The organism is Pseudomonas sp. PVC-3-1, assembly GCF_057444315.1.
The window spans coordinates 1,200,001-1,310,827 of sequence record NZ_CM172023.1; the positions used below are offsets into that span (position 1 = coordinate 1,200,001).

Here is a 110,827-nt window from a genome sequence, read left to right on the forward strand (position 1 = left end):
TAAGCCTGTGAAGGTGAGTTGAGAAGCTTGCTGGAGGTATCAGAAGTGCGAATGCTGACATGAGTAACGACAATGGGAGTGAAAAACTCCCACGCCGAAAGACCAAGGGTTCCTGCGCAACGTTAATCGACGCAGGGTTAGTCGGTCCCTAAGGCGAGGCTGAAGAGCGTAGTCGATGGGAAACAGGTTAATATTCCTGTACTTCTAGTTACTGCGATGGAGGGACGGAGAAGGCTAGGCCAGCTTGGCGTTGGTTGTCCAAGTTTAAGGTGGTAGGCAGAGATCTTAGGTAAATCCGGGATCTTAATGCCGAGAGCTGATGACGAGTCATCTTTCAGATGATGAAGTGGTTGATGCCATGCTTCCAGGAAAAGCTTCTAAGCTTCAGGTAACTAGGAACCGTACCCCAAACCGACACAGGTGGTTGGGTAGAGAATACCAAGGCGCTTGAGAGAACTCGGGTGAAGGAACTAGGCAAAATGGCACCGTAACTTCGGGAGAAGGTGCGCCGGCGAGGGTTAAGGATTTACTCCGTAAGCCCATGCCGGTCGAAGATACCAGGCCGCTGCGACTGTTTATTAAAAACACAGCACTCTGCAAACACGAAAGTGGACGTATAGGGTGTGACGCCTGCCCGGTGCCGGAAGGTTAATTGATGGGGTTAGCGAAAGCGAAGCTCTTGATCGAAGCCCCGGTAAACGGCGGCCGTAACTATAACGGTCCTAAGGTAGCGAAATTCCTTGTCGGGTAAGTTCCGACCTGCACGAATGGCGTAACGATGGCGGCGCTGTCTCCACCCGAGACTCAGTGAAATTGAAATCGCTGTGAAGATGCAGTGTATCCGCGGCTAGACGGAAAGACCCCGTGAACCTTTACTGTAGCTTTGCACTGGACTTTGAGCCTGCTTGTGTAGGATAGGTGGGAGGCTTTGAAGCGTGGACGCCAGTCTGCGTGGAGCCATCCTTGAAATACCACCCTGGCATGCTTGAGGTTCTAACTCTGGTCCGTTATCCGGATCGAGGACAGTGTATGGTGGGCAGTTTGACTGGGGCGGTCTCCTCCTAAAGAGTAACGGAGGAGTACGAAGGTGCGCTCAGACCGGTCGGAAATCGGTCGTAGAGTATAAAGGCAAAAGCGCGCTTGACTGCGAGACAGACACGTCGAGCAGGTACGAAAGTAGGTCTTAGTGATCCGGTGGTTCTGTATGGAAGGGCCATCGCTCAACGGATAAAAGGTACTCCGGGGATAACAGGCTGATACCGCCCAAGAGTTCATATCGACGGCGGTGTTTGGCACCTCGATGTCGGCTCATCACATCCTGGGGCTGAAGCCGGTCCCAAGGGTATGGCTGTTCGCCATTTAAAGTGGTACGCGAGCTGGGTTTAGAACGTCGTGAGACAGTTCGGTCCCTATCTGCCGTGGACGTTTGAGATTTGAGAGGGGCTGCTCCTAGTACGAGAGGACCGGAGTGGACGAACCTCTGGTGTTCCGGTTGTCACGCCAGTGGCATTGCCGGGTAGCTATGTTCGGAATAGATAACCGCTGAAAGCATCTAAGCGGGAAACTAGCCTCAAGATGAGATCTCACTGGGAACTTGATTCCCCTAAAGGGCCGTCGAAGACTACGACGTTGATAGGTCGGGTGTGTAAGCGCTGTGAGGCGTTGAGCTAACCGATACTAATTGCCCGTGAGGCTTGACCATATAACACCCAAACAATTTGTGTGTTGTACGGTGAAGACGTAACGAACCGAAAGTTCGTGTGAACCGCAAATTACCTGTCACATACCCGAATCTGGATGAGCGTGTGCACCTGCCACGAGCATCCATAAAGAATTGCTTGACGACCATAGAGCGTTGGAACCACCTGATCCCATCCCGAACTCAGTAGTGAAACGACGCATCGCCGATGGTAGTGTGGAGTTTCTCCATGTGAGAGTAGGTCATCGTCAAGCTCCTATCCCAAGACCCCTGGTCAGCATCGCTGGCCGGGGGTTTTGCTTTTGCGCGCGGGAAAGTCGGGACCGATTTTGACCGCAAGGCCGCCGTGCGTGGCGACGTGGCAGCCATTGCGGGCCAAAGCTGCCTACGGAGCAAAGATCAGCCTGTAGGAGCGAGCTTGCTCGCGAATTGCCCAACTTTAGGGGCGAATATACGCAACGAATTAGCCCTGATCGTGGCCATCCCCTTTCGCGGCCTTCCGTCGATTATGACAATGCAGGGGGCCGGACCTGGTTCGCGAGCAAGCTCGCTCCTACAAGGTATGCAGAGCCTTTGTATGGCTCTGGAATGCGCCTTTCGCCATGTCCCCCGCCGCTGTTTTTCCTCGCGATATCCTTTGCGCAATTCCCTGATGGCATTTCATCCAACTGTCACATTCGCGTCATAGAGTCTTCATGCGGCCTGACGATACTGGCCCCCGTTCCATCCAACCCCATTCTCCTCAAGGAGCAAGGCATGAAACTCAAGCGTTTGATGGCGGCCCTGACTTTTGTCGCCGCAGGCGTAGGCACCGCCAGTGCGGTGGCCGCGATCGATCCGGCTCTGCCGGACTACCAGAAAGCCAGCGGTGTGTCGGGTAACCTGTCGAGCGTCGGTTCCGACACTCTGGCCAACCTGATGACCATGTGGGCGGAAGAGTACAAGCGCCTGTACCCGAACGTGAACGTGCAGATCCAGGCCGCCGGTTCCTCCACCGCGCCGCCGGCTCTGACCGAAGGCACCGCCAACCTGGGCCCGATGAGCCGCAAGATGAAGGACGTCGAGCTGCAGGCTTTCGAGCAGAAGTACGGCTACAAGCCGACTGCTGTTCCGGTTGCCGTGGACGCCCTGGCGATCTTCGTGCACAAGGACAACCCCATCAAAGGCCTGACCATGCAACAGGTCGACGCCATCTTCTCTTCCACCCGTCTGTGCGGCGGCAAGTCGGAAGTGAAGACCTGGGGTGACCTGGGCCTGACCGGCGACTGGGCCAACAAGCCCGTCCAGCTGTTCGGTCGTAACTCCGTATCCGGCACCTACGGCTACTTCAAGGAAGAAGCCCTGTGCAAAGGCGACTACAAACCGAACGTGAACGAGCAGCCGGGTTCGGCTTCCGTGGTGCAGTCGGTCAGCCAGTCCCTGAACGGCGTTGGCTACTCCGGTATCGGTTACAAGACCGCTAGCGTGAAGACCGTTGCCCTGGCCAAGAAAGAAGGCGGCGAGTTCATCGAAGACAACGAAGCTAACGCCCTGAACGGTAGCTACCCGCTGTCCCGCTTCCTGTACGTCTACGTCAACAAGGCGCCGAACAAGCCGCTGAACCCGCTGGAAGCACAGTTCCTGAAGATGGTGCTCTCCAAGACTGGCCAGCAGGTTGTCGTGAAAGACGGCTACATCCCGCTGCCGTCCAAAGTCGCCGAGAAAGCGATCAAGGACCTGGGTCTGTAATCAGCCTTCAAACCGGGCGGAGATACCCGCCCGGCATGGGCTGACGCTTACTCGACCGAGCCCGCCAGCATGGCTCTGCTGGTGGGCTTTGTCGCGTCACCTCCATGTCATCTTTCTGTCATACAGAGCCGCTAGGGTGTCACTCCATGAACGACATGGCCAACTCCCCGATGACTTCTTCTCTCCCCGAGCGGATCGATTTCAATACGCCTGCCCTGCAGCGCAAGCGCCGTATCCGGGCGCTCAAGGATCGACTGACCCGTTGGTACGTCCTGGTCGGCGGTCTCGCCGTACTGGCTGCCATTACCCTGATTTTCTTCTACCTCGCCTACGTCGTGCTGCCGCTGTTCCGCGGCGCCGAACTGGAAACGCGTGACCCCCTGGCTCCGGCTTGGCTGAAGACAGCCCAGGCACCGCTGCTGCTGAGCATCGAAGAGCAGAACATGGTGGGCATGCGCGTCGCCGCCAACGGCGAGGTCATCTTCTTCGACGCCAAGAAAGGCGACGAGATGGATCGCGTTGCGCTGAAGCTGCCCGCCGGCACCAGCGTCACGTCCATCGCCGAGGACCAGCCGGGTCATCCAACCGTGGCCCTGGGCCTGTCCAATGGTCAGGTGCTGGTGTTCAAGCACAACTACAAGGTCACCTACCCGGACAACAAGAAGACCATCGCTCCGTACATCGAGTATCCCTACGGCGAAGCTCCGATGAACCTGGATCCCCAGGGCCGTCCGCTGGAGCACGTCGCTATTGTCTCGGGTGACGACAGCCTGTTGCTCGCAGCCTCCACAGGCAGCGAAATGCTCCTGCTCGGCCTGACCCAGCAGGAAAACATGCTGACCGGCGAGAGCACCCTGCAGGAAGAGCGTATCAACCTGCCGCAGATCGCCGACCCGGTGAAGGCCATCTACATGGATCCGCGCAAGCAGTGGCTCTATGTGCTCAATGGCCGTGCCCAGGCCGACGTGTTCGACCTGAACAGCCACCAGCTCAACGGCCGCTACAAGCTGCTGGATGATGCTTCCGCCGAAGTGACCGCCAGCAGCCAATTGCTGGGTGGCATCTCGCTGATGGTCGGTGATTCCAAGGGCGGCATCAGCCAGTGGTTCATGGCCCGTGGCGAAGATGGCGAGCCGCGCCTGTCCCACGTGCGTGACTTCAAGCTGGGTGACCAGCCGATCTCCAGCATTGCACCGGAGCAGCGCCGCAAGGGCTTCCTGGCCCTCGACAAGCAAGGCAACCTGGGCATCTTCCACAGCACTGCGCACCGCACGCTGCTGGTGGAGAACGTCGCTCCGTCCGCCGGCCCGATGGCCCTGTCGCCGCGCGCCAACCGCCTGATCCTCGAGCAGGGCGGTGAGTTGCGCCGCTTCGCGCTGAGCAACCCGCACCCGGAAGTGTCCTTCAGCGCGCTGTGGGGCAAGGTCTGGTACGAGAGCTACGACAAGCCGTCCTACGTCTGGCAGTCCACCGCCGCGACCACCGACTTCGAGCCCAAGCTGAGCCTGTCGCCGCTGACCTTCGGAACCCTGAAGGCCGCCTTCTACGCGATGATCCTTGCCGCTCCGCTGGCCATCGCCGCCGCCGTCTACACCGCCTACTTCATGGCTCCGGGCATGCGCCGCAAGGTGAAGCCGGTGATCGAGCTGATGGAAGCGCTGCCGACGGTGATCCTCGGCTTCTTCGCCGGCCTGTTCCTCGCGCCGTATGTAGAAGGCCACCTGCCGGGCATCTTCAGCCTGCTGCTGCTCACTCCGCTGGGCATTCTCGCGGCCGGCCTGATCTGGAGCCGTCTGCCCGAGCGTATCCGCCTGAGCCTGCCGGCCGGCTGGGAAGCGGCGATCCTGATCCCCGTGGTCCTCGCCACTGGCGCCTTCGCGCTGTGGATGAGCCCGCACCTGGAGACCATGTTCTTTGGCGGCGACATGCGCCTGTGGATCAGCCACGACCTGGGCATTACCTACGACCAGCGCAACGCCCTGGTAGTCGGTCTGGCCATGGGCTTCGCGGTGATCCCGAACATCTTCTCCATCGCCGAAGACGCCATCTTCAGCGTGCCGCGCAGCCTGACCTATGGCTCCCTGGCCTTGGGCGCCACTCCCTGGCAGACGCTGACCCGCGTGGTGATCCTGACTGCCAGCCCGGGCATCTTCTCCGCGCTGATGATCGGTATGGGCCGCGCCGTCGGCGAGACCATGATCGTACTGATGGCCACCGGCAACACCCCGGTCATGGATGTGAACATCTTCCAGGGCATGCGCACCCTCGCAGCGAACGTTGCGGTGGAAATGCCCGAGTCGGAGGTGGGCGGGACTCACTACCGCGTGCTGTTCCTCTCGGCACTGGTACTGCTGTCCTTCACCTTCGTGATGAACACCCTGGCAGAGCTGATCCGTCAGCGCCTGCGCAAGAAATACGCGTCGCTCTAAGCGACGCCCGACGAGGCTACGTTCCGTGAAACAGAAACAGGAATCCGTCAAAGCGTGGTTCGCCAGCGGTTCTCCCTGGGTGTGGATGAACGCGGGTGCGGTGTCCATCGCCGTGATCATGACCATCGGCCTGCTCGCCGTGATCGCCGTGCGCGGTCTCGGCCACTTCTGGCCGGCGGACGTGATCGAGGCGACCTACACCGTCCCCGGTGAAGCGCCCAAGACCCTGATCGGCGAAGAAGTGCAGATCGAGCAGGTGCCGCGTGCGCGGCTGCGCGGTGCCGGCCTGCCGGTGCCGGACAGCGGCCCGGAGTTCATGACCCGCGAACTGCTCAAGCTGGGCAACCGCGACCTCTACGGCAGCGACTTCTCCTGGGTGATTGGCGAGTGGCTGACTGACCGTCACCACCCCTCTGAGCTGGTAACTCTGGAGCGCCGCGAGTGGGGCAACTTCTATGGCTACCTGCTGAGCGTGAAGGAAAACGGCAAGGTGGTCGCCGAAGGTGCCGGCGCAATGGCCGAACTGCAGACCCGTCTGAAGCGCGTCGATGAGCTCTACACCAAGCTGTACCAGCTGGAGAAGAAGGACATCGGCGGCATCAACCACGGTCTGGAGCGCCTGCGCCTGAAGGAGCGTGGCCTGCAGCTGAACAACAAGCTGGATGCCACTGCCGAGGCTGATATCGCTGCCGGCCGCGCCGAGCTGAACGCCCAGTACAAGGTGCTGGAAGAGCAGCTCAACGGCCTGCATCAGGAGTTCAACCGCGACAGCATCGTCATGCGCGATGCTTCCGGCCAGCAGACTGAAATCAGCGTCGGCAAACTGGTGCATGCCTACCAGCCGAACCAGATGGGCGTGGCGACCAAGCTGAGTTTCTACTTCAAGAAGCTGTGGGAATTCCTCAGTGACGACCCGCGAGAAGCCAACACCGAAGGCGGCATTTTCCCGGCCATCTTCGGCACCGTGATGATGACCCTGGTGATGGCCGTGATCGTCACCCCGTTCGGTGTGATCGCCGCGGTCTACCTGCGCGAGTACGCTCGCCAGGGCCTGCTGACCCGCATCATCCGCATCGCGGTGAACAACCTCGCGGGTGTTCCGGCGATCGTCTACGGTGTGTTCGGCCTGGGCTTCTTCGTCTACGTGCTGGGCGGCTCGCTCGACCGGATGTTCTTCCCCGAAGCCCTGCCGGCGCCGACCTTCGGCACGCCGGGGCTGTTCTGGGCCTCGCTGACCCTGGCCATCCTCGCGGTGCCGGTGGTGATCGTGGCCACCGAGGAAGGCTTGGCGCGCATTCCGCGGGCCACCCGTGAAGGCTCCCTCGCCCTGGGTGCGACCAAGGCCGAGACCCTGTGGAAAGTGGTCCTGCCGATGGCCAGCCCGGCGATGATGACCGGCCTGATCCTCGCCGTGGCCCGTGCCGCCGGTGAGGTGGCGCCGCTGATGCTGGTGGGTGTAGTGAAGCTGGCTCCGGCGCTGCCGGTGGACGGTAACTACCCGTACGTGCACCTGGACCAGAAGATCATGCACCTGGGCTTCCACATCTACGACGTCGGCTTCCAGAGCCCGAACGTCGAGGCCGCGCGCCCGCTGGTGTACGCCACCGCGCTGCTGCTGGTGATGGTGATCGCCCTGCTGAACTTCTCGGCCATCGCCATTCGTAACCGCCTGCGCGAAAAGTACAAGGCGCTGGAAAACTGATTCTGCAGGCGGCGGGCCGGGCCCGCCGCCAAGCCTCCCAAGGAGACTGAACATGCAACATGAAACCGCAACCCACGGCATCGACATCGGCGCGCTCGGCCGCGGCGACCGCCAGGGCATGAACCTGGAAAGCGAGACCGTCGCCCTCGAAGTGCCCGGCCTGAGCCTGTTCTATGGCGAGAAACAGGCACTGTTCGACGTCAGCATGAACATTCCCAAGCAGCGCGTGACGGCCTTCATCGGCCCGTCCGGCTGCGGCAAGTCCACCCTGCTGCGTTGCTTCAACCGCATGAACGACCTGGTCGACGGTTGCAACGTGAAGGGCGAAATCCTCCTGGACGGCCACAACATCTTCGCCAAGAACGTCGATGTCGCTGAACTGCGCCGCCGCGTCGGCATGGTGTTCCAGAAGCCCAACCCGTTCCCCAAGAGCATCTACGAGAACGTGGTGTACGGCCTGCGCATCCAGGGCATCAACAAGAAGCGCGTGCTCGACGAAGCGGTCGAGTGGGCCCTCAAGGGCGCCGCGCTGTGGGACGAGGTGAAGGATCGCCTGCACGAATCCGCACTCGGCCTCTCCGGCGGCCAGCAGCAGCGCCTGGTCATCGCCCGCACCATCGCCGTGGAGCCGGAAGTCCTGCTGCTCGACGAGCCGTGCTCGGCACTGGACCCGATCTCCACCCTGAAGATCGAAGAGCTGATCTACGAGCTGAAATCCAAGTTCACCATCGTCATCGTGACCCACAACATGCAGCAGGCCGCGCGCGTCTCCGACTACACGGCGTTCATGTACATGGGCAAGCTGATCGAGTTCGGTGATACCGATACCCTGTTCACCAACCCGGCCAAGAAGCAGACGGAAGACTACATCACCGGTCGCTACGGCTAGTTTCGCGGACTTGCGTGCGCGGTAGAACTTCCCGGAGAACATCACAAGCCAGCGGCCCGGAGCCTGCGGCTTTCGCGGAGCGAACATGATCAACAAAGAAAGCCTCACCCACCACATCTCGCAGCAGTTCAACGCCGAGCTGGAAGATGTGCGCAGCCATCTGCTGGCCATGGGCGGCCTGGTGGAGAAGCAGGTCAACGACGCGGTCAACGCGCTGATCGACGCTGACTCGGGCCTGGCCCAGCAGGTGCGCGAGATCGATGACCAGATCAACCAGATGGAGCGCAACATCGACGAGGAATGCCTGCGCATCCTCGCCCGCCGCCAGCCGGCCGCCTCCGACCTGCGCCTGATCATCAGCATCTCCAAGTCGGTGATCGACCTGGAGCGCATCGGTGACGAAGCCTCGAAAATCGCCCGCCGCGCCATCCAGCTGTGCGAAGAAGGCGAGTCGCCGCGCGGCTACGTCGAGGTACGCCACATCGGCAACCAGGTGCGCAAGATGGTGCAGGAGGCGCTGGACGCCTTCGCTCGCTTCGATGCGGACCTCGCGCTGTCGGTGGCGCAGTACGACAAGACCGTCGACCGCGAGTACAAGACTGCTCTGCGCGAGCTGGTCACCTACATGATGGAAGACCCGCGCGCCATCTCCCGCGTGCTCAACGTCATCTGGGCCCTGCGTTCGCTGGAGCGCATCGGCGACCACGCGCGCAACATTGCCGAACTGGTGATCTACCTGGTGCGCGGCACCGATGTCCGCCACATCGGCCTGACCCGCATGAAGGAAGAAGTGCAGGGCACCGCTGGCAAGGCCGACAAGGCCGAATAAGCCTGACGCCCGTACCAGAACGAACCCGGCCCTCGCGCCGGGTTCGTCATTTTATGGCCGAGCGGTCCTGAGCCAATGGCATGTAGCCACCCGGCAAGGCTATCCTTCGCCCTATCGTTTTCGGGAGATGCCGATGGGCAAGGTCAGTGTGCTGGTGGTGGATGACGCTCCGTTCATCCGTGATCTGGTGAAGAAGGGGCTGCGGGACCATTTCCCCGGTCTGCAGATCGAAGAAGCGGTCAACGGCCGCAAGGCGCAGCAGTTCCTCGCGCGCCAGGCAGTGGACCTGATCCTGTGCGACTGGGAAATGCCCGAGTTGTCGGGTATCGAACTGCTCACCTGGTGCCGCGAACAGGACAACCTGAAGACCACGCCCTTCATCATGGTCACCAGCCGTGGCGACAAGGACAATGTGGTGCAGGCCATCCAGGCCGGCGTCTCCGACTTTATCGGCAAGCCGTTCTCCAACGACCAGCTGGTGAGCAAGGTGAAGAAGGCGCTGTCGCGCGCCGGCAAGCTGGAAGCCCTCGCCGCCCAGGCGCCGCAGCGCAGCCTGGTCGGCTCCATGCCCAATGACTCCCTGGCTGCCCTCACTGGCGGCAAGGCCGAAGTGGTACGCCCCGCGGCTGCACCCGCTGCACCGCGTCCGTCTGCTCCGACAGCTCCTGCCCCTGCCGCCCGCAGTGCTGGCAAGGGCCAGCAAGGCCAGCTGCGCCTGCCTTCGGCTAGCCTGCCCTGCGTGATCAAGGCACTCAGCCTCAAGGAAGCGCTACTGGTGGTGAAGCGTGGTACGCCACTGCCGCAGGTACTGGAGAGCGCCGTGCTCGATCTGGAGGAAGACAGCGACGTCGCCCGCCTCAACGGCTACCTGCACGCCGTGGCTGCACTGGAGCCCAAGCCGGACAGCGAATGGCTGCAGCTGACCTTCCGCTTCGTCGACCGCGACCCGCAGAAGCTCGACTACCTATCCCGCCTGATCGCCCGCGGCAGCTCGCAGAAGCACTACGTGCCCGGCGCCTGATCCGGTTACAAATCCGCGGTCGGCGAGCAGGTACTGCTTCACAGGCCGACCGGTGGCGGGTCGCGGCGCAGGGCCCGCGCTGCTAGTCTTGCCAGCGTCGCCATACCTATAACCAGAGTCGACATGCTAGGGCGCAGTATCCTCCTGTGCGGTCTACTGGCCGCCACCGGCACGGCTTCGGCCGTGACCATCTACAAGTACACCGACGCCAACGGCGTGGTCACCTACACGGACAAGGCCGTGGCGGGTGCGGCTGTGTTCGTCTTCCGTGATCGCATGGTCGAGCACCTGGAAGAGCAGGTGAAGCTGGAGACCAAGAAGCACGCCGGCGGCGAGACGCTGCAAGTGCGCAACGACCTGTACGCGCCGGTGGAAGTCGAGCTGAGCCTCACGGGTGTGCAGAACGCCGTGGGTGCGCCGGCGCGGCCGATCCGCTGGGTGCTGCCGCCGCGCAGCGCGATTCGCCTGGCCACCCTGGCGCCGGCGGACCCGAGCAAGCCGCTGCGTTACAAGCCCAAGCTGCGCTACGCGCTGGGCGATCCGCGACCGGCGCCGCTGTCATATCAGTACGCGCTGCCGTGGGTGGGCGGCCCGTTCCGCCTGACCCAGGGCGCCAACGGGCGCTACAGCCACTTCACGCCCAAGGGCCGCTACGCCATGGATATCGCCATGCCGGTGGGCACGCCCATCATCGCGGCCCGTGGCGGCACGGTGGTGAAGATCGAGAATGGCCAGAGCGGGCGCGGCAAGAACCCGTCGGGCAACTTCGTGCGGGTGCTGCATGACGACGGCACCATGGGCGTCTATCTGCACCTGATGCGCGGCTCGGTGCTGGTGCGTGAGGGACAGCGCGTCAGCACTGGCACTCCGCTGGCGCAGTCGGGCAACACCGGCAACAGCAGCGGCCCGCACCTGCACTTCGTGGTGCAACGCAACGTCGGCCTGGATCTGGTCTCGATCCCCTACGACTTTGCCCAGCCGGTGGATACGCTGCCGAATTTCGCGGTGGTCAAAGGCAACTGATAGCCGGTACCTGTAGGAGCGAGCTTGCTCGCGAACAAACACAACGCTGGCGCTACTGGCGAGCGCTGTTCGCGAGCAAGCTCGCTCCTACGAAAAGCCCAAGAAAAAGGCAGCCCTGGGGCTGCCTTTTTTGTTGCCGAGCGCCGGATCAGTCCAGCTTCACCACCTTGGCGAGGACGATTTTCGGGCCCTTCATCTTCTTCACGATGATGCGCAGGCCTTCGGTATCCAGCACTTCCTCTTCTTCCGGTACGCGTTTCAAGGTGTCGTAGACCAGGCCGGCGAGGGTGTCCGCCTCGACGTGGTCCAGGTCCAGGCCCAGCAGGCGCTCGAGCTTGAACAGCGGAGTGTCGCCACGCACCAGCAGCTTGCCGGGCTGATAGGCGACGATGCCGCGCTCGGCCTTGCGGTGTTCGTCCTGGATATCGCCGACCAGCACTTCCAGCACGTCTTCCATGGTCAGGTAGCCGACGACCTTGTGGTCGGCCTCCTCCACCAATGCGAAGTGCGAGCCGCCCTGGCGGAACTGTTCCAGCAGGCGGGCCAGCGGCAGGTGCTTGGTGACCATCTCCAGCGGGTGGGTCAGTTCGTCGAGGTCGAAGGACTCCGGCAGGCTGTCCAGCGTGGCCAGCGCCAGCAGCAGGTCCTTGATGTGCAGCAAGCCGATGAACTCGCCCTTCTCGCTGTCGTACACCGGGTAGCGGCTGTACTTGTGGCGGCGAATGGTGGCGAGGATGTCATCCAGCGGAGCCGTGCGCTCAAGGTAGACCAGGTCCTCGCGGGAGTTGGCCCAGTCGGCGACTTCCAGCTCGCCCAGCTCCACCGCCGAGGCCAGTACGCGCATGCCCTGGTCGCTGGGGTCGTGGGCGCGGCTGGAGTGCAGGATCAGCTTGAGCTCATCGCGGCTGTAGTGGTGCTCGTGGTGCGGCCCCGGCTCGCCTTGCCCGGCGATCTTCAGGATGGCGTTGGCGCTGGCGTTGAGCAGCCAGATCGCCGGGTACATCGCCCAGTAGAACAGGTACAGCGGTACCGCCGTCCACAGCGACAGCAGCTCCGGCTTGCGGATCGCCCAGGACTTGGGCGCGAGCTCGCCGACCACGATGTGCAGGTAGGAAATGATGAAGAACGCAGTGAAGAACGACACGCCGCGGATGACTTCCTCGGAGTGCACGCCGACGGCGGCCAGCAGCGGCTCGAGCAGCTCGGCGAAGGCCGGCTCGCCGACCCAGCCCAGGCCCAGGGAGGCCAGGGTGATGCCCAGCTGGCAGGCGGAAAGGTAGGCGTCGAGCTGGTTGTGCACCTTGCGCAGGATGGTGCCGCGCCAGCCGTGCTGGTTGGCGATGGTTTCCACGCGGGTGGAGCGCAGCTTGACCATGGCGAACTCGGCGGCCACGAAGAAGCCGTTGAGCACGACGAGGAACAGGGCGAACAGGATCAGGCCGAAATCGGCGAAATAGGTGAGGAAGTTGCTACTAGGGGAAGGGTCCATGGTTCTGTTGGATTAAGAATGGACGGACAAGAATGCGGTTCGTGGGGCCTGGCTGGCAAGCCCGTCTATACCAGAGTCGAAGTCGGGCACCGTTATGCGCGGCTCTCCACCTGCTGCGGCGGGAAGTGGCAGGTGAAACTGCTGCCCTTGCCCGGCACGCTGCTGATGTCCAGGGTGCCGCGGTGGCGCAGCAACACGTGCTTGACGATGGCCAGGCCCAGGCCGGTGCCGCCGGTACTGGCATTGCGGCTGGAATCGACGCGGTAGAAGCGCTCGGTCAGGCGTGGCAGGTGCTTGGGATCGATGCCGATACCGCTGTCCTGCACGGCCAGGTGCGCGCCTTGTTCGTCCGCCCACCAGCGAATGCGGATCTCGCCCTCGTCGGGGGTGTACTTCACCGCGTTGAACACCAGGTTGGAGAAGGCGCTGCGCAGTTCGGCCTCGCTGCCCTTGAGCTTCACCTTCGAATCCGCCTCCAGACTGATGCGATGGTTGCGCGCGCCGGAAAGCGCCTGAGCGTCGTTGCGGATCGACAGCAGCATCAGGTCCACTGCCACCGGCTTGTTGTCCGCCGGGTAATCAGTAGCCTCCAGCTTGGCCAGCAGTAGCAGGTCGTTGAGCAGGTTCTGCATGCGCCCTGCCTGCTGCTGCATCTGCTGCAGCGCGCGGGTCCAGCGCGGGTTCACGTCTTCGACGTTGTCCAGCAGCGTCTCCAGATAGCCGGCGATCACCGTCAGCGGCGTGCGCAGCTCGTGGGAGACGTTGGCGACGAAGTCCTTGCGCATCTGTTCCAGCTGGTGGACGCGGGTCACGTCGCGCACCAGCATCAGGTGCTCGCCGGCGCCATAGAGGGTGATGTGGAACTGCAGGCGCAGGTTGTCGCTGATCGGCGAGGAGAGCTCCAGCGGCTCGCGATAATCCTCGCCTTCGAAGTATTCCTTGAAGCGCGGATGGCGGACCAGGTTGGTCACTGGCTGGCCGCCGTCCTGCGGGCTCTTGAGACCCAGCAGGCGCTCGGCGGACTGGTTCCACCATTCCAGATTGCCGTCGCGGTCGAGCAGGATCATGCCGTCGCGCAGCGCCGCGGTGGACTCCTGCATGCGGTCGATCACCGCTTGCAGGCGCCCGCGAGCGCGCTGGTTGCGCCGCTGCAGGTGGTAGATGCTGTCGAACACCTCGCCCCACAGGCCGTAGCCATCGGGCGGGGCTTCGTCGGGCTGGTGGTTCTTCAGCCACTTGTGCAGGCGCAGCAGTTGCCAGGTCGACCAGCCGAGGTAGGCGGCCAGCGCCACGGCGATGGCCCAGCCGTACTGGCCGGTGATCAGGCCGAGCAATGCGCCGGCGGCGACGACTAGCAGCAGGTGGCGTATCAGCACGCCACTCCAGTTCTGGGTCACGAAATTCCGTTCCTTGTGCCCGTCGAGTCGATGACCCGGTCAGCTTTTGGTCGAGAAACGATACCCGGTGCCGCGCACGGTCTGAACCAGATTTTCGTAGACCTCGCCCAGCGCCTTGCGCAGGCGGCGGATATGCACGTCCACGGTGCGTTCCTCGACGTAGACGTTACCGCCCCACACCTGGTCCAGCAGTTGGCCGCGGGTGTAGGCGCGCTCCTGGTGGGTCATGAAGAACTGCAGCAGGCGGTACTCGGTCGGGCCCATCTCGGCGGGTTTGCCATCGATGGTCACGCGGTGGCTGATCGGGTCCAGCAGCAGGCCGCCGACTTCGATCGGCGTCTCGCTGTCGCCGGCGCCGGTGCGACGCAGCACGGCCTTCAGACGAGCCACCAGTTCGCGCGGGGAGAACGGCTTGGTGATGTAGTCATCGGCGCCGACTTCCAGGCCCTGGATCTTGTTGTCCTCTTCGCCCTTGGCGGTGAGCATGATGATCGGGATGGCCGAGGTCAGCTCGTCGCGCTTGAGGCGGCGAGCCAGCTCGATGCCGGAGGTGCCCGGGAGCATCCAGTCGAGCAGGATCAGGTCCGGCTTGCGATCGACGATCACCGCGTGAGCCGTCTGGGCGCTATCGGCCTCCAGACATTCGTAGCCGGCCATCTCCAGGGCCACGGCGATCATTTCCCGGATCGGAGCTTCGTCATCGACGATGAGGATTGTCTTGCCAACCATGCTGAGGCCTCAGAATTTCTGTAATGCGCCGCATTAGATAACGGAAATATTTCATGAATGTGACACCCGCATGGTAGCCGAGCCCTGGCGCAGAGCGCTCGTCTATGCTGATCGAGTCGCCGCGCGTTTCATGCGCGGTGTAAACGGAACGCGCCGGCCCGGTCGGCGGTGCGGCCGGCGCCCAGGCGTCGGAATGCTGCGATGACGGTAGTGAGTGCGTTGTCGACGTCGCCCTGGCCGGCCTTGCCTGCAATCCCGCCTGCCTTTGCGCCTGCACTCGCGCCAATCCACCTCACCAGAGGAGATGTGCGATGAAGATGCTGATTCCGGCCCTGGCACTGGGGCTGATGCTGCCGGCGATGCCCGCCCTGGCCGAGGCGCCCGGCATGGAGAAGAACGGCATGCTGGTCGATGCCAAGGGCATGACGCTCTACACCTTCGATAAGGACGGCGGCGGCAAGTCGATGTGCAGCGGCGGCTGTGCGCAGAACTGGCCGCCCCTGATGGCGTCGGCCGACGCCAAGGCGATGGGCGAGTGGACCCTGATCAAGCGCGATGACGGTTCCGTCCAGTGGGCCTACAAGGGCAAGCCGCTGTACACCTTCGTGCAGGACAAAAAAGCCGGCGACATGGCCGGCGAAGGCAAGATGGGCGTCTGGCACATGGCCAAGCCCTAGCGTCTCTTTGTAGGAGCGAGCTTGCTCGCGAACAGCTCCGCTGCGGGGTCGATTCGCGAACAAGCTCGCTCCTACAGGGTCTGCATCAGCGCAGGGCGAAGTCCGCCACGGTGCCGAGGAAGATCGCCAGCCCGGCCCAGTGGTTGTGCAGGAAGGCCTTGAAGCACTTCATCGGCTCGCGGTCGCGCGTGGAGTGAAATTGCCAGGCGAAGCAGCCCGCCGCCACGGCCAGGCCCAGGTAGTAATACAGGTGCATGGCCAGCTTGTTGCCGGCCAGGATCAGCAGCAGGAGCATCAGGCCCTGCAGGCTCAGGTTGATCACCCGGTCGGCGTCGCCGAAGAGGATCGCCGTGGACTTCATGCCCATCTTCAGGTCGTCCTCGCGGTCGGTCATCGCGTAGTAGGTGTCATACGCGACCGTCCACAGCACGTTGGCGAAGAACAATAGCCAGGCTACCGCGGGCAGGGTGCCGCTGGCCGCCGTAAAGGCCATCGGGATGCCCCAGGAGAACGCCGCGCCCAGTACCACCTGCGGGTAGTAGGTGTAGCGCTTCATGAAGGGGTAGAGCGCGGCCACGGCCGCGCCACCGAAGGACAGCCAGATAGTCTGCTCGTTGGTGCACAGCACCAGCAGGAAGCTCAGCCCCAGCAACACGAAGAAGGCGATCCACGCCTCGCGCACGGTGATCCTGCCGGTCGCCAGCGGGCGTGCCTTGGTGCGTTCGACGTGGCCGTCGAGCTTGCGGTCGGCGAAGTCGTTGATCACGCAGCCCGCCATGCGCATCAGCACGGTGCCGAGGACGAATATCACCAGGTTCTTCGCGCTCGGCACACCGCCGCTGGCCATCCACAGCGCCCACAGCGTTGGCCAGAGCAGCAGGTAGATGCCGATCGGCTTGTCCATGCGCGTCAGCTGGATGAAGTCCCAGGCGCGGGGATGCAGGCGGGCGAGGGGTTTGATCAGGGCGACGAACATGGCGGCCTCCGGAAAGCGATCCGGGAATTATACGGGCTGTTGTTCCACGCGGTGCCACAGTGTCGGCAGGAATACCTCGGCGACCAGCACGCCCAGGCCGTCGCGGCTGAAGCAGGAGCGGCGGCCCCAGAGGCGCTCGGCGCGCACTTCGGCCGGCAGGCTGGCGGCCGGGTAGCGGCAGACCTCGATGGGCCCGCGCTGGAAGGCGCGATCGCTGAACAGCAACTCGCCCAGGGAGCGCGTGCCGAGCAGGCGCAGGTCGAAGCCCGAGCCCTCCAGCGCCGAGCGTGCTGCCACGCTGCGGGCGAACACCCAGGGCGTGTCGTGGCCTTTCAGGTACACCTCGCGAACCCAGCCCTGGCTGCCATCGGGCACGCCCAACGCGGCGCATTCGTCGGTGCGCAGGCGGTGCCAGCCCTCGGCCAGCGGCTGCACGGCAAAGGCCCCGTCAGACAGCGCAGTCAGGCGGCGTGTCAGCGAACCCTCGTCGAACAACCAGCCCACCACCTGGGCGGCGGGCGCGGGATGCAACTGGGCGGCGGTAAGCCAGCGGGGCGGATGGATCAGGGCGGCTTCGGGCACGGTTCGGACTGCGGTTGGCCAGGGACGCGGCAGCTTAACATGGCGGCTTTGCGGCTCCGATTGCGTTGTCCGCAACAGTGCCTTGCGCAAAACCCCACCAAAGGTTTGGCCGGCCATCCGGTGTTTTTCCAGGGGCTTGCGCCGCAAGCCCATCGCCAGTACAAAGCCGGACATTGGATGCACCGACGTCCAAGCGACAAGAACATGAGGGTGATAGCTGATGAAGAAGTGGCAGTGCGTGGTTTGTGGCCTGATCTATGACGAAACCAAAGGCTGGCCGGAAGAGGGCATCGCCGCCGGGACCCGCTGGGAAGACGTGCCGGAAGACTGGCTGTGCCCGGATTGCGGCGTCGGCAAGCTGGATTTCGAGATGATCGAAATCGGCTGATCCCGCCAGGATCGATTCCCGCGACGGCGGCCTTCGGGCCGCCGTCTGCGTTTGTGACGCCAGCAGGCCGCAGCCATGCGCGGTAGACTGGGCGGACGCCGGATTGGCCTTGCTGACGCTGTCCGGCGGCACGGGCGCCGTTGGCCGGCGCGATAAAGTACGTTAGGTTCACTTCGCGATCGCAGGAGGGCTTGGCTGATGCGCAAATGGCAATGCGTGGTCTGTGGCTTCATCTACGACGAGGCACTGGGCCTGCCGGACGAGGGCATCGCCCCCGGCACGCGCTGGGAAGACATTCCGGCGGATTGGGTCTGCCCGGATTGCGGCGTGGGCAAGATGGACTTCGAGATGATCGAAATCTCCTGAGAATCCATCCATGACAGGGCTGCGCGTCGGCATAACTGCATTGGAAGCGAACTCGGAAGCCACTTGTGGCTAACGCACTTTAGTGCGGCCCCGGAGGGGCGAGCGGAGCGAGTCATGCTCATGTACTGAAGTACACTCCGCGCCCTCGCTCGCTTCCGCCTTGTTCTGCTCCAGCTCGCCCTGTCCTGAATGGATTCTTGGTGGCAGAACTAACATGCGGCGGCTTCCGGGCCGCCGTTCCGTCTTTACGCTGTGGCGATTTTGAGGTGAGAGAGCAATGAGCGACAACGCACCGCTGGTGATCATCGGAACCGGCCTGGCCGGCTACAACCTTGCCCGCGAGTGGCGCAAGCTGGACAGCGAGACGCCGCTGCTGCTGATCACCGCGGATGACGGCCGCTCCTACTCCAAGCCGATGCTCTCCACCGGCTTCTCCAAGGACAAGGACGCCGACGGCCTGGCCATGGCCGAAGCCGGCGCAATGGCCGACCAGCTCAAGGCGCGCATCCTCACCCATACCCGTGTCACCGGCATCGACCCGGGCCACCGGCGCATCTGGATCGGTGAAGAGGAAATCCACTACCGCGATCTGGTGCTGGCCTGGGGCGCCGAGACCATCCGCGTACCGGTCGAGGGCGATGCCCAGGACCTGATCTTCCCGATCAACGACCTGGAGGACTACGCACGCTTCCGCAGTGCTGCCGCCGGCAAGCGCCGTGTGCTGCTGCTGGGTGCCGGCCTGATCGGCTGTGAATTTGCCAATGACCTGTCCAGCGGCGGCTACCAGATCGACGTGGTGGCGCCCTGCGAGCAGGTCATGCCGGGCCTTCTGCATCCGGCGGCGGCGCAGGCCATACAGCAGGGGCTGGAAGGTCTCGGCGTGCGCTTCCACCTCGGTCCGGTGCTGAACAGCCTGGTGCGCGCCGGCGATGCCCTGGAAGCGCACCTCTCCGATGGCCAGGTGATCGCCTGCGACCTGGTTGTCTCCGCCGTCGGCCTGCGCCCGCGCATCGATCTGGCGGCTGCTGCCGGCCTGGATATCAATCGCGGGGTAATGGTCAACCGTGAACTGCGTACCTCCCACGCCAACATCTACGCCCTGGGTGACTGCGCCGAGGTTGACGGCCTCAACCTGCTCTACGTGATGCCGCTGATGTCCTGTGCCCGTGCGCTGGCGCAAACCCTGGCCGGCAAACCGACACCAGTGGCCTATGGCGCGATGCCAGTGACCGTGAAGACGCCGGTGTGCCCACTGGTGGTGTCGCCGCCACCGCGCGGCAGCGAGGGTGAATGGCAAGTGGAAGGCTCTGGCCCGGACCTCAAGGTCCTGTGCCGGGATACCGCCGGTCGATTGCTCGGATATGCCCTGACGGGGGCCGCCGTGAGTGAAAAACTCTCCCTGAACAAGGAGTTGCCTGCACTGCTGGCGTGACAGGCGTCGCCAATGGCGTTTTTGCCGTGGGAAAGTGCCCGCAAATTGTCAGACGATACTGGCGTACCAGCTTACGGCGTGCCATTCTCCCCCCGTCTGCCGCAGCCTAGAGCCTGTACGGCAAGCCTGCGGTGCCTTGGGCGCTGTTGGGAAGACAGCACGGACACAACAACAACAAACCGTCAAAGAGGCATTTATGCGTAAACCAGAACTCGCCGCCGCGATCGCCGAGAAGGCCGACCTCACCAAAGAACAAGCCAACAAGGTGCTGAACGCGCTGCTGGATGAAATCACTGGCGCGCTCAACCGCAAGGACAGCGTTACCCTTGTCGGTTTCGGTACCTTCGTTCAGCGCCACCGTGGCGCCCGTACCGGCAAGAACCCGCAAACCGGTCAACCGGTCAAGATCAAAGCCAGCAATACCGTTGCCTTCAAACCGGGCAAGGCGCTGAAAGACGCGGTCAACTGATCGCGCCTGACCCGGAGCCAGAGCGGCTCCGGGTTGCCTCCTCCAGTTACATAATCCCTCCAAAAGACCGGATGTAGTCCGTTTTCAAACTGGCTACAATGCGCAGACTTTTGTCTCGAACGTCGAGGTTTGTGCATGAAATTCCGTCTTCTCCTGTGGATGCTCGGTCGCTTGATGGCCAAGGCCAGCCGCGAAAGCCCGGCGTTCCAGAAGCAGCTCGAAGGCAAGGACCTGGTGTTCCAGCTCCACACCCTCGATGGCAAGGTTGCCCGCCACTACATCGTCAAGGACCTCAAGGTCAGCGCCCGTCGCGGCACCCATCCCAGCCCCGCCTTCGCCTTGGGCTTCAAGGATGGCGCCTACGGCTTCGCCACCATGACCGCGAAGAATCCGCAGCTGGCGTTCATGCAGGGCATCCAGAACAAGGACATTCAGATTCAGGGCAACCCCGGCCTGGTGATCTGGTTCCAGGGCCTGGTGAAATACCTCAAGCCGAAGAAGAAAGCCGCGCCGGCCAGCGACAAGAAAGCCGCCTGAGGCGGCCACAAAAAAGCCCTCTTGAGAGGGCTTTTTTTATGGGTGCAGATAACGGCTTTTCGTAGGAGCGAGCTTGCTCGCAAACCGGAATCGCTCGGTGCTATTGGGTTCGCGAGCAAGCTCGCTCCTACAAGAGGAAGCCCGGCTTCGCTCAGTGCGCGGGATTGAACTGGCTGGCCAGCTCGCGCAGCACCGCTTCGGCGTCGAGTACCTTGCGCACGGCGTCTTCGGCCTTCTCGCGCGGGATATCCAGGCGATCCAGCAGGTCCTGCGGAATATCGGTCTCCGGGCCGCTGCCGATACCGTGGTTGCGCAACAGGCGGGTCGCCAGGCAGACCAGGTTGGCATAGGCCGAGCAGTCGCCAGCGTAGGACGGGTCGTGCTGGAAGCGCAGCGCGGTGTAGATCTCTTCCGGCATGTCCCAGGTGCGCATCAGCCAGGCGCCGATCTGCTCGCGGGTGATGCCCAGCAGGTGCTGCTCGACGAGGTTGTGCTCGACGTGCGGGTTCACCTCCAGGTGCCGGCAGATCAGCGAGAAATGCGGCGGGAAGATATGCGCCAGGACCAGGTAACCGATGCTGTGCAACAGGCCGCCGAGGTAGGTCAGGCCAGCTTCCGGGCGCTCGGCGCGCGGCACGGCGCGGGTCAGCCCCTCGATCACCGCAGCGGTGTAGATCGCCTGGTGCCAGTAAGGCGTGGCGTGCTGCGGTTGGTCCTTGGGCAGGCTCAGGGTCTTGCCCAGGGCCAGGCCGAGGGCCAGGTTGATCACCAGGTCGAAGCCCAGTACGCGGACGATGGCGTCCTCCACCGAGCGGATCTTGCCGGGCGCGGCGTAGTAGGGCGAAGCCGCCCAGCTCACCACCTGCGCGGCCAGTGCCGGGTCGGTCTCGACCACGCCGGTGATGTCGTCCACCGTGGCATTGGGATCGACGCGCAGCTTGATGATCTTCTGCGCGGTTTCCGGCAGCGGCGGAATCTCGATGGTTTCCTCGAGGCGCTGCTGGATGCGGCGGGCGGTGAACGCCTGCACGGCCTGGGTGATTTCCTTGCGGTCGTCGTCCGGGCGATCAAGGTTCGGTCGGATCGATTCCAGCGGCACACCGAAGCGCGCGGCGCTGGCTTTCTCCAGCAGGCTGCGGAAGGACGTCGTGGGGATTTCCAGCAGGACGCCCGGCGCGCCGGACTCGATCAGCAACTGCGGTTCCTGCAGCAGGCGCTCGTCATACAGGCAGGGCGAGCTGGTCAGCGGTGGCAGAGCCGGCAGGCGGCCGAGCTGGTGCTTGCCGAGCATGCGCTCCAGGCGATCGGGCTTGACCGCCACCAGCTTGCGGCCGGTGAGTTCGGCCAGGCGGTTCAGGTCCAGCAGTTGGCTTTGCGGGAACAGTACCAGCAGGGTGCCAACGGCATCTTCCAGCAGGCTGGCCTGCACCCGGCGCGCGGCCGGGAGCGTAGTGGCATCGCAGACTTCGCGAGACGGTATGCCCAGCTTGGCGAGCAGCTGCAGGATGACCTCGGGGGCCTGCGAGGAGTCGGATGGGGCGCGTGCGGCGTCGCTCATGAATGTGATCCGGTTATCAACGGCTGGGTCGGAGTATAACCACGCAGTCAGCGTGACCGAGCAGTCAACTGACCGATGAGAGTGAAATAGATCACACTTGTCCGTATTGCTGCCCGTGTCGCAGCCAGCGTGCCAGCAATGGGCTGACCGATTGCGGCCAGTGTGCCAGCAGGGCCTGGGCGGCATCGCGCACGGCCGGCAGCAGGTCGGCGTCGCGCATCAGGTCGGCGACCTTGAATTGCAGCAGGCCGGTCTGACGGGTGCCGAGCATTTCGCCGGGGCCACGCAGTTCCAGGTCCTTTTCGGCGATGACGAAGCCGTCGCAGGTCTCGCGCATGATTCCCAGGCGCTCGCGGCCGATCTGCGACAGCGGCGGGTGGTAGAGCAGCACGCAGTGGCTCGCCGCGCTGCCCCGGCCGACGCGGCCGCGCAACTGGTGCAATTGGGCCAGGCCCAGGCGCTCGGGGTTCTCGATGATCATCAGGCTGGAGTTGGGTACGTCCACGCCGACCTCGATCACCGTCGTCGCTACCAGCAACTGCAGCATGCCTTCCTTGAAGGCTTCCATGACCACGGCCTTGTCCGCCGGCTTCATGCGTCCATGGATCAGGCCGACGCGCAGTTCGCCCAGCGCCAAGGAGAGCTCCTCGTAGGTGGTCTCGGCGGCCTGGCAGGTGAGTTCTTCGGATTCCTCGATCAGCGTGCACACCCAGTAGGCCTGGCGGCCCTCCGCGCAGGCGGCGCGCACCCGTTCGATCACTTCGATGCGGCGGCTATCGGCCACCAGCACGGTGTTCACCGGGGTACGGCCGGGCGGCAGCTCGTCGAGGATCGAGGTATCCAGGTCGGCATAGGCGCTCATCGCCAGGGTCCGCGGGATGGGCGTGGCGGTCATGATCAGTTGGTGCGGGCAGAGGCGGCCGTCGACGCCTTTCTGGCGCAGGGCAAGGCGCTGCTGCACGCCGAAGCGGTGCTGCTCGTCGATGATCACCAGGGCCAGGCGCTTGAACTTCACCTCGTCCTGGAACAGCGCGTGGGTGCCGACAATCATTGGCGCGCCGCCGGCGATCTGTTCCAGCGCGCTGGTGCGGGCCTTGCCCTTGAGCTTGCCGGCCAGCCAGGCGACTTCGATGCCCAGCGGCTGCAGCCACTTGGTGAAATTGAGGAAGTGCTGTTCGGCGAGGATTTCCGTCGGCGCCATCAGCGCTACCTGGTAGCCGGCTTCCAGCGCTTGAAGAGCGGCGAGGGCGGCGACCACGGTCTTGCCGGCGCCCACGTCGCCCTGCACCAGGCGCAGCATGGGTTCGGGCTGGGCGAGGTCGTAGGCGATTTCCGCGCCGACGCGCTGCTGTGCACCGGTGGGCTTGAAGCCGAGGTTCTTCAGGTACAAGGCCGGCAAGCGTTTGGCTGGCGGCAGTTGTGGCGCGGCCTGGGAGCGTACGCTCTCGCGCAGGCGTTGCAGCGACAGCTGGTGCGTTAGCAATTCTTCGAAGGCGAGACGATGCTGCGCCCAGTGGCGGCCTTCGGCGAGTTCTTCCAGGTCGGCGTCCGGTGGTGGCCGGTGCAGGTAGCGGATGGCTTCGTCCAGCGGGCCCAGGCGGTAGTCGCGCGCCAGCTCCGCCGGCAGCCAGTCCGGGAGGCTCGTCGGGCCCAGGCGCGCCAGGGTCTGCTCGCTGAGCTGGCGCAGGCGCTGCTGGGTGAGACCTTCCGTGGTCGGGTAGATCGGCGTGAGTGTCTGCTCCACCGGCGCCGCGGCGGCATCGGTGAGCGAGCGGTATTCGGGGTGGTAGATCTCCAGGCCCGACGCACCGGGACGTGCCTCGCCGTAGCAGCGCAGGTGCGTGCCGCGCTTGAGGTTTTCCTTCTGCGCCTGGCTGAAGTGATAGAAGCGCAGGCTCAGCACGCCAGTGCCGTCCTGCAGACGCACCAGCAGGCTGCGGCGCTTGCCCATCACCACGTCGGCGCCGGAGACCACGCCTTCGACCACTGCATCCTGTCCCGGCCGCAGTGCGCCGATGGGGGTGATGCGGGTGCGGTCCTGGTAGCGCAGGGGCAGGTGGAAGAGGATGTCCTGGAGGTTCTCCAGGCCGACCTTCGCCAGCTTTTCTTCCAGCGCGGCGCCCACGCCCTTGAGCGCGGTGACCGGGACGTTAGACAGATCGGTCATGCCGGCTCGGCTTCACCCTTGACGGTCGGCTTGGCGACCGAGCACAGGCGGATCGAGTCGGCCAGCACCTCGATGGCGCGCGGCCGCGGGAAGCTGGCGCGCCAGGCGATGGCGACGGTGCGGAAGGGGACCGGCGCGCTGAACGGGCGCACTTCCAGCACACCCGGCGCGTAGTGGTGGCTATCCACGGCGGAGAACGGCAGCACCGACACGCCCAGGCCGGAGGCAACCATGTGGCGGATGGTTTCCAGCGAGCTGGATTCCACCGTGGTGTGCTTGTTCTCGCTGCCCTTGTGGGTGGTCGGGCAGGCTTCGAGTACCTGGTCGCGGAAGCAGTGGCCCTCGCCGAGCAGCAGCAGGCTCTTGTCGTTGAGCAGCTCCGGGTCGATGGTCTTCTTCGCGGTCCAGGCGTGGTCCGCCGGCATCAGCACGTAGAAGGGTTCGTCGAACAGCTGCAGGGTCAGCACGTCGGCTTCCTGGAACGGCAGGGCGATGATGATCGCGTCCAGCTCGCCGGTGCGCAGCTTGTCGCGCAGGATGTGGGTAAAGTTTTCCTCGATGTACAGCGGCATCTGCGGGGCGACCCGGTGCAACTGCGGGATCAGGTGCGGGAACAGGTACGGGCCGATGGTGTAGATGGCGCCGACCTTGAGCGGCGAGGTCAGCTGGTTCTTGCCGGCCTGGGCCAGTTCGCGGATGCCCTGGGCCTGCTCCAGCACCTTCTGTGCCTGCGCCACGATGCCTTCGCCGACCGGGGTCAGGCGCACCGCACTCTTGCTGCGCTCGAAGATCAGTACGCCGAGCTCGTCTTCCAGTTTCTTCACGCCCACCGACAGCGTCGGCTGGCTGACATGGCAGCGCTCTGCGGCGCGTCCGAAGTGTTGCTCCTGGGCAAGCGTGACGATGTAGCGCAGTTCGGTAAGGGTCATGGCATGGAATCCGTTGAGGTGGCCCAAGCATAGCGGCTGCACCGCCGCGAACCAACCGCGCTAAACTGCCGAGCTTTGATTCGCGGAGCCAAGCATGAGCAAGAGCACCTTCCCCAGCCTGATGATCGTCGGTTGCGGTGATGTCGGCAGTCGCCTGGCACGCCAACTGGCGGCGCGTGACTGGCGCGTCCATGGCCTGCGCCGCAACGTTGCCGCGCTGCCGCTGGAGGTGCTGCCAGTGGCGGGCGATCTGGGCCAGTTGGAGTGCCCCGACTCCTGGCCGATCGGCAAGCTCGATTACCTGGTGTACTGCGCCGCCGCGTCCCAGCACGACGAAGCCGGCTATCGCGCCGCGTACGTCGAAGGCCTGCGCAATACGCTCGGTTGGTTGCAGCAGCGCGGACAAACTCCCAAGCGTCTGCTGTTCGTTTCCAGCAGTGGGGTGTACGCCCAGCGCGCGGGTGAGTGGATTGACGAAAATTCGCCCGCAGAAGCCGAAAGCTACTCCGGGAGCGTGATGCTCGAGGCCGAGCAGGTGGCGCTGCACAGCGGCATTCCCGCCAGCGTCGTGCGCCTCACCGGTATCTATGGCCCTGGCCGCGAGTGGTTGCTCAAGCAGGTACGCGATGGCTATCGCGTGGCCAGCGAGCCGCCGTTGTATGCCAACCGCATTCACGCCGAAGACTGTGCCGGCCTGCTGGCGCACCTGCTGGAGGCCGACCGCAGCGGCGTTGAACTGGAAGACTGCTACCTCGGTGTCGATAACGACCCGGCAGCGCTGCATGAGGTAGTCGGCTGGTTGCGCGAGCAATTGGGCGTCACCCAATGGTCCGAAGAACAGACCGTGCGCCGCGCTGGCAGCAAACGCTGCAGCAACGCCCGCGCCCGTGCGTTGGGGTGGGAGCCGCGCTACCCAAGCTTCCGCGAAGGCTACGCGGCAATCCTCGCCGGCAAACAGGACTAAAAAGTCTGATGGACGCCAACCGGCTGCTGGTGCGCCCCTGGTTGCCGGGGGTGGAGTTGTTCCATGCGGACTTCTCCGGGCAGCCGTTCGGCCGTCACAGTCACGATGCCTTCGCCATCGGCGCCATCCTGCACGGCGCTGGCGGCTACCAGTGCCGTGGCGCGCACCATGTGCTGCCCGCGGGAACCCTGTCGCTGATGAACCCGGAGGAGCCGCATACCGGCAACGCCGAATCCGAGCGCCTGGTCTACCGCATGCTCTACATCGAAGAATCGCGACTGCTGCCACTGCTGGGGCGCAAGCAGTTGCCGCGCGGTTTCCAGGCATTGAATCCGAATGACGACGGGCAAGTAGCGGAAGCGCTGCGGCGCGTGGCAACGGAGTTCGAGCGCAACGACGCGCTGGCGCTGGAAAGCGAGTTGCTGGCGCTGCTGGAGTTGGTGTTCGTTCGCCACGGCGGTATGCGCCCGAATGCTTGCGCATCGCGCGATGGTAGCGTTCCCGCCAGGCTGCGGGATTATCTGGAAGCGAATTACCGCGAGGCGGTCAGCCTCGAAGACCTCGCGGCACTGTTGCAGCGCCATCCGCGCCACCTGATCGAAGCCTTCCGCAACGCCTACGGCGTGCCGCCGCACACCTACCTGCTGCAGCGGCGCATCCGCGAGGCCAAGCGCCTGCTGGTGGCCGGCGAGAAGCCGCTGGACGTCGCACTGGCGCTGGGCTTTTACGACCAGGCGCATTTTTCCGGCACCTTCCGCCGCTTTACCGGCGTCACTCCCGGACGTTTCCTGCGCGCCACGCGGACCTGAGTTTCTTCCAAGACTGCCGCCGGCCGGCCTCTCCAGACTGCGCGATACCGCATTCGGGAGATCACCATGTTCGCCGCCTTCGCGCTGGTCGCCAGCACTCACTTCGCCGCCCTGCTGTCGCCGGGGCCGGATTTCTTCCTGCTGATTCGCGCCGCGCTGCTGCGCGGTCGGCGCCATGCCGATGGTTGTGCGATGGGTATTGCCCTGGCCAACCTGGCGAGCATGCTGCTGGTGCTGTTCGTCCTCGGCCTGCTGCCGGAAGTGGCGAGCCACGGGCTGCGTGTAGTGCAACTGCTGGGCGGCGCGTACTTCGTCTGGCTGGGCGCGCAGGCCGTGCTGGCGCGGCGGGAGCTGGAGATTCCCACGGAGCTGGGCCAGCAGCGGACTGGAGGTTTCCTGCGGGGCATGCGCGAGGGCCTGCTCGCCAGCAGCCTGAACCCCAAGCTGCCGATCTTCTACACCGGCTTGTTCGGCGTGCTCGGCCAGTTCCACCTGCCGGGCTGGGCGCTGGGCGTGTGCGTACTGTGGATGGGGGCGGTGGTGCTGTTGTGGGATTTGTTGCTGGTGCGCCTGCTGGATCGCCCGCGCTGGCGCGGTTGGCTCAAGCGCCGGGTCACGGCGCTGGACCGCCTCTGCGGCGGTCTGCTGCTGGTGCTGGGTGGCTGGCTGCTATGGAGCGGGCTGCACTGACGCGCTCAAACGCGCCGGCCAGCCCGCTTGCGCAGATCAGTCGCGCTCCAGGGTCCAGACCTTGTTGCCTGGCGCGTAGCTGGGCATTTCGTCGGCCTGGGCGCGATTCACCGCCTCGAACAGCTCCAGCTTGTCGCCGTCACGCTCGAACAGGTATTCGCGGCCTTGCTGGCCCTGTTGCAGCCAGATGCTGTCGTTGTCGCCGCTCATGGCCGCGCAGTCGCCGGCCAGGCACAGCGCATAGCGGTCGAAGCCGGGCATGCCTTCGAGGCTGCCGTTGGACAGGAACTTGACCTTGCTGCCCTTGCCCTCGCCTTCCTCGATGATCCAGGTACCGTTGAGGTAGGCCGCGTACAGGGCGTTCTGGAAGGTGCTGCCGGCCGATGCTTGGGCGGCGGGCTGCTCTTTGGGGCGCAGGAAGCGCTGCTCGGGCCAGTTGTCGCTGCCGACCTGCACCAGTTCCTTGCCATCCAGCTCCAGGGATTCCTGGTTGCTGCCATAGAAGTCGACACGGTAGTGCTTGGGACCTTCAGCGCTAAGCTGGCCTTCGCCGAGCTCGAAGCCGTTGCTGAAGGTGGCCTGGCTGGCCTTGGTGTCCAGCTTCCATTCCAGGTTCGGGCCGTAGGCCAGCAGCGCCTCGCGCAGTTTGCCACCCTTGCCTGCGGCATCGATGGCGGCCTGGTTGACCCAGACGCCAGAAGGGTCGGACGGGGTGCCGGCGCAGCCGGTGAGCAGGCCGATCAGGGCGCTCAGGATCAGGGCGCGACGCATGTTTGCTCCTTGCGGACAAGAGAACGGGGCCGCTGGGGCCCCGTATTCACAGGTGGTGCTTATTCCAGGACGACGATGGCGTCCATCTCGACCTGCGCGCCTTTGGGCAGGGCGGCGACGCCGATGGCGGCACGGGCCGGGTAGGGCTGGGTGAAGTACTTGCCCATGATCTCGTTGACCTTGGCGAAGTGCGACAGGTCGGTGAGGAAGATGTTCAGCTTGGCCACGTCGTGCAGGTAGCCACCGGACGCCTCGATCACGGCTTTCAGGTTCTCGAAGACCTGGACGGTCTGCTCTTCGAAGCCCTCGACCAGCTCCATGGTTTTCGGGTCCAGCGGGATCTGACCGGAAACGTAGACAGTGTTGCCAGCCTTGATCGCCTGGGAGTAGGTGCCGATGGCGGCCGGGGCTTTGTCGGTGTGGATAACGGTCTTGGTCATGTCGACTCCTTAGGGTGGGATCAGCTGCGCATGCGGGTGATGCGGATCACGCCCTTGAGCGCGCGCAGCTTCTTGATGACGCGGGCCAGGTGCACACGGTCATGCACGCTGACGACGAGCTGGACGACGCTGATGCGACCGTCGCGCTCGTCCATGCTGATCTTCTCGATGTTGCCGTCGGCGGCGTTGACGCTGGTCGCCAGCAGGGCGATCAGGCCGCGCTGGTGTTCCAGCTCGACGCGCAGCTCGACGTTGAATTCGCCGGTGACATCCTTGGCCCAGCTGAGCTGGATGCATTTTTCCGGGTTGTGGCGGATTTCGCTGATGTTCCGGCAGTTTTCCAGGTGCACGACCATGCCCTTGCCGGCGGACAGGTGGCCGACGATCGGGTCGCCTGGGATCGGCGTACAGCACTTGGCGTAGCTGAGCACCAGACCTTCGGTGCCGCGGATCGCCAGCGGGCCTTCGGCGCTGGGCGCTTCTTCGCCTTCGCTGGACAGCAGGCGGCGCGCGACCACGTAGGCCATGCGGTTGCCCAGGCCGATCTCTTCGAGCAGGTCCTCGAAGACTTCCATGCGGTATTCGGCGAGCACGCCCTGGATGCGCTCCTGCGGGATTTTTTCCAGGTGGCTGTCGAAGCCGGCCAGGGTCTTGTTCAGCAGACGCTCGCCGAGGTTGATCGACTCGGAACGGCGCTGCAGCTTCAGCGCATGGCGAATGTGCGTGCGGGCCTTGCCGGTGACCACGAAGTTGAGCCAGGCCGGGTTCGGCCGGGTGCCCGGCGCCGTGACGATCTCCACTGTCGCGCCGCTTTGCAGCGGTTCGGACAGTGGTGCCAGGCGGCGGTTGATGCGGCAGGCGATGCAGCTGTTGCCGACATCGGTGTGCACCGCGTAGGCGAAGTCGACCGCCGTGGAACCCTTGGGCAGCTCCATGATGCGGCCCTTGGGCGTGAAGACGTAGACCTCGTCCGGGAACAGGTCGATCTTCACGTTCTCGATGAATTCCAGCGAGTTACCGGCGCGCTGCTGCAGTTCGAGGATGCCCTTCACCCACTGGCGGGCGCGGGCGTGGGTACCTTTCTGTGCTTCTTCCTCACTGGACTTGTACAGCCAGTGCGCGGCGATGCCGTGGTTGGCCATCTCTTCCATCTCGCGGGTGCGGATCTGGATCTCGATGGGCACGCCGTGCATGCCGAACAGCGTGGTGTGCAACGACTGGTAGCCGTTGGCCTTGGGAATCGCGATGTAATCCTTGAAGCGACCGGGGAACGGCTTGTACAGGTTGTGCACGGCGCCGAGCACGCGATAGCAGGTGTCGACCTTGTCGACGATGATGCGGAAGGCGTAGACGTCCATGATCTCGTTGAACGCCTTGCGCTTGCCGCGCATCTTCTTGTAGATGCTGAACAGGTGCTTCTCGCGGCCCAGGACCTGGCCTTCCATGCCTTCGCGGGCGAGGCAGTTGACCAGCGACTCCTGGATCTTGCCGACGATCTCGCGGCGGTTGCCACGGGCCTTCTTCACCGCCTGGCGGATGCGCTCGGAGCGCATCGGGTGCATGGCCTTGAAGCCCAGGTCCTCGAATTCCACGCGCATGCTGTGCATGCCCAGCCGGTTGGCGATGGGCGCGTAGATTTCCAGGGTTTCCTTGGCGATGCGCCTGCGCTTCTCGCCGGACAGCACTTCCAGCGTGCGCATGTTGTGCAGGCGGTCGGCCAGCTTCACCAGGATCACGCGGATATCGCGCGCCATGGCCATGGCCATCTTCTGGAAGTTTTCGGCCTGCGCCTCGGCCTTGGACTCGAAGTTCATCTGGGTCAGTTTGCTGACCCCGTCCACGAGTTCCGAGACGGTTTCGCCGAACTGCGCGGTGAGCGCTTCCTTGGCGATGCCGGTGTCCTCGATCACATCGTGCAGCATGGCCGCCATCAGGCTCTGATGGTCCATGTGCATGTCGGCGAGGATGTTGGCGACGGCGAGCGGGTGCGTGACGTATGCCTCGCCGCTGCGGCGGCGCTGCCCGTCATGGGCCTGCTCGGCGTAGTAGTAGGCGCGACGAACCAGATTGACCTGGTCCGGGCCGAGGTAGCTCGACAGACGGTCGGCGAAGGCATCTATGCTCGGCATGGAGTTGCCTCCTGCCGAGCGGCCAGTCGCGGCGCGCCGATTCGTCGGCCCGACATCGACTTACAGGGCCTCGTTGTTGGCCTCGTCTTCGAAAGCAGCGAACAGCGGTTCTTCTTCAACCACGTCCTCCAGCAGAACGATTTCATTGTCAATCAGGCCGGAAGCGATTTCGCGCAGAGCAACGACGGTGGGCTTGTCGTTTTCCCACGGTACCTTGGGCTCTTTGCCGCCGGTAGCCAGTTGGCGCGAACGCTTGGTGGCGAGCATGACCAGCTCGAAACGGTTATCGACGTTGTCCAGGCAGTCTTCAACGGTGACGCGGGCCATGGTGTTCCTCGTTGCTAAATGGAAGCCCGGAGAAAGCCGGGCGGACTGAGTAGTTTAAAAAATCGCCAATCTTTATGGAAGTGCCTTCTCTCGGCTACTTCAGGCCAGCAAGCGCTGCAGCAGATCGGTGTGGCGCTGCTGCTGGGCATCCTGGCGCAGCTGGCGGGCGCGGAAAATCGCCTTGAGATCTTCCAGAGCGTGGGCGAAATCATCATTGATCACCAGGTGATCGTATTCCACATAGTGGCTCATTTCGCTGACGGCTTCCTGCATGCGCCGCTCGATCACCTCGTCGCTGTCCTGGCCGCGGTTGGTCAGGCGCTGGCGCAGGGCTTCCTGGGTCGGTGGCAGGATGAAGATCGACTGCGCCTGGGGCATCAGGCGGCGCACCTGCTGCGCACCCTGCCAGTCGATCTCCAGGATCAGGTCGTTGCCTTCTGCGAGGGTCTTCTCGACCCAGCGCTGGGAGGTGCCATAGAGGTTGTCGAAGACTTGCGCGTGCTCGAGGAATTCGTTGCGCTCGAGCATGGCCCGGAAGGTGTCGTGGCCGACGAAGTGGTAGTTCACCCCGTCCACTTCGCCCGGACGCATGCCGCGGGTGGTGTGGGAGACGGAGACGCGCACGCTGGGCATGGCGTCGAGCAGGGCCTTGACCAGGCTGGTCTTGCCGGCGCCCGACGGCGCGGAAACGATGTACAGGGTGCCGGACATGGCGCTTTCCTGGAGTTGCGGTGGATTGGGGCCGGATGCGTCCGGCTTACTCGATATTCTGAACCTGTTCGCGCATCTGCTCGATCAGGACCTTGAGGTTGACCGCAGCCTGGGTGGAGCGCGGGTCGAAAGCCTTCGAACCTAGAGTGTTGGCCTCGCGGTTGAGTTCCTGCATCAGGAAGTCCAGGCGTCGGCCGGCGGCGCCGCCAGCCTTGAGCACGCGGCGCACTTCGGTGACGTGAGTAGTCAGGCGGTCCAGTTCCTCGGCGACATCGCTCTTCTGCGCCAGCAGGACCATTTCCTGCTCCAGGCGCTGCGGGTCGAGCTCGGCCTTCATCTCGGTGAAGCGGTCGAGGATCTTCTGGCGCTGGTTGGCGAGCATTTGCGGCACCAGCTCGCGCAGGTTGACCACTTCCTCCTGCATGGCGCTCAGGCGCTCGTCGATGATCTTCGCCAGTTCCGCGCCTTCACGGGCGCGGCCGGCCTTGAGTTCGTCCAATGCCTGGTTGAAGGCGGCCAGGGCACTGGCATTGAGCGCTTGCGGATCGGCGGCATCGCCCACCAGTACGCCCGGCCAGGCCAGCACGGCCAGTGGGTCGAGCGGGGCCGGTTGCTGGATCAGGCTGGCGACGGTCTCGGCGGCGGCGACCAGTTGCGCAGCGCGCTCGCGGTCAACTTGCAGCGCCTTGCCGGCGTTTTCCTCGTTGAAGCGCAGGGTGCATTCCACCTTGCCGCGCGACAGGCCCTGGCGCAGGGCTTCGCGCACCGCGCCTTCAAGGTCGCGGAAGGCTTCGGGCAGGCGCAGATTGGGTTCAAGGTAGCGGTGGTTGACCGAGCGCAGCTCCCAGCTGAGGGTTCCATGGGTGCCGGCGCGCTCGACGCGGGCGAAAGCGGTCATGCTGTGGACCATGGAGGTACCTCTCTGAAAGGGCTGGGAAACGTCCGACAGGTCGTCGGAAACCGGTAATTGTACCCCAGCGTGGCGCTCAGCAGCACGCCGGCGGTGGTTGCGCCCGTCCGCTGGCCTCTATAATGGCGGACATTCCCCCGCCAGTAATCTGTACAGGATGCCTCCATGAACCGTCCCAGTGGCCGCGCCGCCGACCAACTGCGCCCGATCCGTATCACCCGCCATTACACCAAGCATGCCGAGGGCTCCGTGCTGGTCGAGTTCGGCGACACCAAGGTGATCTGCACCGTCAGCGCCGAATCCGGTGTGCCGCGCTTCCTCAAGGGCCAGGGCCAGGGCTGGCTGACCGCCGAGTACGGCATGCTGCCGCGTTCCACCGGTGAGCGTAACCAGCGCGAAGCCGCACGCGGCAAGCAGGGTGGCCGTACCCTGGAAATCCAGCGCCTGATCGGCCGCTCGCTGCGCGCTGCGCTGGACCTGAGCAAGCTGGGCGAGAACACCCTGTACATCGACTGTGATGTGATCCAGGCCGACGGCGGCACCCGCACCGCTTCGATCACCGGCGCCACCGTGGCGCTGATCGACGCGCTGGCCGTGCTGAAGAAGCGCGGCGCACTCAAGGGCAACCCGCTCAAGCAGATGGTCGCCGCCGTTTCCGTGGGCATGTACCAGGGCGAGCCGGTTCTGGACCTGGACTACCTGGAAGACTCCGCCGCCGAGACCGACCTGAACGTGGTCATGACCGATGCCGGTGGCTTCATCGAAGTCCAGGGCACCGCCGAGGGCGCGCCCTTCCAGCCGGCTGAGCTGAATGCCATGCTGGAACTGGCGCAGCAGGGCCTGCGCGAACTGTTCGAACTGCAGCGCGCTGCGCTGGCGGACTGATCTGACGGGCGGCGAATCCGCCCGACCATCAAGTGCAAGGAGCGAAAGGATGAGCGACGAAGTACCGGTACAGCAGGTTCAGCCGAGCCAGGAAGCCCGGCAGTGGGCGATGTTTTGCCACTTCGCCGCCTTCCTTGGCTTCATCTTTCCCTTTGGCAATCTGCTCGGGCCGCTGATCGTCTGGCAGATCAAGCGTGAATCGGACCCGTTCGTGGACCGCCAGGGCAAGGAAGCGCTGAACTTCCAGATCACCGTGAGCCTCGCGGTGGTGGTCAGCTTCCTGCTGATGCTGGTGGTGATCGGCTTCTTCCTGCTGGGCCTGGTGAGCATCGGCGCGCTGGTATTGACCATCATCGCCGGGATCAAGGCCAACGAAGGGCTGGATTACCGCTATCCCTTCACTTGGCGCCCGATCAAGTAGCCGAAGAATTCCAGGCACGAAAAAGCCGGCATCAAGCCGGCTTTTTTCTGTCCGCCTTGCGGCGGCGCTACGGGACTCAGATGCTCAGGGTCCAGTCGTAGTCCACGATCAGCGGCGCATGCTGCGAGAAGCGCGGCTGGCGCGGCAGCTTGGCGCTGCGCACGAAGCGGCGCAGACCCGGCGTGAGGATCTGATAGTCGAAACGCCAGCCCAAGTTGAGCAACTCGGCCTGTTCGCTTTCCGGCCACCAGCTGTACTGGTCGCCTTCGCGGTTGACCTCGCGCAGGGCGTCGACATAACCCATGGTGCCGAAGATCTCATCCATCCAGCCCCGCTCCGGCGCCATGAAGCCCGGCGATTGCTGGCATTCGCGCCAGTTCTTCACGTCCAGCTTCTGATGCGCGACGTACAGCGAGCCGCAATAGATGTATTCGCGGCGCTTGCGGCGCTGCTTGTTCATGTACTGGGCGAAATCGTCCATGAACTTGAACTTGTGGTTCAGGTTCTCGTCCCCTTCCTGCCCGGTAGGCAGCAGGAGAGTGGCGATACTCACCTTATCGAAATCGGCTTGCAGGTAGCGCCCGTAACGATCGGCCATCTCGAAACCCAGGCCGCTTATGACAGCCTTGGGTTGCAGACGACTATAGATTGCGACGCCGCCCTGACTGGGCACTTCGGCATCGCAGGCGTACAGGAAGTAGCCATCCAGTTGGTAGGACGGGTCATCCAGATCGAAAGCGGAGGCGCGGGTATCCTGCAAGCAGATCACGTCGGCATTCTGGGCTTGCAGCCAACTGAGCAAACCACGCTCGGCTGCAGCCTGAATACCATTCACGTTCACACTGATGATCCGCATAAATGGCCCCCAAAATCACGTGTGTGTATGATACCCGAGCTCAAACGGTTTAGCTAAATTCATACCGGCCGGTTCTCTCCCATGCAGCCATATCAACGCGATTTCATCCGCTTCGCCATCGAGCGCGGCGTTCTTCGTTTCGGCGAATTCACCCTCAAGTCCGGGCGCACCAGCCCGTACTTCTTCAATGCCGGCCTGTTCAACACCGGCGTTGCGCTGTCCCAGCTGGGCCGTTTCTACGCCAGCGCGGTGGTCGACAGCGGCATACCTTTCGACGTGTTGTTCGGCCCGGCCTATAAAGGAATCCCGCTGGCGGCCGCTACAGCCATTGCGCTGGCGGAACAGCACGGCCGCGACCTGCCCTGGTGCTTCAACCGCAAGGAAGCCAAGGACCACGGCGAAGGCGGCACGCTGGTCGGCGCCCCGCTGACCGGCCGCGCGCTGATCATCGATGACGTGATCACCGCTGGCACCGCGATCCGCGAGGTCATGCAGATCATCGACGCCCAGGGTGCACAGGCCGCCGGCGTACTGATCGCACTGAACCGCCAGGAACGCGGCAAGGGCGAGCTGTCGGCAATCCAGGAAGTTGAACGGGACTTTTCGATTCCGGTCGTAAGCATTGTCTCGCTGGAACAAGTGCTGGAATATCTGGCCGGTGACGGACAGCTCAAGCAGCATCTCGCGGCTGTCGAGGCGTATCGAGCGCAGTACGGTATCTAACCGCAATCAGGATCTCGGGCATGGCCAAGCAGGGTGCTTACCGCTACAGGGTGTTGATGGGGCTTCTGGGAGCCATGCTCGCAGGCCAGGCGGCGGCTGCCGGTCAGCCCACCAGTCAGGTGGAGATGTACCGCTACGTCAATGACAAGGGCATCACCGTCATCGACCGCCTGGGCGTGCCGCCGCAGTACATCGGCAAGGGTTACCAGGTGCTCAACGAGCAGGGCCGGGTGATCCGCGAGGTGCCGCCGGCGCCGACCGCTGCCGAGATCGAACAGCGCAAGGCGGACGCCGCCCGCGCCAGTTCCGATCAGCAGCTGATGCGCATGTACACCAGCGTCGAAGACGTCGACCGTGCCCGCGACCGCAAGCTGTCCGAGCTCGATGGGTTGACCAGCGTTGCCAAGGGCAACCTGCAGTCGTTGAAGATGCAGCAGGCCAACCTGCAGGCCCGTGCCGCCGACCAGGAGCGCGCCGGGCGCCAGGTGCCGGCCGAACTGGTCACCCAGTTGGGCAACCTGCGCGATGACGAGCAGCGCCTGCTGCAGGACATTGCGCGCTATCAGCAGTTGCGCACGCAAGCCGTGAGCAGCTTCGGCGAGGACCGCGCCCGCGTCGCCCAGTTGGTGGGCAACTGAGCCGCCCTGTTGGCGCTTACTGTTGTGGCGAGACGCGCTCGAATTCGTTGATCTTCCCGCGCAGCCAGTCCGGCAGGGGCTGGCTCGTCCGATCCTCGCCGGCGTAGGCGTAGATCAGCTCCCCCAGCGTCAGCGGGGTTTCCTCACACCAGATCGATACCTGGAAGGTCAGGCTGCTGCGGCCCAGCCGGCTGACGCGCACGCCCATCTCCAGCCAGTCGTCGAAGCGCGCTGGCGCCAGGTATTCCAGGGTGGTCTTCACCGCGAACAGATCGCCGCCGCCGCGCAGCAGGTCGGCCGGGTAACTCACGCCCAGGTGGCGGTAGTACTCGGTAGTGGCGACGTCGGCGTAGGTCAGGTAATTGCCGTTGAAGACGATCCCTTGCGGGTCCACTTCCGACCAGCGCACGCGCAAGCCGTGGAAGAAACTGAAGTCGTTGCGGGAAACGGGGGACGCGGCCATGTCAGGAAGCTCCTGAAGACCTGTTCGAGGCAGAACATCCATGCGGCGGAAGCAGCTTCGAACAGGCGGAAAAACACCCGCGTGGATCGCTCCAGGCGGGTGTCGTTTTCGATCAGCGCTGTTTGCGGTTGGTGATCAGCGTACCGACACCGCTGTCGGTGAAGATCTCCAGCAGCACGGCGTTGGGCACTCGGCCATCGATGATGTGCGCGCTGGTTACGCCGCCCTGCACCGCTTCCAGGGCGCAGCGGATCTTCGGCAGCATGCCGCCGTAGATGGTGCCGTCGGCGATCAACTCGTTGACCTGCTCGGTGGTCAGGCCGGTGAGCACCTGGCCCTGCTTGTCCATCAGGCCGGCGATGTTGGTGAGCAGCATCAGCTTCTCGGCCTTCAGCGCTTCGGCCACCTTGCCGGCGACCAGGTCGGCGTTGATGTTGTAGGACTCGCCGTTGGCGCCCACGCCGATCGGTGCGATGACCGGAATGAAGTCGCCCTGCACCAGCATGTTCAGCAGGTCGACATTGACCCCGGTGACTTCGCCCACGTGGCCGATGTCGATGATTTCCGGCTTGGTCATCTCCGGCGTCTGGCGGGTGACGGTGAGCTTCTTCGCGCGGATCAGCTCGGCGTCCTTGCCGGTCAGGCCGATGGCGCTGCCGCCATGACGGTTGATCAGGTTGACGATGTCCTTGTTCACCTGGCCGCCGAGAACCATCTCCACCACGTCCATGGTTTGCGCGTCAGTGACGCGCATGCCATCGATGAAGTGGCTTTCGATCGACAGGCGGCTGAGCAGGTCGCCGATCTGCGGACCACCACCATGGACCACCACCGGGTTGATGCCGACGGCTTTCATCAGCACCACGTCGCGAGCGAAGCTGTTCTTCAGCTCGTCCGTTTCCATGGCGTTGCCGCCGTACTTGATCACCAGCGTCTTGCCGACGAAGCGGCGGATATAGGGCAGGGCTTCGGCAAGGACGCGGGCAACCTGGGCGGCGTCATCGCGGCTCTGGGTCATGGTGGGCTCCGGCATAGTCTTACTTGAGGGTCAGAAGGGCAGGCTGAGGGCGGGATCGACCGCTTTCAGCTGGGTGCGGAACACTTCCTTGATGCGTTCCAGTTCGTCCTGGGAATCCGCCTCGAAACGCAGGACCAGCACCGGAGTGGTGTTGGACGCACGAACCAGGCCCCAGCCTTTGGGGTAATCCACACGCACGCCGTCAAGGGTGGTGAGGTTGGCTTCACCCCACTGACCGCGGGCCTGCAGCGCCTCGATCAGGGCGAACTTGCCCTCGTCGGTGACGGTGATGTTGATTTCCGGGGTGGAGATGTCCATCGGGAACGCGGAGAACACGCGCTCGGCATCGCGCTTGTCCAGGCTGATGATTTCCAGCAGGCGCGCGGCGCTGTAGATGCCGTCGTCGAAGCCGTACCAGCGCTCCTTGAAGAAGATGTGGCCGCTCATCTCGCCGGCGAGCAGGGCGCCGGTTTCCTTCATCTTCTTCTTGATCAGCGAGTGGCCGGTTTTCCACATCACCGGACGGCCGCCGTAGCCGCTGATCAGCGAGATCAGGCGACGGGTGCATTTGACGTCGAAGATGATGTCGGCGCCCGGGTTGCGCGATACCACGTCCTTGGCGAACAGCATAAGCAGGCGGTCGGGGTAGATGATGGTGCCTTCGTTGGTCACCACGCCTACGCGGTCGCCGTCGCCGTCGAAGGCCAGGCCCAGGTCGGCGCCGGTTTCCTTCACCTTGGCGATCAGGTCTTCCAGGTTCTCGGGCTTGCCCGGGTCCGGATGGTGGTTGGGGAAGGTGCCGTCGACGTCGCAGTACAGCGGGATGACGGTGCAGCCCAGGGCTTCGATCAGTTGCGGGGCGATCACGCCGGCCACGCCGTTGCCGCAGTCCACCACCACTTTCAGCGGCTTGGCCAGGGCGATGTCATCGCGAATCTGCTGGAAGTAGCGCGGCAGGATGTCTACCTGCTGCACGCTGCCCACGCCGGAAGCGAGGTCGCCGTTCTGGATGCGCTCGCGCAGGGCCTGGATCTGTTCGTTGGCCAGGGTCTCGCCGGCGACGACGATCTTGAAGCCGTTGTAGTCCGGCGGGTTGTGGCTACCGGTGAGCATCACGCCGGATTTGCCTTCCAGCACGTTGGCCGCGTAGTAGAGCACGGGGGTTGGCACCATGCCCACGTCGGTGACCTGGCAGCCGCAGTCGAGCAGGCCCTGGATCAGGTGCTGGACCAGTTCCGGGCCGGACAGGCGACCGTCGCGGCCAACGGAGACGCACGGTTCGCCGCGCGCCAGGCTTTCGGAGCCGATCGCGCGGCCGACCCAGTAGGCGGTTTCAGTGGTCAGGGTATCGCCAACCACGCCACGGATGTCGTAGGCGCGGAAGATGCTGGCGGGCAGTTGCGGGGCTTTAGGCGTGCTCATAGCAGGGGGGTGCTCCAATCCCAGGAGATCCTGGTCTTCATCAAGAATGTCGATGTCCAGAATGTCGGTGTTCTGGAATAGCGGATCGACCAATGGTGATTCGGCGGCAGCGGTCGGGGCGCTTGCAACGGCGGCAGCCGGAGTCGGCTGGACGGGCGCTGCAGGCGCGGCGGGGGCGCTGGCACCGGGTGTTTCGGTCTTGCGGCGCGGCTGGCGAGCCAGCGCCTGGGCCAGTGCCTGCAGACTCGGCAGGCTCAGCTCAGGTGCTTTGGCAGTACGTTGGCCGGCGAGTTCCTGAATGAACTGTCCCAGGGACTGGGCATCTTTGCTGATCCGGCGCTGCATCGCACTTTGCGCAAGATAGAGGCCCAGCAGGCCGCCCACTAGTGCCAGCAGCGCGGCAATGCCCAGCAGGGCCGGCGAGTACAGCTGGCCGGTGACGGTCGGGCCGGGGGTGAAGCTCAGTTTCCAGTTCGGATTGCCACTGGGCAGTTCCACGGCGGCGGTATTGCTGGCCTGGCCACGCTGCAGCAGAACCTGGGCGGGCGAGTTGCCGAACTGCTGGGAAAGCTGCAGCTGGCCGATATCGGCGGACATCGGCGGCAGGTTGCCGAGCAGGCGTTGCAGATCGACGACCAGCAACAGCGAGCCCTGGATCGAGTTATCCGCCGCGCGCAGGGCAGTGGGGCTGTAGACCAGCCAGCGGGTGCCCACCTTGTAGGCTTCCGGCGCCACGGCCTGGCCGCTTTCAACGCGGTGCAGCATGTCCAGCGCCGCATAGTTCAGCGGGCCGGGGCGGGAGGTGTCCTGCACGGCCTGGCCATTGGCGTTCAGGTGAACGTCGATCAGCCCGTCCAGGTGGCCCTGGGTCAGCGCTTTCTCCAGTGCGGCGATGCGTGTCGGATCATTGCTTTGCAGGGTCGGCAGCAACTGCGGGTCGCCCGCCATGGCGCGGCTGTCCGCGGCCAGCAGATTGAGAGACTGGCGCAGTGCGCCTGCCTGGCTTTCCGACCAGGCGCTGCTCAGCTGGCTGACGTGCGCCTGGTCGGCCTGGCCGAACAGGCTGAACCACAGCAGCGCGCCGGCTGCAGCCACGCCGCCCACGGTAAGGACGAGGGATGGCAGCAGCGGCTTGAGGTCGACCCTGGGAGCCGTTCCCTTGACGGGCTTCTCCGCCGGTACGAGTTCCGGCAGCTCGGCGCTGTCCTTGGCAGTGCGTTGGAAAAGTTTCATGCAACGTCTCCTCGGCGATTCATCCTGAAATGGGTAAGGGTCAATGGCTGCCGGAGTGACCGAAGCCGCCGGCACCGCGCTGGCTCTCGTCGAAGCTCTCGACCAGCTCGAAATGCGCCTGCACCACCGGCACCAGCACCAGCTGGGCGATGCGCTCGCCGATGGCGATCTTGAAAGCCGTCTGGCCGCGGTTCCAGCAGGAGACCATCAGCTCACCCTGGTAGTCCGAGTCGATCAGGCCAACCAGGTTGCCCAGCACGATGCCGTGCTTGTGGCCCAGGCCCGAGCGCGGAAGGATCAGTGCGGCCAGGCCCGGATCGGCGACGTAGATGGACAGGCCGGTGGGGATCAGCACGGTCTGGCCCGGCTCGAGGACGCAGTCCTCCTTGAGCATGGCGCGCAGGTCGAGGCCGGCGGAACCCGGGGTGGCGTACTGCGGCAGCGGGAATTCGCTGCCCAGGCGGGAGTCGAGGATCTTGGCTTGCAGGGAATGCATTGAGTTCTCAGTGTTGATTGATGCGTTCGGCGATGAAGGCGATCAGCTGGCGGGCGATCTTGCCCTTGCTGGTCTGGGCGAACGCAGTCTTGTGCAATTCGCGGTCGATGACCGTGATGGCGTTCTCTTCACTATTGAAGCCGATGGACGGATTGGCCACGTCATTGGCGACGATCAGGTCGAGATTCTTGTCCTTGAGCTTGCGCGAGGCGTACTCGAGCAGGTTCTCGGTCTCCGCGGCGAAGCCGACGCTGAAGGGCCGGTCCTCGCGCAGCGAGAGGGTGGCGAGAATGTCGGGATTGCGCACCAGCTGCAAGAGCAGGCCGTCACCCTTGGTGGGATCTTTCTTGAGTTTCTGCGCTGCTACCAGTTCCGGGCGGTAATCGGCCACGGCGGCGGAGGCGATCAGGATGTCCGCCGGCATCGCTGCTTCGCAGGCGGCGAGCATGTCGCGCGCGCTGACTACGTCCACGCGGCTGACCCGGTCCGGGGTCGGCAAGTGCACAGGCCCGGTCACCAGGGTCACGCGGGCACCGGCCTCGGCTGCCGCTTCGGCCAGGGCGAAGCCCATCTTCCCGGAGCTGTGGTTGGTGATGTAGCGCACCGGGTCGATGTTTTCCTGGGTCGGACCGGCGGTGATCAGGATGTGCTGGCCGGTCAGGGCCTTGAACTCGAAGCAGTCGGCGGCCAGTTGCGCCAGCTCCTCGGCTTCGAGCATGCGCCCCGGGCCGACGTCGCCACAGGCCTGGCTGCCGGCGGCGGGACCGAAGAAGTGCAGGCCGCGCGACCGCAGCAACTCGGCATTCACTTGGGTGGCCGGGTCGCGCCACATGGCCTGGTTCATTGCCGGCGCGAGTGCAACCTGCGCGTCGGTGGCGAGCACCAGGGTGGTCAGCAGGTCGTTGGCCACGCCCTGGGCCAGGCGCGCCATGAGGTCGGCGGTCGCGGGGGCGATCAGCACCAGGTCAGCCCAGCGAGCCAGCTCGATGTGCCCCATGGCCGCTTCGGCGGCGGGGTCGAGCAGGTCCAGATGCACCGGGTGCCCGGAAAGGGCCTGAAGGGTGAGCGGGGTGATGAACTCGCGGCCGCCCTGGGTCATCACGACACGCACCTCGGCGCCCTGGTCGCGCAACCGGCGGACCAGTTCGGCGCTCTTGTAGGCGGCGATACCGCCGCCGACGCCCAGAACGATGCGTTTACGATAGAGCCGCTGCATAGGCCAGCCTTAAATACGGAAATGGATGACGCGCGCTGAAGCCGATGACGCCTCCCCAGGCCTCCGGCTGCGCGCAGCGAGGGGGCTAAGATAGCACAGCGCCTGCGTGGGAACAGCGGGCGGGCAAGACCTGGAGATCCCTTGAGCATTCGTGACTGGCCCGCGGCGGAACGCCCGCGGGAAAAGCTCCTCGAGCGCGGCGCGGCGAGCCTGAGTGACGCCGAGTTACTCGCCATCTTCCTGCGCACCGGCGTGGTCGGCTGCAGTGCCGTCGACCTGGCCCGACGCCTGCTGAGTGAGTTCGGCAGCCTGCGCGCCTTGCTGGAGGCCGACCTCGATTCCTTCTGCAGCCACCTGGGCCTGGGCGTCGCCAAGTTCGTGCAGCTTCAGGCCGTTCTGGAGATCGCCCAGCGTCACCTGGCCGAGCAGATCAGCCGCAATTCCGCGCTGGAAAGCCCCCAAGCCGTGCGCGACTTTCTCAAGGCGCGGCTGCGCCATGAGCCCCATGAGGTCTTCGCCTGCCTGTTCCTCGACAGCCGCCATCGGGTGCTGGGTTTCGAAGTGCTGTTCCACGGCTCCATCGACAGCGCCAGCGTCCATCCCCGGCAGATCGTCAAGCGCGCCCTGGCGTACAACGCGGCCGCGCTGATCCTCACGCACAACCATCCTTCAGGCATCTGCGAGCCGAGTCATTCCGATCGCCTGCTGACCCGGCGCATCGTCGACGCGCTGGCGCTGATCGACGTGCGCGTTCTGGATCACTTCATCGTCGGTGACGGCGAGCCGCAATCAATGGCCGAGCTGGGGATGCTGTAGCGCGCTACAGCTGTACCTTCGAGAAGTCCTGGCGGCCAAAGGGGTTTACCACGTAGCCCTTGACGTTCTGGCGGGTCAGCGCCGAGGCGGTCGGGTGCGCCAGCGGCAGCCACAGCGCCTGGTCGTGGATGATCTGCTGGGCCTGGTGGTACAGCGCGCTGCGCTTGCTCTGGTCGGCGACCGCCTTGCCCTGGCTGATCAGGCTGTCGAGCTTCTCGTCGCAATAACGGGCGAAGTTGAGGCCGGACTTCACGCTGGCGCAGGAGAATTGAGGGGTGAGGAAGTTGTCCGGGTCGCCGTTGTCGCCGGCCCAGCCCATGAACAGCAGGTCATGCTCGCCGGCCTTGGCGCGGCGGATCAGCTCGCCCCATTCGATCACGCGGATCTCGGCCTGGATGCCGACCTGCGCTAGGTCCGCCTGCAGCAGTTGCGCGCCAACACTGGGGTTGGGGTTGAGCAGGCTGCCGGAGGGGCGAGTCCAGATGGTGGTCTTGAAGCCGTCCTTGTGCCCCGCCTCGGCCAGCAGCGCGCGGGCCTTGTCCAGGTCGCGGAGGTAGCCTTGGACGTCCTTGGCGTAGCTCCAGGTGTTGGGCGGGTAGACGCCGTCGGCAGCAGTGGCGCTGCCGGCGAACACGCTCTTGAGGTAGGTGCCCTTGTCGAAGGCGAGGTTGATCGCCTGGCGCACCTTGGGGTTGTCCAGCGGCGGATGCTGGCTGTTGATGCCGACGAAGGCGGTCATGAAGGCTGGGGTCTGCTCGACCTTGAGGTCGGCGCTCTTGGTCGCGGCCTCGACGTCCAGGGGCTTGGGCGACAGGGCGATCTGGCATTCGCCGCGCTTGAGCTTCTGCAGTCGCACGCTGGCGTCCGGGGTGATGGCGAACACCAGGTTATCCACAGCCGGCTTGCCGCCGAAGTACGCGGTGTTGGCGGCGTAGCGCACCACGGCATCCTTCTGGAAGCGCTTGAAGACGAAGGGCCCAGTACCGATCGGCTGGGCGTTGAGTTTCTCCGGGGTACCGGCCTTCATCAACTGGTCGGCGTACTCGGCGGAGTAGATGGAGGCGAAGCCCATGCTGAGCATCGCCAGGAAGGTCGCGTCCGGGTGGTTGAGGGTGAAGCGCACATGGTGCTCATCGACTTTCTCCACGGCCTTTACCAGGCTCGGCAACTGCATCGACTGGGCATGGGGGAAGCCGCTCTGCGCAACCTTGTGCCAGGGCTGGGCCGGGTCGAGCATGCGCTGGAAGCTGAATACCACGTCGTCGGCGGCAAGCGCGCGGTTGGGCTTGAAGTAGTCGGTGTGGTGGAAGGCCACGCCGTCGCGCAGCTGGAAGTCATAGGTCAGGCCGTCATCGGAGACCTTCCAGCTTTCGGCCAGGCTGGGCACCACGGCGCCCTTTGCTGCGTCGAAGTCCACCAGGCGGTTCATCAGTACGTCGGCCGAGGCGTTAGTGGTGGTCAGCGAGTTGTACTGGACCACATCGAAGCCTTCAGGGCTGGCCTCGGTGCACACGCTCAGCGAAGCGGCGCTGGCGAGGGCGGGGGAAAGAAGGAGGGCGAGAAGGGCAAGACGCATGACGAACTCCGTGTGAGCTGGCAAGATGCCCATCCGCGATGGCTGGGCGGGTCATGCAAGGCTGTTGGCAACCTCGAAGGAGCTACCCTAGACCAAGCCGCCGCCCGTCACAACGATGACAGGCGACGAACGGCACCAGCGCCGCGGCCCACGGGGGCTGGCGTCGGCTTTTCCGAGTCATGCTTTCCCTTGCAGCGGGAAGTGACTTTCTGATATAAAGCTGCGCTCTTTTCTGGGGCCCTGCCTGATCCTGCGACTCGATCGCGGCGAAGCGGCAGTTAAGACCCCGGTGAAACTGAGAATCCTATTGAGTTAAGCAGCCAACCCATGCCGGGTTTGGCATGTGGTTTACAGAGGGCTGAGCCATGTCGAGAGTTTGCCAAGTGACCGGTAAGGGTCCGGTTACCGGGAACAACATTTCCCACGCACACAACAAAACCCGTCGCCGTTTCCTGCCGAACCTGCAGCACCACCGTTTCTGGGTTGAATCCGAGAAGCGCTTCGTGCGTCTGCGCGTTTCCGCCAAAGGCATGCGTATCATCGACAAGCGTGGTATCGAGGCCGTTCTGAACGACCTGCGCACCCGCGGCGAAAAATTCTAAGGAGCTGCAGTCATGCGCGAACTGATCCGTTTGGTGTCCAGCGCCGGTACCGGCCACTTCTACACCACCGACAAGAACAAGCGTACCAAGCCTGAGAAAATCGAGATCAAGAAATACGATCCGGTTGTTCGCAAGCACGTGATCTACAAGGAAGCCAAGATCAAGTAATTGATCTTCGCCCTTGTGAAGAAACCCGCCCTCGTGGCGGGTTTTTTCTTGCCTGGAGAAAGCTCCAGGCGAAAAAAAGCCCGCCGATCGGCGGGCTTTTCATGTTCGGTGGATCAGGCCTTCTGCTCGAAGATCACGTAGACCTTGCGGCAGGGCTCCAGCACTTCCCAGGTGCCGCTGAAGCCGGCCGGGATGACGAAGCGGTCGCCGACGCGCACGGTCTTGGCACCGCCATTGGCGTCACGGATCACCGAAACGCCCTGGAGAATCTCGCAGTACTCGTGCTCGGTGTAGCTGACATTCCAGTGGCCCGGCTCGCCTTCCCAGATGCCCACATTGAACTGACCGCAGTCGCTGGCGTAGTGGTTGCGCACGTTCTGCGCCGGGTCGCCCTTGATGATGCGGTCCGGGGCGGGGCGGTAGTGTTCGGGGGCGGTGGTGGCCTGGGCGAAATCGACGATCTGCTCGACGTTCATGGCGGTCTCGGTTCTTTAGAGTTGTTGGCGAGAGTGCGTGCGGGCACGCGCAGCGCTGTTGGTTATTTACTCCGAAGCGGCTGTCGGAAAACCATCAGCCGACGAATCAGGGCAGTCTATGTTTAATAAAACGAACGTGACAAGGCCATTTGGCCGCTTAGTGTAAAAAATATTGAAAATTGACGGCCTCCGGTTTAGGGTTGCCAACAGCATGCGTTTGCTCCGCCTTGCGGAATTTTTGACAGCGCGCCCGTCGGGCGCCTGCACCTGATAAGTACATTAATAAGAGGACACGTTGTCATGGGTACCCTCACTCGCGCCGATTGGGAAGCTCGCGCCAAGGACCTGCAGATCGAAGGCCGCGCCTTCGTCAACGGTGAATACGTCGACGCCGCATCCGGCGCCACCTTCGATTGCATCAGCCCTGTGGATGGCCGCTTCCTGGCCAAGGTCGCCAGTTGCGACCTCGCCGATGCCGAAAGTGCCGTGCAGGTCGCCCGTGCCGCCTTCGATTCCGGCGTCTGGTCGCGCCTGGCCCCGGCCAAGCGCAAGAAGGTCATGATCCGCTTCTCCGAGCTGCTGCTGGAGAACGCCGAGGAACTGGCCCTGCTGGAAACCCTCGACATGGGCAAGCCGATCAGCGACTCGCTGAGCATCGACGTGTCCAGCGCCGCCAACAGCCTGCGCTGGAGCGGTGAAGCGATCGACAAGATCTACGACGAAGTGGCCGCCACCGCCCACAACGAACTGGGCCTGGTGACCCGCGAGCCGGTCGGCGTCGTTGCTGCCATCGTGCCGTGGAACTTCCCGCTGCTGATGACCTGCTGGAAACTCGGCCCGGCGCTGTCCACCGGTAACTCGGTGATCCTCAAGCCCTCCGAGAAGTCCCCGCTGACCGGCATCCGTATCGCCCAGCTGGCCATCGAGGCCGGCATTCCGAAAGGCGTTTTCAACGTCCTGCCGGGCTTCGGCCACACCGTAGGCAAGGCCCTGGCCCTGCACATGGACGTCGATACCCTGGTGTTCACCGGTTCGACCAAGATCGCCAAGCAGCTGATGATCTACGCGGGCGAGTCCAACATGAAGCGCGTCTGGCTGGAAGCCGGCGGCAAAAGCCCGAACATCGTCTTCGCTGACGCTCCGGACCTGAAAGCCGCCGCCGAAGCCGCCGCCAGCGCCATCGCCTTCAACCAGGGCGAAGTCTGCACCGCCGGCTCGCGCCTGCTGGTGGAGAAGTCGATCAAGGCCGAGTTCGTGCCGATGGTCGTCGAAGCCATCAAGGCGTGGAAACCGGGCAACCCGCTGGACCCGGAAACCAACGTTGGTGCGCTGGTCGACACCACCCAGATGAACAACGTGCTGAGCTACATCCAGGCTGGCCACGATGACGGCGCCAAGCTGGTCGCCGGCGGCAAGCGCACCCTGGAAGAGACCGGCGGCACCTACGTCGAGCCGACCATCTTCGACGGCGTGACCAACGCCATGCGCATCGCCCGTGAAGAGATCTTCGGCCCGGTGCTGTCGGTCATCGAGTTCACCGATGCCGAAGAAGCCGTGCGCATCGCCAACGACACTCCGTACGGCCTGGCCGCCGCGGTGTGGACCAGCGATCTGTCCAAGGCCCACCTGACCGCCAAGGCGCTGCGCGCCGGCAGCGTGTGGGTGAACCAGTACGACGGCGGCGACATGACCGCTCCGTTCGGTGGCTTCAAGCAGTCCGGCAACGGCCGCGACAAGTCGCTGCACGCGTTCGACAAATACACCGAGCTGAAAGCCACCTGGATCAAACTCTGATCCTAGGCTGAAGCAGGTCGGCCCCGATCCAGGGGCCGGCTCTGACAAAGAGCCACACCCGCGGCCGGGTTTCCCTCAGGGAAACCCGGCCGCTGTGCATTGCGCATCGGGCACCCCTCGCGCCTGGCGTGCGCTCCGGATGGAACGGGAGAAAGACAATGCGTTGGGGTCCTTATTTTGCTGTGTGTGCTGCCGTGATCAGCATCGGCCTGGCCCTGGGCCTGACCATGCCGCTGGTTTCTCTGCGTCTGGAGGGCTGGGGTTACGGTAATTTCGCCATCGGCGTCATGGCATCCACGCCTGCGGTGGGCGTGCTGCTGGGCGCGATGATTGCTGGCCGCCTCGCCGCGCGGGTCGGCACGCCGCTGCTGATGCGCATCTGCCTGATTTCCGGGGCCTTCTCGGTCGGCCTGCTGGCGCTGCTGCAGAGCTATCCGGTCTGGCTGATCCTGCGTCTGCTGATCGGTGTCCAGCTGACCGTGGTGTTCATCCTCGGAGAGAGCTGGATCAATCAGCTGGCCATCGAAAAATGGCGCGGCCGCCTGGTCGCCCTGTATGGCACCGGCTACGCACTGAGCCAGCTGTCCGGCCCGGTGCTGCTGACTTTCATCGGCACCGCCGACAACCGTGGCTTCTGGTTCAGCGTCTGCCTGCTGGTGGGTGGCTCCCTGTTGCTGCTCGGCCGCACTGGCGCGCCCAAGGTCGACCCGCACAGTGCCAACGGACGCGGACTGTTCAGCTTCTGCGCCCAGCTCCCGGCAATCGCCTGGGCGGTGGTGCTGTTCGCCGGCTTCGAGGCAATGATCCTCACCCTGCTGCCGGTCTACGGCGTTCAGCAGGGCTTCACCCAGGCCGTGGCGTTGGCGATGGTCAGCACCGTGGTGGTCGGTGATGCGTTGCTGCAACTGCCCATCGGCTGGCTGGCCGACCGCATCTCGCGGCAGACGCTGTTCAAGGGCTGCGGCATCGTATTGTTCCTCAGCAGTCTGGCCATGCCGCCGCTGTTGCACCACGCTGCCATCTGGCCGGTGCTGGTGCTGTTCGGCGCCAGTGCGGGCGGGCTGTTCACCCTGTCGCTCATCCTCATTGGTGAGCGCTATCGGGATGACGCACTGGTCCGCGCCAACTCGCACATCGCCCAGCTCTGGGGCATCGGTTGCCTGATCGGGCCGCTGGCCACGGGGGCCGCCAGCCAGTGGATCAGCGGCCATGCGCTGCCGCTGGTGATGGCGCTGGGTGCAGCCGGTTTTGTCGTGCTGGTGTCCTATCGCGGGCTGCCGCCAGTGATTCAGGCCACCGACGCCGAGCTGCAGCAGGAGCGCTCCTAGAGCATCTTCTCCAGCCCGATGGCGCCGGCAATCCACGCGTTGAGCCGGCGCCAGGCGTTGCCCGGCTCACGGTCCAGCGCCACCAGCTTGCCGCCGCGCTCCTCGATCCAGACCAGCTTGGGCGGATCGCTGTTGGGTGCGACTTTCACCTGGTAGCTGACGCTCGGCGACATACTGGCCAGCGCCAGGCGGCGCACCTCGTCGGCCAGCTCCGGGCTATCGACGATGATGCCGACCTCGGTGTTCCACAGCACCGAGCGTGGGTCGAAGTTCAGCGATCCGACGAACACTTTTTGCTGGTCGAACACCGCCGCCTTGCTGTGCAGGCTGGCGCTGCTCGAGCCGCGCACCATCCACGGCGCCCCGGACAGGCGCTGGTCCGGATCGGCGCGCAGCTCGTAGAGCTTCACTCCGTGCTCCAGCAGCTCCAGCCGATAGGGCGCGTAGCCGGCATGCACGGCGGGTACGTCGGTGGCCTCCAGTGAGTTGGTCAGCAGGCGCACGCTGACCCCGCTATCGGCGCGCTGGGTCAGGTAATCCACCCCGGCGCTGGTCGGCACGAAGTAGGCCGAGACCAGGATCAGTTCCTTCGATACGCCGTCGAACAGCGGCTGCAACTGGGTGCTGAGCAACTGCTCTCCCTTCGGATCGCCCTGGTCGAGCACCTTCAATGGCGTATCCCAGACTGCCTTGCCCGGCGCCCAGACGAGGCCGTCCAGCCAGTTCTGCAGGTGCGGGCGGTCGCTGCTGCGGTTCAGTCGGGCGATGTAGCTGGAGCTCTTCACCCGCTCTTTCGCCAGGTAGTGGTCCAGCTTGCGGCGCATGCGGCTGAGCTCGTCGAGGTCCGGCTCGCTCCACAGGTAGTCCTCGATGGGCCGGCTGATACGGCTGTTCCAGTATTGGTCGAAGCTCTGCCCCAGCGACTGTGCCACCGGGCCGACGCCCATCAGGTCGAGGTCGCTGAAGTTCATCTCGGCCTTGGCATCGAAGTACTCGTCGCCCAGGTTGCGGCCGCCGACGATAGCCACGCTGTTGTCCGCCAGCAGCAGTTTGTTGTGCATCCGCCGGTGCTGCTCGGAGAGGTTGAACAGCCGCCCGAGGTTGCGCGTGACGCCGGTACTGCGGCCAAGGTGCAGCGGGTTGAACAGGCGCACCTGGATATTCGGGTGGGCGGCCAGGGTGCCCAGTTCGTAGTCCCAGCCGTCGCTACTGGTGTCGTCGATCAGGATGCGCACGCGCACTCCGCGGTCCGCCGCGTGCAGCAATTCGCGGATCAGGGCGCGGGTGGTGAGGCCGTCATGGACGATGTAGTACTGGATGTCGAGACTGCGCTGGGCCTTGCGGATCAGCTCGGCGCGGGCGAGGAAGGCATCGACGCTGGAGGCCAGCAGGTGGAAGCCGGATTGGCCGGGATGCGCCGCGGCCTGTTCGCTGATCTGGTTGTCCAGCCGGGTGCCCTGCACTGGCAGCACGTGCGAAGGCTCGGGCGGCGGCGCGCTGGCGCAGCCACCCAGGGCCAGCAGGATCAGCAGGAGCAGGCGTGGAAGCAAAGGGAGTCTCCGACAAGCCCGCCGGTGACGGGCTGCGGGAGATTCTAGCCGCTGGAACGCAGCGGTGGTCAGCCGCCGAGGGTTTCCTTGAAACGGTACCAGGCCATGCCCAGGGCCAGCAGCGGCGAGCGCAGCAGCTTGCCGCCGGGGAAGGTGATATGCGGCACTTTGGCGAACAACTCGAAGCCGCTGCCCTGCTGGCCGGTGATGGCTTCGGCGAGCAGCTTGCCGGCCAGGTGCGTGGCGTTCACCCCATGCCCGGCATAGGCCTGGGCGAAGTACACGTTGTTCTGGTCGGGCAGGCGGCCGATCTGCGGCAGGCGGTTGGCGCCGATGCCGATCATGCCGCCCCACTGGTAGTCGATGCGCACGTTTTCCAGATGCGGGAACACCTTGAGCATCTTCGGTCGCATGTAGGCGGCAATATCCGCCGGGTCGCGCCCGGAGTAGTGGCAGGCGCCGCCAAACAGCAGGCGGTTGTCGGCGGAGAGTCGGTAATAGTCCAGCGCCACACGCTGATCGCACACCGCCATGTTCTGCGGCAGCAGGGCATGGGCCTGCTCGGCAGACAGCGGCTGCGTGGCGATCACGTAGCTGCCGGCGGGCAGCACCTTGCCGTCCAGGTAGTTGTTCAGGCCGTTCTGGTAGGCATTGCAGGCGATCACCAGGGTCTTCGCGCGCACGCTGCCCTTGGCGGTGCGCACGCGCACTTCGCTGCCGTAGTCGATGCCGGTGACGGCTGAGTTCTCGAATAGCTTTACGCCCAGGCTCTGCGCCGCTGCGGCTTCGCCGAGGGCGAGGTTGAGCGGGTGCAGGTGGCCGGAGCCCATGTCTACCAAGCCGCCGACATACTGGTCGGAGCCGACGATGGAGCGCATTTCCTCTTTCGGGATCATGCGCAGTTCGTGGCGATAGCCGAGGCTTTTCAGTTCGTCGAAATCTTCCTGGAAGCCTTCGACGTCCGAGGGCTTGTTGGCCAGGTCGCAGTAGCCCCAGGTCAGGTCGCAGTCGATGGAGTATTGAGCGACGCGGCGGCGGACGATTTCTACCGCCTCCAGGCCCATCAGCTTCATGGCGTGGACGCCGTCGGCGCCGACGACCGGCTCGAATTGCTCAAGACCATGGCCGACGCCGCGGATCAACTGGCCGCCGTTGCGCCCACTGGCGCCCCAGCCGATCTGGTGGGCTTCCAGCAGGATCACCGAGAGCCCGCGCTCGGCCAGTTCGATGGCCGTGTTCAGCCCGGAGAAGCCACCGCCGATGACGCACACGTCTGCCTTTTCCTCGCCGGCCAGGGGCGGTACTTCGAGGCGGCGGTTGACGCTCGCGGCGTAGTAGGACGGGGCGTGGCGGTCGGTGTGTACCGGCTGGTGAACGCGGGCGTTCATGTGCGATATCCTGATTTTTGTGTTGTTAAAATTTTACGCAGGATAAACGCCGACTTCCCGCGCAGCCAATAGCCTTGGCCGCAAAAAGCGCCGGGAAGTCGCAAATAAATCGGATGAGCCTGCCGCGAACGGCGGGGAATCAGTCGGGCTTTTTAGTCCGGCTGTTTAGTCGGGGATGGGCAGCGTGAGGCTTTCCTTCACCTCTTCCATCACGATGTAGCTCTTGGATTCGCGCACGTGGGGCAGCTTGAGCAGGATGTCGCCCAGCAGCTTGCGGTAGGAGGCCATCTCGGAGATGCGCGCCTTCACCAGGTAGTCGAAGTGACCCGACACCAGGTGGCACTCCAGCACGTGGGGCAGCTTGAGCACCGAGCGGCGGAAGTCCTCGAAGGTATCGCCGGACTTGTAGTCCAGGCTGATCTCGACGAACACCAGCAGGCTGGCCTTGAGGTATTGCGGGTTCAGCCGGGCGTTGTAGCCCATGATGATGCCTTCGCGCTCCAGCCGGCGCACGCGCTCGGTGCACGGCGTGGTGGAGAGGCCGACGCGCTCGCCCAGTTCGGTGAAGGAGATGCGGCCTTCCTCCTGCAGGATGCGCAGGATGTTGCGGTCGATCTTGTCCAGTTCGCGGCGGCTTTGATGCTGGGTTCTCATGGGAAGGACTCTGAAGTCGAGCAATGAGCTTGGGGGAATGTCGGCAATATAGTCGGTTGTGTAGGGAATATCACTGGCATCCCTTGAACTTCCCGCGCCGGACGGCCAGCCTGTAGGCCAGCGCTTCGCCCTTTCCGGCCGAAGACGGTCGTTTATTCGCAGAGGCTTCGGCATGTCGTTTCCCCGCCTGCGCACCGCTCTCCTGCTGCTGTTGCTGCTTCTGGCACTGGCGGTGGGTGCCGCGTGGCTGGCGGTTCCGCGGCTGCTGGCGAATGCCGGGGTGAGCATCGAGCAGTGGCAGGGCCTGGGCATCTCGCGCCAGGGGCTGACCCTGGATCGACTGGCCATCCAGCGCCAGACGGCGGACAGTGCGCGCCTGGCGATCCAGTTGCAGGACCTGCGCGTCGGTTGGCCCGAACATGAAGACGGGCGTTGGCGGCTCAAGGAGCTGGCCGCCGTCAGCATCGACGTACGCCAGTGGCCAGGGCAGGGCGCGCCGGAAGAAGACGCCGCGCTGCCGGACATCGCCCAGCTCAACCGCTGGCTGGCCCTGCTGCCCGGTCGGCTGGCGCTGGAGCACGTCGTCGTCGAATTGCCCTGCGCCCGCGAGCAGCGCTGCACCCTCAACGGCAGTGCCCACTGGCAGCAGATCCAGGGCGGCGCGGCGGCGTTGGGCGGAGAGTTGCGCCAGGGTGGCCAGCAACTCGCGTTCAACGGCCTTCTGCAACCTGGGGAAGGCCAGTGGCGCCTGCAGCTGGACAGTTTCCTAAACAACGAGCAACTGCTCTCTCTGAATTCCAGTTGGGCGCCCGCCAGCCGCCAGCTCAGTGGCAGTATCGCCAGCCCCGCCGTGCCGCCGGTGCAGGCGGTGCGCAACTGGCTGGGGATGTGGCTGCCGACGCCGAACCTGCCATTGCCCATCCCCGAAGCCGGGCGCCTGCGCCTGAGCTGGGACACGCAGTTGGGCGGAGACGCTGCCTGGCCGGATTGGCCGGGCCTGCGCGATGGCCGTGGCAGCGTCGATCTGTCTCTGCAACTGCCGCAGCCCTGGCCGCTGCCGGGTCTTGGCAGCTTGCAAGGCGACCTGCGGCTGATCGCCAGCGCCGCGGATATCGGTTGGCGGCCCTCGGTGGTCAGCGGCGACCTGCGCTTGTCCGATCTCTACGGCGACTGGCTGCAGGCGCTGCCGGTCGGCCTGCGCCCGGCGCGCCTCACGCTGCACCTGGAGCCCGGTGTCGATGACGAAGCCGGCAGTGTGCGTGCCGATCTGCACGCCGTGGGCGCCGCCGACCTGCGCCTGCGTTCCCGCGTGGCGTTGCTGGAGGCGACGCCGCTGGCGTTGCAACTCCACGACGCACGGCTGGAAGGGAAAGTGCCTCACCTGGAACTGGCCAGCCTGCGCGGTGGCAACAGCCGCCTCGACCTGCGCTTCGACGGCCGCATTGATCAGCAGTCGGCAAGTTTCAGCGTTGCCGATGGCGCGCAGTTGCAGATCGGCACGCTGACCGGCCCTCAGTCGCTCAAGGCCAGCAAGGTTGCTGCCACCCTGGGCAAAGGCACGCTGAACCTGGGCTACGCCAGCGAAACGCCCGCCACCCTGCAACTGAACGCGCCGATAAAGCTGGCCGTTGGCGAACTGCGCCAGCCCCACATCAAGCCGCTCTCGTGGAATGCCATGGGGACGCTGGCGGCAAGCCTCGATACCCAGCAGTTCAAGGGTCGACTGCTGAACGCTGGTGGGCTGAATGCCGAAGTCGATCTCAGTCAGTCGGCGAAACAGGGTGTCGCCCTGGTTGCGCGCCAGCCGGAGTTCTTCCTGCGTACCGGCAATCCGCTGGAAAAGTCCCTCGGCGACTGGCCCGGCCTGCTCAGCCTGAACAATGGCAAGGCGAGCTTCGACCTGAACTGGCGCCTACCGCCGGGCACCGCGCCGCAGAGCCTCGACCTGAACCTGCGCGGCAGCGGGCTGGAGGGCGTCTATGACCGCAGCGAGGTGCACGGCCTCGACTTGCAGGCGACGTTTGCGCTGAAAGGCTCACAGATGGAGCTGCAGTTGCCCCAGGTGAAGATCGCCTCGCTCAACCCCGGCGTGATCCTGGGGCCGCTGTCGCTACAGGGCAATTACAAGGGCTCGCTGGACGCGCCGCTGGCTGGGAGATTCGACTGGCAGCAGGCTGAGCTAGGCATGTTCAACGGCCGCGCCTGGCTGCCGCCGGGCACCGTGGATCTTTCCGCACGCCGCGATGGTCTTACCCTGAAGCTGGAAGGGCTGGCGCTGGAGGCTATCCTGGCGGCGTATCCGGCGGAAGGGCTGTCCGGCAATGGCATCATCGACGGCAACCTGCCGCTGGGGCTGCACGAGGGCAAGCTGGTCATCCACGGCGGTGAAGTGGCGGCGCGCCAACCGGGCGTGCTGCAGTTCCGCTCGCCGAAGATCCAGTCGCTGGGCCAGAGCAACCCGGCCATGCAACTGGTGGCCACCGCCATCGACGACTTCCGCTACGACAAGCTGAGCAGCCGCGTGGATTATGATGAATCCGGCAAGCTGCTCCTCGCCCTGAGCCTGAGCGGGCGCAACCCCGCGCTGGAACAGGGGCGGCCGATCAACCTCAACGTCAACCTGGAGGAGAACGTGCCCAAGCTGCTCACCAGCCTGCAACTGAGCGACCGGGTCAGCGACACTATCCGCAAGCGCGTGCAGGAACGCCTGCGCAACGACCCGGCCGCCGCGCCCTGACCGCAAGGAGAACCCCGATGCGCCTTCGCGCCGTTTTGCCCTTCCTGCTCCTGGCGGGCGTCGTCCAGGGCTGCACCCCTACCGTGCAGCTCGCCGCGCCCAAGGAGCCAATCAACATCAACCTCAACGTGAAGATCGAGCACGAGATCTATATCAAGGTCGACAAGGCGCTTGATGGCATCATCAACGAGAACAGCGGCCTGTTCTGAAGAAAGGAGCCTTTCATGAAACTGCACTTCAAGCTGGGTGCCGCGCTGGTTGCTTTTTGCCTGAGCCTGCCGGTCATGGCCATGAGCCTGGAGCAGGCGATGTCCGCCCTGGGCGGCGCCAAATCCCAGGGCCTGGTCGGCGAGCAGACCGACGGCTACCTGGGCGTCGTGAAGAATGGCGGCGACGCCTCCGATATCGCCGCACAAATCAACGCCGCGCGCCGTGCCGAGTACCAGAAGGTCGCCAGCCAGAGCGGCGCCACCCTCAAGGACGTGGAATCCCTGGCCGGCAAGAAGGCCATCGAGCGCACGCCTTCGGGGCAGTATGTGCAGGTCAACGGCCAGTGGGTGCGTAAGTAAGCACGCCAAGGGGATTTCCCTGCTCGCCGCCAGCTCAGGAGGCTCGCACCGGGTGCTGCGGTGAGAGCAGGTAATTCCCGCTGGGGGTTGGGTTGGCGCGAGAAGTTCTGGCCAATCCCGTGCTGTTCGCTATTTACTCTGGATCTGGTGAAATATTCGCCAGATCCTCGACCATCCGGTCTCGGGTTCAATTGGCGTTATCCTGGTGGATGTCCCTCCGTGAAAGCGACTTTTGCCAGGAATTTTCGTCAAATACCGCATCGCAATCAGTGAATATCGCTGAGCCTGACTTCCTATACTGCGCGCATCTACGTTCAGAATAAGAAACGTCCGCGCCCCTGGCGCGACGTAGGAGGCAAAGATGCGCGTTCTGGTGCTTGGCAGCGGTGTGATCGGTACCGCCAGTGCTTACTATCTCGCCCGTGCCGGCTTCGAAGTGGTCGTCGTCGACCGCCAGCCCGGCCCGGCCCTGGAAACCAGCTTCGCCAACGCCGGCCAGGTGTCCCCTGGCTACGCCTCGCCCTGGGCCGCCCCGGGCATCCCGCTCAAGGCCATGAAATGGCTGATGCAGACCCACGCTCCCCTGGCCATCAAGCTGACCGGCGATCCCAGCCAGTACAGCTGGATGTGGCAGATGCTGCGCAACTGCAACGCCAAGAGCTACGCGGTGAACAAGGAGCGCATGGTGCGCCTGTCCGAGTACAGCCGTGACTGCCTCGATGAGCTGCGCGCCGAGACCGGCATCACCTACGAAGGCCGCTCCCTGGGCACCACCCAGCTGTTCCGCACCCAGGCGCAACTGGACTCCGCCGCCAAGGACATCGCCGTTCTGGAAAGCACCGGCGTTCCCTATGAAGTGCTCGACCGCGCCGGCATCGCCCGCGTCGAGCCGGCCCTGGCCAAGGTGGCCGACAAGCTGGTCGGCGCCCTGCGCCTGCCTAACGACCAGACCGGCGACTGCCAGATGTTCACCACCAAACTGGCCGAGATGGCCAAGGCCCTGGGCGTGGAATTCCGCTTCGGCCAGGACATCCAGCGCCTGGACTTCGCCGGCGACCGCATCAACGGCGTCTGGGTCGATGGCCAACTGGTCACCGCCGACCGCTACGTGCTCGCGCTGGGCAGCTACTCGCCGCAGATGCTCAAGCCGCTGGGCATCGACGCTCCGGTCTACCCGCTCAAGGGCTACTCGCTGACCGTGCCGATCACCAACCCGGACATGGCGCCGACCTCGACCATTCTCGACGAGACCTACAAGGTCGCGATCACCCGCTTCGACCAGCGTATCCGCGTCGGCGGCATGGCGGAAATCGCCGGCTTCGACCTGTCGCTGAACCCGCGTCGCCGCGCCACCCTGGAAATGATCACCACCGACCTCTACCCGGAAGGCGGCGATGTCAGCCAGGCGGAGTTCTGGACCGGCCTGCGCCCGGCCACCCCGGACGGCACGCCGATCGTCGGCGCCACCCGCTACCGCAACCTGTTCCTCAACACGGGCCACGGGACCCTGGGCTGGACCATGGCGTGCGGCTCGGGTCGCTACCTCGCCGACCTGATGGCCAAGAAGCGTCCGCAGATCAGCACCGAAGGCCTCGACATCTCCCGCTACGGTTCCACCTCGGAGGCCCAGAATGGCCATCCAGCGCCTGCACACTAACCAGCGGATGAGCCAGGTCGTCATCCACAATGGCACGGTGTACCTCGCCGGCCAGGTGGCAGATGACCTCTCCGCCGGTGTCGAACAGCAGACCCGCGAAGTCCTTGCCAGCGTCGAGCGCCTGCTCGAAGAAGCCGGCACCGACAAGTCACGGGTGCTCTCGGCAACCATCTACCTGAAGGATGTCGCCGCCGACTTCGCCGGCATGAACGGCGTCTGGGACCAGTGGGTCCCGCAGGGCTGCGCCCCGGCGCGCGCCACCGTCCAGGCGGCGTTGTGCTACCCGGAGATCCTCGTCGAGGTCTCCATCGTCGCCGCATTGCCCTGATCGTTTTGCGTGGCCCGGCCGGAGCGCCGGGTTTTTTTCGTCTGCAGTTTTGTACCAGTTGATAAAAAGAGAGCCTCGCCATGCGTCCCGCCCGTGCCCTGATCGATCTCGCCGCCCTGCGCCACAACTACCGCCTGGCCCGTGAAGTCACCGGCGCCCGAGCGCTGGCGGTGGTCAAGGCCGATGCTTACGGCCATGGCGCCGTCGTCTGCGCCCGCGCACTGGAAGGCGAGGCCGACGGTTTCGCCGTGGCCTGCATCGAGGAGGCGCTGGAGCTGCGCGAAGCCGGCATCCGCGCGCCGATCCTGCTGCTCGAAGGCTTCTTCGAAGCCAATGAACTGGAACTGATCGATGCCCATGACTTCTGGTGCGTGGTGCATTCGGCCTGGCAACTGGAGGCCATCGAGCGTGCCCGCCCGAGCAAGCCGCTGACCGTCTGGTTGAAGATGGACTCGGGTATGCACCGCGTCGGCTTCTTCCCCCAGGACTACGCCGCTGCGCTGGCGCGCCTGAAGGCGCTGCCCCACGTGGCCAAGGTCGTGCTGATGAGCCACTTCTCCCGCGCCGACGAACTGGACTGCTCACGCACCGAAGAGCAGGTCGCCGCCTTCCAGGCCGTGCGTGAGGCCGCGGGCCAGGGTCATGAGATCAGCCTGCGCAACTCTCCCGGCATCCTCGGTTGGTCCGAAGTGCCCAGCGACTGGGTGCGCCCTGGCATCATGCTCTACGGCGCCACTCCGTTCGAACAGGCGCACACGCTGGCCGACCAACTGCGCCCGGTGATGACCCTGGAGTCGAAGGTCATCAGCATCCGCGAACTGCCGGCCGGCGAGCCGGTGGGCTATGGTGCGCGCTTCATCGCCGACCGCCCGGTGCGAGTCGGCGTGGTCGCCATGGGTTACGCCGACGGCTATCCGCGCCACGCGCCGGACGGCACGCCGGTATTCATCGACGGCAAGCTCAGCCGTATCATCGGCCGCGTGTCCATGGACATGCTCACCGTGGACCTGACGGATCTGCCGACCGCGGGCCTGGGCAGCCGCGTCGAACTCTGGGGCCCGAACGTCCCTGCCAGCCAACTGGCTTCCCTGTGCGGCAGCATTCCTTACCAGTTGTTCTGCAACCTCAAGCGCGTCCCGCGGGTCTATAGCGGCGAGTGACGGATACCGCCCGTAAAGTTTGCGCAGGATCGGCGGGCGATCTGTTGTAAATACTGAACGGTGTTGCCATGATACGTGGCACTTGGAACCCGCTCGGCTCAAGCCGTTGCGGGTTCTGCCTTTCAGAGCCTGTTTTTGATCTCGCGAGCTAGAGCAGAACAAGGCGAAAGTGGCTGAGGGAGCGGAATTTACGTCAGTAAATGAGCATCCCGAAGGCGCTTTCAACGCAGTGATGCCGACGCGCAGCCGATCAAAGACAGGTTCTTGAGCCTGCCTGATACAAAAATAAGGAGGACCCCACCCTTGGACGTCGGTGCTCGTCTGCAAGCCATCCGTAAGCTCAAAGGTTTGTCCCAGCGCGAACTCGCCAAACGGGCGGGTGTGACCAACAGCACAATCTCGATGATCGAGAAGAACAGCGTCAGCCCCTCCATCAGCTCGCTGAAGAAAGTGCTGGGTGGTATTCCGATGTCCCTGGTCGAGTTCTTTTCCCTCGATCTTGAGCAGAGCAGCAACACCCCTGTGGTCTACAAGGCAGACGAACTCAGCGACCTGTCCAGTGGCTCGATCATCATGAAGCTGATCGGCAAGGACTACCCCAGTCGCGCCATCACCTTGCTCGACGAGACCTATCCGCCGGGCTCCGACACCGGTGACGACATGTACGCCCACGAAGGCGAAGAGACCGGCGTGCTGGTCGAAGGCCGCCTGGAGCTGACCGTCGGCGACGAGACATTCGTCCTCGAATGTGGTGACAGCTACTATTTCGACAGCACCAAGCCGCACCGCTTCCGCAATCCATTCGAAACCCAGGCACGGCTGATCAGCGCGACCACACCGGCAAATTTTTGAACAGCCGGTAGGACCGGCCAGATCAGCTGCGACCTAATGCCGCAAAGGCCGGCTAGGTGGCGCAATTGTTTCGAGCTTCCCGGCTTTGCCGTTATACTTGCGCCCGCTCGCGCGGCCCGAGACTGTGACTGCACCGCGACCGGGCGTGATAAGCCACGATGAGGGTGAAAGGGTGAACCTGATTAGAAAAATCCTGGCAGCCCAAGCTGCCGTACTGGCCCTGTGGGCAGTGAGCGTTCAGGCCGCGACCAACGATGATGCCATTGCCAAGCGTCTCGAACCTGTCGGCAAAGTCTGCGTCCAGGGCAAGGAATGCGAAGGCGTTGGCGCCGTAGCAGCTGCCGGTGGTGGCGGTGCTCCGCGTTCGGGCGAAGAAATTGTCGGCAAGGTCTGCACCACTTGCCACGGCAGCGGTCTGCTGGGCGCGCCGAAAGTCGGTGACAAGGCTGACTGGGGCAAGCGCGCGAAAGAGCAGGGCGGTATCGACGGCCTGCTGGCCAAGGCCATCTCGGGTATCAACGCCATGCCGCCCAAGGGCACTTGCGCTGATTGCTCCGATGACGAGCTGAAAGCTGCGATTCACCACATGTCCGGCCTGTAACAGCCGACCTGTGCGAAAAAGCCGCCCAAGGGCGGCTTTTTCATGCCCGCGATTTGTCACCGGGTGAGTCGCGGGAGCAACTTTTGCGTAAAGCCGGTCCAAACTCCTGTCGTTGAAACGAACCAGGAGGGATGCCCGGTGCAATCCTGCTCGATCGAAACTGCCGTCGAACACCTGCTGCAGCGCCTGGACGGGCACATCCGCCTTGGCCTGCCGCTGGGGCTTGGCAAACCCAACCAGTTGGCCAACGCGCTGTACCGGCACATCCGCGAGAACCCGCGTCGCCAGCTCACGCTCTACACCGCGCTATCCCTGGGCCGACCTCAGGCCGGCGGCGAATTGCAAAGGCGCTTCCTCGAGCCCTTCGTCGCGCGCATCTACGGTGACTATCCCGAGCTGGACTACCTGCACGATCTGCGCAGCGGCAGCCTGCCGGATAACATCCGCGTCGAGGAGTTCTATCTGCAGCCCGGCAGCCTGCTCGACAGCGCCCCGGCGCAGCAGAACTACATCAGTTGCAATTACAGCCATGTGGCGCGGGACATCAACGCCAAAGGCGTCAACGCCGTTGCCCAACTGGTGGCCCGCGATCCGGCACGGCCGGGCAAGCTGAGCCTGGCCTGCAACCCGGACATCACCCTCGACCTGCTGCCGATGCTCCAGCGCCGCCGCGCGGCGGGCGAAACCATCGTCACCATCGGCGTGGTCCACGACCAGTTGCCTTACATGCCCGGCGACGCCGAGGTGGACGAGGATTTCTTCGACCTGCTGGTCGACGCGCCGGGAGACAGCAGCACGCTCTTCTCCACGCCCAACCTGCCGGTGGGCCTGCAGGACCATTGCATCGGTCTGCACGCCAGCGCCCTGGTGCGCGACGGCGGCACGCTGCAGATCGGCATCGGCTCCATGGGCGACGCCCTGACCTCGGCACTGCTCACCCGCCAGCGCGACAACGATGGCTATCGCGCGCTGCTCGACAGCCTCGACTCCGCCGCCCGTCATGCTGAGCTGATCGAGCGCGACGGCGGTCTCGCCGCCTTCGAACAGGGCCTGTACGGCTGCAGTGAAATGTTCGTGCCCGGTCTGCTGGCGCTGGCCGAGGCTGGAGTGTTGAGCCGGCGGGTCGCGGCGCGGTCGGGATCGTCCCCCACCGAACCGGGTGTCTGGCTGCACGGGGGATTCTTCCTCGGACCGCAGGCTTTCTACCGCAAGTTGCGCGAGATGCCCCGCGAACAACTGGCCGGTATCGGCATGACTGGCATCGGCTTCGTCAACAACCTCTACCGTGATGAAGAGCTCAAGCGTGAGCAACGCCGCGAGGCGCGCTTCATCAACAGTGCCTTCACCGTCACCCTGCTGGGTGCCGGCGTGGCCGACCAGTTGGAGGACGGCCGGGTACTCAGCGGCGTCGGCGGGCAATACAACTTCGTTGCCCAGGCCCACGAACTGGAAGGCGGGCGCTCCATCCTGATGCTGCGCAGCTGGCGCGAATCCGAGGGCGAGCTGAGCTCCAACATTGTCTGGAGCTACGGGCACACCACCATCCCGCGGCACCTGCGCGACATGGTGGTGACCGAGTATGGTGTTGCCGACCTGCGCGGCAAGAACGACGCTGAAGTGATCGCCGCCCTGCTGGCCATCGCCGACTCGCGCTTCCAGGACGAGTTGCTTGCCCAGGCCCGGGACGCTGGCAAGCTGCCGAAGAATTTCGAGTTGGACCCGCGTTACCGCAACAACACCCCGCAACGACTGCGCGAAGCAACCCACGGGTTGCGCAAGCTGCTGCCGGAATTCCCGCTGGGCAGCGACTTCACCGAGCATGAGCGCGACCTCCTGCGGGCCTTGGGCTGGCTCAAGAGCAAGCTGAAGCTCAGCGAGATTCTCGAGCTGGGCAAGGCGACGCTGGATGCTCCGGAGCCGGAGACCTTCCCGGAGCACCTGGAGCGGATGGGGCTCGCGAAACCAGAGGGGTTGCGCGAGGAGTTGTATCAGCGGTTGGTCCTGGCTGGCCTGAAAGCCAGCGCGGGGCCGGAACTGTAGGAGCGAGCTTGCTCGCGAACCGCACGGTACCGTCAACACCCTGCAGAGCTTCGCGAGCGAGCTCGCTCCTACAGGGCATGCCGGTTGCGTGGGGCGCATAACGCGCCAGCATTATTCGCCGCAAAGGCTACGTTGGAGCTCCGTTCGTGAAAGCCAGCGAGCAGGCATGAAAAAGGCGGGCCCTGTCGGTGCCCGCCTTTTTTCGTGCAGCGCTGGATCAGTCTTCGAGGAACTCGACCTGACCATTGGCCAGCGACTTCACGCGGGCCAGGGATTCCACGCGGTAGCCTTCACTTTCCAGCAGGGCGCGGCCTTCCTGGAAGGATTTCTCGATGACGATACCCAGGCCTGCAACGCTGGCGCCCGCCTGCTGGATCAGGTCGATCAGCGCCTTGGCGGCATGGCCGTTGGCGAGGAAGTCATCCACCACCAGCACGTGGTCGGCGGCGGTCAGATGCTTGGCGGAAATGGCAATGGTGCTTTCGGTCTGCTTGGTGAAGGAGAAGACCTTGGAGATCAGCAGGTCGTTCTTCAGCGTCAGCGACTGGAACTTGCGGGCGAAGATCACCGGGATGCCCAGTTCGAGGCCGGCCATGACCGCCGGGGCGATGCCCGAGGCTTCGATGGTGACGATCTTGGTGATGCCCTGGTTCTTGAAGCGTTCGGCGAACTCGTGGCCGATCTGCTTCATCAGCGCCGGGTCGATCTGGTGGTTGAGGAAGGCGTCTACCTTGAGGACCTGTTCGGAGAGAACGATGCCTTCGCTGCGAATTTTGTCTTTGAGAGTGTTCACGGGGGTGCTTCCGGAGCGGCTGTCGCTGATGAAGCGCGTAATTCTACAACGCCATTGGCCCTCTGCGCGACGTTCCGACCAATGCAATTGCTGATCGAATGGACAGTTTTTCGATGGGCGGCCGCGCGTGATCCCGGTGCGATGCCTTTCTGTAGGAGCGAGCTTGTTCGCGAACCGCGCGGCGAAGAGCTTCGCGAGCAAGCTCGCCCCTACAGGGAATTAGATCAGCGCTTGAGCATCGCCCGGATATCCGCCAGTGCCGAGTTGCCCTTGGCCACCTTGACCTCTTGCGGCGCGTCTTCCTGGCCTTCCCAGACCAGGTCTTCGGGCGGCAGTTCGTCGAGGAAGCGGCTGGGCGAGCAGTCGATGATCTCGCCGTACTGTTTGCGCTTGGCGGCGAAGGTCATGGCCAGGTTCTTCTTCGCCCGGGTAATGCCCACGTAGGCCAGGCGCCGCTCTTCCTCGATGGTGTCGGCCTCGATGCTGGAACGGTGCGGGAGGATTTCCTCTTCCACGCCGAGAATGAACACGTAGGGGAATTCCAGGCCCTTGGAGGCGTGCAGGGTCATCATCTGCACACCGTCGGCGCCTTCTTCCTCTTCCTGCTGGCGTTCGAGCATGTCGCGCAGCACCAGCTTGGCGATGGCCTGCTCGATGGTCATGTCGCCTTCTTCGTCGCGCTCCAGGGTATTTTTCAGGGCTTCGATGAGGAACCAGACGTTGCCCATGCGGAAATCGGCGACCTTGTCGCTGGACGCGTTCTGCCGCAGCCAGTTTTCGTAGTCGATGTCCATCACCATGCTGCGCAGAGCGCCGATCGGGTCGCTGCCGGCGCACTGCTCGCGGACCTTGTCGATGAAGCGCTTGAAGCGCTGCAGGCGCTCGATGTAGCGGGCGTCCAGGTGTTCGGAGAGGCCCAGCTCGCCGGAAGCGTTGAACATCGAGCAGCCGCGCTCGGTGGCGTAGTTGCCGAGTTTCTCCAGGGTGGTGGAGCCGATCTCCCGGCGCGGCACGTTGATCACGCGGAGGAAGGCGTTGTCATCGTCCGGGTTCACCAGCAGGCGGAAGTAGGACATCAGGTCCTTCACTTCCTGGCGTCCGAAGAAGCTGGTGCCGCCTGACAGGTGATAGGGAATCTGGTGGTGCTGAAGTTTCAGCTCGATCAGCTTCGCCTGATAGTTGCCCCGGTAGAGGATGGCGAATTCGCTGTAGGGCCGCTGCGTCTTCAGGTGGATGGTAAGGATCTCCATCGCCACCCGCTCGGCCTCGGACTCCTCGTTGCGGCAACGGATCACGCGGATCGGGTCGCCCTCGCCCATCTCGCTCCACAGCTGCTTCTCGAACACGTGGGGGTTGTTGGCGATGAGGATGTTGGCGCATTTGAGGATGCGGCTGGTGGAGCGGTAGTTCTGCTCCAGCATCACCACCTTCAGCGAGGGAAAGTCTTCCTTCAGCTGCATCAGGTTTTCCGGGCGCGCGCCGCGCCAGGCATAGATCGACTGGTCGTCGTCGCCCACCACAGTGAAGTGCGCGCGCTGCTGCACCAGCATCTTCACCAGCAGGTACTGGCTGGCGTTGGTGTCCTGGTATTCGTCCACCAGCATGTAGCGCACGCGGTTGCGCCACTTGTCGAGGATGTCCGGGTGCTCCTGGAACAGCTTCACCGGCTGCAGGATCAGGTCGTCGAAGTCCACCGCGTTGTAGGCCTTGAGCGTGCGCTGGTAGTGCAGGTAGACCATCGCGGCGGTCTGTTCCTTGGGATTGCGCGCCTTTTCCAGCGCTTCTTCCGGAAGGATCAGGTCGTTCTTCCAGCTGCCGATCAGGCCCTTGATCTCGTCCAGACCGTCATCGCCGGAATATTCCTTCTGCATGATGTCGGTCATCAGCGCCTTCACATCGCTCTCGTCGAAGATCGAGAAGCCGGGCTTGTAGCCCAGGGCCGCATGTTCCTTGCGGATGATGTTCAGGCCCAGGTTATGGAAGGTCGAGACAGTCAGGCCCTTGCCTTCGCCCGGGCGCAGCAGGGTGCTGACGCGCTCCTTCATCTCGCGGGCGGCCTTGTTGGTGAAGGTCACGGCGACGATGTACTGGGCGCGGATGCCGCATTGCTGCACGAGGTACGCGATCTTGCGGGTGATCACGCTGGTCTTGCCGGAGCCGGCGCCGGCCAGCACCAGGAGCGGGCCGCCGACGTAGTTCACGGCCTCTTGCTGCCGGGGATTGAGTCGGGACATGAAAGGCGGGGTCTGTAGTGAAGCGGGCGCGTATTCTAGCAGGCCGTGCCGGGCGTCGGGGTGCCGCTCGGAATAGCGGCGATCTGTGACACGATCGTACTTATGTGTTTTGGATAAATCTGTACATGTATTAGGCTTGTGACAGCATTACTTGAAGAAAACTCTTAAGAGTTTCTCTGAAGTTTCGTCTACATCCGTGGGATGTCCGGATGGCGTCGCTTCAAAACCGGGAGAAATGGGCGCACGGAAGGTGCCTGGAGTTTCTCCCCTTTCTAGAGATACATGGGGGTCGCTTGGCAGCGTCGGTCGAACCAACGCGCCTGCTCCTGCTGGCGGAAGCGCCGCAGTGGGCCCAGCTACTGCGCGGGCATCTGGCCGCGTTGGGGCAGGGCTATTCGCTGATCACGGCCCCGTCCTGGCAGGCTGCCAGCAGCCTGTTCGACGAGGATCAGGTCGGCCTGGTGCTCGCCACGCCCGGCAAATTGCCGTCCGCCCACCAATGCCATCTGCCGCTGGTCCTGCTGCTGGAGCGCGAGCCCGCGGAGGAACCGGTCGGCGTCGCCGATTATCTGGTGGCCGAATCCCTCAGCGTCGAAGTCCTGCGCCGCACCCTGCGTTACGTGCGTGAGCGCACTTCGCTGCAGAACACCCTGCAGAGCCTGGCCGAACAGGACCCACTGACTGGTATCGCCAACCGCCAGGGCTTCCAGACTCTGCTCGCCGCCCGCCTCAGCGAGAGCGAAGGGCGCGGCCTGGCGCTGGGCCACCTGGATCTGGACAACTTCCGCCACGTCAACGACGCCCTCGGCCACCAGGCTGGCGACCGCCTGATCCTGCAGGTGGTGGCGCGTCTGAAGGCGCACCTGGACAACGGCGACGACATCGCCCGCCTGGGCAGCGACGAGTTTGCCCTGCTGCTGGACACCCGCCGCGACCCGGCGCGGGTCGAGAAGATCGCCGAACTCATCGTCGAATCCCTGGGCGAGCCCTACTGGGTCGAAGGTGAAAGCCTGCTGCTGGGCTGCAGCCTGGGCATGGCCCACGCCCGCGCCGGCGAAGCCGCCGACCCGCTGCTGTGGCATGCACATATCGCCATGCAGCAGGCCAAGTCGCGCCAGGGCTGTACCTTCCACGTCTTCGACGAACGCATCAACCGCGGTGCCCGCAGCCTTGCCGACCTGGAAAGTGAACTGCGCCGGGCGCTGCGCCGCGACGAACTGGAACTGCACTACCAGCCGCGCCTGGACCTGCACAGCGGGCAGATCGTCGGCCTCGAAGCGTTGGTGCGCTGGCGACATCCCGAGCGTGGCCTGCTGACGCCGGGCGACTTCGTGCCGCTCGCCGAGGAAAGCGGGCTGATCGTGCCGCTAGGCTATTGGGTCATCTCCCGCGCCCTGCGTGACATGCAGTGGTTGCGCGGGCGTGGTCTGCCGCCGCTGCACATGGCGGTGAACCTGTCGTTCCGCCAGTTCCAGGACAGCCAACTGCTGCCAACTCTGGAGCGCCTGATCCGCGAGCGCGGCGTTGATGCCCAGTGGCTGGAATTCGAACTGACCGAAACCGCCGTGATGCGCCGCAGCGACCAGGTCCTACAGACCATGCAGGCCCTCGGCCGGCTTGGCGTGCGCTTCTCGCTGGACGATTTCGGCACCGGCTTCTCGTCCTTCGTGCACCTCAACAGCTTGCCGATCACCCTGCTGAAGATCGACAAGAGCTTCGTCGGCGGCATGCATGAGCGCACGGAAAACCTGCAGCTGGTGCGGGCGATGATCAACCTGGCGCACAACCTGAACCTGGAAGTGGTCGCCGAAGGCGTCGAGACTGCCGCCCAGCAGGACGAATTGCGCCAGTTCGGTTGCGATCAGGTGCAGGGTTACTGGATCAGCCGCCCGCTGCCGCTCGCGGAGCTGGCGCGCTTCCTGGTGTTCGGCGCCAACCGCACGCTGCGCATGCAGGACTCGGTCAGCTAGCCGCCAGCGCTGCGCCAGGCGTGCGCGGGCGCAGCAGGCGCGAGGTTTTCCCCTCGAAGGCCAGCGTCAGGCCAATGGCTGCGCAGGCCAGGCCCGAAGCCAATCCCCACCACACGCCGCTCGGCCCCCAGCCCAGCGGGAAGGTCAGCAGCAGCGCCATCGGCACGCCCACCAGCCAGTAACCGGCCAGCCCGACGAGGAAGGTGGTGCGCGCGTCCTTCAGGCCGCGGATCGCGCCCATGGCGATGCACTGGGTACCGTCAAACAGCTCGAACCACGCGGCGATGGCCAGCAGGCTGACGGCCAGTTGCACCACCTCGCGGTTGGCCGGATCGTTGTGGTCGATGAACAGGCCGATGACCAGCTCCGGCGCGAGCCAGAACAGCGCGGCGAAGGCGAACATGCAGCTGGCGCCGAAACCGATGCCCAACCGCCCGGCGCGGCGCGCTTCGACCAGCCGCCCGGCGCCGTAGTGCTGGCCGATGCGGAAGGTCACGGCATAGGAAATCCCCATGGGCACCATGAAGGCCACGTACACCGACTGGATGGCGATCTGGTGCGCCGCCAGGGCGGTGCTGCCGATCACGCCCATGCACAGGGTCGCCACGGTGAACATGCCCGACTCCACCGCGTAGGTGCCGCCGATGGAAATGCCCAGGCGCAGGGATTCGCCGATCACCTTGAAGTCTGGCTTCGACAAACCGGCCAGCAGCGGGTAAGGCGCATAGGCCCGGTGCCAGCGCAGGTACAGTGCGAAGATCACCGGCAGCGCGTTCATCACCACCGCGGTGACCATGCCGATCCCCGCCAGCCCAAGACGCGGCAGGCCGAACAAGCCTTCGATGAAGGCATAGTTGAGGGCGAAGTTGGCCAGCGCGCCGATCAGGCTGATGGCCATGACCGGGCCCGGCCGCTCGATGGCGCTGGTGAAGCCGCGCAGCACCATGAATGCCATGTAGCCGGGCAGGGCGAAGACGATGCTGTGCAGAAAACTCATGGTGCCGGCGACCGTTTCCGGCGCCTGGCCGAAGGCGATCAGGATCGGCCCGAGGTTCCACAGCAACAGCCCCGCCAGCAGCGCCAGCGCACCACCGATCCACAGGCCGGCCTGGGTCGCTTCCACCACGCCGCGAGCGTCTTTCGCGCCATGCCGGATCGCCACCAGGTTGCCCGTGGCTGCCACCACGCCGACGCAGAAGGTCGAGATCAACGCATAAGTGGATGCGCCCAGGCCGCCGCTGGCCAGCGCCTCGCGGCCGAGCTTGCCCATCATCACGGTGTCGGTGAACACCATGGCCACGTAGGCCAACTGCGCGGCAATCAGCGGGCCGGCGAGGCGAAGGATGGCGGCAAGTTCGTCACGGTACAGGCGTTTCATGAGTCAGGCTCAGCAAGCGGCATGCGCCGCGTCGATTGGGAGTCGCCCATTCTCCGGTGCCCGTGGATGCGGGCACAAAAGGATAAATGCGATGCCATGCATGAGTCATACTCATGCATGAATTGCCTGGAGCCTGCCATGACCCGCCAGTTGCCACCCCTCTATGCCCTGCGCGCCTTCGAGGCGGCGGCGCGTCACGCGTCCTTCACTCGCGCCGCCGAGGAGCTGGCGATCACCCAGAGCGCGGTGAGCCGGCACATCAAGACCCTGGAAGAACACTTCGCCTGCCGCCTGTTCCAGCGTCGAGGTCGTCAGCTGGAACTGACAGAAACAGCGCGGATGCTGCTGCCCGGCCTGCGTGATGGCTTCGATGCATTGGAACGCGCCTGCGCCAGCCTGCGCGCGGAGGAAGGGGTGCTGCGCCTGAAGGCGCCCTCGACCCTGACCATGCGCTGGTTGCTGGCGCGGCTGAGCAAGTTCCGCATGCAGCACAGCGATATCGAGGTGCAGCTGACCAGCGCCTGGATGGACGTGGACCGTGTGGACTTCGTCCATGAGCCTTTCGATTGCGCGGTGCTGCTCAGCTCCGGGCACTTCCCGCCGGACTGGGAGGCCACCTTGCTCTTCCCCGAATGGCTGATTCCAGTCGGCTCGCCGGCGCTGCTGGCGGATGGCCCGTGGAACGCCGAGCGACTGGCCGGCGCCGAACTGCTGCACCCCACGCCGGACCGCCGTGACTGGCGGCGCTGGTTGCAGCGCATGGACCTGGGCGAGCAGGTTTCGCTCAAGGGCGGGCAGGTGTTCGACACACTCGAACTGGGCATCGTGGCTGCGACCCGTGGCTATGGGGTTTCCATCGGCGACCTGGTGATGGTCGCCGAGGATGCCAATCAGGGCCGCCTGGCATTGCCCTGGCCCAGCGCGGTGGCCAGCGGCGAGAGCTACTACCTGGTCTGGCCTCGCGCCCGCCGACATCAGGAGCGGCTGCGGCGGTTGCGCGATTTCCTGCAGGCGGAGATGCAGGCCATGCAGATGCCGCCGGTGGAGTACTTCGAATGAGTCGTCGCTGTGGATAAGCTGTCAGCCACTGCCTTTGCCTGGAATGCCATGAACGCCCTCGATCGCCTCATCCAGCTCGCCGGCCTGCGCGGCAGCCTCGACCTGCGTTGCCGGTTCCTCGGCGACTGGGCGCTGGACCACGAGCCGTTGCCGGCCGGCACTGCGCAGTACCACGTGGTGCTGTCCGGCAGCTGCCGGATGGAAATGCCGGACGGGCAAGCCCTGGACCTCAAGGCAGGTGAAGTACTGGTCCTTCCCGATGGAGCAGCCCACCTGTTGCGCAGCCACGGCACGCGGGTGGCCGCGCAGGCGCCGGAAGTCCACGAGGAGGGTTTGTTGCCGGTCCATCGTCTGGGTGCGGGCGAAGGTGAGCTGGACATGCTCTGCGGGAGCTTCCATTACCAACCTGGCTCGCTGTTGATGGCGGCCCTGCCGGCGTTCGTGAAGGTGTCCTGCCAGGACAATGGCCTGGGCGACTCCGTGGCCGCGCTGGTCGCCCTGCTGCGCGCCGAAGCGGACGGCAACCAGGCTGGCGCGCGCTTTCTGGTGGATGCGCTGTCTTCGGCGCTGTTCACCCTGATCCTGCGCGTCCACCTGCGCGATCACGCCCCCGCCAGTGGCACCCTGGCGCTGCTCAGCGCCAAGCGCCTGGGCCGCGCCTGGCAGGCGATGCTGGAGGAGCCCGCCCGTGAATGGACCATCGAAGCGCTGGCCGAACGGGCGAACATGTCCCGCGCCACCTTTGCGCGCCAGTTCGCCCAGGTCGCCGGCGAATCGCCCTGGGTTCTGCTGACCCGTGTGCGCATGGAACTGGCGCACCGCCTGCTGAGCGACTCTCAGCTGAGCCTGACCGATATCGCCGCCCAGGTCGGCTACCAGTCCCAGGCGTCCTTCACCCGGAAATTCAAGGAAACCTACGGCGACGCCCCCGGCCGCCTGCGGCGTGCCGTGAACTAGACCAGTCGTCGTTGCTGGAAAACCCACGTGGCGCGGATGGATACGTCCTGCCGCCTTCGCGACGATGCACGTCGCTGCCGTCGCAGAGCTGAAACAGCGCTTTGCTAGGGTCATTGCTGGACTAGTCCAGTGAAGGCCCGCCATGGGCCTTCCCCATACCCACAAGACCACTCGGGGGAATTCCATGAAGCCCATGCGCACCTTGCTCGCCGGCCTGATCCTGGCCGGCCTCGCCAGCACCTCTTTCGCCGCCACCGAACTGAAGCACTGGCCGGCGCCCGCCGCCAAGCAGCTCGACGCCCTGATCGCCGCCAATGCCAACAAGGGCGCCTTCGCGGTCTTCGACATGGACAACACCAGCTACCGCTACGACCTCGAGGAATCGCTGCTGCCCTTCCTGGAAATGAAAGGCGTGCTGACCCGCGAGAAGCTCGACCCCTCGCTCAAGCTCATCCCCTTCAAGGACGTCAACGGCCACAAGGAAAGCCTCAATAGCTACTACTACCGCCTCTGCGAACTCGACGACCTGGTCTGCTACCCCTGGGTCGCCCAGGTGTTCTCCGGCCTCACCCTCAAGGAGCTCAAGGGCTACGTCGACGAGCTGATGGCCTACGGCAAGCCGGTGCCCAGCACCTACTACGAAGGCGACGTGGTCAAGACTATCGAGATCAACCCGCCCAAGGTCTTCACCGGCCAGACCGAGCTGTACAACAAGCTGATGGAGAACGGCATCGAGGTCTACGTGATGACCGCGGCCCATGAGGAGCTGGTGCGCATGGTCGCCAGCGATCCCAAGTACGGCTACAACGTGAAGCCCGAAAACGTCATCGGTGTCACCACGCTGCTCAAGGACCGCCAGAGCGGCGCCCTGACCACTGCGCGCAAGCAGATCGCCGAAGGTAAATACGATCCCAAGGCCAACGAGGGTCTGGAAATCACCCCCTACCTGTGGACGCCGGCAACCTGGATGGCCGGCAAGCAGGCGGCCATCCTCACCTACATCGACCAGTGGAAGAAGCCCATCCTGGTCGGCGGCGATACCCCCAGCAGCGACGGCTACATGCTGTTCAACGGTACCGCCGAGAACGGCGTGCACCTGTGGATCAACCGCAAGGCCAAGTACATGGACCAGCTCAACGGCATGATCAAGAAGAATGCCGAGGCCCAGGCCAAGCTCGGCCAGCCGGTGACCGCCGACAAGAACTGGGTGATCGTCACCCCCGAAGAGATCCAGTAAGCGCGTAGCGCTCTACGTAGGAGCGGACTCCGTCCGCGATAGGTTCGCATCGCGCCGGACCTTATCGCGGACAAAGTCCGCTCCTACGCCAATCTCCACCTGTAGGAGCGAGCTTGCTCGCGAACCGCCCGGCGCAGGTCCTGCTTCAAAGGGAGGCGTCGCTGATCCGTCTGGAACTCCCGTACCACGCTATTTCCGGGTGAAGCACTCAAGTATTTTTCCGGCCCGCCGATAGCCTCGGTAGCCAGGTGTACAACACCGGCATTCCCCTCGAACCGAAGCGGGCCGCCCCCACACCACGGGCGACGGCTTGCCGTTGCGTGCAGAACCCGAAATATGAACCAGCCCCGATCCCGCATCGCCCTGCAGTTGGCGATGGCATTGGCCGTGCTCCTGATCCTGTTGATCAGCGGCAGCACGCTGTTTGCCTTGCGCTCGCTAGACAGCGCTACCCTGACCACCCGCGAAGAACACCTCGCCAGCGAGGCGCGCCTGTTGGCGGACCAGCTGGAAACCTTCCACGGCACCCTGCGCGAGAGCACCCAGCGCCTCGCCGGCCTGTTCGAGCAACGCTTCGCCGCCGGCTTGAAAGCGCACGCTGACGAGCGCGTGCCGGTCGCTGCGCTGCAAGCCCCGGCGCTGTACCTGGGCGACACTCGCCTGAATGGCGACTTCACCCTGGTCGACGAATTCCGCCAGCTCACCGCCGGGGTCGCCACCGTATTCGTGCGCGACGGCGACGACTTCGTGCGCATCACCACCTCGCTGATGAAGCAGGACGGCAGCCGCGCCATGGGCACCGTGCTGGATCACAACAGCCCGGCCTACCCGCTGCTGCTGCGCGGAGAGAGCTACGTCGGCCGCGCACTGCTGTTCGACCGCTTCTACATGACCCAGTACACCCCGGTGCGCGATGCCGGCGGACGGGTGATCGCCGTGCTGTTCGTCGGCTTCGATTACACCGATGCGCAGAAGCGCCAGTTCGACAACCTGGGTCGTTTCCGCCTCGGCCAGGGCGGCTCGCTGGCGTTGCTGGATGAACAACACCATTGGCTGGTGCCGCCGGCCGGCGCGCGCAACCCCGAGCTCGCTGCCGACAGCCTTGCCAAGCTGCTGGAAAACCCCGGCCGCGGCCGCTTCTGGAGCGACGGCCAGGACGACTTCTACAGCGTGGCGCAGCCCTTCGCCGGCGGCCCCTGGAGCGTCGTTGCGAGCATGCCGAAGGACGAGATCCGCGCGGTGACCTGGCGTGTCGGCGGCCAACTGGCCATGGGCAGCCTGATCGCCATGCTGTTGGCGGTCATTGCTACTACCTGGCTGCTGCGCCGCCGCCTGCGCCCGCTGGGCGACCTGGTGCGCCAGGCCCATGCGCTGGGCGCCGGCGACCTGGGGGCGCGCCTGTCCGTTGCCAGCCGTGACGAGATCGGCGACCTGGCGCGCAGCTTCAACCAGATGGGCGAGGCGCTCTCCAGCATGGTCTCACGGGTGCGCGGCGCGGCGGAGGAAGTGGGGCATTGCTCGCGTTCGCTGTCGGGCCTTTCCAGCGGCGCGTATGCCGGTATGGAGCAGCAGTCCGGCGAAATCAACAGCATGGCTGGTGCGGTGGAGGAGTTCAGCGCCACCTCGATGGATATCGCCGACAACATGCGCAGCACCGAGCGTATGGCGAGCGAGAACACCCGCCAGACCCACATTGGCCTGCAGTCGATGGACGACGCCTCCGCCTCACTGGCGCAGATTGCTGGCGCGCTTCAGCAGACCGTGGAACGAGTGAACCGCCTCGGCGCACGCTCCCAGGAGATCGGCAGCATCGTCGGCGTGATCACTTCGATTGCCGAGCAGACCAATCTGCTGGCGCTCAACGCCGCCATCGAGGCCGCCCGTGCGGGCGAGCAGGGGCGCGGGTTCGCCGTGGTTGCCGATGAAGTGCGCAGCCTGGCGGCGCGCACTCAGGCCGCTACCACGGAAATCTCGCAGATGATCGGCGCCATCCAGCAGGACACCGGCAGCGCCACCGAGACCATCGAGCAGGGCAGCCAGCTGATGCAGCATGGGCTGGCATTGAACGAGAAGGTCGCCGCTGCGCTGGCGGAGATCTCCCAGCAAAGCAGCGCGGCCGGCGAACAGTTCGCCGCCATCACGACGGCAACCCAGGAGCAGAGCCGCACCGCGACCCTGCTCAGCAGCAACCTGCAGGGCATCGCCCAGGCCAACAGCGAACAGCGTCAGGTGGTGGCCGATCTGGCGCAGACCGTGCGCGAACTGGACAGCCTGGCGGCCGGCCTGCGCGACGAGGTCGGGCGCTTCCGCTGAAACGCCGGGCGGGTCAGTCCTTGAGCTGGCCCAGCCCGTACTCCAGGCTGGCGGCGGACAACTCGCCCATCTGGCTGTGCTTCAGGCGCCCCTGGGCGTCGTAGAACAGTGTGGTGGGCATGCCGTAGGAGCCGGTGAGCTGGCCCAGGCGGTTGCCGCTGTCGAGCAGCACCGCCGCCTCGCTCAGCCCCTGGTCGCGGAGGAAGCGCTGGACGGCTTCGGCATTCTCGCCCTGGTTCACCAGCAGGAAGCGCACATCGCTGCGCTGTTTCTGTGCGGCTTCCAGAACCGGCATCTCGCGCCGGCACGGCGGGCACCAGGTGGCCCAGAGATTGACCACCATGGGTCGACCATCCAGCGAGCGCAGGTCAACGGCGGCGCCGCGCAGGTCCATCACTGTGAGTTCGGGAATCTGCTGGCTGCGGTCCAGCGCCGAGGTCACGGCCTTGCCGCCGCCCCACAGGCATACACCGACCACCGCCGCAACGGCCAGCGGGCGGCGCAGCTCCGTCCTGCGCCAGGCCAGCACCGCGCCGATCAGCGCAGCGGCGATCACGCCTGGCAGCGCGAGAAAGCCGCCATCGCGGATATCCACGATGCTCAGCGGCGTCGCCGCGTACTGCTCGAAGTAGCGCGCGACGAAGACCAGCCGCGCCACCAGCAGACCGCCAATGAGCATGCTGAACAGTGCAGCTTCGGGGTTGGCACCGCGCCTGCGTCCGGCCAGCCAGCCGGCCAGCAGGGCGCCGAAGAAACCGAGGTAGAGCAGCACGTGGGGCAGCGGAAGGGCCAGCGGGCCGAGGGTGAGACTGGTCAAAGCGGAGGCCTGGCAAAAGGAAAGCAAGGTACAGCAGGGCGCTGCCACACGGCAGCGCCGGGCTGTGGATAAATGTTTCGCCTCAGGCGGGCAGCGGTTCGGCTTGTTGTTCGCGCAACTCCGCGGTCAGTCGCCGGGCGCAGGTGCCAACCTTGCGCACGGCGTCTTCGATCACCGCCAGGTCACGGTTGGAGTAGTTCATGCGGATGCAGTTACGGTACTTGCCCGAGGCGGAAAAGATGTTGCCGGCCGCCACCTGCACATTGTCGCGGCGCAGCTCCTGGTTGAGCCGCACGCTGTCGAACAACGGGTCGAACTCGACCCAGAGCATGAAGCCGCCGCGCGGCCGGGTGACGCGTGCGCCCTCGGGGAAATAGCGGCCGACCCATTCGGTCATCAGGTCGCGGTGGCGCTGGTACTGCGCGCGCATGCGGCGGATGTGGGGCTCGTAGTGACCGCCGCCGACGAACTCGGCCAGGGCCATCTGCGGCTGCGGCGCGCAGGTACCGCTGGCGATGTACTTGAAGTGGAGGATGCGATCCAGGTACCGCCCCGGCACCACCCAGCCGGTGCGCAGCCCGGGCGCCACGGTCTTGGAAAAGGAACTGGCCAGCAGCACGCGGTCGTCGGTGTCGAAGGACTTGATGCTGCGCGGACGCGGGTAGGCGTAGGCCAGTTCGCCGTAGACGTCGTCCTCGAGGATCGGCACGTCGTAGCGCGCCGCCAGCGTGAGCAGGGCGCGCTTGCGGGCGTCGGGCATGATGTAGCCCAGCGGGTTGTTGCAGTTGGGGGTGAGCAGGATCAGCTTCACCGGCCACTGTTCCATGGCCAGCTCCAGCGCTTCCAGGCTGATGCCGTTGGTGGGGTCGGTGGGGATTTCCAGCGCCTTCAGGCCGTACGCCTTGAGCGCCTGCATGGCGCCGTGGAAGCTCGGCGAGTCGATGGCGATGATGTCGCCCGGCTCGCAGATCGCGCGCAGGGTGATGGCCAGCGCTTCCTGGCAGCCGGTGGTGATGACGATTTCGCTGGGCGGCACCTGGCAGCCGGAATCCAGCATCAGCCGGGCGATCTGCTCGCGCAGCGGCAGCGATCCCTGGATGCCTTCGTAACCGAGACTTTGCAGGTCGGTCCGGCGTGCAGCGTGCACCATGGCGCGTTGCAGCGGCTTGAGCGACGGGCTGGCGATGTCCGGCGTACCGCGTCCGAGCTGGACGAAATCACCCCCCGGCGCGCGTCTCACCTGTTCCAGTACCTGGTCCCACTGCGACACTTCTACCGGCCGCTGCGCCGGACGGGTCATCGCCGGCATCGGCGGCAACTCGCGGCGTTCGGGTACGAAGTAGCCGGACTTGGGGCGCGGCTCCACCAGTCCGTCATCCTCCAGCACGCGGTAGGCCTGCTGCACGGTGCTGATGCTGACGCCGTGCTCCTCGCTCAGCGCGCGCACCGAGGGCAGGCGATCGCCGGGACGGTACAGGCCCTGTTCGATGCGTTCACCGAGGGTAGCGGCCAGCTGCGCGTAGCGTTTCATGACAGGTCTCCCGTGCCGGATCGACTCGGCAGAATGCAGTACAGATCGGGAAAAAATACGCCATTCAGAAGGATTTTTCCTGTGTCTGTATGGAAAAAACTTCACTGTGTTGAATCTGTAATGATTTTTCCCGATTCGCCACTCTAGTCCCACGTCCGGAGAAACCGACTGGAGGAGCGACGACATGAGCGGCCTGAGCGATGTGCGGCTGACCCTTTACCAACAGGAACTGCTGGAACTCCCTGGCGCCCGCGTGGCCCCGCGTGAAAGTGGCGAGAACCGCTGGCAGCAGTTCTGGCGCCGCGTGCGTACCCGCAAGCAGTTGCTGGAGCTTTCCGACGAGCAACTGCGCGACATCGGCATCAGCCGCGAGCAGGCGAAGCTGGAAGCGATGCGGCCCTTCTGGCGCTGCTGATCAGAAACTGACCCACCAGGGAGTGCCTATGAGCGAAACACGCGCTGCCGCGTTTGAACGGATTGCCGCCGAACTCGGCTATGACTTCAGCGGTGAAATGAAGATCGGCGGTAACTACGTGCCTTTCCTTATCGACGGCAACCAGGTGCACCTCAGTGGGCAGATTCCACGGGTGGGCGATGTGGTCGTCGTCACCGGCCGGGCGGGCAGCGAGGTGTCGCTGGGCGATGCCCAGTTGGCCGCGAAGGTTTGCGTGATGCGGGCGCTGGCGCTGCTGCGGCAGGCGCTGGGCGACCTCGACCGAGTCCGCAAGGTGCTCCAGCTCAACGTGTTCGTGCAGTCGGCGGAGCACTTCATGCAGCAGAGCGAAGTAGCCGACGGCGCTTCGGCCGTGCTGTACGAGGTGCTGGGCGCGGCCGGCGTGCACACGCGCACTTCGGTGGGCGTCTGGCAGTTGCCGAAGAATGCGACGGTTGAACTGAATCTCCTGGCCGTAACTGAGGGCTAATGCCCCGCGCGGTATTGCAGCGCTTCGGCCAGGTGCGGGCGGGCGATGTGCTCCGCCTGCTGCAGGTCGGCGAGGGTGCGGGCGACCTTGAGAATCCGGTGCAGGGCGCGCAGTGACAGGTTCAGGCGCTCGCCGGCCTTCTCCAGCCAGGCCTGGTCTTCCGCATTCAATGCACAATATTGGTGCATTTTCTTCAGGGTGAGAAAAGCGTTGGCGCAGCCCTGACGAGTTAATTGGCGCTGGCGCGCGGCCGCCACCTGCGTGGCCAGTTCGGCGCTGCTGGTAGTGGCTCCGCTGGGGGCGAGGCTGGTGCTTTCGCGGCTGACAGTCAGGTGCAGGTCGATGCGGTCCAGCAATGGGCCGGAGAGCTTGGCCCGGTAGCGCTGGATCTGCTCCGGCGAGCAGCGGCAGCGGCCGCTGGGGTCGCCAAGGTAGCCACAGGGGCAGGGGGTTCATTGCCGCGACCAGCTGAAAGCGCGCCGGGAAGCGCACGCGGCCATTGGCGCGGGCGATGACGATCTCGCCGCCTTCCAGCGGCTCGCGCAGGACTTCCAATACCTTGCGATCGAACTCCGGTAGCTCATCGAGGAACAGCACGCCTTCGTGCGCCAGGGTGATTTCCCCCGGCTGCGGGCGACTGCCGCCACCGACCAGTGCTGGCGCGGAAGCGGTGTGGTGTGGCTGACGGAAGGGGCGCTGTGGCCAGTGGGTCAACGGCCCGCGCCCGGCGACGGAGTGAATCGCCGCCACCTGCAGCGCCTCGTCTTCGTCCAGCGGCGGCATCAGGCCCGGCAGGCGGCTGGCGAGCAGTGTCTTGCCGGTGCCGGGCGGCCCGCTGAACAGCAGGTTGTGTGCCCCGGCGGCGGCGACCAGCAGGGCCCGCTTGGCGGCGGTCTGGCCCTGCACTTCGGCGAGGTCGGGGTAGGGCTGTGTGGCGCGCAGCAGGCCGTTGGCTTCGTAGGGACGCAGGCGCTCCTGGCCGCTGAAGTGCGCGGCCAGCTCCAGCAGGTGGCCAACGGCGTAGACAGTCAGGCCGCTGGCGAGGCTGGCTTCTTCAGCGTTCTCCTTCGGCACCACCAGGGCGCGCCCGGCGGCGCGGGCAGCCAGCGCAGCGGGCAGTACGCCGGGAACCGGCCGCAAGGTGCCGGACAGCGCCAGTTCACCCAGGCATTCCAGCTCATCCAGCCCGGCAGCATCCGCCAGTTGGCCGCTGGCGGCCAGGATGCCCAGCGCGATGGCCAGGTCGAAACGCCCGCCGTCCTTCGGCAAATCAGCCGGGGCGAGATTCAGGGTAATTCTGCGATTGGGGAAATCGAAGCCGGCGTTGAGCAGGGCGCTGCGGACGCGGTCCTTGCTCTCCTTCACTGCGCCTTCGGGCAGACCGACCAGGGTCAGCGAAGGCAGGCCGTTGGCAAGGTGCGCCTCGACAGTAACGCCGGGTGCTTCCACGCCGACCTGGGCACGACTATGGACGATGGCGAGGGACATGGATCACTCCTTGATCGCATGCCGCCCGCCCGATGTGCGTTATTCGGTGGGGGCGGCGGTGTCGGCAGGCGGCGAGAGCTTGGCTTCCATCTCCGCGACCTTGGCTTCCAGCGCCTCGAGGCGGGCGCGGGTACGGGCGAGGACAACCATCTGGCTGTCGAATTCGTCGCGGCTGACCAGGTCGAGCTTGCTGAAGGCGCTCTGCATCAGAACCTTGAACTGGGCTTCCAGCTCGGCCTTCGGCAGGGGCGATTCGCCACCGAACAGGCGTCCGGCTTGTTGGCTGATGGCATCGAGGAAGGCTTTGGGCGGCAGCATGGTTCATGGGTTCCGGATTGAATCAGAGCGCAGTCTATCACGCAGCCGGCGACGGCTGCGGCGTCCGGGGTTGCACGCTTTTTGAGCAGTGTGCCCGCTCGCCGTGCGCGCTTTCGGTGCGCCAAAGCCGCGCTGGCTAATCGCCAGAAACCCCGGATTCTGGCCAAGTGCCTGATGTCACGGGCATTTCCACGAACTGGCAAGCTTCATGCTTTGGGGCATACATGGCGTGCACCGAGGCAGTTCCGGTGCGGCAGGCGAGGCGGTGGATCGCTTCGAACAAGGCAGTCGGAGTGCTGAGGTAGGGCGGCCGGCGCATTACAAAAGCCAGACACTGCGCTTAGACTTGTCTCCGGGTTCGTTCTTCCTGGGGCGGGTCCACCAAAACACGGGAGAGAGTTACATGAAGCTAGTCACAGCCATCATCAAGCCGTTCAAGCTGGACGACGTTCGTGAGTCGCTGTCCGAGATCGGCGTGCAGGGCATCACTGTGACCGAAGTCAAAGGCTTCGGCCGGCAGAAGGGTCACACCGAGCTGTACCGTGGCGCGGAATACGTTGTCGATTTCCTGCCGAAGGTGAAGATCGACGTCGCCATTGCCGATGACCAGCTGGATCGTGTTATCGAAGCCATCACCAAGGCCGCCAACACCGGGAAGATCGGTGACGGCAAGATCTTTGTCGTAAATCTGGAACAGGCCATTCGTATCCGTACCGGCGAAACCGGCACCGACGCGATCTAAGCCAAGCCCACACCGAACCCCACGCCCCAGGAGAAACAACAATGACTCTGCGCAAATACGCAGGGCTAGGCGCCCTATTGCCCCTCGCAATGCCCGGTCTGGCCTTGGCTGACGAGGCAGCGGCCCCTGTCCTGAACAGCGGTGACACCGCCTGGATGCTGATTTCCAGTGCCTTGGTGCTGCTGATGACCATCCCCGGCCTGGCCCTGTTCTACGGCGGCATGGTGCGCGCCAAGAACGTCCTGTCGATCATGATGCAGTGCTTCGCGATCACCGCGCTGATCAGCATCCTCTGGGTCGTCTACGGCTACAGCCTGGCCTTCGATACCGTCGGTATGGAGAAGGGCGTGGTCAACTTCGCTTCCTTCGTCGGCGGCCTGGACAAGGCCTTCCTCAGCGGCCTGACCAGCACCGGCCTGACTTCCGCCGCCGCGCTGTTCCCGGAAAGCATCTTCGTGATGTTCCAGATGACCTTCGCGATCATCACCCCGGCCCTGATCGTCGGCGCCTTCGCCGAGCGCATGAAGTTCTCGGCCATGCTGATCTTCACCGCGCTGTGGTTCACCCTGGTCTACGCACCGATCGCCCACATGGTCTGGAGCGGTGACGGCGGCCTGCTGTGGGACTGGGGCGTGCTGGACTTCGCTGGCGGCACCGTGGTGCACATCAACGCCGGTATCGCAGGCCTGGTGGCGTGCATCGTGCTGGGCAAGCGCAAGGGCTACCCGACCGCTGCCATGGCGCCGCACAACCTGGGCTACACCCTGATCGGCGCTGCGCTGCTGTGGGTGGGCTGGTTCGGCTTCAACGCCGGTTCCGCCGCTGCCGCCAACGGCACCGCCGGCATGGCCATGCTGGTCACCCAGATCGCCACCGCCGCCGCCGCCCTGGGCTGGATGTTCGCCGAGTGGATCACTCACGGTAAGCCGAGCGCCCTGGGTATCGCTTCCGGCGTGGTTGCCGGCCTGGTTGCCGTCACTCCGGCCGCTGGCACCTGCGGCCCGATGGGCGCCATCGTGATCGGCCTGGCTGCCGGCGTGATCTGCTTCTTCGCCGCCACCAGCCTCAAGCGTGCCGTCGGCTACGACGATTCCCTGGACGCTTTCGGCGTGCATGCTGTCGGCGGTATCGTCGGCGCGCTGCTCACCGGCGTGTTCGCAGCTCCCGCCCTGGGTGGCTTCGGCACCGTGACCGACATCGGCGCGCAGCTGTTCACCCAGTTCAAGGGCGTGGCCTTCACCATCGTCTACACCGGTATCGTCAGCTTCGTGATCCTCAAGGTCCTGGACCTGGTCATGGGTCTGCGCGTCACCGAGGAAGAGGAAACCGTGGGTCTGGACCTCTCCCTGCACAACGAACGCGGCTACAACCTGTAAGGGTTCGCGCAAGTTCGACGAAGGGCGCCCTCGGGCGCCCTTTGCTTTTTCGATCAGCACGCTAGAATGCGCGCGCATCACCGTCCGAGAAGGAGGAGAGCGCGCCATGTGGCAGCAGAAATCCATCACCCTGCGCCCTCGCCCGCGAGGCTTCCACCTGATCACCGAGGAGATCCTGGCTGCGCTGCCGGAGCTGTCGGAATGCCGGGTTGGCCTGCTGCACCTGCTGTTGCAGCACACCTCCGCCTCGCTGACGGTCAACGAAAATGCCGACCCCTCGGTGCGCCGCGATTTCGAGCGATTCTTCAATCGCCTGGCGCCCCAGGGCGAGAGTGGCTATGAACATGACTACGAAGGTCCCGACGACCTTCCGGCGCATTTCAAGTCGAGCCTGCTGGGCTGTCAGCTGACGCTGCCGATACAGGGGGGAGGCTTGGCAATGGGTACCTGGCAAGGTATCTATCTGGGTGAGCACCGTGACCACGGCGGCCCGCGCAGCATAGTGGCGACCTGGCAGGGCGAGCTTGTATGAATTTTTTCCGGCGGCGTTCGTCAAAGCGCGCAGCTGGGCTATAACTAACGTGCTTTGCAGCACCACAGAGGTTGAATAATGAGCGACGAAGAACTGGAACAGGACGAGCTGGACGGCGCTGACGAGGACGATGGCGAGGAACTCGCCGCAGCGGACGACAGCGACGCCGAAGCAGACAGCGGCGATGGGGATGAAGCCCCTTCTCCCAAGGGCGGTGGCAAGAAAGCCAAGGCCGCTGCGGAAGAAGAGGAACTGCCCTCGGTCGAAGCCAAGCAGAAGGATCGTGATGCACTGGCCCGTGCGATGGAGGAGTTCCTCACTCGCGGCGGCAAGGTGCAGGAGATCGAGCCGAACGTGGTGGCCGACCCGCCCAAGAAGCCGGATAGCAAATACGGCAGCCGCCCTATCTGATATCTGACGTGACATGAAAAAGCCCCGCCGCTCCGTCTGGAGCGGCGGGGCTTTTTCATGTCAGCTCGTTGCTCCCCTGTAGGAGCGAGCTTGCTCGCGAACCGCTTGGATCCGGCGGCAGTCGGGAGCCCTGCTTCGCGAGCAAGCTCGCTCCTACGAAGAGCAGGGGTATCAGAGTTTTGCCAGGACGCCTGGCAGCTCCGACAGGTTATGGATGATCGCACTGGGCGCTTCTTCGCCATCCCACGCCTTGCGCGCGGGGTTGAACCAGATCGCCTTCATGCCTGCACGGCGCGCGCCAGCGATGTCGTCGCTGGGGTGGTCGCCGATGTGCACGGCGTGCTCCGCCGCCACGCCGCCGCGTTTTAGCGCTTCCTGGAAAGGGTGCGGGTCGGGCTTGCCGACACCGAGTTCTTCCGCGCACAGAGCGAACTGGAAGTAATCGGCCAGCCCCAGGCGGCGCACGTCGGCGTTGCCGTTGGTGAGCACGCCGAGGATGAAGCGGTTGGCCAGTTGCTCCAGGGTCGGGTGCACCTCGGGGAACAGGGCCACCTGGTGCCGCGCGTGGAGGAAGGTCTGGAAGCCAGCCTCGGCCAGCTCGGTCGCCTCGGGCTGTGGATAACCGGCATCGAGCAACGCATGGAACAGGATGCGCCGGCGCAGCTCGCTCAGACGGTGGCGGAGCATCGGGTCCTGCTCCATCAGCCGCGAGCGGATCGCCCACAGGTGCTCGATGGGCACCGGGCCCAACTGCGCGGCATTCACCGCCAGCCAGTCGCGCAGGGTGGCTTCCGCGCTGTTCATCACCGGGGCAACGTCCCACAGCGTGTCATCGAGATCGAAGGTGACCAGACGGATACTCATTCTTCTGCTCCGGGTTTACGACGTGCCCGTGGGTGCGCCTGGTCGTAGACCGTGGCGAGGTGTTGGAAATCCAGGTGGGTGTAGATCTGCGTGGTGGCGATATCGGCGTGGCCAAGCAGCTCCTGCACTGCGCGCAGGTCCTGGGAAGACTCGAGCATGTGGCTGGCGAACGAATGGCGCAACATGTGCGGATGCAGGTGCTGGCCCAGCTCGCGCACCCCGGCTTCGCGGACGCGCAGCTGGATGGCTCGGGGCGTCAGGCGTTTGCCGCTGCGGCCGATGAACACGGCGTTGTCCTGTGGTGAAACCGAGGCCCGCAAAGGCAGCCAGGCTTCGATGGCCTGCCGCGCGGCGCGGCCGACTGGCAGCTCGCGCACCTTGTTACCCTTGCCGTGGACACGCACCAGGCCGTCCTTGAGGTCCAGCCATTCCAGGTCGAGGCCGACCAGTTCGGAGAGCCGCAGGCCCGAGGAATAGAACAGCTCCAGCAAAGCCTGGTCGCGCCGGGCGATGAAGTCGTCTTCCACGCCGCCATCGAGCAGTTGTGCGGTTCGGTCGGTATCCAGCGTGCGTGGCAGCTTGCGCGCACCCTTGGGCGCGGCGAGGCCATCGGCCGGGTCGTGCCGGCAACGGCCTTCGCGGATCAGATACTGGTACAGCCCTCGCGTGGCCGATAGCAGGCGCGCCAGGCTGCGACTGGCGAGACCCTGCTGGTGCAAGCGGGCGACGAACAGGCGCAGGTCGCGTACCTGCAGCGCCGACCATTCGTTGATCGAGGATTTTTCACACAGCCCGGCGAGGCGCGCCAGGTCCCGACGGTAGCCGTCGAGCGTGTGCACGGAGACCTGGCGCTCGCTGCGCAGGTGTTCCAGATAGGCTTGCAGATCGGCTTCGAGCGACAAGCGGAAAGCTCCCAGTGAGACAGCCAGGCTGGCAGCTTACCGCGTTGCGAAGGTCAGCGTACCGAGCGCAGTGGCGTGGAGAAGCGCGGCAGAGTGCGCGCGAGGACTTCGGCGACGTAGCCGAGGAACAGGGTGCCCAGCGAGCTCTTGTAGTGCTGCGGGTCGGGGCTGCCGATCGCCAGTACGCCGTGCAGGCCCTGGAAGGTCAGCGGCACCACGGCGGCGGAGCCGACCTGCTCGCGTTCGCTTTCGCAGAACAGGAAGGCCAGCTCGTGGGGGCGCAGCACGCCGCTGACGGTCTTGCCGCCCGACAGCAGGCCGCCGATGGCCTGGTGCGCCTCGGCGCTGCTCACCGAGCGGCCCACCGGCAGGTTGTTGTCGCTGAACAGGATCAGACTGACGTAGGGCACGAGGAACTCGTGGCGCAGACTGTCTTCCACTGTGCTGACGATTTCTTCCAGGCTGGTCGCATCGAGGAGGTCGAGCACCAGGCGGCGGGTCTTGTCGAACAGGCGGTCGTTGTCGCGGGCCACGTCCATCAGCTGTGACAGCCGATGGCGCATCTCGATATTGCGCTCGCGCAGCAGGCGTACCTGGCGCTCCACCAGCGACACGGCATCGCCTGGCTGGTGCGGAATGCGCATTTCCGGGATCAGCTCGTCATGATCGACGAAGAATTCAGGGTGCCGGCGAAGATAGTCGGCGACCTGTTCGGCTTCGAGCGTAACGGTGGGGTCCTGCGGAATATCGGTCATAAGCGTCCCGGTTCAGCGCCTGTCCAATGTCTGCCTGCGCTTTGCTCATACGGCGTTGGAAACAGGCTCAAAATGCTCATTTACTCTTCGTAAACTGCGCTTTCTCGCCTGTTACCGCCTTGTCTGAGCTGCGCTCGGCAAGACCTTGAACAGGCTTTATAGACGTACCTGGCCTTCGAACACCCGCACGGCGGGCCCGGTCATCATAACGGGCTGACCCGGTCCTGCCCACTCGATGGACAACCGTCCGCCGGGAAGGTCGATCTGTACCGGCGATTGCAGCCAGCCCTGGCGAATGCCGGCGACCGCCGCCGCGCAAGCGCCGGTGCCGCAGGCCAGGGTCTCGCCAGCGCCGCGTTCCCACACGCGCAGGCGCGCCTGGTGCGGATTGACGATCTGCAGGAAGCCGATGTTGGCTTTCTGCGGGAAGCTCTCATGGATTTCGAGTTTCGGCCCCAGCGTGCGGACCGGCGCGCTGTCCACGTCATCCACGCGCAGCACGCCGTGCGGGTTGCCCATGGAGATGGCCGCGAGGTCGTAGCGCTGGCCGTCCACTTCGAGGGGATAGCTCAACGCCTCGCCATCGGCCTTGAACGGCACCTGCTCGGGTTGCAGGCGCGGCGGGCCCATGTCGACGGTGACCTGGCCATCGTTGGCAATGGTCAGCTCGATCATGCCGCCCTTGGTTTCCACGCGGATGGTCTTCTTCGCGGTCAGGCGCTTGTCGACCACGAAGCGGGCGAAGCAGCGCGCGCCGTTGCCGCACTGTTCGACCTCGGTGCCGTCGCAGTTGAAGATGCGGTAACGGAAATCCGCGTCCGGCGTACTCGGCGGCTCGACGATCAGCAGTTGATCGAAGCCGACCCCGAAGTTGCGGTCGCCCCACTGTTTGACGTGGCGGGGTTGCACATGGGCGTGCTGGCTGACCAGGTCCAGGACCATGAAGTCATTGCCCAGCCCATGCATCTTGGTAAAGCGCAGAAGCATCGTCGTCTCGGCCTCAGTCCGGCAGCAGGCTTTCGCCGGCGAACAGCTCTTGTCGTGTTCCGTGGCGACGCATCCTGTGCGCGGCCGAGCTATCCACCAGCACCTCGGCGGCGCGGCCCCGGGTGATGTAGTTGGAATTCATGACGAAACCATAGGCGCCGGCCGGATGAACGGCCAGCAGGTCACCTTCTTTCCGGGCGGGAGCGCAAAGCCGTCGGCTCTGCGGAGCGGCGTGCCAGAACGCCCGGCGTACGCCGGCGATGGCACGTCTGCCGCGAGCAGTAGCCCGCCGCGGACGTCGAAGGCGTCCATGGGAACGCCCTCAGAGACCGTAGCGGTCCTTGCTGTGTTCGTTCTTGGCCTTTTCGTCGTCCGGCAGGTAGAGCGGGCCTTTCTGGCCGCAGCCAGCGATGGCGGCGGTCAGCAGGGCGATCGCGACGAAGGGAAGCAGCAGTCGCTTCATGGCGGAATCCTTGTAATTAAAGCGTCAATGGGGCCGGAGTATACCGGCCCCCCGCCGCCTTGCCTATTCAAGCGGGCGCCCGCCCGGCGGGGCTTGCGGCTCGCGCCGGAAGGGCCAGTGGCCCTATGATGGCGGGCAAAAAACGGAAAGCCCCATGGACTATCGCGATCCCCTGCCCAGTTCGGTGTCGGTGGCCTACCTGCAGGGCCTCGTGGAGCATTTGCAGCGCCAGGGCGTGGAGCCGGCGCAGCTGCTGGCGACGGTGCACCTGGAGCCTTCGATCCTTGCCCAGCGCGATCAGCGCATCGCTGCCAGCGCTTACCTGGAACTGGTGGGTGCCGGCGTGCGCCTGAGCGGTGACGACAATCTCGGCCTGCACTTGGGCGAGGCCGTGCGCCCCGGCTACTACGGTGTGCTCGGCTACCTGATCATGAGTTGCGCGACTCTTTCCGACGCCCTGCATCGGCAGGCGCGCTACGCCTCGCTGGTGGGTAACCTGGGCCGCGTCGAACTGGCTGACGAGCCGCCGCGCGCGGGCTGCGAGGCGCTGGTGAAACACAGCTGGGAGCCATTGTTGCCGCAACAGCAGCGGCAGATGAGCGAGGAGACGCTGGCTGGCTGGGTCAGTTTCGGCCATTGGGTCAGCGGCGTGGACGAGGCGCCGTACGAGGTGCGCTTCAGCCACAGTGCACCGGCGGATACCCGCGAGCATGAGCGCATTTTCCGCTGCCCGGTGCTGTTCGATCAGCCGGACAACGCCCTGGTCTTCCCCAAGCGTCTGCTTTCGCTGCCGCTGGGCCAGGCCGACGCCCAGGTGCAGCGCACCCTGGATGCCTACGCCGAGCGACTGCTGGTGGAGATCAACAAGGGCGACAGCGTGCTCGACCGTGCGCGCCTGGAGCTGGCGCGCCAGTTGCCGGAGCAGGGCGCCGACCTGGAGCGCCTGTCGCAGACGCTGGCGCTGAGCCCCCGCACGCTGCAGCGGCGGCTGCGCGATACCGGCCTGTCGTTCAGCCAACTGGTGGACGAAACCCGCCAGCAACTGGTGCTGCACTACCTGCGCGACCCGGCGCTGGACAGCGCCGACATCGCCTACCTGCTGGGCTTCAGCGAAGCCGGCTCGCTTGCCCGCGCATTCCGTCGCTGGACGGGGCAGAGTCTGGGCGAATACCGGCGTAAACTGGTGCCTTTGACTGATCCCGAGGACGATGCATGAGCACTTTGAGCGAAGCCCGCTTCCATGACCTGGTGGACGCCGTACAGGTAACGGTGGAGGACGCCTTCGACGACAGCGACCTGGACGTGGACCTGGAGAACTCCAGTGGCGTGCTGACCGTGCGTTTCGAGAATGGCACCCAGCTGATCCTCAGCCGCCAGCCGGCGCTGCGGCAGCTGTGGGTGGCGGCGCGCTCCGGTGGCTTCCACTTCGACTACGACGAGTCCGGCTCGCTGTGGATCTGCGACAGCACGCGCGAACCGCTGGGCGCGCTGCTCAACCGCGCCACGCTGGATCAGGCAGGCGAGGATGTCGACTTCCCCGGCATCTGAGCCACAGGCGAGCGTCGCTTCGCCCTGCTGCCGGCGCTGCTGCCTGGACGACGCGGATGTCTGCGTCGGCTGCGGGCGCACGCTGGGCGAGATACTGGAGTGGAACGAGGCCGACGGTGTGCGGCGCCGGGCGATCCTAGCGGACTGCGAAAAGCGCCGAAACAACCACTCGCCGAAGTGGTGACTGGTCGGTGTTGCTTATTTTCTGTGCTGTGTTAGTGTCCGGGAAAACCCCGCCTTGGGCGGGGTTTTTCTTTTTTCGGATTTCACTGCGCGTTCGAACCTTGAACGTCTTTACTGCCAGAACACCCAGGGCCCCGAACGCGCGAGCGTCCGGGGCTCTCCTGTAAGGAGACTGCCAACCATCATGACCACGACACCCATCACCGTTACTCGACTCGACCTGCAACGTCTGGAGCGCATGCTCGACAGCCTGGATGAGTACGGCCCCGCGGCCGAGGCGCTGGAGGCCGAACTGGCCCGTGCCACGGTGGTCGGCCACGACGAGATACCGCCGGGCGTGGTCACGATGAACTCCACCGTGCGCTGCCGCGAGGAAAGCAGCGGCAAGGAGTACCACCTGACGCTGGTCTACCCGGCCGATCTTGGCGGCGAAGGCAAGGTCTCGATTCTCGCCCCGGTGGGCACCGCGCTGCTGGGCCTGACTACCGGCCAGAGCATCGACTGGCCGGCGCCCAGCGGCAAGACGCTGAAGCTGAGCCTGCTGGAAGTGGAATACCAGCCCGAAGCGGCCGGCGACTACGATCGCTGATCCGCCCGCTCCCTCCGCCGGGTGCCGGCGCGGCCGTTCAGGCCTCAGCCAGCGCCCGGTTCAGAGCCTGCTCCAGGCTTTGCTTGTAGCGCAGGAAATGCACTGTCTGCAGCTCCCCGCCTTCGCGCATGGCCGACAGGTCCAGGTCGGTGATGTAGCAGGGGTAGCGCTCCTGCCCGCGCCGGCGGTCGAGGATGTGCCGGGCCACGGCCTGGAACAGCTCGCTGCCGAACTCCAGTTCCGAGAACTCGCGGTGGTTGCAGAACAGCGTGGTACGCGCACGCTGGCCCTCGCCCGGTTCGACGATCGCCTGCACGTTGTAGAAAGGCAGTGCTTCCAACGGCTGCGGTGTATTGCGCCGCTCGATGCGTTGCGCGCGCTGATTGCCGTTGCTCACCACTTCGTAGAAGAGGATGTCCGCCCCCACCGGACCCTGGGCTTCCAGTAGCGAGATCACCGCGTTGCGGCGGTACTGCACCGATTGCAGGAAGCGTTGCAGCGGTAGCAGCAGACCTTCCTCGGTGTCGTACTCCTGGCGCCGCCGCCAGAGGGCGTTGCGTTCGTCGAGGATGGTGATTTCCGCGTTGCCTTCATACAGGCGGTAGAACACCTGCACGGTATTGGCCCGGCCCAGCGGCAGGATCATGGCGAGGTCATCGCCCTCCAGTGCGTGCCGGTCCAGTTGCAGGAAGCCGCTGTCGTCCTGGGTGTCGCCCAGGTGTTCGACCAGCGCCGGCAGCCCGTCGATCACCCGATGGCTGACGCTGCCCGGTACCAGGTGCAGCAGATGGAAGTGCTGGCGCACCTGCAGCAGGTAGCGACCGCCCTTGCCGCTGGCGAGCTGCGCGTGGGCGTCGCGGAACAGGTCTTCGACGCGCTGGGCGATGGCGGTGGCGCGGTTGCGGCAGAAGCAGCGCACCAGCAGGCGCGGCGGCGGGGCATCGGTCGGTAGCGTGTTGAGGAATTCGCGCAGGCAGTCGAGCAGCGCATGGGGGCCTGCGTAGCGGCTGACCAGCAGTTCATTCCAGCTGTTGAGAGTGATCTGGTCGAGAGTCAGCACCAGGTTGTCGCGTACGCCGGAATAACCCAGCGAGTCCGTGCGCTCGGTGGTCATGTGCACATTCATCTGACTGTGCTGGCGCAGCGGATCGACGCCGACGTTCACCAGCAGCAACACCTGCGAAGGCACCGCGCTGCGCAGCAGGGCGCTTTCCGGTACTTCGTTGAGCGGCAGTGGTACGGCCTGCTGCAGACAGCCCAGCAGGTTCTGCAGTTCGAACTCGGTCAGGTCGCTGCTGCCCGGTTGCAGGGATAGCCGCGTGGTGGCGTCGATCACGCCGTTGCGGTGGCTCCAGGCAAGCAGCTCCAAAAGGTCACGGGCGCGCCGCAGCGGGGCGAAGTCGGCCATTTCCTGTAATGACAGATTGCCGCTGTACAGTGCCCAGAACGGTGGTTTGCCGGCCTCGCCGCCGGGCAACTGGGCGAGGGTGAGGATGTCTTCGGCCATGTCCGGGGCGATGCCCGGGTTGATGAATTCGACCTTGCCGGCCTTGCGCTCGAAGGCGGCATACAGGCGCCGCCCGAGGATGCCCATGTCCCGCGGGTTGATGCCGGCGGCGGCGTGTTGCAGGCGGGCGAACTGCGAGAGGAAGCGGTAGCTGTGGGTCAGTTCGTTGACCAGCGCGCGGCGTTCCAGCAGCACCTGGCGAACCTTCCACTGACTGCGGCTATCGAGCTGCGCGAAGGCGCGGCTGTCCCACTTCCAGGGTGCCGAGACGCGCTCCATCACCTTGCGTTGCCAGCTCTTGTGGCCCTGGCGTGGCGGGCGACTGAGCTTCTTGCCGACCTTCAGGTACAGGCAGCGGCGGATCAGTTCCAGGCGTTCGGTTTCGCCGCGCTCCTTGAGGTATTCCTCCAGGCGGCGGTAGAGCATGACGTAGGGGTCGAGTTCCTCCACGTCCAGGCGTCCGGCATAGATCGCCTGCTTGTAGCGCAGGCTCAGGCAGGAGACCTGCGGGTGCTCGCTGGCGTAGACCTCGGTGAGCAGCAGCTTGAGCACCGACTTGTAGGGTGACTCGATGCCCTTGAACAGCTGCCACATGCCGGCGCCAATGAATTCGCCCGGCGGGATGCGCGCCAGGTGGCCGAGGTCGAGGACATCCTCGGCGCGGATGAAGCGCTTGCTCAGCAACGTCTGGCAGTACTCGGCGTAGCGGTTCTCTTCGTAGACTGGCACCAGCCACCACAGCGGCGTGCGGCCGCCGAGCCAGATGGCGGTACGGTAGAACTCGTCCAGCAGCAGGTAGTGCTGGCTGGTGCCGCAGTCGTCGGAGGTCAGCCGTGCCTCGCGGGCGCCCTGGGTGTAGTGCTGCGGGTCGACGAGGAAGCAGTGCACCTCGGCGCCCTGGGTGGCGGCCCATTGTTCGAGCAGCTCGCACTTGCGCCGTAGCTCCGCCAGCTCCCGCTCGGTGAGGTCGGAGGCGTGGCAGACCCACAGGTCCAGGTCGCTCTGTTCGGCCTGGGCGACGGTGCCCAGGCTGCCCATCAGGAACAGCCCGTGGATCGGCAGCGGCGGGTTGCCGCGGCGGGTCTTGTAGCTGAAGGAGCGGGTCAGGCGCTGGGCTTCGGCGAGAATCTCGTCGTCCGGGACGAAGTTCGACAGCCCGGCGGGCGTGCTGGCCGAGACGTAGCCGGGCAGTAGCGGGTGGTTCACATCCAGCAGCAGCGGCAGCAGCTTGAGCACCAGTTGCTGGCGCGTGGAGAGTGCTTCGCTGGCCCGTTGCAGACGCGCGGCGTTGACCTTCAGGAAGCGCTGGCGCAGCTGCGCCAGCACCTTTCGGTCGATGCCGTCGTCAATGTCCGGGCGGATCTCGGGGGTGAGCGTCATGGCGTACTGCTGCCTGGCCAGCGGCGCCGCATCAGAGAATGCGGCGCTTGGAAGTGTGCCAGGTTATCGCCCGCTCGCGGGGGAACTTGAGGTCAGCCGCGCAGGATACCGAGCAGGACCTGGGCGTGCTCGGCGGCATCGAGACCCAGGCTGGTGAGGTAGCCGCCATCGTGTTGATCGATCAACCCTTTGGCGTGGAGTCGGCCGGCGGCCGCGACAGCCTCGGTGGAGGCGTCATGGTGGACTTTCAATCCCGCCTGGCTGTTCTCCAGGTCATACAGTGCCAGCAGGTCCAGTTCCTCAACCATTTCTTTCGTGAAAGCCATTCGCGTAACTCCCGATGGTCAATGAGGCTCCAGTGTAGTCTCAAGTCCGACCGGTTCGGCAAGCGGTCTTATGCCGCTGACTCATTCCGCAACAGTACCGTCGGGCAGCGTCGGCAGCGCGCGCAGGGCCTGCTCGTACCATTCGCCATTGAATGGGCGATCTTCGGCGAGCATCGCCTCGATCTCGTGGGCGAGCACCAGGGCCATCAGATGCAGTGCGTCCTCGCGTTCGTAGCCGACCAGGGTCAGCTTGTTGAACACCGCGCGGGCGGCTGCCGGGCTCTCGCTTTCGATCTGGTTCTCGATGGCCTGGATCAGGGTGTCTTCGGCGAAGGACTCTTCGGCATCGTCTTGGTCAGTCATCACATTGCTCTCCGCTGGACTTGTGAAGCCGCCTGAAGTTGGCCAACCTGCGGGGCAACTTCAGGTGCGTAAAAGGATCGTCGGGCGACATGATCACCTATTACACCCTTGTCGGCGACCGCCTGGTTCGCCACAACGGCAGCGAGTGCCACGGCATGCCCAAGGACACGCTGTGGATCGACCTGTTCCGGCCCACGGCGGAAGAGGAAAAACTGCTGGAGTCGATCATCGAGGTGGATGTGCCGACCCAGGAAGAGATGGCCGAGATCGAGGATTCCTCGCGCTTCTACGAGAGCAAGGGCGCGCTGTACATGACCACCACCGTGGTCGGCGGCATCCGCGAGCACAAGCCGAGCACCTCGGAAGTCACCTGTGTGCTGACCCCGCACTGGCTGGTGACGGTGCGCTACACCGACCTGCTGGCCTTCCGCACCTTCGAGACGCGTACCCAGCGCGGCGGCTGCGAGGGGCGCAGCGACCAGTTGTTCGTGACCCTGATGGACAGCGTGGTGGATCGCATCGCCGACGTGCTGGAGAACGTGCAGAAACAGCTCGACAGCCTGGGCACCAGCATCTTCCGCGAGGGCCCGGCCAACGAGAAGGCCGATCTGCAGGAAGTGGTCAAGCAACTGGGGCGCAAGAACTCCCTGCTGTCCAAGCTCAACGAGAGCCTGCTCAGCATCAGTCGACCGCTGTCCTATTTCCGCCAGGGCAGCAACGGCTGGATCAGCGACGAAGTGAAGCTGGGCATGAAGTCGGTGGAGCGCGATGTGCGCTCGCTCAGCGAGTACCAGACGAAGATGGCCGGGGAGATTACCTTCCTGCTGGACGCCACCCTGGGCCTGATCAACATCGAGCAGAACAGCATCATCAAGGTGTTCTCCATCGCCGCCGTGCTGTTCCTGCCGCCGACCCTGGTGGGCACGGTGTACGGCATGAACTTCGCGCACATGCCCGAGCTGCAATGGCTGGCGGGCTATCCCATGGCGCTGGTGGCGATGGTGATCTCGGCGATCATTCCCTACTACTGGTTCAAGTACAAAGGCTGGCTGTAGACGGGTTGATGCGGGTCAAGAAAGGCTCGCGGCGCGGGTCGCACAGTGGAGGGCCGTCCCCACGTCTCACAGGAGGAGACCATGCCGCAATCCGAAGCCAACAAGCCCGCCGCCGCGCTTCCCGAAGCATCAACCGAGGGTGGCGCGCAGATCCAGGCGCAGAGCCAGGGCCCGGTCGCGCTGACCGTCGCTATGGCTCCGCGCGGTAGCAACGAGGATTCCACCTCGGCCCAGCTGCCCGCCAGTTATCCCTACCGCAAGCGCCTGCAGCGCCGGGAGTATGAAAAGGCCAAGGCCGAACTGCAGATCGAATTGCTGAAGGTGCAGAACTGGGTCAAGGAGACTGGCCAGCGCATCGTCCTGCTCTTCGAGGGCCGCGACGCCGCCGGCAAGGGCGGCACCATCAAGCGCTTCACCGAACACCTCAACCCTCGTGGCGCGCGTGTTGTGGCACTGGAGAAACCCAGCGACGCCGAACGCGGCCAGTGGTACTTCCAGCGCTATATCCAGCACCTGCCCACGGCCGGTGAAATCGTCTTCTTCGACCGCTCCTGGTACAACCGCGCCGGCGTCGAGCGGGTGATGGGCTTCTGCTCGCCGCGCCAGTATCTGGAGTTCATGCAGCAGACGCCGGAGCTGGAGCGCATGCTGGTGCGCAACGGCATCCACCTGTTCAAGTTCTGGTTCTCGGTGAGCCGCGAGGAGCAGCTGCGCCGCTTCGTCTCGCGCCGTGATGACCCGCTCAAACACTGGAAACTGTCGCCCATCGACATCCAGTCGCTGGACCGCTGGGACGACTACACCCAGGCCAAGGAAGCGATGTTCTTCCACACCGATACCGCCGATGCGCCCTGGGTGGTGATCAAGTCCGACGACAAGAAGCGCGCGCGGCTCAACTGCCTGCGGCACTTCCTGCACAGCCTGGATTACCCGGACAAGAACCCGAAGATCGCCTGCGCCCCGGATGAGCTGCTGGCGGGCCGCGCCGCGCTGATGGACCGCGACGAGTTGGAGCGGCCGGCCCAGGCCGTGGTGCAGGTGCCGGCGAATGCCCCGGAACCGCTGAGCGCCTGAGGTTACTGCTGGCTGATCAGCATGAGCTGGCCGGAGACGGCGCGGGCGTTGCGGTCGACGATGATCGGCGCCCAGGGACGGCCCGAGGCGCTGACGCCGCTGTTGCTCTTGCTGTTCATGTCCAGCAGCGCCTTGCTCAGGTATTCCCAGCGGGTGCGCAGCTTCTTGGTCGCGTCGCTGTCCGGGAGTTGCTCGATGCGCTGGGTCAGCAGCGGCACCAGCACGCTTTCGTCCTGGCCGAGGTATTCCTGCGGCTGTTCGCGGGCCAATTCCAGGCCACTGATATAGGCGCGGCCCAGGTATTGGGTCGCCAGGTATTCGACGCGCACCGGCAATTCCCACAGGGGAATCTGGCTGGCATCGGCGGTGGCCGGTACGAAGCGCTCGATCTGGTTGAGCAGCTCGCGCAGGGACCGGCTCAGATCCTGGTTATAGCGCCAGGGCAGGTCTTCTTCCTTGGGCCCATAGGAAACGCCGTTGCGAATCTGGGTAACGAACTCGGTGTGGGCCTTGCGCAGTGCCTCGTCCGCCTTGGAGTAGCCCTTGACGGCGTTGTCCAGGGTGGCGAGGTCCTTCTCCAGCTGGGCCGCGTGAGCTTCCTGGAAGCCCTCGCCGCGCAGCAGCAACAGGCTGTTGATCGAGCGGCAGGTGTAGACCTGCAGGGTCTGCAGCTGCAGTTCCTCGATGGGCAGGTTGGCCTGGGCGGCGAGGGCGAAGAGTCCGAAACAGCACAGCATGAACCCACGAACGATATCGAACATGGCGGAGGCGTCCTTCTTGTTATTGTGAGCCGCGCGAATCGCCGTATGTGTGTCTTTTTGGCGCCAGAAACGCAGCTATCCCTAGGCTAGCCGCGAATGCGGCGGCTGCAACCGACCGAAAGAGTGATTTGCGCAGGCGATGCCTGGAACGGGAGAAGGTGCCGGCGGAGGTCCGTGAGGGGGGAGGACTGCTCTGGGGAGAGAGCCGAACCTCCGCCGGGCTTTTGCGGGATCGGGCTGGTGTCAGAAGCGCCAGTAGGCGGAGAGGGTGGTCTGGTCGAGGTCGATATCGCCGACGTCCAGGTATTCCTGTTCCAGGCGTACGCCCAGGCCGCCGATCAGGTCCATTTCGCCACCGAAGCCATAGAGCGGGTCGACATCGTCGGATTTGCCGGCGGCATCGTCGTCGGCGTGCCAGGCGTGTACACCGGCGATGCCGTACAGGCGGATGCGCTGGCCGATGGGGAAGCCCAGGTGCACGTTGGCCTGCAGTGATTCGCCATCGAAGTGCTTGCGGTCGTCGCTCATGTCGCCGAAATCGACTACCGCGCCTTCCAGGGACAGGTAGTTGTTGAAGCGGTAGCCGGCGTAGAGCTTGTAGCTGTTGTCGTGGTCATCGAAGGACCGGTCGTCGATCTCGAGGCGGGTCACGCCGCCACCCACGTAGAGGCCACGGTCGTCGGCCATTGCCAGTGCAGGTGCGGTCAGCGCGAGGGCGCAAAGGAGTTTCGAAAGGCGCATAGGATTCCCTGGCGGCCGGCGAGGGGGCCGGCCGCTTTGCTGTCATGCGGAAGGTTCGGGTGCCGGCTCGGCGCGGGCGGAGGGCCAGCGCGGCGGCGGGGGCATTAGAGCGAGGGAGCGGCGGGCGCGGCCATCGTAGGTTGTCGAGAGTGGCCTGGCTTTTTTTCTAGACGCGGCGAGTGGGATCAGGCGTGCGCAGCATGGCGCAGCCGCTCGCGGTCGAGGATCTCGATGCCACCGTAGCTCAGCCGCACGATGCCCTGGGCTTCCAGGTCCTTGAGTATCTGGTTGGTGGTCTGCCGCGACAGCGAGAGCATGGCCGCCAACTGGTCCTGAGGCAGGTGCAGCTCGCGCTTGGCGGTGGCCGACTCGCCGTAGCCCTCGGCGATCATCAGCAGGCGCCGGGCCAGGCGGGGCGCGGCCGGCAGCAGTGACAGCTCCTCCAGCACGGCGAAGGTGATGCGCAGCTTGTGGCTCATCAGCAGGGCGAAGTCGCGCCAGTATTCCGGATGCTGGGCCAGCATTGCCTGCAGTGGCGCCTGGGGCACCTGCAGCAGCGTCGTGGCGCCTTCTGCGTAGGCATCGTGGGTGCGCGGCTGGCCGTCGAACAGGCAGATCTCGCCGAACCAGTTGGGCGCTTCCACCAACGCCAGCAGCGCTTCCTTGCCGTTCTCGCCGACCACGCTGACGCGCATCGCTCCTTCCACCACGCAATACAGGCCGCATGGTGCATCGCCGCGGGCGAACAGGCGCTGGCCGGCGGGCAGGCGGCGCACCACGGCGGCGTCGCACAGGGCCTGGCGCAGGCCTTCGGGCAGGGTCTGGAACCAGCGGCCTTCCTGCAGGCGGGAGAGATAGGGCTTGGTGTCGGTCATGGGCAATGTCGGCTAGCTGACAGAGTGGCAAGGCGCACAACGCCATCATGCCAGTACCTTGCGGGAGAACAACAATGAAAACTCTGGTCGATCACCTTGCCCAATATGCCGCCTACCACCGTGACCGGCGGAACATCGTCAGCCATTTCATCGGCATTCCGATGATCGTGCTGGCCATCGCCACCCTGCTGTCGCGCCCCGGCTTCGAGCTGGCCGGCGTGCTGGTCTCGCCCGCCACGCTGCTGGCGCTGGCCTCGGTTGTTTTCTACCTGCGCCTGGACGTGCGCTTCGGCCTGCTGATGACCGCGCTGCTGGCCTTGTCGCTGTGGATCGGCGCCGCGCTGGCCGCCGGCACAACTACCTACTGGCTCACCTGGGGCATCGGCCTGTTCGTGGTGGGCTGGATCATCCAGTTCGTCGGCCACTGGTACGAAGGGCGCAAGCCGGCGTTCGTCGACGACCTCACCGGCCTGATCGTAGGCCCGCTGTTCGTCGCTGCCGAAGCGGCCTTCCTGCTTGGCCTGCGCGATGAAGTGCGCCACGCCGTGGAAGAGCGCGCTGGCCCGACCTGCATCCGCGAGAAGAAGGCAACCGCCTGATTCAGCTCACTCTGTGCCGCTGAGCTGGCGCAGGATTCGTGCGCTGTCGGGGTCGGCCGGGAAGAAGGTTTCCAGCGCCAGCTCCGACAGCGTCACGTCCACCGGCGTACCGAACACCGTGATGGTGCCGATCAGGCTGCACACGCCCAGTTCCGTCTGCAGTTGCACCGGGATCAGCACCATGTCGCCGCTGGCCGCCTCGTCATAGGGCGGTGCCGGATACCCCGCCACCTCGTCACGCAGCGCCGCCAGCGCCGGATCGCCGCTGGCCTCGAAGTCGCGCTGCAAGCGCTCTACCACATGCGCCTTCCACGGCCCCAGGTTGAGGATGCGCGGTGCCAACCCCTTGGGGTGAAGGCTCATGCGCAGCACGTTGATCGGCGGCTGCAGCAGCTCCGGATCGACGCCGATCAGGAAGATATCCACCGTGCGGTTGGACGCCAGCAGGTTCCAGTGGCGGTCCACCACCATTGCCGGGTTCGGCTCGTGGGCCTTGAGCAACTGGTCGATGGCCTGCCGGGCGACGGTCAGCGCCGGGTCGTCCAGGCCCTTCTCCGAGTAAACCGGCGCGTAGCCGGCAGCGCTGAGCAGGCGGTTGCGCTCGCGCAGGGGGATGTCCAGCTGTTCGGCCAGATGCAGGAGCATCTCGCGGCTGGGCAGGGCGCGGCCGGTTTCGACGAAGCTCAGGTGGCGCGTGGAAATCTCCGCGTCGCAGGCGAGGTCGAGCTGGCTGAGTCGGCGGCGCTGGCGCCATTGGCGGAGCAGGGCGCCGACCGGTTGGGCCGGGCTGTTCTGGGCTGGACTGTTCATGGCTGGGCCGTTGGTGGCAGTGCGGGTCATGGCATCGAACGATAGACCTGGCACCCCGTAACGGCCATTACCTGGCAGGTAATCGACGCACCTACGTCCCGGGCAGATTCTTCAGCCACACGCCGCCAACCGGTGGCGCCCCCTGAAGGAGCTTCGCCATGACTCTGCTGCAACCCTCCCCGCTGCTTCGTCTCACCCTCAAGGTCGACGCCATTGCCGGTGGCGCCATGGGCCTGCTGATGGCCCTGGCCGCGCAACCGCTGGGTGAGCTGTTCGGTCTGCCCTTCGTCTTACTGCTGGTGGCCGGCATCGTGTTGTTGCCGCTGGCGCTGGTGCTCTACTGGATGAGCAACCAGACGCTGCTGTCGCGCACCGGTGTGTGGGCCGTCATCGCCCTGAATGCGCTGTGGGTTGTGGAGAGCGCCGTCCTGCTGGTGACCGGCTATGTACAGCCGACTGCCCTGGGCTACGCCTTCGTCATCGGCCAGGCGCTGGTGGTCCTGCTGCTGGCCGAGCTGGAGTTCTTCGGCCTGCGGCGGTCGGCGGTTCTTGCCTTGTGATGTTCGCGAGCAAGAACTAGGTGTCCCCCTCGCTCCTACAGGTCAGCGCCGGTGCGCTCTTGGTAGGAGCGAGCTTGCTCGCGAACCGCTTCCTGCCGGCTTAAGCCAAGGCTTCGCGAACGAAGTCGAGGCGGTCCTGGCCGAAGAACATTTCGTCGCCAACGAAGAATGTCGGTGCGCCGAACATCCCGCGCTTGATCGCCGCCTCGGTATTGGTCTTCAGCGCATCCTTCACGTCCTGCTCGGTCGTCAGCGCCAGCAGCGCCTGCGGATCGAAGCCCGCCTCGGCCAGCAACGGGCCGAGCACCGCCGGGTCGCCCAGGTTCAGCGCATCCACCCACATGCCCTTGAACACGCAGGCCAGCAGCGCTTCGAAGCGCTCCGGCTGGCGCAGTTGCAAGCCAGTGGCGGCGCGCATCAGGGTCAGGGTGTTGATCGGGAAGTGCGGGTTCATCTTCAGCGGCACACCGTAGCGACGGGCGAAGCGCAGCATGTCGATCATGGTGTAGCGACCCTTGGCCGGCACGGCGATGGGCGAGGCGTTGCCGGTGGCCTGGAACACGCCGCCCAGCAGGACCGGGCGATAGACCAGCTCGGCGCCGGCTTCGGCGCAGATGCCCGGCAGTTGGGTATACGCCAGGTAGGAAGTCGGGCTGCCGAAGTCGAAGTAGAACTCGACGGATTTGCTCATGAGTGGCTCTCTTTTTATGTGGGTTCGCAAAATCGGCATACGACCTTGCGAGCTAGAGCCAGGCTAGGCGGAATTCAGCAGGGGCGCGGACCTTTTGCTTTGATAGTCAGCGTTTGTAAATGAGCAGCCCCTGCTGGATTCCAACGACGCCTGGCCGACGCGCAGCTGGTCGTCTGCCGATTTTTACCAGCGTTCGATCCAGGGGCGGAGATCCAGCTCGAAAGTCCAGGCATCGCGCGGTTGCGAATGCAAATACCAGTAGCTGTCGGCGATATGCTCGGGATCGAGGATGCCGTCCTGATCCTTCTGTGCGTATTTCTGCGGGAAGTTCTCGCGGATGAATTCGGTATCGATGGCGCCGTCCACCACCACGTGGGCGACGTGCAGACCCATCGGTCCCAGTTCGCGGGCCATGCTCTGCGCCAGTGCGCGGATGCCGTGCTTGGCCCCGGCGAAGGCGGCGAAGCCCGAGGCACCGCGCAGGCCGGCGGTGGCGCCGGTAAAGAGGATTGTGCCGCGCTGGCGCTTGACCATGCGCTTGGCCACTTCGCGGCCGGTGAGGAAGCCGGAGAAGCAGGCCATCTCCCAGATCTTGAAGTACTTGCGCGCGGTCTCTTCGAGGATGCTGCAGGGTACGTTGGCGCCGATATTGAAGACGAAGGCTTCGATGGGGCCGATGTCGCGCTCGATGGTTTCCACCAGTTCGATCACTGCTTCTTCCTGGCGCGCATCGGAGGCGAAGCCGTGCGCCTCGCCGCCTTCGGCGCGAATCTGATCCACCAGGGGCTGCAGCTTGTCCGCCGAGCGCCGGGTAACGCAGGCGACATAGCCTTCACGGGCAAAACGGCGGGCGATGGCGCCGCCGGTGGCATCGCCGGCGCCAATGACCAGCACGACTTTCTTGTTCGACATTCTCGTTTCCTCGGGGTGCGCGAAAGTGGGTAAACGGTCGTTAGGTAAACGAACGTTATGTTAATATTCGACGTATCGTCAACCGCTTCGCCGGAGTCGCCCCCATGCGTTACTCAGCCACCCACAAGGAAGAAACCCGCCAGCGCCTGCTCGACAGCAGCGGCGCTCTCGCCAAGCAGGGCGGTTTCGCCACCACCGGCGTGGACGGGCTGATGAAGGCGGTGGGACTGTCCGGCGGGGCGTTCTACAACCACTTCGGTTCCAAGGACGAACTGTTCGCCGCCATCGTCGAACGCGAATTGCAGCAGAGCGTCGAGCGCCTCGCCGCCAAGGGCAAGGTTCTGGATCGCGCCCGGCTGGAGCGCGGTCTGAAGCGCTACCTGAATGTCACGCACGTGCAGGATGCCGGCGCCGGCTGCGCGATTCCCGCGCTGGGCGCGGAAATCGCCCGCGCCGACGAAGCTGTGCGGCAGAGTGCCGAAGATGCGCTGGTGGAATTGCAGCAGGCCTGGGCCGAGGTGCTGGGCTCGGCGGAAGACGCCTGGGCATTGCTGGCGCAGTGCGTCGGCGCGCTGGTGCTGGCGCGGATGGTGGCGAGCGAGACAGCGCAGAAGACGATTGTCGAGTCGAGCCGGGACTTCCTTATCCGCCACCTGGACGAGAAGTGAGCCACTTCCCTTCGGGGCGCAATCTCGGGGTTGTCACCAACTCTGGTAGGGCGGAAAACCGGCACGGATGTGGGTAGCGCCATAGGCGTTTTGTGCCCTACCGCTGTAGGAGCGAGCTTGCTCGCGAACAAGCTCCGCTGCTGGGCTGGGCTGGGTTCGCGAGCAAGCTCGCTCCTACAAAAGAGCAGTTACAGACCGCGAATCGCGAGGTCCGCGCCCAGCAGCAACAGCCCACCGAAGAAGCAGCGGCGGAACGCCAGCGGGCTGATGCGCGAGCGCAGCCAAGTGCCCAGATACATGCCGGCCAGCGCCGGCAGCAGGGCCAGCAGCGAGAGGCCGAGGATGTCTGCCTGCAGCAGCGAGCCGTGCTGGCTGAGGGTGATTGCCAGGGCGAGCGTCGAGACGGTGAAGGACAACCCCAGCGCCTGCACCAGATCGTCTTTCTCCAGCCCGAGGGCCTGCAGGAACGGTACGGCGGGAATCACGAAGACGCCGGTCACTGCCGTGACGCCACCGGTGACTACGCCGATCAGCGGCGACAGCCAGCGCTCATGCTTCGGTGCCACCGTGAAGCGCTTGTTCGACAGCCCCAGCAGCGCATAAAGAATCAGCGCCACGCCCAGCAGCGGCGTGGCGGCCGGCCAGTTTCGCCCGGCCAGCAACCAGCCTACCAGCAGGGTGCCGACGACGATGCCGATGAGCATGCCCCACAGCCGTTTGAGCAGCCCAAGGAAGCGCGGACCGGCGGCGAGTTGCCAGACGTTGGTAACGGTGGAGGGGACGACGAGAATGGCAGCGGCCTGCATCGGGGGCATCACCAGCCCGAGCAGTCCGACGGCGACCGTGGGCAGGCCGAGGCCCACCACGCCCTTCACCAGGCCGGCGAGGAGGAAGGTGAGGACGATGAGTTCGAGGTGCTGGGGGAGGGCGTCGAACATGGCCGGGCCTTGTTGAAAGCAAGGTCGGCAGGATACGAGGGTTTGAAAGCCGGGGGAAAGCGCGGGGCTCTTGCAGGAGCGAGCTTGCTCGCGAACAAACCCCGCTGCGGGGCCGGGTTCGCGAGCAAGCTCGCTCCTACAGTAAAGTGGTTTGCCGCGTCAGATATTCGCCACCGGCTGATAGGCCTTCGGCTTGAAGTACAGTGTCTCGCCGCGGGCGAGGCCGGTCAGGCTGTCGTGGTCCTTCACCACTTCGGCCTCGATCAGCTCGTCCTGGCCGTCGACCTTGAGGGTGACTCGGGTGATCGCGCCCAGCGGGCGGATGTCGCGGACTTCGGCGGCGCGGTGTTCGGCCACTTCGGAGCGCGACAGCGAGATCTCGTGCGGACGGAACAGCACGTGCTCGTCGCCGCCCAGGTGCAGGCGGTTGGAGTCGCCGAGGAAGTGGTAGACGAAGTCGCTGGCCGGGTTCTCGTAGACCTCGCCCGGCGAGCCGATCTGCTCGATCACGCCTTTGTTCATCACCACGATGCGGTCGGCGACTTCCATCGCTTCTTCCTGGTCGTGGGTGACGAATACGGAGGTCAGGTTGATCTCCTCGTGCAGGCGCGCCAGCCAGCGGCGCAGCTCTTTACGTACCTTGGCGTCGAGGGCGCCGAAGGGTTCGTCGAGCAGCAGGATCTTCGGTTCTACCGCCAGGGCGCGGGCCAGGGCGATGCGCTGGCGCTGGCCGCCGGAGAGTTGTTCCGGGTAGCGGTCGGACAGCCAGTCCAGTTGCACCATGTTCAGCAGTTCGTGGACCTTCTCGGCGATGCGCGACTCGCTCGGGCGCTCCTTCTTCGGCTTCATGCGCAGGCCGAAGGCGACGTTGTCGAACACCGTCATGTGGCGGAACAGGGCATAGTGCTGGAACACGAAGCCGACGTTGCGATCACGCACGTCGTGCTGCGAGACGTCCTCGCCGTGGAACACGATGTTGCCAGCGTCCGGGGTTTCCAGGCCGGCGATGATGCGCAGCAGGGTGGTCTTGCCGCAGCCGGACGGGCCGAGCAGGGCGACCAGCTCGCCGCTGTGGATATCCAGGTTGATGTCGTTCAGCGCCTTGAAGGCGTTGAAGTTCTTGCTGACGTTACGGATCTCGATGCTCATGGGTTGGCTCTCACTCTTCGTCAGCTTTGACTTTGGTGCGGGACAGGCGCGACTCGCTCCACTGCTTGAGCAGCAGGATGACGAGGGCCATCAGCAGCAACAGGGTGGCAACGCTGAAAGCGGCGACGTGGTTGTATTCGTTGTAGAGGATTTCGACGTGCAGCGGCAGGGTATTGGTGACGCCGCGGATGTGTCCGGAGACCACCGACACCGCGCCGAACTCGCCCATGGCGCGCGCGGTACAGAGCACCACGCCGTAGATCAGGCCCCATTTGATGTTCGGCAGGGTCACGTGCCAGAACATCTGCCAACCATTGGCGCCGAGCAGGCGCGCGGCCTCCTCTTCCTGCGTGCCCTGTTCCTGCATCAGCGGGATCAGTTCGCGGGCGACGAAGGGGAAGGTGACGAAGATGGTGGCCAGGACAATGCCGGGCACGGCGAAGACGATCTGGATGTCGTGGTCCGACAGCCACTCGCCGAAGTAGCCCTGGGCGCCGAACAGCAGCACGTAGATCAGGCCGGCGATCACCGGGGAGACCGAGAACGGCAGGTCGATCATGGTCACCAGGATGCTCTTGCCGGGGAACTCGAACTTGGTCACGCACCAGGCGGCGGCTACGCCGAACACCAGGTTCAGCGGCACCGAGATGCCGACCGCGATCAGCGTCAGCTTCAGGGCGGCCAGTGCGTCGGGTTCCAGGATGGCTTCGAAGAAGGTGCCAAAGCCTTGCTTCAGCGCCTCGCTCAGCACCACGAACAGCGGCAGCAGCAGGAACAGCGCGAAGGCCAGCCAGGCGAGCGCGATCAGGGCGCGGCGGCCCCAGACATTACCCCGGCGAGCAGCGTTGGCAGCGGCCGCGGCGGAAAGGCTTGCGGTACTCATGGCGCGCTCCTCAAGGCGTTTCGATGCGGCGCTGCAGCAGGTTGATCAGCAGCAGCAGGACGAAGGCGACGACCAGCATCAGCACGCCGATGGCGGTGGCGCCGGTGTAGTCGTACTGGTCCAGCTTGACCATGATCAGCAGCGGCAGGATCTCGGTCTTCATCGGCATGTTGCCGGCGATGAAGATCACCGAGCCGTATTCGCCGACGCCGCGGGCGAAGGCCAGGGCGAAACCGGTCAGCCAGGCGGGCAGCAGCGCCGGCAGCAGCACATGGCGGAACACCTGCAGCGGCTTGGCACCCAGGCAGGCGGCGGCTTCTTCGACTTCACGCGGGATATCCGCCAGCACCGGCTGCACCGTGCGCACCACGAACGGCAGGACCACGAAGGTCAGTGCCAGGGTGATGCCCAGCGGGGTGTAGGCGATCTTGAAGCCCAGTTCAGTGGCGAAGCGACCGACCATGCCGTTGGGCGCGTACAGCGCGGTCAGCGCGATACCGGCCACGGCGGTGGGGAGGGCGAAGGGCAGGTCGATCATCGCATCGATGATCTTGCGCCCGGGGAAGCGGTAACGCACCAGCACCCAGGCCAGCAGGGTACCGATCACGCCGTTAATCAGGGCGGCGATCAGCGCGGTGCCGAAGCTCAGCTTGAGCGCGGCGATGACTCGCGGCGCGGTGATGATGGTCCAGAACTGATCCCAGGAGAGCTGGGTCGTCTTGAGGAACATGGCCCCCAGCGGAATCAGCACCAACAGGCTGAGATACACCAGGGTGTAGCCCAGAGTCAGCCCGAAGCCGGGTATGACCGGGGAGATGCGTCGCGACATTTGCTGTCCTTTCTCGTGAACGCGTTGAGAACCTGATTACGATCTGCTGCGCGTCGGCATGATTGCGTTGAGAACAGGCTCGGGTTGCTCATTTACAGCTCGTAAACTGCGCTTCCTCGCCTGTTTTCGCCTTGTCCTGCCCTAGCTCGCAAGGTCGTAAACAGGTTCTGTGCCCCCGTCATGGGACGGGGGTTTTTCGTTCCGCGCGGGCTGTGCACCGGCCCGCGTGGATCGGGCCGCCCGGCTCAAGGCCGGGCGGGTGGCGCATTACTGCGCCTGGTAGATCTTGTCGAAGATGCCGCCGTCGTTGAAGAACTTGGGCTGCGCGACTTTCCAGCCGCCGAAGTCCTTGTCGATGGTCACCAGGTTCAGTTTCGGGAACTGGTTGGCGAACTCGGCAGCGACCTTGGCATCACGCGGGCGGTAGAAGTTCTGCGCGGCGATGCGCTGGCCTTCTTCGCTGTACAGGTACTTCAGGTATTCCTCGGCGACCTTGCGGGTGCCTTTCTTGTCGACGGTCTTGTCGACCACGGCCACCGGCGGCTCGGCCAGGATGGACACGGACGGCACGACGATCTCGAAGTTCTCGCCGCCCTGTTCCTTCTTGGCCAGGAAGGCTTCGTTCTCCCAGGCCAGCAGTACGTCGCCGATGTTGTTGTTGACGAAGGTGATGGTCGAACCGCGGGCGCCAGTGTCCAGAACCGGCACGTGCTTGTACAGGTTCTGCACGTATTCCTGGGCTTTCTCGTCGCTACCGTATTCCTTCTTCGCCCAGGCCCAGGCGGCCAGGAAGTTCCAGCGGGCGCCGCCGGAGGTCTTCGGGTTGGGGGTGATGACTTCCACACCCTGCTTGGTCAGGTCGGCCCAGTCCTTGATGCCCTTGGGGTTGCCCTTGCGCACCAGGAACACGATGGTCGAGGTGTAGGGGGTGCTGTTGTCGGGCAGGCGCGCCTGCCAGTCAGCGGGCAGCAGCTTGCCCAGCTTGTTCAGTTCGTCGATGTCGCCGGCCAGGGCCAGGGTCACCACGTCGGCCTTCAGGCCGTCGATCACGGCGCGGGCCTGTTTGCCCGAGCCACCGTGGGATTGCTGCACGGTCAGGTCGTCACCGCCCTGGGCCTTCCAGTGCTTGATGAAGGCGGCGTTGTAGGCCTGGTACAGCTCGCGGGTCGGGTCGTAGGAAACGTTCAGCAGTTGGGTGGCGGCGGATACCGGGCCGGCAATCAGGGCGCTGGCCAGTGCGGCCAGGGCGAAACGGCGGATGGACATGTGCAGCTCCTGAAAAAATGCAGTTCTTTATGTTTGTTGGGCAGGGTCTTTCGGGGGAGGGGCGTTGTCAGCCACGCATTCGCGGCTGACAGCTGCAGTACCGGTGGGGCAGTTTGGTCATGGCGACGCTCCGGTGGTCCAGTCGATTCGCGGCTCTTTCGGCTCGGGGCTCAGGCGGGCTTGCCCGGGCTCTGTTGCAGGCGGAATTTTTCCTTGCGCTCGATCTGCACGACCTGGCCGTTGTGCACGGTGATCTCGACGGCGCCGAAACGCAGGCCACGCAGGGCGCTCTGCACTTCGCGCAGGATGTTGGCTTCGTCCTGGCCGTCCAGGCTACGGAGGGTTGCGCTCATGGGTATCTGCTCCTAATGGGTTGACCACCGGCCGATTCACCAACGGCGCGTGCGGTGTGAGCGCATATTAGGCAGGAGCTGGATATTCTTAAAAATACTGTTTAAGAATTTTTATATATCAGAAAGTTTTTAGCGCGTTTTCATGCGGGGTCGCGCGGCAATTGCGCCAGCAGGAGCTCGGCTGGCTGCGGGGCGCCGTACCAGTAACCCTGGCCGAAGTTGCAGGCGTGAGTGAGGAGGAAGGCGGCCTGGTCGGGCCGTTCGATGCCCTCGGCGACCACCTGCAGGCCCATGCTCTGGCCCAGGGCGATCACCGCGCAGGCGATGGCGGCGTCCTCGGATTCGTCCGGCAGGCCGGCGACGAAACCCTGGTCGATCTTCAGCTTGTGCACCGGCATGCGTTTCAGGCGCATCAGCGAGGAGTAGCCGGTGCCGAAGTCGTCGATGGCCAGGTGTACGCCCAGCAGGCGCAGCTGGCAGAGCAGCTCCAGGGCCTGGTCGAAATTTTCCATCACCGCGCTTTCGGTGATTTCCAGTTCCAGGTGGTGGGGCGCCAGGCCGCTCTGCTCAAGCGCCAGGGCCACGCGCTCCTCCAGGCCGCCGCGGCCGAACAGCCGGCTGGAGACGTTCACCGCGATGAAGTCCAGGTTGATTCCAGCGTCCAGCCATTGGCGCATCTGCCGGCAGGCGCGCTCCAGCACCCAGGCGTCGATGGCGGTGATCAGGCCGCTTTCCTCGGCCACCGGGATGAATTCGCCGGGAGCGATCAGGCCCTGTTGCGGATGCTGCCAGCGCACCAGCGACTCGACGCCGACCATGCGCCCTGTGGCCAGGTCGTGCACCGGCTGGAAGTACAGGCGCAGTTCGTCGTGGTCCAGCGCGTGGCGCAGGGCTGACTCCACCTGCACGTGGGAGCGCGCGCGGGCAGTCAGCTCGGGGGTATAGAAGGCGTAGAGATTGCGCCCGCTGGCCTTGGCCTGGAACAGCGCGGCGTCAGCATGTTGGAGCAGGTGATCGACATTGCGTGCGTCTTCCGGGAACAGGCTGACGCCCAGGCTCACCGACATGTAGATGAGCTGGCCGTTGACCTCGAAGGGCGCACTCATCGCTTCCAGCAGCCGCTGGGCCAGGCTGCTGGCGTGGTGCGGCTGCTGGCTTTCGAGGACCACGGCGAACTCGTCGCCGCCGAGGCGCGCCAGGGAGCAGCGCTCGTCCAGGCAGCTTTCCAGGCGTTCGGCCACGGCGCGGATCAGCAGATCGCCGATGTTGTGGCCGAGGCTGTCGTTGATGTGCTTGAAGTGGTCGAGGTCGATGCTCAGCAGCGCGCCGCCGCTCTGTTCCCGCTCCGCGCGGGCCAGCGCCTGCTCGATACGTTCGCGCAGCAGCAGGCGGTTGGGCAGGCTGGTGAGCGGGTCGTGATGCGCGAGGAAGTCCAGCTCGTGCTGCGAGCGCTTGAGGCTGCTGAGGTCGGAGAACACTGCGACGTAGTGGGTCAGCTCGCCCTCGTCATTGCGCACGGCGCGGATGTGCTGCCACTGCGGGTACACCTCGCCGCTCTTGCGGCGGTTCCAGATCTCGCCGCTCCACACGCCGTCCTCGTGCAGGGCTTTCCACATGCACTGGTAGAAGGCGGCGTCCTGGCGGCCGGACTTGAGCAGCGAGGGCTGGCCTCCGAGCACGTCCTCGGCGCTGTAGCCGGTGATGCGCGAGAAGGACGGGTTGATGTGCACGATCACGCCGCGCGCGTCGGTTACCAGCAGCCCTTCCTGGGTCGCCTCGAACACGGCGGCGGCCTGGCGCAGGTGGTCTTCGTTGCTGCGCTGATGGGTGATGTCGCGGTTGACCCCGGTCAGCCGCAGGGGGTGGCCGTCTTCGGCGCGGGTCAGGCGCCCGCTGCTGCGTACCCAGCGGTAGCTGCCATCGCCGTGGCGGATGCGGTAGACGCATTCCAGTTCGGTGCGCAGGCCCTGGATGCAGTCCTGGTGCAGGGCGAGGGTGCGCGCGCGGTCGTCTGGATGCAGGCGCTGTTCCCATAGCAGCAGGTCATCGCTGAAGTGCTCCAGGGGCAGGCCGAGGAGCTTGGCGTAGCCGGGTGAGTAGTAGACCCGCTGGGTTTCCAGGTCCCAGTCCCAGATACCGTCCTCGACTACCGCAAAGGCACGGCTCAGGCGCTGCTCATTGTCGGCCAAGGCGGCGAAGGCGGCGTGCTGCTGGCGGAAGTACCGCCAGAGCAGGAAGAACAGCACCAGGAAGGTAATTGCCAGGAATCCGTATTTCTTCAGCTCCATCGCCCGCGCCAGCGACGCGGGGTCGGGCAGGACATTTTGTAACCATTGGTCACCCAGCCAGACCCAGAGGGTGGCTACGACCAGGTACAGAAAGCTGATGCGCAGGGCGCTGAGGCGTGGATTCATGCGGTAGTGGATTGGATTTATTGGCTGCGCAGTATAAATGATGGCCACTTGGCCGCGTTCGTATCTAAAAGACCGGATGGTAATCCGGACCTGCTTGGTGATAATGCGGGCTGTCTTCTGCCGGCAAAGCTTGCCGGCAGGGCGTAGTCCACACCCCTTCCGAGGTACAGTATCGCCTATGTGGTACAACGGTTTCCTTGACCTGTCGCCGTGGCAACTGGTGGCGGTCACCCTGGTCCTGACGCACATCACCATCGTCAGCGTCACTGTCTATCTGCACCGCTACTCGGCGCACCGGGCACTCGAACTGCATCCGGCGCTGCAGCATTTCTTCCGTTTCTGGCTGTGGATGACCACCGCCATGAACACCCGCGAGTGGACCGCCATCCACCGTAAGCATCACGCCAAGTGCGAAACCGCCGACGACCCGCACAGCCCGGTCTACAAGGGCCTGGGTACCGTCCTGCGGCGCGGCGCCGAGCTCTATCGCGCCGAGGCGGAGAACGAAGACACCCTGCGCATCTATGGCAAGAACTGCCCGGAAGACTGGATCGAGCGCAATGTCTATTCGCGCTACCCCATCGGCGGCATCGTGCTGATGGCGATCATCGACCTGGCGCTGTTCGGTGTACTCGGCATGACCGTCTGGGCCGTGCAGATGATGTGGATCCCCGTGTGGGCTGCCGGCGTCATCAATGGTCTGGGCCACGCCGTCGGCTACCGCAACTTCGAGTGCCGCGACGCTGCCACCAATCTCGTGCCCTGGGGCATCCTGATCGGTGGTGAAGAGCTGCACAACAACCACCACACCTACCCGAACTCGGCCAAGCTGTCGGTGAAGAAGTGGGAGTTCGACCTGGGCTGGGCCTGGATCAAGGTGTTCTGCTTCCTGCGTCTGGCCAAGGTGGCCCGCGTCGCGCCGATTGCCCACCGCGTGGAAGGCAAGGGCAGCCTGGACATGGACACCGCCATGGCCATCCTCAACAACCGGTTCCAGATCATGGCCCAGTACCGCAAGCTGGTGATCGGCCCGCTGGTGAAGCAGGAACTGGCCAAGGCCGACGAGTCGGTGCGCCACCTGTTCCGCCGCGCCAAGCGCCTGCTCTCGCGGGAGACCAGCCTGCTGGAAGAGCGCCACCACGCGCGCATCCAGGACCTGCTCGCGCAGAGCCAGTCCCTGCAGGTGATCTACGAGAAGCGCCTGGCACTTCAGCAGATCTGGGTGAAAACCAGCGCCAACGGCCACGACATGCTCGCCGCGATCAAACAGTGGGTACACGAGGCGGAAGCCAGTGGCATCCAGTCTCTGCGCGAGTTCGCCGAGCAGCTGAAGACCTACTCTCTGCGTCCGGCCGTCTGATTGACGGAAACGTCCTAGGACGTTGAGAGATGTGTCTCAAGAAAAGCCCGCCGTTCGGCGGGCTTTTCGTTTAATTTGCAGCAGCCTGGCGTAGTTTGCGGTCATAGCCCCGGTCAATGAGCGGGAGGACGCTGATACATGGATGAGAATAAATTACCGGCCGATCAGGAAGAGGCCTTGCTGGCACTGCTGCACAGTCGCGCCGAGGTGACGCGCCTGAAAGAGCGCGAACAACTCTTCAGTGCGTTGCTGGCGAGCGTGAACTCGGTGCTCTGGGCTTTCGACTGGCAGGCCCAGCGCATGGTCTATGTCAGCCCGGCGTACGAGCGCATCTTTGGCCGCTCCGCCGCGCTGCTGCTGGCGGACTACAACGAATGGCGCAACTGCATCTATCCCGATGACCTGGACTACGCCCAGAGCACCCTGCAGGAAGTACTGGAGCGCGGCGCCATCGAGCAGCGCGAATACCGCATCCTGCGCGCCGACGGCGAAGTCCGCTGGCTCAGCGA

General features: G+C 64.9%; 108 protein-coding genes, 2 rRNA genes and 2 pseudogenes (2 of these 112 running past the window's edge). 58 read left to right on the top strand and 54 right to left on the bottom strand.

Features of this window, described 5'->3' with window-relative positions:
- From AC2T4A_RS05680 to AC2T4A_RS05720, 9 genes are all read left to right on the top strand, one after another.
- A 23S ribosomal RNA gene (locus AC2T4A_RS05680) occupies positions 1-1,702 on the top strand; it begins 1,189 nt to the left of the window's first position.
- Between the two features lie 135 nt (positions 1,703-1,837).
- Positions 1,838-1,953, top strand: a 5S ribosomal RNA gene (rrf, locus tag AC2T4A_RS05685).
- 502 nt (positions 1,954-2,455) lie between these two features.
- Positions 2,456-3,427 (top strand): phosphate ABC transporter substrate-binding protein PstS, encoded by a 972-nt coding sequence (locus AC2T4A_RS05690; RefSeq protein ID WP_054910037.1) that lies wholly within the window; start codon positions 2,456-2,458, stop codon positions 3,425-3,427.
- A 395-nt stretch (positions 3,428-3,822) separates the two neighbouring features.
- A complete protein-coding gene (locus tag AC2T4A_RS05695; RefSeq protein ID WP_416749133.1) occupies positions 3,823-5,856 on the top strand; it encodes an ABC transporter permease subunit in 2,034 nt (677 codons plus the stop codon).
- A 25-nt stretch (positions 5,857-5,881) separates the two neighbouring features.
- Complete coding sequence (gene pstA, locus AC2T4A_RS05700) at positions 5,882-7,558, top strand: phosphate ABC transporter permease PstA (protein WP_416748686.1); 1,677 nt, start codon at positions 5,882-5,884, stop codon at positions 7,556-7,558.
- A 52-nt stretch (positions 7,559-7,610) separates the two neighbouring features.
- Complete coding sequence (pstB, locus tag AC2T4A_RS05705; RefSeq protein WP_015479583.1) at positions 7,611-8,447, top strand: phosphate ABC transporter ATP-binding protein PstB; 837 nt, start codon at positions 7,611-7,613, stop codon at positions 8,445-8,447.
- 85 nt (positions 8,448-8,532) lie between these two features.
- Complete coding sequence (gene phoU / locus AC2T4A_RS05710) at positions 8,533-9,276, top strand: phosphate signaling complex protein PhoU (RefSeq protein ID WP_045217747.1); 744 nt, start codon at positions 8,533-8,535, stop codon at positions 9,274-9,276.
- 133 nt (positions 9,277-9,409) lie between these two features.
- The gene (locus tag AC2T4A_RS05715; RefSeq protein ID WP_416748689.1) at positions 9,410-10,297 is read left to right on the top strand and encodes a response regulator; all 888 of its coding nucleotides are present in this window, start codon (positions 9,410-9,412) and stop codon (positions 10,295-10,297) included.
- 123 nt (positions 10,298-10,420) lie between these two features.
- Complete coding sequence (locus AC2T4A_RS05720; RefSeq protein ID WP_416748691.1) at positions 10,421-11,320, top strand: peptidoglycan DD-metalloendopeptidase family protein; 900 nt, start codon at positions 10,421-10,423, stop codon at positions 11,318-11,320.
- Positions 11,321-11,468: 148 nt separating this feature from the next.
- Here AC2T4A_RS05720 and AC2T4A_RS05725 read toward each other — a convergent pair whose 3' ends face one another.
- The 3 genes from AC2T4A_RS05725 to phoB all read right to left on the bottom strand — a co-directional run bounded on the left by AC2T4A_RS05725 (position 11,469) and on the right by phoB (position 14,935).
- Positions 11,469-12,809 (bottom strand): hemolysin family protein, encoded by a 1,341-nt coding sequence (locus AC2T4A_RS05725; RefSeq protein ID WP_416748693.1) that lies wholly within the window; start codon positions 12,807-12,809, stop codon positions 11,469-11,471.
- Positions 12,810-12,901: 92 nt separating this feature from the next.
- Positions 12,902-14,206, bottom strand: coding sequence for a phosphate regulon sensor histidine kinase PhoR (phoR, locus tag AC2T4A_RS05730; RefSeq protein WP_478377619.1), 1,305 nt, complete (start codon positions 14,204-14,206; stop codon positions 12,902-12,904).
- Between the two features lie 39 nt (positions 14,207-14,245).
- Positions 14,246-14,935, bottom strand: a complete 690-nt coding sequence (gene phoB, locus AC2T4A_RS05735) for a phosphate regulon transcriptional regulator PhoB (protein ID WP_024762043.1) — start codon at positions 14,933-14,935, stop codon at positions 14,246-14,248.
- 311 nt (positions 14,936-15,246) lie between these two features.
- On the opposite strand from phoB, the gene AC2T4A_RS05740 reads away from it, so the two are divergent.
- On the top strand, positions 15,247-15,612 hold the full coding sequence (locus tag AC2T4A_RS05740) for a COG4315 family predicted lipoprotein (protein ID WP_416748697.1): 366 nt from the start codon (positions 15,247-15,249) through the stop codon (positions 15,610-15,612).
- Between the two features lie 85 nt (positions 15,613-15,697).
- Here AC2T4A_RS05740 and ubiA read toward each other — a convergent pair whose 3' ends face one another.
- Entirely contained in the window at positions 15,698-16,588 is an 891-nt protein-coding gene (ubiA, locus tag AC2T4A_RS05745; protein WP_478377620.1) for a 4-hydroxybenzoate octaprenyltransferase, read from the bottom strand.
- A gap of 27 nt (positions 16,589-16,615) precedes the next feature.
- Complete coding sequence (locus AC2T4A_RS05750; protein WP_416749135.1) at positions 16,616-17,155, bottom strand: chorismate lyase; 540 nt, start codon at positions 17,153-17,155, stop codon at positions 16,616-16,618.
- A 235-nt stretch (positions 17,156-17,390) separates the two neighbouring features.
- On the opposite strand from AC2T4A_RS05750, the gene AC2T4A_RS05755 reads away from it, so the two are divergent.
- From AC2T4A_RS05755 to AC2T4A_RS05775, 5 genes are all read left to right on the top strand, one after another.
- A complete protein-coding gene (locus AC2T4A_RS05755; RefSeq protein ID WP_015479573.1) occupies positions 17,391-17,558 on the top strand; it encodes a rubredoxin in 168 nt (55 codons plus the stop codon).
- A 198-nt stretch (positions 17,559-17,756) separates the two neighbouring features.
- A complete protein-coding gene (locus tag AC2T4A_RS05760) occupies positions 17,757-17,924 on the top strand; it encodes a rubredoxin (protein ID WP_045217729.1) in 168 nt (55 codons plus the stop codon).
- A gap of 277 nt (positions 17,925-18,201) precedes the next feature.
- Entirely contained in the window at positions 18,202-19,356 is a 1,155-nt protein-coding gene (locus AC2T4A_RS05765; protein ID WP_416748701.1) for an NAD(P)/FAD-dependent oxidoreductase, read from the top strand.
- A 196-nt stretch (positions 19,357-19,552) separates the two neighbouring features.
- Positions 19,553-19,825, top strand: coding sequence for an HU family DNA-binding protein (locus AC2T4A_RS05770; RefSeq protein ID WP_017520695.1), 273 nt, complete (start codon positions 19,553-19,555; stop codon positions 19,823-19,825).
- 135 nt (positions 19,826-19,960) lie between these two features.
- Positions 19,961-20,362: a helicase gene (locus AC2T4A_RS05775; RefSeq protein ID WP_486742898.1), complete on the top strand. Its 402-nt coding sequence runs from the start codon at positions 19,961-19,963 to the stop codon at positions 20,360-20,362.
- 151 nt (positions 20,363-20,513) lie between these two features.
- On the opposite strand, the gene AC2T4A_RS05780 is transcribed toward AC2T4A_RS05775, so the two are convergent.
- The 3 genes from AC2T4A_RS05780 to AC2T4A_RS05790 all read right to left on the bottom strand — a co-directional run bounded on the left by AC2T4A_RS05780 (position 20,514) and on the right by AC2T4A_RS05790 (position 25,016).
- A complete protein-coding gene (locus tag AC2T4A_RS05780; RefSeq protein WP_416748705.1) occupies positions 20,514-21,920 on the bottom strand; it encodes an aminoacyl-tRNA deacylase and HDOD domain-containing protein in 1,407 nt (468 codons plus the stop codon).
- Between the two features lie 91 nt (positions 21,921-22,011).
- On the bottom strand, positions 22,012-24,087 hold the full coding sequence (recG, locus tag AC2T4A_RS05785) for an ATP-dependent DNA helicase RecG (RefSeq protein ID WP_486742899.1): 2,076 nt from the start codon (positions 24,085-24,087) through the stop codon (positions 22,012-22,014).
- On the bottom strand, positions 24,084-25,016 hold the full coding sequence (locus AC2T4A_RS05790) for a hydrogen peroxide-inducible genes activator (protein WP_416748709.1): 933 nt from the start codon (positions 25,014-25,016) through the stop codon (positions 24,084-24,086). The genes recG and AC2T4A_RS05790 overlap by 4 nt, the downstream gene beginning before the upstream one ends.
- 94 nt (positions 25,017-25,110) lie before the next feature.
- On the opposite strand from AC2T4A_RS05790, the gene AC2T4A_RS05795 reads away from it, so the two are divergent.
- The 3 genes from AC2T4A_RS05795 to AC2T4A_RS05805 all read left to right on the top strand — a co-directional run bounded on the left by AC2T4A_RS05795 (position 25,111) and on the right by AC2T4A_RS05805 (position 27,479).
- Complete coding sequence (locus AC2T4A_RS05795) at positions 25,111-25,980, top strand: NAD-dependent epimerase/dehydratase family protein (RefSeq protein WP_416748711.1); 870 nt, start codon at positions 25,111-25,113, stop codon at positions 25,978-25,980.
- Positions 25,981-25,988: 8 nt separating this feature from the next.
- Complete coding sequence (locus AC2T4A_RS05800; RefSeq protein ID WP_486742900.1) at positions 25,989-26,789, top strand: helix-turn-helix transcriptional regulator; 801 nt, start codon at positions 25,989-25,991, stop codon at positions 26,787-26,789.
- Positions 26,790-26,855: 66 nt separating this feature from the next.
- Complete coding sequence (locus AC2T4A_RS05805) at positions 26,856-27,479, top strand: LysE family translocator (RefSeq protein ID WP_486742901.1); 624 nt, start codon at positions 26,856-26,858, stop codon at positions 27,477-27,479.
- Between the two features lie 36 nt (positions 27,480-27,515).
- Here AC2T4A_RS05805 and AC2T4A_RS05810 read toward each other — a convergent pair whose 3' ends face one another.
- The 6 genes from AC2T4A_RS05810 to AC2T4A_RS05835 all read right to left on the bottom strand — a co-directional run bounded on the left by AC2T4A_RS05810 (position 27,516) and on the right by AC2T4A_RS05835 (position 32,767).
- A complete protein-coding gene (locus AC2T4A_RS05810) occupies positions 27,516-28,250 on the bottom strand; it encodes a putative periplasmic lipoprotein (protein WP_416748717.1) in 735 nt (244 codons plus the stop codon).
- A gap of 59 nt (positions 28,251-28,309) precedes the next feature.
- Entirely contained in the window at positions 28,310-28,690 is a 381-nt protein-coding gene (locus AC2T4A_RS05815) for a RidA family protein (RefSeq protein WP_024762056.1), read from the bottom strand.
- Between the two features lie 20 nt (positions 28,691-28,710).
- Positions 28,711-30,819 carry a bifunctional GTP diphosphokinase/guanosine-3',5'-bis pyrophosphate 3'-pyrophosphohydrolase gene (gene spoT / locus AC2T4A_RS05820; RefSeq protein WP_416748720.1) on the bottom strand — a complete coding sequence of 703 codons (2,109 nt, stop codon included), beginning with the start codon at positions 30,817-30,819 and terminating at the stop codon, positions 28,711-28,713.
- Between the two features lie 60 nt (positions 30,820-30,879).
- Positions 30,880-31,146 (bottom strand): DNA-directed RNA polymerase subunit omega, encoded by a 267-nt coding sequence (gene rpoZ / locus AC2T4A_RS05825; RefSeq protein ID WP_045217709.1) that lies wholly within the window; start codon positions 31,144-31,146, stop codon positions 30,880-30,882.
- Between the two features lie 99 nt (positions 31,147-31,245).
- Positions 31,246-31,857: a guanylate kinase gene (gene gmk, locus AC2T4A_RS05830; RefSeq protein WP_416748722.1), complete on the bottom strand. Its 612-nt coding sequence runs from the start codon at positions 31,855-31,857 to the stop codon at positions 31,246-31,248.
- Between the two features lie 46 nt (positions 31,858-31,903).
- Positions 31,904-32,767 carry a YicC/YloC family endoribonuclease gene (locus AC2T4A_RS05835; protein ID WP_478377625.1) on the bottom strand — a complete coding sequence of 288 codons (864 nt, stop codon included), beginning with the start codon at positions 32,765-32,767 and terminating at the stop codon, positions 31,904-31,906.
- Positions 32,768-32,932: 165 nt separating this feature from the next.
- Between AC2T4A_RS05835 and rph the strand changes: the two genes are divergently transcribed.
- Together rph and AC2T4A_RS05845 are read left to right on the top strand one after the other, a co-directional pair.
- On the top strand, positions 32,933-33,652 hold the full coding sequence (rph, locus tag AC2T4A_RS05840; protein WP_015479557.1) for a ribonuclease PH: 720 nt from the start codon (positions 32,933-32,935) through the stop codon (positions 33,650-33,652).
- Positions 33,653-33,701: 49 nt separating this feature from the next.
- Complete coding sequence (locus tag AC2T4A_RS05845; protein WP_416748726.1) at positions 33,702-34,073, top strand: DUF4870 domain-containing protein; 372 nt, start codon at positions 33,702-33,704, stop codon at positions 34,071-34,073.
- A 76-nt stretch (positions 34,074-34,149) separates the two neighbouring features.
- Here AC2T4A_RS05845 and AC2T4A_RS05850 read toward each other — a convergent pair whose 3' ends face one another.
- Positions 34,150-34,929 carry an exodeoxyribonuclease III gene (locus tag AC2T4A_RS05850; RefSeq protein WP_015479555.1) on the bottom strand — a complete coding sequence of 260 codons (780 nt, stop codon included), beginning with the start codon at positions 34,927-34,929 and terminating at the stop codon, positions 34,150-34,152.
- Positions 34,930-35,010: 81 nt separating this feature from the next.
- Between AC2T4A_RS05850 and pyrE the strand changes: the two genes are divergently transcribed.
- Both pyrE and AC2T4A_RS05860 read left to right on the top strand, forming a co-directional pair.
- Positions 35,011-35,652 (top strand): orotate phosphoribosyltransferase, encoded by a 642-nt coding sequence (gene pyrE, locus AC2T4A_RS05855; protein WP_045217699.1) that lies wholly within the window; start codon positions 35,011-35,013, stop codon positions 35,650-35,652.
- 20 nt (positions 35,653-35,672) lie between these two features.
- The gene (locus AC2T4A_RS05860; RefSeq protein WP_416748729.1) at positions 35,673-36,290 is read left to right on the top strand and encodes a DUF4124 domain-containing protein; all 618 of its coding nucleotides are present in this window, start codon (positions 35,673-35,675) and stop codon (positions 36,288-36,290) included.
- Positions 36,291-36,306: 16 nt separating this feature from the next.
- Here the strand turns inward: AC2T4A_RS05860 and AC2T4A_RS05865 are convergent, their stop codons facing one another.
- From AC2T4A_RS05865 to coaBC, 5 genes are all read right to left on the bottom strand, one after another.
- Positions 36,307-36,753: an acyl-CoA thioesterase gene (locus AC2T4A_RS05865; protein ID WP_416748731.1), complete on the bottom strand. Its 447-nt coding sequence runs from the start codon at positions 36,751-36,753 to the stop codon at positions 36,307-36,309.
- Positions 36,754-36,865: 112 nt separating this feature from the next.
- Entirely contained in the window at positions 36,866-37,771 is a 906-nt protein-coding gene (gene argB, locus AC2T4A_RS05870) for an acetylglutamate kinase (RefSeq protein ID WP_024762065.1), read from the bottom strand.
- A gap of 30 nt (positions 37,772-37,801) precedes the next feature.
- Positions 37,802-40,426 carry a phosphomannomutase/phosphoglucomutase gene (locus AC2T4A_RS05875; RefSeq protein ID WP_486742902.1) on the bottom strand — a complete coding sequence of 875 codons (2,625 nt, stop codon included), beginning with the start codon at positions 40,424-40,426 and terminating at the stop codon, positions 37,802-37,804.
- Between the two features lie 40 nt (positions 40,427-40,466).
- Complete coding sequence (gene dut / locus AC2T4A_RS05880; protein WP_416748735.1) at positions 40,467-40,922, bottom strand: dUTP diphosphatase; 456 nt, start codon at positions 40,920-40,922, stop codon at positions 40,467-40,469.
- Between the two features lie 7 nt (positions 40,923-40,929).
- Positions 40,930-42,138, bottom strand: a complete 1,209-nt coding sequence (coaBC, locus tag AC2T4A_RS05885; protein WP_416748737.1) for a bifunctional phosphopantothenoylcysteine decarboxylase/phosphopantothenate--cysteine ligase CoaBC — start codon at positions 42,136-42,138, stop codon at positions 40,930-40,932.
- 141 nt (positions 42,139-42,279) lie between these two features.
- Here coaBC and radC point away from each other — a divergent pair, with 141 nt between their 5' ends.
- Positions 42,280-42,954: a RadC family protein gene (gene radC, locus AC2T4A_RS05890; RefSeq protein ID WP_486742903.1), complete on the top strand. Its 675-nt coding sequence runs from the start codon at positions 42,280-42,282 to the stop codon at positions 42,952-42,954.
- A 4-nt stretch (positions 42,955-42,958) separates the two neighbouring features.
- On the opposite strand, the gene AC2T4A_RS05895 is transcribed toward radC, so the two are convergent.
- Entirely contained in the window at positions 42,959-44,530 is a 1,572-nt protein-coding gene (locus tag AC2T4A_RS05895) for an ABC transporter substrate-binding protein (protein WP_486742904.1), read from the bottom strand.
- A gap of 365 nt (positions 44,531-44,895) precedes the next feature.
- On the opposite strand from AC2T4A_RS05895, the gene rpmB reads away from it, so the two are divergent.
- Both rpmB and rpmG read left to right on the top strand, forming a co-directional pair.
- On the top strand, positions 44,896-45,132 hold the full coding sequence (rpmB, locus tag AC2T4A_RS05900) for a 50S ribosomal protein L28 (RefSeq protein WP_015479545.1): 237 nt from the start codon (positions 44,896-44,898) through the stop codon (positions 45,130-45,132).
- Positions 45,133-45,144: 12 nt separating this feature from the next.
- Positions 45,145-45,300 (top strand): 50S ribosomal protein L33, encoded by a 156-nt coding sequence (gene rpmG, locus AC2T4A_RS05905; RefSeq protein ID WP_017520721.1) that lies wholly within the window; start codon positions 45,145-45,147, stop codon positions 45,298-45,300.
- Between the two features lie 113 nt (positions 45,301-45,413).
- Here rpmG and AC2T4A_RS05910 read toward each other — a convergent pair whose 3' ends face one another.
- Positions 45,414-45,776, bottom strand: coding sequence for a cupin domain-containing protein (locus AC2T4A_RS05910; RefSeq protein ID WP_024762072.1), 363 nt, complete (start codon positions 45,774-45,776; stop codon positions 45,414-45,416).
- Positions 45,777-46,076: 300 nt separating this feature from the next.
- Here AC2T4A_RS05910 and AC2T4A_RS05915 point away from each other — a divergent pair, with 300 nt between their 5' ends.
- Positions 46,077-47,570: an aldehyde dehydrogenase gene (locus AC2T4A_RS05915; RefSeq protein WP_416748744.1), complete on the top strand. Its 1,494-nt coding sequence runs from the start codon at positions 46,077-46,079 to the stop codon at positions 47,568-47,570.
- 158 nt (positions 47,571-47,728) lie between these two features.
- Positions 47,729-48,898 (top strand): MFS transporter, encoded by a 1,170-nt coding sequence (locus AC2T4A_RS05920; protein WP_478377628.1) that lies wholly within the window; start codon positions 47,729-47,731, stop codon positions 48,896-48,898.
- Here AC2T4A_RS05920 and AC2T4A_RS05925 read toward each other — a convergent pair.
- The 3 genes from AC2T4A_RS05925 to dadR form a co-directional block, all read right to left on the bottom strand.
- On the bottom strand, positions 48,895-50,448 hold the full coding sequence (locus AC2T4A_RS05925; protein ID WP_478377629.1) for a phospholipase D family protein: 1,554 nt from the start codon (positions 50,446-50,448) through the stop codon (positions 48,895-48,897). The two genes, AC2T4A_RS05920 and AC2T4A_RS05925, sit on opposite strands and share 4 nt — an antisense overlap.
- Positions 50,449-50,516: 68 nt before the next feature.
- Complete coding sequence (locus tag AC2T4A_RS05930) at positions 50,517-51,836, bottom strand: NAD(P)/FAD-dependent oxidoreductase (protein ID WP_416748750.1); 1,320 nt, start codon at positions 51,834-51,836, stop codon at positions 50,517-50,519.
- A gap of 165 nt (positions 51,837-52,001) precedes the next feature.
- Positions 52,002-52,490: a transcriptional regulator DadR gene (dadR, locus tag AC2T4A_RS05935; RefSeq protein ID WP_015479539.1), complete on the bottom strand. Its 489-nt coding sequence runs from the start codon at positions 52,488-52,490 to the stop codon at positions 52,002-52,004.
- Between the two features lie 172 nt (positions 52,491-52,662).
- Here dadR and AC2T4A_RS05940 point away from each other — a divergent pair, with 172 nt between their 5' ends.
- The 9 genes from AC2T4A_RS05940 to AC2T4A_RS05980 all read left to right on the top strand — a co-directional run bounded on the left by AC2T4A_RS05940 (position 52,663) and on the right by AC2T4A_RS05980 (position 62,434).
- Entirely contained in the window at positions 52,663-55,227 is a 2,565-nt protein-coding gene (locus tag AC2T4A_RS05940) for an intermembrane phospholipid transport YdbH family protein (protein WP_486742905.1), read from the top strand.
- Positions 55,228-55,244: 17 nt separating this feature from the next.
- On the top strand, positions 55,245-55,436 hold the full coding sequence (locus tag AC2T4A_RS05945; protein WP_024762075.1) for a YnbE family lipoprotein: 192 nt from the start codon (positions 55,245-55,247) through the stop codon (positions 55,434-55,436).
- Between the two features lie 15 nt (positions 55,437-55,451).
- Positions 55,452-55,796 carry a YdbL family probable chaperone protein gene (locus AC2T4A_RS05950; RefSeq protein WP_416748754.1) on the top strand — a complete coding sequence of 115 codons (345 nt, stop codon included), beginning with the start codon at positions 55,452-55,454 and terminating at the stop codon, positions 55,794-55,796.
- A 361-nt stretch (positions 55,797-56,157) separates the two neighbouring features.
- Positions 56,158-57,453 (top strand): D-amino acid dehydrogenase, encoded by a 1,296-nt coding sequence (dadA, locus tag AC2T4A_RS05955; RefSeq protein WP_239745978.1) that lies wholly within the window; start codon positions 56,158-56,160, stop codon positions 57,451-57,453.
- Positions 57,428-57,781, top strand: coding sequence for a RidA family protein (locus tag AC2T4A_RS05960; RefSeq protein ID WP_416748756.1), 354 nt, complete (start codon positions 57,428-57,430; stop codon positions 57,779-57,781). The genes dadA and AC2T4A_RS05960 overlap by 26 nt, the downstream gene beginning before the upstream one ends.
- Positions 57,782-57,861: 80 nt before the next feature.
- Positions 57,862-58,941, top strand: a complete 1,080-nt coding sequence (gene alr / locus AC2T4A_RS05965; RefSeq protein ID WP_416748758.1) for an alanine racemase — start codon at positions 57,862-57,864, stop codon at positions 58,939-58,941.
- Between the two features lie 303 nt (positions 58,942-59,244).
- Entirely contained in the window at positions 59,245-59,793 is a 549-nt protein-coding gene (locus tag AC2T4A_RS05970; protein WP_416748760.1) for a cupin domain-containing protein, read from the top strand.
- Positions 59,794-59,965: 172 nt separating this feature from the next.
- A complete protein-coding gene (locus AC2T4A_RS05975) occupies positions 59,966-60,394 on the top strand; it encodes a c-type cytochrome (RefSeq protein WP_416748762.1) in 429 nt (142 codons plus the stop codon).
- A gap of 198 nt (positions 60,395-60,592) precedes the next feature.
- Positions 60,593-62,434, top strand: a complete 1,842-nt coding sequence (locus tag AC2T4A_RS05980; protein ID WP_486743652.1) for an acetyl-CoA hydrolase/transferase C-terminal domain-containing protein — start codon at positions 60,593-60,595, stop codon at positions 62,432-62,434.
- Positions 62,435-62,651: 217 nt separating this feature from the next.
- On the opposite strand, the gene AC2T4A_RS05985 is transcribed toward AC2T4A_RS05980, so the two are convergent.
- A complete protein-coding gene (locus tag AC2T4A_RS05985; RefSeq protein ID WP_184596606.1) occupies positions 62,652-63,227 on the bottom strand; it encodes a xanthine phosphoribosyltransferase in 576 nt (191 codons plus the stop codon).
- A gap of 224 nt (positions 63,228-63,451) precedes the next feature.
- Positions 63,452-65,461 carry a DNA helicase Rep gene (rep, locus tag AC2T4A_RS05990; RefSeq protein ID WP_416748765.1) on the bottom strand — a complete coding sequence of 670 codons (2,010 nt, stop codon included), beginning with the start codon at positions 65,459-65,461 and terminating at the stop codon, positions 63,452-63,454.
- Between the two features lie 293 nt (positions 65,462-65,754).
- Here rep and AC2T4A_RS05995 point away from each other — a divergent pair, with 293 nt between their 5' ends.
- A complete protein-coding gene (locus AC2T4A_RS05995; protein WP_416748767.1) occupies positions 65,755-67,431 on the top strand; it encodes a putative bifunctional diguanylate cyclase/phosphodiesterase in 1,677 nt (558 codons plus the stop codon).
- Here AC2T4A_RS05995 and AC2T4A_RS06000 read toward each other — a convergent pair.
- Positions 67,424-68,809 (bottom strand): NorM family multidrug efflux MATE transporter, encoded by a 1,386-nt coding sequence (locus AC2T4A_RS06000; RefSeq protein WP_486742906.1) that lies wholly within the window; start codon positions 68,807-68,809, stop codon positions 67,424-67,426. The two genes, AC2T4A_RS05995 and AC2T4A_RS06000, sit on opposite strands and share 8 nt — an antisense overlap.
- 138 nt (positions 68,810-68,947) lie before the next feature.
- Here AC2T4A_RS06000 and AC2T4A_RS06005 point away from each other — a divergent pair, with 138 nt between their 5' ends.
- The 4 genes from AC2T4A_RS06005 (at position 68,948) to AC2T4A_RS06020 (ending at position 74,375) form a co-directional block, all read left to right on the top strand.
- Positions 68,948-69,868, top strand: coding sequence for a LysR substrate-binding domain-containing protein (locus AC2T4A_RS06005; RefSeq protein ID WP_416748771.1), 921 nt, complete (start codon positions 68,948-68,950; stop codon positions 69,866-69,868).
- 48 nt (positions 69,869-69,916) lie between these two features.
- On the top strand, positions 69,917-70,825 hold the full coding sequence (locus AC2T4A_RS06010; protein ID WP_416748773.1) for an AraC family transcriptional regulator: 909 nt from the start codon (positions 69,917-69,919) through the stop codon (positions 70,823-70,825).
- A gap of 184 nt (positions 70,826-71,009) precedes the next feature.
- Positions 71,010-72,062: a haloacid dehalogenase-like hydrolase gene (locus AC2T4A_RS06015; protein ID WP_416748775.1), complete on the top strand. Its 1,053-nt coding sequence runs from the start codon at positions 71,010-71,012 to the stop codon at positions 72,060-72,062.
- Between the two features lie 336 nt (positions 72,063-72,398).
- Positions 72,399-74,375 (top strand): methyl-accepting chemotaxis protein, encoded by a 1,977-nt coding sequence (locus AC2T4A_RS06020; RefSeq protein WP_486742907.1) that lies wholly within the window; start codon positions 72,399-72,401, stop codon positions 74,373-74,375.
- Positions 74,376-74,388: 13 nt separating this feature from the next.
- Here AC2T4A_RS06020 and AC2T4A_RS06025 read toward each other — a convergent pair whose 3' ends face one another.
- Positions 74,389-75,192: a prolipoprotein diacylglyceryl transferase family protein gene (locus AC2T4A_RS06025; protein ID WP_486742908.1), complete on the bottom strand. Its 804-nt coding sequence runs from the start codon at positions 75,190-75,192 to the stop codon at positions 74,389-74,391.
- A gap of 82 nt (positions 75,193-75,274) precedes the next feature.
- Entirely contained in the window at positions 75,275-76,723 is a 1,449-nt protein-coding gene (locus tag AC2T4A_RS06030; protein ID WP_486742909.1) for an aminotransferase-like domain-containing protein, read from the bottom strand.
- A gap of 184 nt (positions 76,724-76,907) precedes the next feature.
- On the opposite strand from AC2T4A_RS06030, the gene AC2T4A_RS06035 reads away from it, so the two are divergent.
- Together AC2T4A_RS06035 and AC2T4A_RS06040 are read left to right on the top strand one after the other, a co-directional pair.
- Entirely contained in the window at positions 76,908-77,138 is a 231-nt protein-coding gene (locus tag AC2T4A_RS06035; protein WP_486742910.1) for a DUF1127 domain-containing protein, read from the top strand.
- A gap of 28 nt (positions 77,139-77,166) precedes the next feature.
- Positions 77,167-77,646, top strand: a complete 480-nt coding sequence (locus AC2T4A_RS06040; protein WP_486742911.1) for a RidA family protein — start codon at positions 77,167-77,169, stop codon at positions 77,644-77,646.
- Here AC2T4A_RS06040 and AC2T4A_RS06045 read toward each other — a convergent pair.
- Positions 77,643-79,134 (bottom strand): annotated as a pseudogene (locus AC2T4A_RS06045) (YifB family Mg chelatase-like AAA ATPase). The gene AC2T4A_RS06040 and the pseudogene AC2T4A_RS06045 sit on opposite strands and share 4 nt — an antisense overlap.
- Positions 79,135-79,173: 39 nt before the next feature.
- Positions 79,174-79,452, bottom strand: coding sequence for an accessory factor UbiK family protein (locus tag AC2T4A_RS06050; RefSeq protein ID WP_478377642.1), 279 nt, complete (start codon positions 79,450-79,452; stop codon positions 79,174-79,176).
- Between the two features lie 403 nt (positions 79,453-79,855).
- On the opposite strand from AC2T4A_RS06050, the gene glnK reads away from it, so the two are divergent.
- From glnK to sutA, 4 genes are all read left to right on the top strand, one after another.
- Entirely contained in the window at positions 79,856-80,194 is a 339-nt protein-coding gene (gene glnK, locus AC2T4A_RS06055) for a P-II family nitrogen regulator (RefSeq protein ID WP_003457590.1), read from the top strand.
- Positions 80,195-80,235: 41 nt separating this feature from the next.
- A complete protein-coding gene (locus tag AC2T4A_RS06060) occupies positions 80,236-81,570 on the top strand; it encodes an ammonium transporter (protein ID WP_045215404.1) in 1,335 nt (444 codons plus the stop codon).
- 106 nt (positions 81,571-81,676) lie between these two features.
- On the top strand, positions 81,677-82,102 hold the full coding sequence (locus AC2T4A_RS06065; protein WP_486742912.1) for a secondary thiamine-phosphate synthase enzyme YjbQ: 426 nt from the start codon (positions 81,677-81,679) through the stop codon (positions 82,100-82,102).
- A gap of 78 nt (positions 82,103-82,180) precedes the next feature.
- Complete coding sequence (gene sutA / locus AC2T4A_RS06070) at positions 82,181-82,513, top strand: transcriptional regulator SutA (RefSeq protein ID WP_045215410.1); 333 nt, start codon at positions 82,181-82,183, stop codon at positions 82,511-82,513.
- Between the two features lie 171 nt (positions 82,514-82,684).
- On the opposite strand, the gene AC2T4A_RS06075 is transcribed toward sutA, so the two are convergent.
- From AC2T4A_RS06075 to lptM, 6 genes and pseudogenes are all read right to left on the bottom strand, one after another.
- Entirely contained in the window at positions 82,685-83,377 is a 693-nt protein-coding gene (locus AC2T4A_RS06075) for an HAD family hydrolase (RefSeq protein ID WP_478377645.1), read from the bottom strand.
- Entirely contained in the window at positions 83,374-84,279 is a 906-nt protein-coding gene (gene xerC, locus AC2T4A_RS06080; RefSeq protein ID WP_416748796.1) for a tyrosine recombinase XerC, read from the bottom strand. Before xerC ends, AC2T4A_RS06075 begins: the two co-directional genes overlap by 4 nt.
- Before the next feature lie 53 nt (positions 84,280-84,332).
- Positions 84,333-85,034, bottom strand: coding sequence for a DUF484 family protein (locus tag AC2T4A_RS06085; RefSeq protein WP_416748798.1), 702 nt, complete (start codon positions 85,032-85,034; stop codon positions 84,333-84,335).
- Between the two features lie 156 nt (positions 85,035-85,190).
- Complete coding sequence (gene dapF, locus AC2T4A_RS06090) at positions 85,191-86,021, bottom strand: diaminopimelate epimerase (RefSeq protein ID WP_486742913.1); 831 nt, start codon at positions 86,019-86,021, stop codon at positions 85,191-85,193.
- A gap of 13 nt (positions 86,022-86,034) precedes the next feature.
- Positions 86,035-86,220, bottom strand: a pseudogene (locus tag AC2T4A_RS06095) (diaminopimelate decarboxylase); the annotation flags it as partial.
- A 123-nt stretch (positions 86,221-86,343) separates the two neighbouring features.
- Positions 86,344-86,484 (bottom strand): LPS translocon maturation chaperone LptM, encoded by a 141-nt coding sequence (gene lptM / locus AC2T4A_RS06100; RefSeq protein ID WP_017520757.1) that lies wholly within the window; start codon positions 86,482-86,484, stop codon positions 86,344-86,346.
- Between the two features lie 154 nt (positions 86,485-86,638).
- Here lptM and AC2T4A_RS06105 point away from each other — a divergent pair, with 154 nt between their 5' ends.
- The 4 genes from AC2T4A_RS06105 to rnk all read left to right on the top strand — a co-directional run bounded on the left by AC2T4A_RS06105 (position 86,639) and on the right by rnk (position 88,804).
- Positions 86,639-87,700 carry an AraC family transcriptional regulator gene (locus AC2T4A_RS06105; RefSeq protein ID WP_416748803.1) on the top strand — a complete coding sequence of 354 codons (1,062 nt, stop codon included), beginning with the start codon at positions 86,639-86,641 and terminating at the stop codon, positions 87,698-87,700.
- Positions 87,697-88,032, top strand: coding sequence for an iron donor protein CyaY (gene cyaY / locus AC2T4A_RS06110; protein WP_486742914.1), 336 nt, complete (start codon positions 87,697-87,699; stop codon positions 88,030-88,032). The genes AC2T4A_RS06105 and cyaY overlap by 4 nt, the downstream gene beginning before the upstream one ends.
- Entirely contained in the window at positions 88,010-88,216 is a 207-nt protein-coding gene (locus tag AC2T4A_RS06115) for a DUF1289 domain-containing protein (protein WP_486742915.1), read from the top strand. The genes cyaY and AC2T4A_RS06115 overlap by 23 nt, the downstream gene beginning before the upstream one ends.
- A gap of 183 nt (positions 88,217-88,399) precedes the next feature.
- Complete coding sequence (rnk, locus tag AC2T4A_RS06120) at positions 88,400-88,804, top strand: nucleoside diphosphate kinase regulator (RefSeq protein WP_416748808.1); 405 nt, start codon at positions 88,400-88,402, stop codon at positions 88,802-88,804.
- 37 nt (positions 88,805-88,841) lie between these two features.
- Here rnk and AC2T4A_RS06125 read toward each other — a convergent pair whose 3' ends face one another.
- From AC2T4A_RS06125 to AC2T4A_RS06135, 3 genes are all read right to left on the bottom strand, one after another.
- Positions 88,842-91,691, bottom strand: a complete 2,850-nt coding sequence (locus AC2T4A_RS06125; protein ID WP_416748810.1) for a class I adenylate cyclase — start codon at positions 91,689-91,691, stop codon at positions 88,842-88,844.
- 92 nt (positions 91,692-91,783) lie between these two features.
- Positions 91,784-92,017, bottom strand: a complete 234-nt coding sequence (locus tag AC2T4A_RS06130; RefSeq protein WP_416748812.1) for a TIGR02647 family protein — start codon at positions 92,015-92,017, stop codon at positions 91,784-91,786.
- Between the two features lie 81 nt (positions 92,018-92,098).
- Positions 92,099-92,380: a hypothetical protein gene (locus tag AC2T4A_RS06135; protein WP_416748814.1), complete on the bottom strand. Its 282-nt coding sequence runs from the start codon at positions 92,378-92,380 to the stop codon at positions 92,099-92,101.
- An 89-nt stretch (positions 92,381-92,469) separates the two neighbouring features.
- On the opposite strand from AC2T4A_RS06135, the gene AC2T4A_RS06140 reads away from it, so the two are divergent.
- Together AC2T4A_RS06140 and ppk2 are read left to right on the top strand one after the other, a co-directional pair.
- Entirely contained in the window at positions 92,470-93,435 is a 966-nt protein-coding gene (locus AC2T4A_RS06140; RefSeq protein ID WP_416748816.1) for a magnesium transporter CorA family protein, read from the top strand.
- A 192-nt stretch (positions 93,436-93,627) separates the two neighbouring features.
- Complete coding sequence (gene ppk2 / locus AC2T4A_RS06145) at positions 93,628-94,509, top strand: polyphosphate kinase 2 (protein WP_486743653.1); 882 nt, start codon at positions 93,628-93,630, stop codon at positions 94,507-94,509.
- Positions 94,510-94,511: 2 nt separating this feature from the next.
- On the opposite strand, the gene AC2T4A_RS06150 is transcribed toward ppk2, so the two are convergent.
- The 3 genes from AC2T4A_RS06150 to AC2T4A_RS06160 all read right to left on the bottom strand — a co-directional run bounded on the left by AC2T4A_RS06150 (position 94,512) and on the right by AC2T4A_RS06160 (position 96,886).
- Positions 94,512-95,270 (bottom strand): hypothetical protein, encoded by a 759-nt coding sequence (locus tag AC2T4A_RS06150; RefSeq protein WP_486742916.1) that lies wholly within the window; start codon positions 95,268-95,270, stop codon positions 94,512-94,514.
- Between the two features lie 243 nt (positions 95,271-95,513).
- Complete coding sequence (locus tag AC2T4A_RS06155) at positions 95,514-96,011, bottom strand: outer membrane beta-barrel protein (RefSeq protein ID WP_416748820.1); 498 nt, start codon at positions 96,009-96,011, stop codon at positions 95,514-95,516.
- 185 nt (positions 96,012-96,196) lie between these two features.
- Entirely contained in the window at positions 96,197-96,886 is a 690-nt protein-coding gene (locus tag AC2T4A_RS06160) for a Crp/Fnr family transcriptional regulator (protein WP_478377649.1), read from the bottom strand.
- Positions 96,887-96,960: 74 nt separating this feature from the next.
- On the opposite strand from AC2T4A_RS06160, the gene AC2T4A_RS06165 reads away from it, so the two are divergent.
- Positions 96,961-97,485 (top strand): Mpo1 family 2-hydroxy fatty acid dioxygenase, encoded by a 525-nt coding sequence (locus AC2T4A_RS06165; protein ID WP_416748824.1) that lies wholly within the window; start codon positions 96,961-96,963, stop codon positions 97,483-97,485.
- Positions 97,486-97,491: 6 nt separating this feature from the next.
- On the opposite strand, the gene AC2T4A_RS06170 is transcribed toward AC2T4A_RS06165, so the two are convergent.
- Positions 97,492-98,295, bottom strand: coding sequence for an MmyB family transcriptional regulator (locus AC2T4A_RS06170; protein WP_486742917.1), 804 nt, complete (start codon positions 98,293-98,295; stop codon positions 97,492-97,494).
- A gap of 158 nt (positions 98,296-98,453) precedes the next feature.
- Here AC2T4A_RS06170 and AC2T4A_RS06175 point away from each other — a divergent pair, with 158 nt between their 5' ends.
- Positions 98,454-98,855: a hypothetical protein gene (locus AC2T4A_RS06175; protein ID WP_416748828.1), complete on the top strand. Its 402-nt coding sequence runs from the start codon at positions 98,454-98,456 to the stop codon at positions 98,853-98,855.
- Between the two features lie 100 nt (positions 98,856-98,955).
- Here the strand turns inward: AC2T4A_RS06175 and AC2T4A_RS06180 are convergent, their stop codons facing one another.
- Together AC2T4A_RS06180 and AC2T4A_RS06185 are read right to left on the bottom strand one after the other, a co-directional pair.
- A complete protein-coding gene (locus tag AC2T4A_RS06180) occupies positions 98,956-99,546 on the bottom strand; it encodes a 2-hydroxychromene-2-carboxylate isomerase (protein ID WP_486742918.1) in 591 nt (196 codons plus the stop codon).
- A 183-nt stretch (positions 99,547-99,729) separates the two neighbouring features.
- Positions 99,730-100,458 carry an SDR family oxidoreductase gene (locus AC2T4A_RS06185; protein WP_138526602.1) on the bottom strand — a complete coding sequence of 243 codons (729 nt, stop codon included), beginning with the start codon at positions 100,456-100,458 and terminating at the stop codon, positions 99,730-99,732.
- A gap of 104 nt (positions 100,459-100,562) precedes the next feature.
- Here AC2T4A_RS06185 and AC2T4A_RS06190 point away from each other — a divergent pair, with 104 nt between their 5' ends.
- Positions 100,563-101,126 carry a TetR/AcrR family transcriptional regulator gene (locus tag AC2T4A_RS06190; protein WP_416748832.1) on the top strand — a complete coding sequence of 188 codons (564 nt, stop codon included), beginning with the start codon at positions 100,563-100,565 and terminating at the stop codon, positions 101,124-101,126.
- A gap of 188 nt (positions 101,127-101,314) precedes the next feature.
- Here the strand turns inward: AC2T4A_RS06190 and AC2T4A_RS06195 are convergent, their stop codons facing one another.
- From AC2T4A_RS06195 to AC2T4A_RS06225, 7 genes are all read right to left on the bottom strand, one after another.
- Positions 101,315-102,064, bottom strand: coding sequence for a sulfite exporter TauE/SafE family protein (locus AC2T4A_RS06195; protein ID WP_478377652.1), 750 nt, complete (start codon positions 102,062-102,064; stop codon positions 101,315-101,317).
- A 159-nt stretch (positions 102,065-102,223) separates the two neighbouring features.
- Positions 102,224-103,213 carry a sulfate/molybdate ABC transporter ATP-binding protein gene (locus AC2T4A_RS06200; RefSeq protein WP_478377653.1) on the bottom strand — a complete coding sequence of 330 codons (990 nt, stop codon included), beginning with the start codon at positions 103,211-103,213 and terminating at the stop codon, positions 102,224-102,226.
- 10 nt (positions 103,214-103,223) lie between these two features.
- On the bottom strand, positions 103,224-104,096 hold the full coding sequence (gene cysW, locus AC2T4A_RS06205; protein WP_416748839.1) for a sulfate ABC transporter permease subunit CysW: 873 nt from the start codon (positions 104,094-104,096) through the stop codon (positions 103,224-103,226).
- Positions 104,097-104,106: 10 nt separating this feature from the next.
- On the bottom strand, positions 104,107-104,925 hold the full coding sequence (gene cysT, locus AC2T4A_RS06210) for a sulfate ABC transporter permease subunit CysT (RefSeq protein ID WP_416748841.1): 819 nt from the start codon (positions 104,923-104,925) through the stop codon (positions 104,107-104,109).
- Positions 104,926-105,192: 267 nt separating this feature from the next.
- On the bottom strand, positions 105,193-106,191 hold the full coding sequence (locus tag AC2T4A_RS06215) for a sulfate ABC transporter substrate-binding protein (protein WP_045215475.1): 999 nt from the start codon (positions 106,189-106,191) through the stop codon (positions 105,193-105,195).
- 170 nt (positions 106,192-106,361) lie between these two features.
- Positions 106,362-106,544 carry a sulfur starvation response protein OscA gene (gene oscA, locus AC2T4A_RS06220; RefSeq protein WP_017520779.1) on the bottom strand — a complete coding sequence of 61 codons (183 nt, stop codon included), beginning with the start codon at positions 106,542-106,544 and terminating at the stop codon, positions 106,362-106,364.
- Between the two features lie 140 nt (positions 106,545-106,684).
- Positions 106,685-108,958, bottom strand: a complete 2,274-nt coding sequence (locus AC2T4A_RS06225; RefSeq protein ID WP_478377654.1) for a putative bifunctional diguanylate cyclase/phosphodiesterase — start codon at positions 108,956-108,958, stop codon at positions 106,685-106,687.
- Positions 108,959-109,136: 178 nt separating this feature from the next.
- Between AC2T4A_RS06225 and desA the strand changes: the two genes are divergently transcribed.
- Both desA and AC2T4A_RS06235 read left to right on the top strand, forming a co-directional pair.
- On the top strand, positions 109,137-110,318 hold the full coding sequence (desA, locus tag AC2T4A_RS06230) for a delta-9 fatty acid desaturase DesA (protein ID WP_416748846.1): 1,182 nt from the start codon (positions 109,137-109,139) through the stop codon (positions 110,316-110,318).
- A 138-nt stretch (positions 110,319-110,456) separates the two neighbouring features.
- Positions 110,457-110,827: the beginning of a GGDEF domain-containing protein gene (locus AC2T4A_RS06235; RefSeq protein WP_416748848.1), read on the top strand. It continues 598 nt past the right edge of the window; the window shows 371 of its 969 coding nt (coding positions 1-371); its start codon is at positions 110,457-110,459; the stop codon falls past the right edge of the window.

Coding starts and splice junctions, on each gene's coding strand:
- AC2T4A_RS05690 (WP_054910037.1), top strand. CDS start 2,456: ATGAAACTCAAGCGTTTGATGGCGGCCCTGACTTTTGTCGCCGCAGGC.
- pstB (WP_015479583.1), top strand. CDS start 7,611: ATGCAACATGAAACCGCAACCCACGGCATCGACATCGGCGCGCTCGGC.
- phoU (WP_045217747.1), top strand. CDS start 8,533: ATGATCAACAAAGAAAGCCTCACCCACCACATCTCGCAGCAGTTCAAC.
- AC2T4A_RS05715 (WP_416748689.1), top strand. CDS start 9,410: ATGGGCAAGGTCAGTGTGCTGGTGGTGGATGACGCTCCGTTCATCCGT.
- AC2T4A_RS05720 (WP_416748691.1), top strand. CDS start 10,421: ATGCTAGGGCGCAGTATCCTCCTGTGCGGTCTACTGGCCGCCACCGGC.
- AC2T4A_RS05725 (WP_416748693.1), bottom strand. CDS start 12,809: ATGGACCCTTCCCCTAGTAGCAACTTCCTCACCTATTTCGCCGATTTC.
- phoB (WP_024762043.1), bottom strand. CDS start 14,935: ATGGTTGGCAAGACAATCCTCATCGTCGATGACGAAGCTCCGATCCGG.
- AC2T4A_RS05740 (WP_416748697.1), top strand. CDS start 15,247: ATGAAGATGCTGATTCCGGCCCTGGCACTGGGGCTGATGCTGCCGGCG.
- ubiA (WP_478377620.1), bottom strand. CDS start 16,588: ATGTTCGTCGCCCTGATCAAACCCCTCGCCCGCCTGCATCCCCGCGCC.
- AC2T4A_RS05755 (WP_015479573.1), top strand. CDS start 17,391: ATGAAGAAGTGGCAGTGCGTGGTTTGTGGCCTGATCTATGACGAAACC.
- AC2T4A_RS05760 (WP_045217729.1), top strand. CDS start 17,757: ATGCGCAAATGGCAATGCGTGGTCTGTGGCTTCATCTACGACGAGGCA.
- AC2T4A_RS05765 (WP_416748701.1), top strand. CDS start 18,202: ATGAGCGACAACGCACCGCTGGTGATCATCGGAACCGGCCTGGCCGGC.
- AC2T4A_RS05770 (WP_017520695.1), top strand. CDS start 19,553: ATGCGTAAACCAGAACTCGCCGCCGCGATCGCCGAGAAGGCCGACCTC.
- AC2T4A_RS05775 (WP_486742898.1), top strand. CDS start 19,961: ATGAAATTCCGTCTTCTCCTGTGGATGCTCGGTCGCTTGATGGCCAAG.
- AC2T4A_RS05780 (WP_416748705.1), bottom strand. CDS start 21,920: ATGAGCGACGCCGCACGCGCCCCATCCGACTCCTCGCAGGCCCCCGAG.
- recG (WP_486742899.1), bottom strand. CDS start 24,087: ATGACCGATCTGTCTAACGTCCCGGTCACCGCGCTCAAGGGCGTGGGC.
- AC2T4A_RS05790 (WP_416748709.1), bottom strand. CDS start 25,016: ATGACCCTTACCGAACTGCGCTACATCGTCACGCTTGCCCAGGAGCAA.
- AC2T4A_RS05795 (WP_416748711.1), top strand. CDS start 25,111: ATGAGCAAGAGCACCTTCCCCAGCCTGATGATCGTCGGTTGCGGTGAT.
- AC2T4A_RS05800 (WP_486742900.1), top strand. CDS start 25,989: ATGGACGCCAACCGGCTGCTGGTGCGCCCCTGGTTGCCGGGGGTGGAG.
- AC2T4A_RS05805 (WP_486742901.1), top strand. CDS start 26,856: ATGTTCGCCGCCTTCGCGCTGGTCGCCAGCACTCACTTCGCCGCCCTG.
- AC2T4A_RS05810 (WP_416748717.1), bottom strand. CDS start 28,250: ATGCGTCGCGCCCTGATCCTGAGCGCCCTGATCGGCCTGCTCACCGGC.
- AC2T4A_RS05815 (WP_024762056.1), bottom strand. CDS start 28,690: ATGACCAAGACCGTTATCCACACCGACAAAGCCCCGGCCGCCATCGGC.
- spoT (WP_416748720.1), bottom strand. CDS start 30,819: ATGCCGAGCATAGATGCCTTCGCCGACCGTCTGTCGAGCTACCTCGGC.
- rpoZ (WP_045217709.1), bottom strand. CDS start 31,146: ATGGCCCGCGTCACCGTTGAAGACTGCCTGGACAACGTCGATAACCGT.
- gmk (WP_416748722.1), bottom strand. CDS start 31,857: ATGTCCGGCACCCTGTACATCGTTTCCGCGCCGTCGGGCGCCGGCAAG.
- AC2T4A_RS05835 (WP_478377625.1), bottom strand. CDS start 32,767: ATGGTCCACAGCATGACCGCTTTCGCCCGCGTCGAGCGCGCCGGCACC.
- rph (WP_015479557.1), top strand. CDS start 32,933: ATGAACCGTCCCAGTGGCCGCGCCGCCGACCAACTGCGCCCGATCCGT.
- AC2T4A_RS05845 (WP_416748726.1), top strand. CDS start 33,702: ATGAGCGACGAAGTACCGGTACAGCAGGTTCAGCCGAGCCAGGAAGCC.
- AC2T4A_RS05850 (WP_015479555.1), bottom strand. CDS start 34,929: ATGCGGATCATCAGTGTGAACGTGAATGGTATTCAGGCTGCAGCCGAG.
- pyrE (WP_045217699.1), top strand. CDS start 35,011: ATGCAGCCATATCAACGCGATTTCATCCGCTTCGCCATCGAGCGCGGC.
- AC2T4A_RS05860 (WP_416748729.1), top strand. CDS start 35,673: ATGGCCAAGCAGGGTGCTTACCGCTACAGGGTGTTGATGGGGCTTCTG.
- AC2T4A_RS05865 (WP_416748731.1), bottom strand. CDS start 36,753: ATGGCCGCGTCCCCCGTTTCCCGCAACGACTTCAGTTTCTTCCACGGC.
- argB (WP_024762065.1), bottom strand. CDS start 37,771: ATGACCCAGAGCCGCGATGACGCCGCCCAGGTTGCCCGCGTCCTTGCC.
- AC2T4A_RS05875 (WP_486742902.1), bottom strand. CDS start 40,426: ATGAAACTTTTCCAACGCACTGCCAAGGACAGCGCCGAGCTGCCGGAA.
- dut (WP_416748735.1), bottom strand. CDS start 40,922: ATGCATTCCCTGCAAGCCAAGATCCTCGACTCCCGCCTGGGCAGCGAA.
- coaBC (WP_416748737.1), bottom strand. CDS start 42,138: ATGCAGCGGCTCTATCGTAAACGCATCGTTCTGGGCGTCGGCGGCGGT.
- AC2T4A_RS05895 (WP_486742904.1), bottom strand. CDS start 44,530: ATGCGTCTTGCCCTTCTCGCCCTCCTTCTTTCCCCCGCCCTCGCCAGC.
- rpmB (WP_015479545.1), top strand. CDS start 44,896: ATGTCGAGAGTTTGCCAAGTGACCGGTAAGGGTCCGGTTACCGGGAAC.
- rpmG (WP_017520721.1), top strand. CDS start 45,145: ATGCGCGAACTGATCCGTTTGGTGTCCAGCGCCGGTACCGGCCACTTC.
- AC2T4A_RS05910 (WP_024762072.1), bottom strand. CDS start 45,776: ATGAACGTCGAGCAGATCGTCGATTTCGCCCAGGCCACCACCGCCCCC.
- AC2T4A_RS05915 (WP_416748744.1), top strand. CDS start 46,077: ATGGGTACCCTCACTCGCGCCGATTGGGAAGCTCGCGCCAAGGACCTG.
- AC2T4A_RS05920 (WP_478377628.1), top strand. CDS start 47,729: ATGCGTTGGGGTCCTTATTTTGCTGTGTGTGCTGCCGTGATCAGCATC.
- AC2T4A_RS05930 (WP_416748750.1), bottom strand. CDS start 51,836: ATGAACGCCCGCGTTCACCAGCCGGTACACACCGACCGCCACGCCCCG.
- dadR (WP_015479539.1), bottom strand. CDS start 52,490: ATGAGAACCCAGCATCAAAGCCGCCGCGAACTGGACAAGATCGACCGC.
- AC2T4A_RS05940 (WP_486742905.1), top strand. CDS start 52,663: ATGTCGTTTCCCCGCCTGCGCACCGCTCTCCTGCTGCTGTTGCTGCTT.
- AC2T4A_RS05945 (WP_024762075.1), top strand. CDS start 55,245: ATGCGCCTTCGCGCCGTTTTGCCCTTCCTGCTCCTGGCGGGCGTCGTC.
- AC2T4A_RS05950 (WP_416748754.1), top strand. CDS start 55,452: ATGAAACTGCACTTCAAGCTGGGTGCCGCGCTGGTTGCTTTTTGCCTG.
- dadA (WP_239745978.1), top strand. CDS start 56,158: ATGCGCGTTCTGGTGCTTGGCAGCGGTGTGATCGGTACCGCCAGTGCT.
- AC2T4A_RS05960 (WP_416748756.1), top strand. CDS start 57,428: ATGGCCATCCAGCGCCTGCACACTAACCAGCGGATGAGCCAGGTCGTC.
- alr (WP_416748758.1), top strand. CDS start 57,862: ATGCGTCCCGCCCGTGCCCTGATCGATCTCGCCGCCCTGCGCCACAAC.
- rep (WP_416748765.1), bottom strand. CDS start 65,461: ATGTCCCGACTCAATCCCCGGCAGCAAGAGGCCGTGAACTACGTCGGC.
- AC2T4A_RS06000 (WP_486742906.1), bottom strand. CDS start 68,809: ATGAAACGCCTGTACCGTGACGAACTTGCCGCCATCCTTCGCCTCGCC.
- AC2T4A_RS06005 (WP_416748771.1), top strand. CDS start 68,948: ATGACCCGCCAGTTGCCACCCCTCTATGCCCTGCGCGCCTTCGAGGCG.
- AC2T4A_RS06010 (WP_416748773.1), top strand. CDS start 69,917: ATGAACGCCCTCGATCGCCTCATCCAGCTCGCCGGCCTGCGCGGCAGC.
- AC2T4A_RS06015 (WP_416748775.1), top strand. CDS start 71,010: ATGAAGCCCATGCGCACCTTGCTCGCCGGCCTGATCCTGGCCGGCCTC.
- AC2T4A_RS06020 (WP_486742907.1), top strand. CDS start 72,399: ATGAACCAGCCCCGATCCCGCATCGCCCTGCAGTTGGCGATGGCATTG.
- AC2T4A_RS06030 (WP_486742909.1), bottom strand. CDS start 76,723: ATGAAACGCTACGCGCAGCTGGCCGCTACCCTCGGTGAACGCATCGAA.
- AC2T4A_RS06035 (WP_486742910.1), top strand. CDS start 76,908: ATGAGCGGCCTGAGCGATGTGCGGCTGACCCTTTACCAACAGGAACTG.
- AC2T4A_RS06040 (WP_486742911.1), top strand. CDS start 77,167: ATGAGCGAAACACGCGCTGCCGCGTTTGAACGGATTGCCGCCGAACTC.
- AC2T4A_RS06050 (WP_478377642.1), bottom strand. CDS start 79,452: ATGCTGCCGCCCAAAGCCTTCCTCGATGCCATCAGCCAACAAGCCGGA.
- glnK (WP_003457590.1), top strand. CDS start 79,856: ATGAAGCTAGTCACAGCCATCATCAAGCCGTTCAAGCTGGACGACGTT.
- AC2T4A_RS06060 (WP_045215404.1), top strand. CDS start 80,236: ATGACTCTGCGCAAATACGCAGGGCTAGGCGCCCTATTGCCCCTCGCA.
- AC2T4A_RS06065 (WP_486742912.1), top strand. CDS start 81,677: ATGTGGCAGCAGAAATCCATCACCCTGCGCCCTCGCCCGCGAGGCTTC.
- sutA (WP_045215410.1), top strand. CDS start 82,181: ATGAGCGACGAAGAACTGGAACAGGACGAGCTGGACGGCGCTGACGAG.
- AC2T4A_RS06075 (WP_478377645.1), bottom strand. CDS start 83,377: ATGAGTATCCGTCTGGTCACCTTCGATCTCGATGACACGCTGTGGGAC.
- AC2T4A_RS06085 (WP_416748798.1), bottom strand. CDS start 85,034: ATGACCGATATTCCGCAGGACCCCACCGTTACGCTCGAAGCCGAACAG.
- dapF (WP_486742913.1), bottom strand. CDS start 86,021: ATGCTTCTGCGCTTTACCAAGATGCATGGGCTGGGCAATGACTTCATG.
- lptM (WP_017520757.1), bottom strand. CDS start 86,484: ATGAAGCGACTGCTGCTTCCCTTCGTCGCGATCGCCCTGCTGACCGCC.
- AC2T4A_RS06105 (WP_416748803.1), top strand. CDS start 86,639: ATGGACTATCGCGATCCCCTGCCCAGTTCGGTGTCGGTGGCCTACCTG.
- cyaY (WP_486742914.1), top strand. CDS start 87,697: ATGAGCACTTTGAGCGAAGCCCGCTTCCATGACCTGGTGGACGCCGTA.
- AC2T4A_RS06115 (WP_486742915.1), top strand. CDS start 88,010: ATGTCGACTTCCCCGGCATCTGAGCCACAGGCGAGCGTCGCTTCGCCC.
- rnk (WP_416748808.1), top strand. CDS start 88,400: ATGACCACGACACCCATCACCGTTACTCGACTCGACCTGCAACGTCTG.
- AC2T4A_RS06125 (WP_416748810.1), bottom strand. CDS start 91,691: ATGACGCTCACCCCCGAGATCCGCCCGGACATTGACGACGGCATCGAC.
- AC2T4A_RS06130 (WP_416748812.1), bottom strand. CDS start 92,017: ATGGCTTTCACGAAAGAAATGGTTGAGGAACTGGACCTGCTGGCACTG.
- AC2T4A_RS06135 (WP_416748814.1), bottom strand. CDS start 92,380: ATGACTGACCAAGACGATGCCGAAGAGTCCTTCGCCGAAGACACCCTG.
- AC2T4A_RS06140 (WP_416748816.1), top strand. CDS start 92,470: ATGATCACCTATTACACCCTTGTCGGCGACCGCCTGGTTCGCCACAAC.
- ppk2 (WP_486743653.1), top strand. CDS start 93,628: ATGGCTCCGCGCGGTAGCAACGAGGATTCCACCTCGGCCCAGCTGCCC.
- AC2T4A_RS06150 (WP_486742916.1), bottom strand. CDS start 95,270: ATGTTCGATATCGTTCGTGGGTTCATGCTGTGCTGTTTCGGACTCTTC.
- AC2T4A_RS06155 (WP_416748820.1), bottom strand. CDS start 96,011: ATGCGCCTTTCGAAACTCCTTTGCGCCCTCGCGCTGACCGCACCTGCA.
- AC2T4A_RS06160 (WP_478377649.1), bottom strand. CDS start 96,886: ATGACCGACACCAAGCCCTATCTCTCCCGCCTGCAGGAAGGCCGCTGG.
- AC2T4A_RS06165 (WP_416748824.1), top strand. CDS start 96,961: ATGAAAACTCTGGTCGATCACCTTGCCCAATATGCCGCCTACCACCGT.
- AC2T4A_RS06170 (WP_486742917.1), bottom strand. CDS start 98,295: ATGAACAGTCCAGCCCAGAACAGCCCGGCCCAACCGGTCGGCGCCCTG.
- AC2T4A_RS06175 (WP_416748828.1), top strand. CDS start 98,454: ATGACTCTGCTGCAACCCTCCCCGCTGCTTCGTCTCACCCTCAAGGTC.
- AC2T4A_RS06180 (WP_486742918.1), bottom strand. CDS start 99,546: ATGAGCAAATCCGTCGAGTTCTACTTCGACTTCGGCAGCCCGACTTCC.
- AC2T4A_RS06185 (WP_138526602.1), bottom strand. CDS start 100,458: ATGTCGAACAAGAAAGTCGTGCTGGTCATTGGCGCCGGCGATGCCACC.
- AC2T4A_RS06190 (WP_416748832.1), top strand. CDS start 100,563: ATGCGTTACTCAGCCACCCACAAGGAAGAAACCCGCCAGCGCCTGCTC.
- AC2T4A_RS06195 (WP_478377652.1), bottom strand. CDS start 102,064: ATGTTCGACGCCCTCCCCCAGCACCTCGAACTCATCGTCCTCACCTTC.
- AC2T4A_RS06200 (WP_478377653.1), bottom strand. CDS start 103,213: ATGAGCATCGAGATCCGTAACGTCAGCAAGAACTTCAACGCCTTCAAG.
- cysW (WP_416748839.1), bottom strand. CDS start 104,096: ATGAGTACCGCAAGCCTTTCCGCCGCGGCCGCTGCCAACGCTGCTCGC.
- cysT (WP_416748841.1), bottom strand. CDS start 104,925: ATGTCGCGACGCATCTCCCCGGTCATACCCGGCTTCGGGCTGACTCTG.
- AC2T4A_RS06215 (WP_045215475.1), bottom strand. CDS start 106,191: ATGTCCATCCGCCGTTTCGCCCTGGCCGCACTGGCCAGCGCCCTGATT.
- oscA (WP_017520779.1), bottom strand. CDS start 106,544: ATGAGCGCAACCCTCCGTAGCCTGGACGGCCAGGACGAAGCCAACATC.
- AC2T4A_RS06225 (WP_478377654.1), bottom strand. CDS start 108,958: ATGAATCCACGCCTCAGCGCCCTGCGCATCAGCTTTCTGTACCTGGTC.
- desA (WP_416748846.1), top strand. CDS start 109,137: ATGTGGTACAACGGTTTCCTTGACCTGTCGCCGTGGCAACTGGTGGCG.